General features: G+C 59.2%; 106 protein-coding genes, 2 tRNA genes and 1 riboswitch (1 of these 109 only partly in view). Of the genes, 50 read left to right on the top strand and 58 right to left on the bottom strand.

The genetic code is table 11. From position 1 onward, the window contains the following. From ACEWPJ_RS16105 to ACEWPJ_RS16085, 5 genes are all read right to left on the bottom strand, one after another. Positions 1 to 766 carry the 5' portion of a cytochrome c1 gene (locus ACEWPJ_RS16105; RefSeq protein ID WP_416514143.1) on the bottom strand. Its footprint begins 35 nt before the window's first position, so only the first 766 of its 801 coding nucleotides appear in the window; it begins with the start codon at positions 764 to 766; its stop codon lies beyond the left edge, outside the window. 12 nt (positions 767 to 778) lie between these two features. After that, on the bottom strand, positions 779 to 2,101 hold the full coding sequence (petB, locus tag ACEWPJ_RS16100) for a cytochrome b (RefSeq protein WP_416514142.1): 1,323 nt from the start codon (positions 2,099 to 2,101) through the stop codon (positions 779 to 781). Positions 2,102 to 2,112: 11 nt separating this feature from the next. Beyond that, on the bottom strand, positions 2,113 to 2,697 hold the full coding sequence (gene petA, locus ACEWPJ_RS16095) for a ubiquinol-cytochrome c reductase iron-sulfur subunit (protein ID WP_416514141.1): 585 nt from the start codon (positions 2,695 to 2,697) through the stop codon (positions 2,113 to 2,115). Between the two features lie 232 nt (positions 2,698 to 2,929). Further along, positions 2,930 to 3,541 carry a glutathione S-transferase gene (locus ACEWPJ_RS16090; RefSeq protein ID WP_416514140.1) on the bottom strand — a complete coding sequence of 204 codons (612 nt, stop codon included), beginning with the start codon at positions 3,539 to 3,541 and terminating at the stop codon, positions 2,930 to 2,932. Then, on the bottom strand, positions 3,542 to 3,823 hold the full coding sequence (locus ACEWPJ_RS16085) for a hypothetical protein (RefSeq protein ID WP_416514139.1): 282 nt from the start codon (positions 3,821 to 3,823) through the stop codon (positions 3,542 to 3,544). It lies immediately after the preceding gene. Between the two features lie 105 nt (positions 3,824 to 3,928). Continuing rightward, positions 3,929 to 4,075, top strand: a riboswitch (FMN riboswitch). A gap of 71 nt (positions 4,076 to 4,146) precedes the next feature. Between ACEWPJ_RS16085 and ACEWPJ_RS16080 the strand changes: the two genes are divergently transcribed. Then, positions 4,147 to 4,581 (top strand): 6,7-dimethyl-8-ribityllumazine synthase, encoded by a 435-nt coding sequence (locus ACEWPJ_RS16080; protein WP_416514138.1) that lies wholly within the window; start codon positions 4,147 to 4,149, stop codon positions 4,579 to 4,581. Between the two features lie 73 nt (positions 4,582 to 4,654). Here the strand turns inward: ACEWPJ_RS16080 and ACEWPJ_RS16075 are convergent, their stop codons facing one another. The 3 genes from ACEWPJ_RS16075 to dapF are packed head-to-tail and all read right to left on the bottom strand — an operon-like array spanning position 4,655 to position 7,364. After that, positions 4,655 to 5,284, bottom strand: coding sequence for a glutathione S-transferase (locus ACEWPJ_RS16075; RefSeq protein WP_416514137.1), 630 nt, complete (start codon positions 5,282 to 5,284; stop codon positions 4,655 to 4,657). After that, entirely contained in the window at positions 5,281 to 6,534 is a 1,254-nt protein-coding gene (gene mtaB / locus ACEWPJ_RS16070) for a tRNA (N(6)-L-threonylcarbamoyladenosine(37)-C(2))-methylthiotransferase MtaB (protein ID WP_416514136.1), read from the bottom strand. The genes ACEWPJ_RS16075 and mtaB overlap by 4 nt, the downstream gene beginning before the upstream one ends. Further along, positions 6,531 to 7,364: a diaminopimelate epimerase gene (dapF, locus tag ACEWPJ_RS16065; protein WP_416514135.1), complete on the bottom strand. Its 834-nt coding sequence runs from the start codon at positions 7,362 to 7,364 to the stop codon at positions 6,531 to 6,533. The genes mtaB and dapF overlap by 4 nt, the downstream gene beginning before the upstream one ends. A gap of 111 nt (positions 7,365 to 7,475) precedes the next feature. Here dapF and ACEWPJ_RS16060 point away from each other — a divergent pair. Continuing rightward, positions 7,476 to 7,551 (top strand) — tRNA-Lys (locus ACEWPJ_RS16060). 45 nt (positions 7,552 to 7,596) lie between these two features. Here ACEWPJ_RS16060 and ACEWPJ_RS16055 read toward each other — a convergent pair. Then, positions 7,597 to 8,487 (bottom strand): c-type cytochrome, encoded by an 891-nt coding sequence (locus ACEWPJ_RS16055; RefSeq protein ID WP_416514134.1) that lies wholly within the window; start codon positions 8,485 to 8,487, stop codon positions 7,597 to 7,599. Between the two features lie 27 nt (positions 8,488 to 8,514). Then, positions 8,515 to 8,985, bottom strand: coding sequence for a c-type cytochrome (locus ACEWPJ_RS16050; RefSeq protein WP_416514133.1), 471 nt, complete (start codon positions 8,983 to 8,985; stop codon positions 8,515 to 8,517). Between the two features lie 88 nt (positions 8,986 to 9,073). Between ACEWPJ_RS16050 and ACEWPJ_RS16045 the strand changes: the two genes are divergently transcribed. Both ACEWPJ_RS16045 and ACEWPJ_RS16040 read left to right on the top strand, forming a co-directional pair. After that, entirely contained in the window at positions 9,074 to 9,949 is an 876-nt protein-coding gene (locus ACEWPJ_RS16045; protein WP_416514132.1) for a LysR family transcriptional regulator, read from the top strand. Between the two features lie 175 nt (positions 9,950 to 10,124). Then, positions 10,125 to 11,153, top strand: coding sequence for a LacI family DNA-binding transcriptional regulator (locus ACEWPJ_RS16040; RefSeq protein ID WP_416514131.1), 1,029 nt, complete (start codon positions 10,125 to 10,127; stop codon positions 11,151 to 11,153). Positions 11,154 to 11,160: 7 nt separating this feature from the next. Here ACEWPJ_RS16040 and ACEWPJ_RS16035 read toward each other — a convergent pair whose 3' ends face one another. Further along, positions 11,161 to 13,155, bottom strand: coding sequence for a CocE/NonD family hydrolase (locus ACEWPJ_RS16035; RefSeq protein ID WP_416514130.1), 1,995 nt, complete (start codon positions 13,153 to 13,155; stop codon positions 11,161 to 11,163). 99 nt (positions 13,156 to 13,254) lie between these two features. Between ACEWPJ_RS16035 and ACEWPJ_RS16030 the strand changes: the two genes are divergently transcribed. The 4 genes from ACEWPJ_RS16030 to ACEWPJ_RS16015 all read left to right on the top strand — a co-directional run bounded on the left by ACEWPJ_RS16030 (position 13,255) and on the right by ACEWPJ_RS16015 (position 16,358). Further along, positions 13,255 to 13,331, top strand: a tRNA-Arg gene (locus ACEWPJ_RS16030). A gap of 155 nt (positions 13,332 to 13,486) precedes the next feature. Then, the gene (locus tag ACEWPJ_RS16025; protein ID WP_416514129.1) at positions 13,487 to 14,341 is read left to right on the top strand and encodes a hypothetical protein; all 855 of its coding nucleotides are present in this window, start codon (positions 13,487 to 13,489) and stop codon (positions 14,339 to 14,341) included. After that, complete coding sequence (locus tag ACEWPJ_RS16020) at positions 14,338 to 14,811, top strand: plasmid mobilization protein (protein WP_416514128.1); 474 nt, start codon at positions 14,338 to 14,340, stop codon at positions 14,809 to 14,811. The genes ACEWPJ_RS16025 and ACEWPJ_RS16020 overlap by 4 nt, the downstream gene beginning before the upstream one ends. Then, the gene (locus tag ACEWPJ_RS16015; protein ID WP_416514127.1) at positions 14,805 to 16,358 is read left to right on the top strand and encodes a relaxase/mobilization nuclease domain-containing protein; all 1,554 of its coding nucleotides are present in this window, start codon (positions 14,805 to 14,807) and stop codon (positions 16,356 to 16,358) included. The genes ACEWPJ_RS16020 and ACEWPJ_RS16015 overlap by 7 nt, the downstream gene beginning before the upstream one ends. Before the next feature lie 190 nt (positions 16,359 to 16,548). Here ACEWPJ_RS16015 and ACEWPJ_RS16010 read toward each other — a convergent pair whose 3' ends face one another. The 7 genes from ACEWPJ_RS16010 to ACEWPJ_RS15980 all read right to left on the bottom strand — a co-directional run bounded on the left by ACEWPJ_RS16010 (position 16,549) and on the right by ACEWPJ_RS15980 (position 23,197). Then, positions 16,549 to 17,961 carry a hypothetical protein gene (locus ACEWPJ_RS16010; RefSeq protein ID WP_416514126.1) on the bottom strand — a complete coding sequence of 471 codons (1,413 nt, stop codon included), beginning with the start codon at positions 17,959 to 17,961 and terminating at the stop codon, positions 16,549 to 16,551. 224 nt (positions 17,962 to 18,185) lie between these two features. After that, positions 18,186 to 18,476 carry a HigA family addiction module antitoxin gene (locus ACEWPJ_RS16005; RefSeq protein WP_416514125.1) on the bottom strand — a complete coding sequence of 97 codons (291 nt, stop codon included), beginning with the start codon at positions 18,474 to 18,476 and terminating at the stop codon, positions 18,186 to 18,188. A 12-nt stretch (positions 18,477 to 18,488) separates the two neighbouring features. After that, positions 18,489 to 18,770, bottom strand: a complete 282-nt coding sequence (locus tag ACEWPJ_RS16000; protein WP_269362713.1) for a type II toxin-antitoxin system RelE/ParE family toxin — start codon at positions 18,768 to 18,770, stop codon at positions 18,489 to 18,491. Positions 18,771 to 18,854: 84 nt separating this feature from the next. Further along, complete coding sequence (locus tag ACEWPJ_RS15995; RefSeq protein WP_416514124.1) at positions 18,855 to 21,260, bottom strand: SIR2 family protein; 2,406 nt, start codon at positions 21,258 to 21,260, stop codon at positions 18,855 to 18,857. 119 nt (positions 21,261 to 21,379) lie between these two features. Next, complete coding sequence (locus ACEWPJ_RS15990; RefSeq protein ID WP_416514123.1) at positions 21,380 to 22,267, bottom strand: HNH endonuclease; 888 nt, start codon at positions 22,265 to 22,267, stop codon at positions 21,380 to 21,382. A gap of 92 nt (positions 22,268 to 22,359) precedes the next feature. Next, positions 22,360 to 22,656: a hypothetical protein gene (locus tag ACEWPJ_RS15985; protein ID WP_416514122.1), complete on the bottom strand. Its 297-nt coding sequence runs from the start codon at positions 22,654 to 22,656 to the stop codon at positions 22,360 to 22,362. A 4-nt stretch (positions 22,657 to 22,660) separates the two neighbouring features. Then, entirely contained in the window at positions 22,661 to 23,197 is a 537-nt protein-coding gene (locus tag ACEWPJ_RS15980) for a helix-turn-helix domain-containing protein (protein WP_416514121.1), read from the bottom strand. 253 nt (positions 23,198 to 23,450) lie between these two features. Here ACEWPJ_RS15980 and ACEWPJ_RS15975 point away from each other — a divergent pair, with 253 nt between their 5' ends. After that, positions 23,451 to 24,536, top strand: coding sequence for a tyrosine-type recombinase/integrase (locus ACEWPJ_RS15975; protein ID WP_416514120.1), 1,086 nt, complete (start codon positions 23,451 to 23,453; stop codon positions 24,534 to 24,536). 73 nt (positions 24,537 to 24,609) lie between these two features. On the opposite strand, the gene ACEWPJ_RS15970 is transcribed toward ACEWPJ_RS15975, so the two are convergent. From ACEWPJ_RS15970 to ACEWPJ_RS15960, 3 genes are all read right to left on the bottom strand, one after another. Next, positions 24,610 to 25,884, bottom strand: a complete 1,275-nt coding sequence (locus tag ACEWPJ_RS15970) for a 3-deoxy-D-manno-octulosonic acid transferase (protein WP_416514119.1) — start codon at positions 25,882 to 25,884, stop codon at positions 24,610 to 24,612. Positions 25,885 to 26,029: 145 nt separating this feature from the next. Continuing rightward, positions 26,030 to 26,740: a winged helix-turn-helix domain-containing protein gene (locus ACEWPJ_RS15965; RefSeq protein ID WP_416514118.1), complete on the bottom strand. Its 711-nt coding sequence runs from the start codon at positions 26,738 to 26,740 to the stop codon at positions 26,030 to 26,032. 57 nt (positions 26,741 to 26,797) lie between these two features. Then, positions 26,798 to 27,076: a hypothetical protein gene (locus ACEWPJ_RS15960; protein WP_416514184.1), complete on the bottom strand. Its 279-nt coding sequence runs from the start codon at positions 27,074 to 27,076 to the stop codon at positions 26,798 to 26,800. A 285-nt stretch (positions 27,077 to 27,361) separates the two neighbouring features. On the opposite strand from ACEWPJ_RS15960, the gene ACEWPJ_RS15955 reads away from it, so the two are divergent. The 3 genes from ACEWPJ_RS15955 (at position 27,362) to ACEWPJ_RS15945 (ending at position 29,756) form a co-directional block, all read left to right on the top strand. Further along, on the top strand, positions 27,362 to 27,784 hold the full coding sequence (locus ACEWPJ_RS15955) for a hypothetical protein (protein ID WP_416514117.1): 423 nt from the start codon (positions 27,362 to 27,364) through the stop codon (positions 27,782 to 27,784). 126 nt (positions 27,785 to 27,910) lie between these two features. After that, complete coding sequence (locus ACEWPJ_RS15950) at positions 27,911 to 28,549, top strand: ribonuclease HII (RefSeq protein WP_416514116.1); 639 nt, start codon at positions 27,911 to 27,913, stop codon at positions 28,547 to 28,549. Between the two features lie 91 nt (positions 28,550 to 28,640). Beyond that, complete coding sequence (locus ACEWPJ_RS15945; RefSeq protein WP_416514115.1) at positions 28,641 to 29,756, top strand: site-specific DNA-methyltransferase; 1,116 nt, start codon at positions 28,641 to 28,643, stop codon at positions 29,754 to 29,756. Positions 29,757 to 29,851: 95 nt separating this feature from the next. On the opposite strand, the gene ACEWPJ_RS15940 is transcribed toward ACEWPJ_RS15945, so the two are convergent. From ACEWPJ_RS15940 to mutY, 3 genes are all read right to left on the bottom strand, one after another. After that, entirely contained in the window at positions 29,852 to 30,103 is a 252-nt protein-coding gene (locus ACEWPJ_RS15940) for a hypothetical protein (RefSeq protein WP_416514114.1), read from the bottom strand. A gap of 109 nt (positions 30,104 to 30,212) precedes the next feature. Next, positions 30,213 to 31,358, bottom strand: coding sequence for an alkane 1-monooxygenase (locus ACEWPJ_RS15935; RefSeq protein ID WP_416514113.1), 1,146 nt, complete (start codon positions 31,356 to 31,358; stop codon positions 30,213 to 30,215). 50 nt (positions 31,359 to 31,408) lie between these two features. Next, on the bottom strand, positions 31,409 to 32,467 hold the full coding sequence (mutY, locus tag ACEWPJ_RS15930) for an A/G-specific adenine glycosylase (protein ID WP_416514112.1): 1,059 nt from the start codon (positions 32,465 to 32,467) through the stop codon (positions 31,409 to 31,411). 67 nt (positions 32,468 to 32,534) lie between these two features. On the opposite strand from mutY, the gene ACEWPJ_RS15925 reads away from it, so the two are divergent. Genes ACEWPJ_RS15925 through ACEWPJ_RS15915 form a run of 3 tightly spaced genes read left to right on the top strand, consistent with a single transcriptional unit; the run spans position 32,535 to position 34,900 of the window. Further along, entirely contained in the window at positions 32,535 to 33,074 is a 540-nt protein-coding gene (locus ACEWPJ_RS15925) for a DUF721 domain-containing protein (RefSeq protein WP_416514111.1), read from the top strand. 12 nt (positions 33,075 to 33,086) lie between these two features. Next, complete coding sequence (locus ACEWPJ_RS15920; protein ID WP_416514110.1) at positions 33,087 to 33,752, top strand: DsbA family protein; 666 nt, start codon at positions 33,087 to 33,089, stop codon at positions 33,750 to 33,752. After that, a complete protein-coding gene (locus ACEWPJ_RS15915) occupies positions 33,752 to 34,900 on the top strand; it encodes a CaiB/BaiF CoA transferase family protein (RefSeq protein ID WP_416514109.1) in 1,149 nt (382 codons plus the stop codon). Before ACEWPJ_RS15920 ends, ACEWPJ_RS15915 begins: the two co-directional genes overlap by 1 nt. Here the strand turns inward: ACEWPJ_RS15915 and lpxK are convergent. The 6 genes from lpxK to ACEWPJ_RS15885 form a co-directional block, all read right to left on the bottom strand. After that, complete coding sequence (lpxK, locus tag ACEWPJ_RS15910; protein ID WP_416514108.1) at positions 34,897 to 35,892, bottom strand: tetraacyldisaccharide 4'-kinase; 996 nt, start codon at positions 35,890 to 35,892, stop codon at positions 34,897 to 34,899. The genes ACEWPJ_RS15915 and lpxK overlap by 4 nt on opposite strands. Further along, positions 35,892 to 37,112 carry a 3-deoxy-D-manno-octulosonic acid transferase gene (locus ACEWPJ_RS15905; RefSeq protein WP_416514107.1) on the bottom strand — a complete coding sequence of 407 codons (1,221 nt, stop codon included), beginning with the start codon at positions 37,110 to 37,112 and terminating at the stop codon, positions 35,892 to 35,894. The genes lpxK and ACEWPJ_RS15905 overlap by 1 nt, the downstream gene beginning before the upstream one ends. A 12-nt stretch (positions 37,113 to 37,124) precedes the next feature. After that, positions 37,125 to 37,370: a DUF4170 domain-containing protein gene (locus ACEWPJ_RS15900; protein WP_416514106.1), complete on the bottom strand. Its 246-nt coding sequence runs from the start codon at positions 37,368 to 37,370 to the stop codon at positions 37,125 to 37,127. Between the two features lie 233 nt (positions 37,371 to 37,603). Beyond that, entirely contained in the window at positions 37,604 to 38,383 is a 780-nt protein-coding gene (locus tag ACEWPJ_RS15895; protein WP_416514105.1) for an inositol monophosphatase family protein, read from the bottom strand. Further along, a complete protein-coding gene (locus ACEWPJ_RS15890; RefSeq protein WP_416514104.1) occupies positions 38,370 to 39,716 on the bottom strand; it encodes a TldD/PmbA family protein in 1,347 nt (448 codons plus the stop codon). Before ACEWPJ_RS15890 ends, ACEWPJ_RS15895 begins: the two co-directional genes overlap by 14 nt. Before the next feature lie 137 nt (positions 39,717 to 39,853). Next, positions 39,854 to 41,377, bottom strand: a complete 1,524-nt coding sequence (locus tag ACEWPJ_RS15885) for a DUF2125 domain-containing protein (protein WP_416514103.1) — start codon at positions 41,375 to 41,377, stop codon at positions 39,854 to 39,856. A gap of 123 nt (positions 41,378 to 41,500) precedes the next feature. Here ACEWPJ_RS15885 and ACEWPJ_RS15880 point away from each other — a divergent pair, with 123 nt between their 5' ends. Next, positions 41,501 to 42,256 (top strand): SDR family oxidoreductase, encoded by a 756-nt coding sequence (locus tag ACEWPJ_RS15880; protein WP_416514102.1) that lies wholly within the window; start codon positions 41,501 to 41,503, stop codon positions 42,254 to 42,256. Beyond that, a complete protein-coding gene (locus ACEWPJ_RS15875; protein ID WP_416514101.1) occupies positions 42,253 to 42,864 on the top strand; it encodes an enoyl-CoA hydratase/isomerase family protein in 612 nt (203 codons plus the stop codon). The genes ACEWPJ_RS15880 and ACEWPJ_RS15875 overlap by 4 nt, the downstream gene beginning before the upstream one ends. Positions 42,865 to 42,891: 27 nt before the next feature. Here the strand turns inward: ACEWPJ_RS15875 and ACEWPJ_RS15870 are convergent, their stop codons facing one another. Further along, positions 42,892 to 44,688: an adenylate/guanylate cyclase domain-containing protein gene (locus ACEWPJ_RS15870; protein WP_416514100.1), complete on the bottom strand. Its 1,797-nt coding sequence runs from the start codon at positions 44,686 to 44,688 to the stop codon at positions 42,892 to 42,894. Between the two features lie 178 nt (positions 44,689 to 44,866). Here ACEWPJ_RS15870 and ACEWPJ_RS15865 point away from each other — a divergent pair, with 178 nt between their 5' ends. The 6 genes from ACEWPJ_RS15865 (at position 44,867) to ACEWPJ_RS15840 (ending at position 54,156) form a co-directional block, all read left to right on the top strand. Then, positions 44,867 to 46,300, top strand: a complete 1,434-nt coding sequence (locus ACEWPJ_RS15865) for an adenylate/guanylate cyclase domain-containing protein (protein ID WP_416514099.1) — start codon at positions 44,867 to 44,869, stop codon at positions 46,298 to 46,300. A gap of 166 nt (positions 46,301 to 46,466) precedes the next feature. After that, positions 46,467 to 48,368 (top strand): ABC transporter ATP-binding protein, encoded by a 1,902-nt coding sequence (locus tag ACEWPJ_RS15860; RefSeq protein WP_416514098.1) that lies wholly within the window; start codon positions 46,467 to 46,469, stop codon positions 48,366 to 48,368. Then, on the top strand, positions 48,365 to 50,260 hold the full coding sequence (locus ACEWPJ_RS15855) for an ABC transporter substrate-binding protein (protein ID WP_416514097.1): 1,896 nt from the start codon (positions 48,365 to 48,367) through the stop codon (positions 50,258 to 50,260). Before ACEWPJ_RS15860 ends, ACEWPJ_RS15855 begins: the two co-directional genes overlap by 4 nt. A 2-nt stretch (positions 50,261 to 50,262) precedes the next feature. Beyond that, positions 50,263 to 51,261 (top strand): ABC transporter permease, encoded by a 999-nt coding sequence (locus ACEWPJ_RS15850; RefSeq protein WP_416514096.1) that lies wholly within the window; start codon positions 50,263 to 50,265, stop codon positions 51,259 to 51,261. Further along, positions 51,258 to 52,445 carry an ABC transporter permease gene (locus ACEWPJ_RS15845; RefSeq protein ID WP_416514095.1) on the top strand — a complete coding sequence of 396 codons (1,188 nt, stop codon included), beginning with the start codon at positions 51,258 to 51,260 and terminating at the stop codon, positions 52,443 to 52,445. The genes ACEWPJ_RS15850 and ACEWPJ_RS15845 overlap by 4 nt, the downstream gene beginning before the upstream one ends. Before the next feature lie 22 nt (positions 52,446 to 52,467). Beyond that, the gene (locus tag ACEWPJ_RS15840; protein WP_416514094.1) at positions 52,468 to 54,156 is read left to right on the top strand and encodes an adenylate/guanylate cyclase domain-containing protein; all 1,689 of its coding nucleotides are present in this window, start codon (positions 52,468 to 52,470) and stop codon (positions 54,154 to 54,156) included. 7 nt (positions 54,157 to 54,163) lie between these two features. Here the strand turns inward: ACEWPJ_RS15840 and ACEWPJ_RS15835 are convergent, their stop codons facing one another. From ACEWPJ_RS15835 to ACEWPJ_RS15810, 6 genes are all read right to left on the bottom strand, one after another. Continuing rightward, a complete protein-coding gene (locus tag ACEWPJ_RS15835) occupies positions 54,164 to 55,015 on the bottom strand; it encodes an MBL fold metallo-hydrolase (protein WP_416514093.1) in 852 nt (283 codons plus the stop codon). A gap of 42 nt (positions 55,016 to 55,057) precedes the next feature. Further along, the gene (locus ACEWPJ_RS15830) at positions 55,058 to 55,519 is read right to left on the bottom strand and encodes a Crp/Fnr family transcriptional regulator (RefSeq protein ID WP_416514092.1); all 462 of its coding nucleotides are present in this window, start codon (positions 55,517 to 55,519) and stop codon (positions 55,058 to 55,060) included. A 46-nt stretch (positions 55,520 to 55,565) separates the two neighbouring features. Continuing rightward, entirely contained in the window at positions 55,566 to 58,283 is a 2,718-nt protein-coding gene (locus tag ACEWPJ_RS15825; protein ID WP_416514091.1) for an ABC transporter transmembrane domain-containing protein, read from the bottom strand. Positions 58,284 to 58,445: 162 nt separating this feature from the next. Next, complete coding sequence (locus tag ACEWPJ_RS15820) at positions 58,446 to 59,636, bottom strand: glycosyltransferase family protein (protein WP_416514090.1); 1,191 nt, start codon at positions 59,634 to 59,636, stop codon at positions 58,446 to 58,448. Between the two features lie 150 nt (positions 59,637 to 59,786). Further along, positions 59,787 to 60,722, bottom strand: coding sequence for a polysaccharide lyase (locus tag ACEWPJ_RS15815; RefSeq protein WP_416514089.1), 936 nt, complete (start codon positions 60,720 to 60,722; stop codon positions 59,787 to 59,789). Positions 60,723 to 60,732: 10 nt separating this feature from the next. Beyond that, complete coding sequence (locus tag ACEWPJ_RS15810) at positions 60,733 to 61,893, bottom strand: DUF3095 domain-containing protein (RefSeq protein WP_416514088.1); 1,161 nt, start codon at positions 61,891 to 61,893, stop codon at positions 60,733 to 60,735. 204 nt (positions 61,894 to 62,097) lie between these two features. On the opposite strand from ACEWPJ_RS15810, the gene ACEWPJ_RS15805 reads away from it, so the two are divergent. The 4 genes from ACEWPJ_RS15805 to ACEWPJ_RS15790 all read left to right on the top strand — a co-directional run bounded on the left by ACEWPJ_RS15805 (position 62,098) and on the right by ACEWPJ_RS15790 (position 67,033). Beyond that, positions 62,098 to 63,453 carry an adenylate/guanylate cyclase domain-containing protein gene (locus ACEWPJ_RS15805; protein ID WP_416514087.1) on the top strand — a complete coding sequence of 452 codons (1,356 nt, stop codon included), beginning with the start codon at positions 62,098 to 62,100 and terminating at the stop codon, positions 63,451 to 63,453. 153 nt (positions 63,454 to 63,606) lie between these two features. Then, positions 63,607 to 64,884 (top strand): glycosyltransferase, encoded by a 1,278-nt coding sequence (locus ACEWPJ_RS15800; protein WP_416514086.1) that lies wholly within the window; start codon positions 63,607 to 63,609, stop codon positions 64,882 to 64,884. After that, positions 64,881 to 66,059 carry a glycosyltransferase family protein gene (locus ACEWPJ_RS15795; protein WP_416514085.1) on the top strand — a complete coding sequence of 393 codons (1,179 nt, stop codon included), beginning with the start codon at positions 64,881 to 64,883 and terminating at the stop codon, positions 66,057 to 66,059. Before ACEWPJ_RS15800 ends, ACEWPJ_RS15795 begins: the two co-directional genes overlap by 4 nt. Next, entirely contained in the window at positions 66,056 to 67,033 is a 978-nt protein-coding gene (locus ACEWPJ_RS15790) for a glycosyltransferase (RefSeq protein WP_416514084.1), read from the top strand. The genes ACEWPJ_RS15795 and ACEWPJ_RS15790 overlap by 4 nt, the downstream gene beginning before the upstream one ends. On the opposite strand, the gene ACEWPJ_RS15785 is transcribed toward ACEWPJ_RS15790, so the two are convergent. From ACEWPJ_RS15785 to ACEWPJ_RS15775, 3 genes are read right to left on the bottom strand one after another with little or no spacing between them, the layout of a single operon-like run. Next, positions 67,030 to 67,764 (bottom strand): polysaccharide deacetylase family protein, encoded by a 735-nt coding sequence (locus tag ACEWPJ_RS15785; protein ID WP_416514083.1) that lies wholly within the window; start codon positions 67,762 to 67,764, stop codon positions 67,030 to 67,032. The two genes, ACEWPJ_RS15790 and ACEWPJ_RS15785, sit on opposite strands and share 4 nt — an antisense overlap. Further along, positions 67,761 to 68,855, bottom strand: coding sequence for a glycosyltransferase family 4 protein (locus ACEWPJ_RS15780; protein WP_416514082.1), 1,095 nt, complete (start codon positions 68,853 to 68,855; stop codon positions 67,761 to 67,763). Before ACEWPJ_RS15780 ends, ACEWPJ_RS15785 begins: the two co-directional genes overlap by 4 nt. 15 nt (positions 68,856 to 68,870) lie before the next feature. Next, complete coding sequence (locus tag ACEWPJ_RS15775; protein ID WP_416514081.1) at positions 68,871 to 69,836, bottom strand: polysaccharide lyase; 966 nt, start codon at positions 69,834 to 69,836, stop codon at positions 68,871 to 68,873. A 197-nt stretch (positions 69,837 to 70,033) separates the two neighbouring features. On the opposite strand from ACEWPJ_RS15775, the gene ACEWPJ_RS15770 reads away from it, so the two are divergent. From ACEWPJ_RS15770 to ACEWPJ_RS15750, 5 genes are all read left to right on the top strand, one after another. After that, the gene (locus ACEWPJ_RS15770) at positions 70,034 to 71,377 is read left to right on the top strand and encodes a nucleotide sugar dehydrogenase (protein ID WP_416514080.1); all 1,344 of its coding nucleotides are present in this window, start codon (positions 70,034 to 70,036) and stop codon (positions 71,375 to 71,377) included. A 37-nt stretch (positions 71,378 to 71,414) separates the two neighbouring features. Beyond that, positions 71,415 to 71,900, top strand: coding sequence for a class I SAM-dependent methyltransferase (locus tag ACEWPJ_RS15765; RefSeq protein ID WP_416514079.1), 486 nt, complete (start codon positions 71,415 to 71,417; stop codon positions 71,898 to 71,900). 2 nt (positions 71,901 to 71,902) lie between these two features. Next, positions 71,903 to 73,603: a metallophosphoesterase family protein gene (locus ACEWPJ_RS15760; RefSeq protein WP_416514078.1), complete on the top strand. Its 1,701-nt coding sequence runs from the start codon at positions 71,903 to 71,905 to the stop codon at positions 73,601 to 73,603. Positions 73,604 to 73,710: 107 nt separating this feature from the next. Further along, on the top strand, positions 73,711 to 75,027 hold the full coding sequence (locus tag ACEWPJ_RS15755) for a mechanosensitive ion channel family protein (RefSeq protein WP_416514077.1): 1,317 nt from the start codon (positions 73,711 to 73,713) through the stop codon (positions 75,025 to 75,027). Further along, entirely contained in the window at positions 75,024 to 76,208 is a 1,185-nt protein-coding gene (locus tag ACEWPJ_RS15750) for a TIGR03862 family flavoprotein (protein ID WP_416514076.1), read from the top strand. The genes ACEWPJ_RS15755 and ACEWPJ_RS15750 overlap by 4 nt, the downstream gene beginning before the upstream one ends. On the opposite strand, the gene ACEWPJ_RS15745 is transcribed toward ACEWPJ_RS15750, so the two are convergent. The 5 genes from ACEWPJ_RS15745 to ACEWPJ_RS15725 all read right to left on the bottom strand — a co-directional run bounded on the left by ACEWPJ_RS15745 (position 76,181) and on the right by ACEWPJ_RS15725 (position 81,459). Beyond that, positions 76,181 to 76,771 carry a glutathione S-transferase family protein gene (locus ACEWPJ_RS15745; protein WP_416514075.1) on the bottom strand — a complete coding sequence of 197 codons (591 nt, stop codon included), beginning with the start codon at positions 76,769 to 76,771 and terminating at the stop codon, positions 76,181 to 76,183. The two genes, ACEWPJ_RS15750 and ACEWPJ_RS15745, sit on opposite strands and share 28 nt — an antisense overlap. 19 nt (positions 76,772 to 76,790) lie before the next feature. Then, entirely contained in the window at positions 76,791 to 77,810 is a 1,020-nt protein-coding gene (holA, locus tag ACEWPJ_RS15740; RefSeq protein WP_416514074.1) for a DNA polymerase III subunit delta, read from the bottom strand. Beyond that, complete coding sequence (gene lptE / locus ACEWPJ_RS15735) at positions 77,807 to 78,295, bottom strand: LPS assembly lipoprotein LptE (protein ID WP_416514073.1); 489 nt, start codon at positions 78,293 to 78,295, stop codon at positions 77,807 to 77,809. Before lptE ends, holA begins: the two co-directional genes overlap by 4 nt. Further along, positions 78,282 to 80,852 carry a leucine--tRNA ligase gene (gene leuS, locus ACEWPJ_RS15730; RefSeq protein WP_416514072.1) on the bottom strand — a complete coding sequence of 857 codons (2,571 nt, stop codon included), beginning with the start codon at positions 80,850 to 80,852 and terminating at the stop codon, positions 78,282 to 78,284. Before leuS ends, lptE begins: the two co-directional genes overlap by 14 nt. A gap of 73 nt (positions 80,853 to 80,925) precedes the next feature. Further along, positions 80,926 to 81,459, bottom strand: coding sequence for a DUF3576 domain-containing protein (locus ACEWPJ_RS15725; protein WP_416514071.1), 534 nt, complete (start codon positions 81,457 to 81,459; stop codon positions 80,926 to 80,928). 267 nt (positions 81,460 to 81,726) lie between these two features. Here ACEWPJ_RS15725 and ACEWPJ_RS15720 point away from each other — a divergent pair, with 267 nt between their 5' ends. From ACEWPJ_RS15720 to ACEWPJ_RS15710, 3 genes are all read left to right on the top strand, one after another. Further along, positions 81,727 to 82,758, top strand: coding sequence for a porin (locus ACEWPJ_RS15720; RefSeq protein ID WP_416514070.1), 1,032 nt, complete (start codon positions 81,727 to 81,729; stop codon positions 82,756 to 82,758). Positions 82,759 to 82,860: 102 nt separating this feature from the next. Beyond that, positions 82,861 to 83,514: a YggS family pyridoxal phosphate-dependent enzyme gene (locus ACEWPJ_RS15715; RefSeq protein WP_416514069.1), complete on the top strand. Its 654-nt coding sequence runs from the start codon at positions 82,861 to 82,863 to the stop codon at positions 83,512 to 83,514. A gap of 68 nt (positions 83,515 to 83,582) precedes the next feature. Continuing rightward, on the top strand, positions 83,583 to 83,972 hold the full coding sequence (locus ACEWPJ_RS15710; protein ID WP_416514068.1) for a hypothetical protein: 390 nt from the start codon (positions 83,583 to 83,585) through the stop codon (positions 83,970 to 83,972). Between the two features lie 6 nt (positions 83,973 to 83,978). Here ACEWPJ_RS15710 and ACEWPJ_RS15705 read toward each other — a convergent pair whose 3' ends face one another. Both ACEWPJ_RS15705 and ribA read right to left on the bottom strand, forming a co-directional pair. After that, entirely contained in the window at positions 83,979 to 84,494 is a 516-nt protein-coding gene (locus ACEWPJ_RS15705; RefSeq protein WP_416514067.1) for a L,D-transpeptidase family protein, read from the bottom strand. Then, positions 84,491 to 85,582 (bottom strand): GTP cyclohydrolase II, encoded by a 1,092-nt coding sequence (gene ribA / locus ACEWPJ_RS15700; protein WP_416514066.1) that lies wholly within the window; start codon positions 85,580 to 85,582, stop codon positions 84,491 to 84,493. Before ribA ends, ACEWPJ_RS15705 begins: the two co-directional genes overlap by 4 nt. A gap of 168 nt (positions 85,583 to 85,750) precedes the next feature. Here ribA and ACEWPJ_RS15695 point away from each other — a divergent pair, with 168 nt between their 5' ends. The 4 genes from ACEWPJ_RS15695 to ACEWPJ_RS15680 all read left to right on the top strand — a co-directional run bounded on the left by ACEWPJ_RS15695 (position 85,751) and on the right by ACEWPJ_RS15680 (position 90,559). Then, positions 85,751 to 86,437, top strand: coding sequence for a response regulator transcription factor (locus tag ACEWPJ_RS15695; RefSeq protein WP_416514065.1), 687 nt, complete (start codon positions 85,751 to 85,753; stop codon positions 86,435 to 86,437). A gap of 154 nt (positions 86,438 to 86,591) precedes the next feature. Beyond that, on the top strand, positions 86,592 to 87,380 hold the full coding sequence (locus ACEWPJ_RS15690; protein WP_416514064.1) for an exodeoxyribonuclease III: 789 nt from the start codon (positions 86,592 to 86,594) through the stop codon (positions 87,378 to 87,380). Between the two features lie 99 nt (positions 87,381 to 87,479). After that, complete coding sequence (locus tag ACEWPJ_RS15685) at positions 87,480 to 89,876, top strand: M10 family metallopeptidase C-terminal domain-containing protein (RefSeq protein ID WP_416514063.1); 2,397 nt, start codon at positions 87,480 to 87,482, stop codon at positions 89,874 to 89,876. 74 nt (positions 89,877 to 89,950) lie between these two features. Continuing rightward, positions 89,951 to 90,559, top strand: coding sequence for a hypothetical protein (locus ACEWPJ_RS15680; protein ID WP_416514062.1), 609 nt, complete (start codon positions 89,951 to 89,953; stop codon positions 90,557 to 90,559). 7 nt (positions 90,560 to 90,566) lie between these two features. Here the strand turns inward: ACEWPJ_RS15680 and ACEWPJ_RS15675 are convergent, their stop codons facing one another. From ACEWPJ_RS15675 to ACEWPJ_RS15665, 3 genes are all read right to left on the bottom strand, one after another. Then, the gene (locus ACEWPJ_RS15675; protein ID WP_416514061.1) at positions 90,567 to 91,793 is read right to left on the bottom strand and encodes a glycosyltransferase; all 1,227 of its coding nucleotides are present in this window, start codon (positions 91,791 to 91,793) and stop codon (positions 90,567 to 90,569) included. Beyond that, entirely contained in the window at positions 91,790 to 93,103 is a 1,314-nt protein-coding gene (locus tag ACEWPJ_RS15670) for a glycosyltransferase (RefSeq protein WP_416514060.1), read from the bottom strand. Before ACEWPJ_RS15670 ends, ACEWPJ_RS15675 begins: the two co-directional genes overlap by 4 nt. Before the next feature lie 84 nt (positions 93,104 to 93,187). After that, on the bottom strand, positions 93,188 to 93,985 hold the full coding sequence (locus ACEWPJ_RS15665) for an ABC transporter permease (protein ID WP_416514059.1): 798 nt from the start codon (positions 93,983 to 93,985) through the stop codon (positions 93,188 to 93,190). Positions 93,986 to 94,122: 137 nt separating this feature from the next. On the opposite strand from ACEWPJ_RS15665, the gene ACEWPJ_RS15660 reads away from it, so the two are divergent. Then, positions 94,123 to 95,541, top strand: a complete 1,419-nt coding sequence (locus ACEWPJ_RS15660; protein WP_416514058.1) for a DUF2793 domain-containing protein — start codon at positions 94,123 to 94,125, stop codon at positions 95,539 to 95,541. Between the two features lie 33 nt (positions 95,542 to 95,574). Here the strand turns inward: ACEWPJ_RS15660 and rfbA are convergent, their stop codons facing one another. The 4 genes from rfbA to rfbC are packed head-to-tail and all read right to left on the bottom strand — an operon-like array spanning position 95,575 to position 98,908. Continuing rightward, positions 95,575 to 96,456 (bottom strand): glucose-1-phosphate thymidylyltransferase RfbA, encoded by an 882-nt coding sequence (gene rfbA, locus ACEWPJ_RS15655; RefSeq protein WP_416514057.1) that lies wholly within the window; start codon positions 96,454 to 96,456, stop codon positions 95,575 to 95,577. Then, positions 96,453 to 97,304 carry a dTDP-4-dehydrorhamnose reductase gene (gene rfbD / locus ACEWPJ_RS15650; protein WP_416514056.1) on the bottom strand — a complete coding sequence of 284 codons (852 nt, stop codon included), beginning with the start codon at positions 97,302 to 97,304 and terminating at the stop codon, positions 96,453 to 96,455. The genes rfbA and rfbD overlap by 4 nt, the downstream gene beginning before the upstream one ends. Continuing rightward, entirely contained in the window at positions 97,301 to 98,341 is a 1,041-nt protein-coding gene (gene rfbB, locus ACEWPJ_RS15645) for a dTDP-glucose 4,6-dehydratase (protein WP_416514055.1), read from the bottom strand. The genes rfbD and rfbB overlap by 4 nt, the downstream gene beginning before the upstream one ends. Positions 98,342 to 98,344: 3 nt before the next feature. After that, positions 98,345 to 98,908: a dTDP-4-dehydrorhamnose 3,5-epimerase gene (gene rfbC, locus ACEWPJ_RS15640; RefSeq protein WP_416514054.1), complete on the bottom strand. Its 564-nt coding sequence runs from the start codon at positions 98,906 to 98,908 to the stop codon at positions 98,345 to 98,347. A gap of 172 nt (positions 98,909 to 99,080) precedes the next feature. Here rfbC and trxA point away from each other — a divergent pair, with 172 nt between their 5' ends. The 5 genes from trxA to ACEWPJ_RS15615 all read left to right on the top strand — a co-directional run bounded on the left by trxA (position 99,081) and on the right by ACEWPJ_RS15615 (position 102,782). Next, positions 99,081 to 99,989, top strand: coding sequence for a thioredoxin (gene trxA, locus ACEWPJ_RS15635; protein ID WP_416514053.1), 909 nt, complete (start codon positions 99,081 to 99,083; stop codon positions 99,987 to 99,989). Positions 99,990 to 100,015: 26 nt separating this feature from the next. Then, positions 100,016 to 100,654, top strand: coding sequence for an LON peptidase substrate-binding domain-containing protein (locus ACEWPJ_RS15630; RefSeq protein ID WP_416514052.1), 639 nt, complete (start codon positions 100,016 to 100,018; stop codon positions 100,652 to 100,654). After that, a complete protein-coding gene (locus tag ACEWPJ_RS15625; RefSeq protein WP_416514051.1) occupies positions 100,651 to 100,833 on the top strand; it encodes a Trm112 family protein in 183 nt (60 codons plus the stop codon). Before ACEWPJ_RS15630 ends, ACEWPJ_RS15625 begins: the two co-directional genes overlap by 4 nt. Positions 100,834 to 100,954: 121 nt before the next feature. Further along, positions 100,955 to 101,758, top strand: a complete 804-nt coding sequence (locus ACEWPJ_RS15620; protein ID WP_416514050.1) for a hypothetical protein — start codon at positions 100,955 to 100,957, stop codon at positions 101,756 to 101,758. Continuing rightward, on the top strand, positions 101,745 to 102,782 hold the full coding sequence (locus ACEWPJ_RS15615) for a hypothetical protein (RefSeq protein ID WP_416514049.1): 1,038 nt from the start codon (positions 101,745 to 101,747) through the stop codon (positions 102,780 to 102,782). The genes ACEWPJ_RS15620 and ACEWPJ_RS15615 overlap by 14 nt, the downstream gene beginning before the upstream one ends. Positions 102,783 to 102,784: 2 nt before the next feature. On the opposite strand, the gene ACEWPJ_RS15610 is transcribed toward ACEWPJ_RS15615, so the two are convergent. Next, positions 102,785 to 104,011, bottom strand: coding sequence for an FAD-dependent monooxygenase (locus ACEWPJ_RS15610; protein WP_416514048.1), 1,227 nt, complete (start codon positions 104,009 to 104,011; stop codon positions 102,785 to 102,787). Between the two features lie 82 nt (positions 104,012 to 104,093). On the opposite strand from ACEWPJ_RS15610, the gene ACEWPJ_RS15605 reads away from it, so the two are divergent. The 4 genes from ACEWPJ_RS15605 (at position 104,094) to ACEWPJ_RS15590 (ending at position 110,320) form a co-directional block, all read left to right on the top strand. Further along, a complete protein-coding gene (locus ACEWPJ_RS15605) occupies positions 104,094 to 105,425 on the top strand; it encodes an amidase (RefSeq protein ID WP_416514047.1) in 1,332 nt (443 codons plus the stop codon). A 117-nt stretch (positions 105,426 to 105,542) separates the two neighbouring features. After that, the gene (locus ACEWPJ_RS15600) at positions 105,543 to 106,724 is read left to right on the top strand and encodes an aminotransferase class I/II-fold pyridoxal phosphate-dependent enzyme (protein ID WP_416514046.1); all 1,182 of its coding nucleotides are present in this window, start codon (positions 105,543 to 105,545) and stop codon (positions 106,722 to 106,724) included. Positions 106,725 to 106,736: 12 nt separating this feature from the next. Further along, complete coding sequence (locus ACEWPJ_RS15595; protein WP_416514045.1) at positions 106,737 to 109,577, top strand: DNA translocase FtsK 4TM domain-containing protein; 2,841 nt, start codon at positions 106,737 to 106,739, stop codon at positions 109,575 to 109,577. 131 nt (positions 109,578 to 109,708) lie between these two features. After that, the gene (locus tag ACEWPJ_RS15590) at positions 109,709 to 110,320 is read left to right on the top strand and encodes a LolA family protein (RefSeq protein ID WP_416514044.1); all 612 of its coding nucleotides are present in this window, start codon (positions 109,709 to 109,711) and stop codon (positions 110,318 to 110,320) included. Here ACEWPJ_RS15590 and ACEWPJ_RS15585 read toward each other — a convergent pair. Continuing rightward, positions 110,317 to 110,898, bottom strand: a complete 582-nt coding sequence (locus ACEWPJ_RS15585; RefSeq protein WP_416514043.1) for a lytic transglycosylase — start codon at positions 110,896 to 110,898, stop codon at positions 110,317 to 110,319. The two genes, ACEWPJ_RS15590 and ACEWPJ_RS15585, sit on opposite strands and share 4 nt — an antisense overlap. A 192-nt stretch (positions 110,899 to 111,090) precedes the next feature. On the opposite strand from ACEWPJ_RS15585, the gene hspQ reads away from it, so the two are divergent. Then, positions 111,091 to 111,417 carry a heat shock protein HspQ gene (gene hspQ, locus ACEWPJ_RS15580; protein WP_416514042.1) on the top strand — a complete coding sequence of 109 codons (327 nt, stop codon included), beginning with the start codon at positions 111,091 to 111,093 and terminating at the stop codon, positions 111,415 to 111,417. Here the strand turns inward: hspQ and ACEWPJ_RS15575 are convergent. After that, on the bottom strand, positions 111,414 to 111,794 hold the full coding sequence (locus tag ACEWPJ_RS15575; RefSeq protein WP_416514041.1) for a rhodanese-like domain-containing protein: 381 nt from the start codon (positions 111,792 to 111,794) through the stop codon (positions 111,414 to 111,416). The two genes, hspQ and ACEWPJ_RS15575, sit on opposite strands and share 4 nt — an antisense overlap. A 1-nt stretch (position 111,795) precedes the next feature. Continuing rightward, positions 111,796 to 113,319, bottom strand: a 1,524-nt coding sequence (locus tag ACEWPJ_RS15570; RefSeq protein ID WP_416514040.1) for a gamma-glutamyltransferase family protein, incomplete at its 5' end; no start/stop codon positions are given.

Below are 113,319 nucleotides of genomic sequence, written 5' to 3'. Positions count from 1 at the left end.
TCCCGGCCCAAAGCTGCTTGTTGGTCAGATACAGCAGGACGGACAGGATCGTCAGGAAGATCACGCCGACCAGGCCGGCCTGTTTGCGGGCCATCATCTTCGGCTCTGCCGCCCACATCAGGAACGCGGAGACATCCTGCGCCATGTGATGCACGTCATTGGCGTGGCCGTCGGCATATTCAACGATTCCGTCTTCAAGCGGCGGTGCCATCGAAATCCAGCCGCCGGGGAAGGCGGTGTTTTCGTAGAGGAATGCGCCAGCCTCTTCCTTTTCCTCACCCGTGTAACCGGTGAGGAGTGAGGCGAGGTATTCCGGGCCGCCCATGCCGCGGATGACCTGGTTGATCCCGAGGCCGTACGGGCCATGGAAGCCAGCGCGCCCCTTGGCGACCAGCGACAGGTCCGGTGCGCCGACACCGTCATTAACCGGGAACCTGTCCGCCGGGGTCGCCGGGCGGAAATCGTCAAGCTCCGGGTCGAAAACCTCGAATTGTTCGGCGTAGGCACGGGCCTGATCCTCGGTATAGCCGAGCCCGCCTTCATCCGCGATGTTGCGGAAGTAGACGTAGCTTAGACCGTGGCAGGCCGAACAGACTTCGGTGAAGACCTGAAACCCGCGTTGCAACTGGGCCTGATCGTATTTGCCGAACGGGCCCTCAAACGAGAATGCGAAATCCTCGATATGCTGCTCTTCGCCACCGGCGGCCATCGCACCTGTTGCCAGACCGAGGGTCAGGGCGGCTGAAATCAAAAGTTTTTTCATCATCCTGATCCTTTCTTATTCGGCCGGCGTGTCGGCGGACGGATAGTGCGCCTTGAAGTCGGCTTCAATGGTTTCCGGCTGCGGTTCCGGTTTCTCGATCACGCCAAGAAGCGGCAGGATGATCAGGAAGTAGGCAAACCAGTAAGCAGACGCGATCAGCGCGATCCAGTCATAGGGGAATTCGGCCGGGCGGGCACCGACCCACATCAGCACGAAGAAGTCGATGACCAGCAGCGCGAACCACCATTTGAACATCGGGCGATACCGGCCAGAGCGGACCGACGATGTGTCAAGCCACGGGGCAAGTGCCATCACAGCAATCGCGCCGAACATCGCCAGCACACCGAAGAACTTTGCATCGATGATGCCGCCGGTGATGAAGCTGACGAACTGCACCGCCCAAACGTCGGCGGTGAAGGCCCGCAGGATCGCGTAGAACGGCAGGAAATACCATTCAGGCACGATATGCGCAGGTGTCACGAGCGCGTTCGCCTCGATATAGTTGTCGGGGTGGCCAAGGTAGTTTGGCATAAAGCCGACGATTGCCCAGAACACCGTCATGATCACCGCAAGCGCGAACAGATCTTTGATGACGAAATAGGGCCAGAAGGGAACGGTGTCTTTTTCAGCCTCGGCTTTCGATCCGCGCCGCACTTCAACACCCGTCGGGTTGTTGTTGCCGGTCGAATGGAACGCCCAGATGTGAACGACCACGAGGCCCGCAATCACAAACGGCAGCAGGTAGTGGAGCGAGAAGAAGCGGTTGAGGGCCGGCTGGCCAACCGCGCCTGCGCCCAGAAGCCAAGTTTGGATCGCATCGCCGATGCCGGGGATCGCGCCAAACAGGCCGGTAATCACCGCCGTGCCGTGGAAGGACATCTGACCCCAAGGCAGAACGTAACCCATGAAGGCCGTGCCCATCATGCAGAGGTAGATCAACATACCGATGATCCACGTGACCTCTCGCGGCGCCTTGTAAGAGCCGTAGTAGAGACCGCGGAAGATGTGGGCATAGACCGCAACAAAGAACAGCGATGCGCCGTTCATATGCACATAGCGGATCATGTGGCCGCCATTCACGTCGCGCATGATGTGTTCGATTGACGCAAACGCCATATCGACATGCGGGGTGTAGTGCATCACCAGAACGATGCCGGTGACGATCTGCAGCACAAGGCAGAAGGTCAGGACAATGCCCCAGATCCACATCCAGTTCAGGTTTTTCGGGGTCGGGATCATCAAGGTGCCGTAAAGCAGGCCAACGATGGGCAGACGCTCATCCAGCCATTTTTCAAAGCCCGACTTGGGTTCGTAGTGATCGTGCGGAATACCGGACATCTGTTTCTCCCTTAACCCAGCTCGATCGTCGTTGCGTCGACGAATGCGGCGACCGGCACCGGCAGGTTTTGCGGTGCGGGGCCCTTGCGGATACGTCCTGAAGTGTCGTAGTGCGACCCGTGGCACGGGCAGAACCAGCCGTGGAATTCACCGGCGCTATTGCCCAGCGGTACACAGCCAAGGTGGGTGCAGACCCCCATCATGACGAGCCATTCGCCTTCGACCCCTTCGGCGTCGGGAGGCAGCGGAAGGAACCGGTTTTCATCGGTGGCCTCGGCCTCACCCACGATATTTTCGTTGCGGGCGACCGGGTCGATCAGCTCGCTCAGGTCGACGGCGTTTGCGTCCGCAATCTCTTCTTCGGTGCGGCGACGGATAAAGACGGGCTTGCCCTGCCATTTGACGGTAATCTGGGTGCCGGGTTCGACCGCCGAAACGTCAACGCGGATCGAGGCGAGTGCCTTCACATCTGCGCTTGGGTTCATTTGCTGAACCAGCGGCCAGACGGCCGCGCCTGCGGTTACTGCGCCAGCGCCAGCGGTGGCATAATAAAGGAAATCCCGGCGGGTGCCTTCGTGATCTTCTGCGTGGGACACGAGATGTTCTCCCTTTCTTGGCAGCGTGCCAATACGACTACTTGCCTGCGCACGAGCGCGGGCCTTCTCGCGCGGGTTATTAGCGAGCCTAGCGCGCCGCGTCCAGAACACAATGGGGGGTAAATCAAAAAGATGCGGTTATGTCGCGGGCAGGGTGGTTGGCGCCGTTGATATTGACCCGCCGTGTGATTTCGCCTTCGGCGAGAGTATTTATAGCAAGATGAAAGCGCGATCAGGCGACGGGCGGTTCTGTCATTTGCATCGACGGGCGTTGGGAGAAACGCTGAAACCAGTCGGCAAGGGCGGGGCGGGTTTTGCGCCAGTCCCGGTCGGCGTTGCGCATATCAAGGTAGCCAAGCGCGCATCCGACGCTGATCTGACCGATATTGATCGGCCCTTCAAGGTGGCCCATCCAGCGTGAGTCGAGCGCATCAAGGGCGCGGGCGGCCTTGGTCCACTGGCCCTCTACCCATTCGGGGAAGCGGATATCCTCGGGTCGCAGTCGCCATTCATAGGCGATCAGCAGGGCCGCATCGATGATCCCGTCGCCGGTCGCTTCGAGCGTCAGCATATCCCAATGAGCATCGCCGTCGCGATAAAGTCCGGCGTTTGCGCGGGCATCAAGGTAGCGGCAGATGACGCGGCTGTCGTAAAGCGCGGGGCCGTCGGGCCGTTCGAGTGCGGGCACTTTGCCGAGGGGATTCTTCGCGGGCAGTCCGTCAGCGGGCTTCAGCGGTGTGCCGGCCGTGTTTTCGAGGGTGACGTCGTCGATCTGGCCGGTTTCGTGCAACAGCACCATCACCTTGCGCACGTAAGGCGAGGTCGGCGAATGGAACAGCCGCACCTAGCGCACTCGACGCACGCGGAAGCGACCCAGCGCGCTGAGGTCGACGTGAAAGGCCGGACCGTCCTGACCCAAGCGGATCGTGCGGGCAAACCGCGCCGTTGCGTTGGCCTGATCCGCTTCACGCCGCATGGTTATGCCTTCGTCCAATGTATCGAGCGCATCCTCGGCACGTTGATCACGGCGACCGGGCGCGGCGCGGCGGGCGACTGCGTAGGTCGCCAAGGCGACGGTTCCGTAGCGCAGGGCAAGGCCCGCAACGGGGGCAAGGGGTAAGGGCATCTGATCCTCCCGAGTTTCAGGTTTAATTTAGGGGGCCGCCGTTCGGTTGTCCAATGCGGCGTGCAGAAAGGCGCTTGCAGGATTGCCACGGGCGGGCCAAGGTATCGGCGTTCTCAGGGCGGGGCGAAATTCCCCACCGGCGGTATGTGGGGCAATCCCGCGAGCCCGCGAGCGCCCCTGCCACGCAGGGGGTCAGCAGACCCGGTGAGAGGCCGGGGCCGACGGTTAAAGTCCGGATGGAAGAGGACGTGCAAGGGAGCGGTCAGCCGCGCCTTTGCTCGTGATCGCCTTGGGTGACGTGTCTGTTACGAAAGGAGATCACAATGACACACACCCGATATGCCTTCATCAAGGCAAACTGGCACGCTGATATCGTCGATCAGGCGCTGGTTGGATTCTGCGAGGTCGTGCCGCGTTCAGAGGTCGATGTCTTCGACGTTCCCGGCGCGTTCGAGCTGCCGCTGCTCGCGCGGGATTTGGCCGTTTTGGGGCGGTATAGAGCCGTTATTGGCGCAGCGTTCGTCGTCGATGGTGGAATCTATCGGCACGATTTCGTGGCGCAGGCCGTGGTGGACGGACTGATGCGCGCGGGGCTTGATTCAGGGATTCCGGTTTTGTCAGTTTCGCTGACGCCGCATCAGTATCAGGATACAGATCATCACAACGCGATTTACCGCGCGCATTTCGTTGAGAAGGGGCGCGAGGCGGCAGAGGCGGCGTTGATGATCGGAAAGACGCGCGCCGCGCTCGCCGCCTAGGCGCTTGGCACCACATCTGCCGGGGGCGCAAAACTTCGTGCCTCCGGCGGGAGTATTTTGGGCAAGATGAAACCTAGGGGGTCGGGAATGGGGTGATGGGGTCGCCCGCCTGCCACTTTGGGTATTTTGCCATGATGGATTTGAAGCGGTCGGACGCTTTGAACGCTTCAAGCCAGCGGATGAGGTTCGGCCAAGGCTGCGACAGGAACCAGTCGTAATCGACATGAGCAAACTGGCGCACGAAGGTGATTATGGCCATATCGGTTAGCGTGGGTTTGGGGCCGTGTAGCCATGCGGTTTCGGTGAGGTGGTTATCTATTTTCCGCAGAAATAGAGCCGCTTTTTCGCGTTCTTCGGCAGCATCGACCGCATCGTAGCGTGTGTGATACTTGTAGCGGTCAAGCGCGGTTTTGAACGGGCCGTCGCATTCTTCGATCAGGTCCAGATCAGACCCCGCCAGCCAGTTTTCAGGATCATTCTGCCGAAGCGCCCAAAGCATGATGTCAAAGCTTTCCTCAATCACCGTATCGCCGTCTACGATGACAGGAACGGTGCCTTTGGGGGAGGTCGCAAGGAACTCCGGCGCTTTGTCGCGCAGCAGGATTTCACGCAATTCGCAGGTGATCCCAGCGCTGGCGATCGCAAGCCGGGCGCGCATCGCGTAGGGGCAGCGGCGAAAGCTGTAGAGGATCGGGCGCGTCATACGGAGAGCTGGTGGCCCTGGATGCCGCTGATCGTTGCGGTCACGATCTGGCCTTCGGGTTGGCCGGTGGCAAACGAAACCTCGGTAAACTGCTCCGTCCGGCCCATGCGGGGGTTTTCCATCAAGATTTTATGGGTTTTTCCGACCTGATTGCGCAGGTGCTTTGCCACTTGCCGGTCGCCCGCGTTGCGCAGGCGGGCGGCGCGGTCTTTGATTGCGCGGCCATCGACGGCGGGCATTCGGGCGGCCGGCGTGCCTTCGCGGGCGGAATAGGGAAAGACGTGCAACCAGGTCAGGTCGCATTCCTCAACCAGCCGGAGGGAGTTTTCGAACATCGCCTCAGTCTCAGTCGGGAAGCCCGCGATGATATCGGCGCCGAAGGTCATGTCAGGCCGCAGGCGTCGCGCCTCTTCGCAGAAGCGGATCGCATCGTCGCGCAGATGGCGGCGTTTCATCCGTTTCAGGACCATATCATCGCCCGCTTGTAAGCTGAGGTGGAGATGCGGCATCAGGCGGGCTTCGGTCGAAATCGCCTGCATTAGAGCCTCATCCACCTCAATCGAGTCGATGGAGGAGATGCGCAGGCGCGGCAAATCGGGCACCAGCTTCAGGATACGCATGACGAGGTCGCCGAGCTTCGGCTCCGCAGGCAAATCCGCACCCCAAGAGGTGAGATCGACGCCGGTCAGGACGACTTCGTTATAGCCCTTGTCGACCAGCCGTTTGATCTGGTCGACCACCACCCCGGCGGGGACGGATCGCGAATTGCCGCGTCCGTAGGGAATGATGCAAAAGGTGCAGCGATGATCGCATCCGTTCTGGACCTGCACATAGGCGCGAGAGCGTGTGCCGAACCCGTCGATCAGATGGCCAGCGGTTTCGGTGACGGACATGATGTCATCGACCTGCACGCGTTCGGTCTGGCCGATGAAATCGGGACCCATCGCGTTCCATGTGCCGGCCTGCATCTTTTCGGTATTGCCGACGACAAGGTCGACTTCGGCCATGTTAGAGAATGTTTCAGGCTCTGTCTGGGCGGCGCAGCCGGTGACGATCAGCCGGGCATCGGGGTGGGTGCGGCGCAGCTTGCGAATTTCCTGCCGGGCTTTGCGCACCGCCTCTGCCGTGACCGCGCAGGTGTTGACGACCACTGCGTTTTCAACGCCCGCGTCGCCCGCGAGTTCTTTCATCGCTTCGGTTTCGTAGGCGTTCAGACGACAGCCGAGCGTTGTGAAAACCGGGGCGTTCATTGGACGGAGTCCAGAAATTCAGGCGTCAGCACGCCGTCAAACACATGCGTCGTCGGCCCGGTCATCCAGACGCCATCCCCGCGCCAATCGACGTTGAGCGTGCCGCCATCAAGATCAATCCGCACGCTGCGCCCGGTCAGACCGCGTCGGGCGGCGGCCACGGCGGTCGCGCAAGACGATGAGCCGGAGGCGAGGGTGACGCCCACGCCGCGCTCCCAAACCCGCATACGGATGTGGTCGGGCGCGACGATCTGCGCGACCTGCACATTGGTGCGTTCGGGGTAAAGGGGGTGATGTTCGTAGCGCGGGCCAAAACTCTCTAATGGCACGGCTTCGGCGTCATCGACGAAGAATGTGCAATGTGGATTGCCCATCCCGGTCGCCGTCGGCTCGCCTTCGATGGGAAGTTCGAGCGTGTCGATTTCTTCGGCGAGCGGGATATCGGCCCAATCAAGCTGTGGCTGGCCCATGTTAACCGAAGTGAGGCCGCCGCCCGCATCTTCGGCAATCAGCGTTCCGCGATCCGTGGTCAGCTCCAACCGGGTTTTGCCGGAGCGTTCCATGAGGTGATGCGCGATGCAGCGGGTCGCATTGCCGCACGCGGCAGAGGTCGAGCCATCGGCGTTATAGAACGTCAGATGCGCATCCCCGGCGCCATCGGACACGACAGCAAGTTGGTCGAACCCAACCCCACGATTGCGATCCGCGAGCGCGCGCGCGAGGGCAGGCGTAATCTCCGCCGGATGCGCACGCACATCGAGAACGACAAAGTCGTTGCCCAGCCCGTGCATTTTCCGAAACGGCAGGCCGCCGTCGTTTCTGTCGCGCATATCATCCATCCGCCCCATATAGGGGACGCAGAAAAATCAATCCAGTGGGGTCATTCATGTGGATTCGGCCTTGACCCCCCGGAATAGCTTTCCTAATTAGGCGCCTTGTGTGGGCCCTTAGCTCAGTTGGTAGAGCGGCTGACTTTTAATCAGTAGGTCGCAGGTTCGAACCCTGCAGGGCTCACCATTTCAAATCCCCGTTTTGTGATGGTTGCGGTTGGGTGACGAAAGCCTACTCCCCCACAGCAGGCACGATCTTTAGGTAGGCGACGATGGCATCGCGGTCGGCCTGTTCCAGCTTGGCGGTGTTTTCGATCACGTCGGCCATGTGGCCACCTGCTGTATCGAAATCTGGCGTGAAGCCGGATTTGAGGTATTCCGCGATGTCGGCGGCGCTCCAATCCAGACCGGCGGGGGTGATGTTGGGGATGCGTCCGCGACCGGAGGGGTTCGGCGCGCCGGATAGCCACTCGTCGCGTTTTAGACCGCCAAGGGCGTTGCGCGGGGTGTGGCATTCGCCGCAATGACCAAGCGCTTCGACCAGATAGCGGCCGCGTTCCTGTTCCGGTGTCAGATCGCCGGTGACGATCCAATCGTCTGACGCGAACAGGAACTTCCAGCCGCCGAGGCTGCGGCGGATGTTGAACGGGAAGCCGACGTCGTGGTCCTGATTGGGCGTCGCGTCCGCAGGCAGAGTGCGAAGATAGGCATGTAGCGAGACGACGTCGCCAAACTCCATCTTGTTGTAGGCGTTATACGGGAAGGCGGGGAAATAGTGCTGACCGCCGGGGCCAGTCCCATGCAGCAGCGCGTTTGCCAGGTCGACGGCGGACCAGTCGCCGATCCCGTGCGTCGCGTCGGTCGAGATGTTCGGTGCGATGAACGTGCCAAAATCCGATGGAAACTGTCGCCCACCGCCAAGCAGCAGCTTGTCGTCGCCGGTCGCTTCGGGGGCGGCGTGGCAAGATGCACAGCCGCCCGCGTTAAAGACTGTCTCACCGCGGGCCAAATCAGGCTCTAACCCGGCGAGTTCGCCCGCGTCGATTGTTTTAGGGGCAGTGATGAACCATGCAATCGCCGCGCCGACAATCGCAAGCGCAATCAAGGCACGAAGCCACTTCATCTGCTGCCTTTCCCTGTCGGTGTGCGACTACTGGTCGTTCGGCTGACGATACGCCTTGTGGCACGCGCCGCAAGCTTCTCCTACAGGACCAATCGCTCCCTGAAGCGCGGCAAGGTCGGTCCCCGCGGCGGCTTCCATCGCGACGGCAGCTTCGTTCAACGCGCCGGCCTTCATGATGACATCGTCGATATTGTCCCAGATTTTCGGCAACGCGCGAGAGCCTTCCATGGAATCGGAATCGGTTCCGGCGGGCCACATCGTCGACTGGTCCAGCATGCTGAGCGCGGCAAGGTTCGCCGCAGCGTTTCCTGCGGCTTCCGCATCATAGGGGGATTCTTCCTTTGCCATCGAACCGAGCTGGCCGAGGTTGTAGGCATAAAGCTGCATCAGCGCTTTGCGCGCCTTGACGGCCGGATCGACATTATCCTGCGCGATTGCGATCCCTGCACCGAATACGGCGAGAATTCCAATCGCTCCAAGCTTGGCTGAAATCTTCATAGCTACGCTCCCTGTTGGTGGATGGGGAAATGATACGGTATTCATTATTTCATACCATTCGCAATTTTTGTCGGTTAGCTGTGAAAATATGAACAACGCAAATTGGGATGACCTTCGTTTCGTGCTGGCGGTGGCCGAAACCGGAACCGTTAGCGCCGCTGCCGGGCGGCTGGGTGTGACCCATGCGACCGTCATCCGTCGCGTCGCCGCGTTTGAGGAACGATATGGCCAGCGGATCTTCCAGCGCTCCGCCAAGGGGTATCGGGTTTTGCCGGATTGCCACGATGTCATCGACGCCGCCCGGCGCGTCGAGGAATCAGTGCTCGCGGTCGAACGTACGATGTTCGGCGCGGAAACGCGGCTGTCCGGGGCGGTTCGGATCACATCGACCGACAGCCTGTGTCAGACCCTATTGCCGCCGATAATCGCCCGGATCGCAAAGGCCTACCCGGCGCTCAAGATCGCGTTGCTAAGCGCGAACACTCATCTTGATTTCGCGCGGTTCACGGCGGACATCACCGTTCGCCCCGCAGCGGTGCTTGAGGATGGGCTTGAAGGACAACGCGCCGGATCGCTGGCCTTTGCGGTTTATCACAACGGCACCGTTAACGAGAATTGGCTTGGCCTCACCGGCCCCATCGCGCGGTCCCTGCCGGCGAAATGGCTGGAAAAGAACGTGAAGTCGGACCGCATCGTGCAGACCTCTGACAGCTTTGTGGTTCTGGCCGAACTTGCGGCGGCGGGAATCGGGATGGCCTATCTGCCCTGCCTGATCGGTGATCGGGACGCACGCCTGACGCGGTCAGAATTGCCTGCTGACAGCATGAGTGTCGATTTGTGGGTTGCGAGCCATGCGGAGCTTGCCGACACCGTCCGGTTCCGCGTGGTGCGCGAATTGCTGATTGAAGAACTGGTAAAGGATGCCGTCGCATTAAGCGGGGCAGGTGTCATGGAACAGAAATGAAAAAGGAGGAACACGTGTGGCCCACCGTTCCCCCTTTTTGCGCGAAGCTCGCAGCGCGGGGCTGCGAGTCTCCGTTCCCATATGTTAGCGATAACATAGAGTGAATTGCTCTATTGGACAAGCCTTTGTTTGGCGCTAACAATAGGGCGAAGCCATTGATTGAAGCAGGATTGACATGAAACAGGCCCCCCAAGAAGCCGCGAAGCGCACGCTAACCCTGCGCGATGTGTCCGAAGCCTCCGGCGTAAGCGAAATGACCGTGTCGCGGGTGCTACGCAACCGGGGCGATGTGTCCGATGCAACACGGCAAAAGGTGCTGGCGGCGGCCAAGGCGCTGGGCTACGTGCCGAACAAGATCGCGGGCGCCCTTGCGTCAAAGCGGGTCAATCTGGTGGCGGTCATCATTCCGTCCGTGTCGAACATGGTGTTTCCTGAGGTGCTGACAGGTGTCTCCGAAGTGCTGGACGGCACTGGGCTGCAACCAGTTGTCGGTCTGACAAACTACCTGCCCGAAAAGGAAGAGTCGGTTCTTTACGAGATGCTGTCCTGGCGGCCATCGGGCGTTATTATCGCGGGTCTGGAACATACCGATGCCGCGCGTGCGATGCTGAAGAACGCTGACATTCCGGTGGTAGAGATTATGGATGTCGACGGCACGCCGGTCGATGCGATGGTCGGGATTTCCCACCGCCGCGCGGGCCGCATGATGGCGCAGGCAATTGCCAAGGCGGGGTATGAGCGGATCGGGTTCCTCGGCACCAAGATGCCGCTCGACCACCGTGCGCGGAAACGGTTTGAAGGTTTCACCGAAGCGCTCGCCAAAGACGGGCTGGAAGTCGCGGATCAGGAGTTTTATTCGGGTGGATCGTCCCTCGCAAAAGGGCGGGAGATGACGGAAACCATCCTGACGCGGACGGAAGACCTCGATTTCCTCTATTATTCAAACGACATGATCGGTGCCGGTGGGCTGCTATATTGCCTCGACCAAGGGATCGACGTGCCGGGCCAGATTGGGTTGGCCGGTTTTAACGGAACGGAGCTGCTGGACGGCCTGCCGATTCAATTGGCCACAATGGACGCCGGTCGCGCGGAGACCGGGCGCAAAGCGGCAGAGATCATCGCACGCCGTGCCGAAAACGCGGAAACCGAAGGTCGGGTAGAGCTGTCGCCAAAGATCCAGTTTGGCGCAACGCTGAAGCGCTAGAGTTGGGTCAGGCGCGCGGCGTTTTTGACTTGAAAGTCCGCTCGAACACGAGCGCGTCACCCTCAAACGCCTGAAGGTGCTGGGTGACGTGAAAATGTGCCTGATCTCCGTGCATCTCTGTCAGCAACTTTGTTGAAACTGCCCAATCGCCACGGGCCATACCGCGGCTCCACTCAATTCGGACGCTGGCAGTGGTTGGATCATCGGCCCCGATTGCCCAGTTCTCTCGCAACGCGCTTTCGGTAATAAGCCCGGACTCCTGATCTTCATGCCGTCCGTGGTCGGCTTCTATCGTCAGCGTGGTCACGTCATTCACCGGATCGGTGTGCTGGGTCTTGGCCTCGTGCCCTTCGCGTAAGCATTTTCTGCGTCGGGGGCGGGCGGCCTCCGGGTCTGGGAAAGTGCATTCGTGACCCTCTGTCCTCGGGCGCACTGGAATTTCCAAATTGCCGGCGGTCAGGGTCAGTGTAACCGGCTCTGCCTCGGGCCACAGGAACGGCCAGTAGCTTGACGAAACCGCGACACGAAGGCGGTGGTCGGCAGGCAGGCGGTAGGCGGCTTGGTCGAGGGTTACGCACACGTCCATCACCTCGTCCGGTTGGATCGGGTCGAGCCGATCAAACCCGTTGCGATGCCTGAGGTTCAGTATTCCCCGGCTGATCAGGGCAGAACTGCCGTCGGGGCGCAAGTCCGTCAGCCGCACGATAATCTGCGCTGCCGGGCGGTCGGCTGCGACCGTCAAGCGGACTGTCGGCGCGCCGATGATGTCCGTATCGCCCTCCACGATGTCGCTGTCGAAACAGGCAGACACTGCGTCGTCCGCCGACTGATCACCGGGAAGCTCTCCGGGGCCGAAGCCGAACGGGAAATACTCACCCGCCGCTTGTCCGCAGGATAGGTCATAGGGGACCGTAACCGCGAAAGGCTCCGCCTGTCCAAGCGTGCCGTCACCAAGGGAAAGTGTGTGGGTTTCAATCGATTTCGATGGCCAGTCATCCTCGGCCACCCAACGGCCGGGGTGGTGGTCCAGAGTCTCTTGCGGTGGAATACTGTCCATCAGCCACGCGCGGTAGGCGGGGTCATTCTCAACGCCTGTTTCGACGCCCTTCAACCAGCGATCATACCAACGAAGCGCCTCTTGCAGAAAACCGATAGAGGGGCCGATCCCAGACATAAACGGATATTTGTGGTTCCACGGCCCGGCGATCCCCTTGACCGGAACGGACAGATTTTCGACCAGATGCGCCATCGTGTTGCGATAGCCATCATGCAACCCGCCGAGCGCCAGTACGGGCACCTTGATTGCGCTGTATTCTTCGCAGACCGAGCCGTGTTGCCAATAGCTGTCGCGGGTCGGATGCTCCTGCCAAATCTGGCCAAGGGGCGGCGTGGCCTCCAACCGCTCCAGCCACATCGCGCGGCATGCGTCCCCGACGATTTGCGGATCGGGCGGCGAGGCGTTCCAAGACATCGCTGTCGCCGCCCAGCCGATATTTTCGCCAAGCTGAACCCCGCCCTTGTAGTGGATGTCGTCGGCAAACCGATCCACCGTCGATCCGATGGTGATGACCGCCTTCAAGGTCTTCGGCGCGCGGGCTGCGATTTGCAGGCTGTTGAAGCCGCCCCAGGAAATCCCCTGCATCCCGATATTGCCGTCGCACCACGGCTGCCCGGCGATCCAGTGGAGGATGTCGACGCCGTCCTGAAGCTCCTGTTCGGAATACTCGTCGTCAAATACACCCTCGCTATCGCCGCAACCGCGCCGGTCCACCCGGACACAGGCATAGCCATGCCCGGCCAGATAGGGGTGCATCAGCTGGTCACGCAGGATCGTGCCATCGGATTTGCGATAGGGCAGGTATTCGAGGATCGCAGGCACCGGATTGGTCTGCGCGCTTTCCGGTATCCAAACCCGCGCAGACAGGCGCCTGCCGTCCGGCAGGTGGATCGGCATATCCATGTCATCCGTGATCGCGTGCGGTAGGTCAGTGACGGTTTTCACCCCGGCGCTCCTGCTGGTTCGCGATGAGATTAGCCAATTTCACCGATCCGGCCAGAGCACAATTGCGCCCAGCAACCCGAAACGCTATCCCGGTCGGACGGCCCCGTGGCTCAACTGGATAGAGCAGCCCCCTCCTAAGGGGCAGGTTGCAGGTTCGAATCCTGCCGGGGTCGCCAAAACTGCCTGAAAAATATGACTTATTTGCAATGGGTTCTGCGGAAGCGTGCAGAAACGCCCGTATGGTTTTCCACCGAATTCCCCGAAAACGGGCGAAATCTCGTACAAAACCTGTACAAAATTCGCACGTCTGTGTGGCATTTGAGGCCATCCGATGAGTTGGCGGGTTGCGAATGCGTGCGCCGAACGGAAGTTCGGGAGTGCGACGCGCAAGCAGATCATCATGTTTCTTGCTGACAAAGCGTCTGATGATGGGTCCGGCATCTGGTGTTCGAAGGGGACGATCCAGCGGCATACGGAACTGGGGGAGACCACGGTCAAGCGCACGATCCGTGACTTCCTGAAGGAAGGCATCCTGGTCGAAACAGGTGCGCGTGGGTGCAAGAACGGGTTCACCGTCGTTTACCGGATTGATCTGGCTCGGATTGAGGCGCTGGAACTGACCGCCGAGCCCGATATTGAGACGGGGGCCACAGTGGACCCCGTCCAGACTGGACCCGGAACGGGGGCCACAGTGGCCGGGGTACCGGGGCCACCACGGCCCCCAAACCATCCTAAAACCATCCTTAAACCTCCTACGCGCGAGCGCGTGGCGGCGGAGGATGAAGAAGCCGAGAAGGTCTTGGCCGCCTATCCTCCCGACCGCCTGCGCGGGAAGGCTGAGTGTCTCGGGCAGATCAGAGACATCCTGGACGCTGGTACGGTGGCCGAAGACCTGTTGCAGGCAGTGAAGGCCTACGCCAGCGAGAGCGCAGGCTTCACCCGATCCAAGGTCTGTTTCTCGGACAACTGGTTCAAGTCGGGACGGTGGCGTGCCTACGTGGAGGACATCACCAAGAACCGCGAAGAGGCGAAGGCCAAGGAAGCCGAGATGCTGGCAGGGTTGGCGAACTGGGTCACGGACAAGCATCCGCTTTGCCGTCACATCACACCCGGCCAGATGGACGCGCTCTTGGCCGCTGAGCTGGTGACGCAGGCGCAAATTCAGGCGGCGGACCTCAGATCATGAGCACCAATGATCGGACCGAAGCGCAAACAGCAAGGCGACCCATGTCATACGGCTGCGCCGACGACACAGGACCTTGCGAGGGGCGGCAAGCCTCCCCTTCGAACCCCACCGGCGCGGGCAAAGCCCCCGCCAAAGAGCCGCTGAGCGAGACCTTTGTCTTCCGCTGCACCGCGTCCGAGAAGGCCCAGCTGCGCGCTAAGGCCGAGGCCGCTGGCCTGCCTGCCTCGACGCTTCTGCGCGAGGCGCTTGGCCTCACTGAGGCCCGCCGTCGCAAGCCCGTCCCGCGCGTCGATCCGGCGCTAGTGCTGGCCGTTGGGCGCATCGGCGGCAACCTCAACCAGATCGCCCGCTGGCTGAACCACGCCATGAAAGTCGGGCGCGCAGACCTCGATACGCTGACCGTCGCGCGCCGCCTTGTGGTGGTAGAACGCCAGCTCGCCGCGCTCCTCGATAAGGCGCGGCAGTGCTGATCAAGTTCTTTCCCAACGGCAAAGGCGCGGGCGCGGGGCCGGTCGGCTACCTCGTGGCCGAGCGCGTGCTGGCTTATGACGGCAACCGCGATCTGATCCGCGACGATCACGGCCTGCCCAAGACCGTCACGCGCGATCCTTTGCCCGAGGTCCTGCGTGGCAACCCCGAGCGCACGGAGGCCCTGATCGACGCCAGCCGCCACCAATGGACCTACCGTGCGGGCGTAATCAGCTTCGCCGACAGCGACGCCCCGACCGAGGACCAGCAGGCCGAGGTCATGGACGGGTTCGAGCGGCTGGCCTTCGCGGGGCTGGACCCTGAGCAATATGAGGTGCTCTGGGTCCGCCATCGCCACGAAGGCCGGGTCGAGCTTCATTTCTGCACGCCGCGCCTGGAGCTGACGACGGGCAAGAGCCTCAACATTGCACCGCCGGGCTACCAGGACGCCTATGACAGCCTGCGGGACGTGATTAACCAGCGCCACGGCTGGGCCGATCCGATGGATGTGGAGCGCGCGCAAGAGGTCCGCGACATCATAGAGGCCCCAGCCCGCGCCCAAGGCCGGGACGAGCTGCACGCTTGGATACAGGATCAGATCGACGTCGGGCTCATCACGGACCGCACAACCATGATCGACGCACTCACCGACGCGGGCTTCGACCTGCCGCGCACCGGCAAGGCCTACATCACCGCCCGCGACCCCGACACGGGCGAGCGCTGGCGGTTGAAAGGAGAGATTTTCCATGAAGACTGGCAAGTCGACCCGGTTGAGCGAGAAACTGAACGCGGAACTCGACACGATCAGGGCAGATCACGTCGCCTCGATCTCGTCCCAGCTCAAAAGCTTCAGGAACGATTTGAAGAACATTGTGGGCGCCGCGCAGCATACCATCGCGAGCGATACGCGCCGCTTTCAGGCCGAGACAGCGAGCCTGTTCGAGACGCGGCTGAGATCGATCCGCCTTTGGCTGACGATCTCGCCCTGGCTGATCGCGGGGATGGTGCTGACGGGGATCGCCTCGATGATGGTCGCGAGCTTTTTCTGGACGGTGCATCTGACACGCTCGGAACTGACGGAGCTGGGCCTGAAGCGGATCGAACGGCCCGAGGGGACGTGGCTGATCCTGGACCCGTCGAAGACGCGGCTGCGCACCTGCACGATGGGCGGACAGACCGTCACCTGCATTCGGATCGAGGAGGACTAGATGACCCAACTGACAGCCTTGGAACGCGACTTGCTCGCCTGCGTCGAGCGGTTGGTGATGGCCTCAGAAGCCTCCGCGAAGGATTTGACCGCCTTGGAGACACGCTCGACCGGCAGGATCGAGAAGGAACTGGCTGGCTTGAAAGACTGCGTGACCTTGCTCATTCGTTCACAAGCCGCATCCATGAAGGCCTTGAACGGATTGCTGAACGACGAAGCGAGCTACAAGACGCTGGACGAGAGCTTGCAGCAGAGCTTGACCTTAGCGAAGGCCGCCGCCGAGAGATTGAGGGACAGCTAGACAGCCAGGAGGCCCATGCGGAGCGGGGGTTGAGGCACTAGGGGTTAAGCATGGTCCCGGCAGTGCGAAGCAAAACCACAGTTGCTCCGAAGTCGTCTTTCTGCAAACTGGGATGTTTTCTGGGCGTCGACGAAACTGCAAAAACCAACCAAAACTTTAATACACTAAAGGGCGCGGGAAGGATGTTAGAAATGTAGCCAAAACGGCGTTCTTTCGTCCCTTTCGAGGAATTTAGTTTGCATTCAAGCGCGTAAGAAGAGTGTTAGCTCGCGCAGAGACTTTATGCTTCTCAACACCACGTGAGATATGAAAGGGCAGCATCGCTGCTAGCGGAAATAGTGCACCAAGCCCCGCCCAAAGTATCACGTTTGCCTCAGCTGCAGTCATGAAAGTTGATGCGCCAGCTCCGATTGCGGCCAGCCCAGAGTCACGGCTTGGCACGAAGACACCAGATAGAAAGTTGGAAGAAGCTCTGAGTTCATCGACCTTCGACTCAAATTCCTCAAATTTGTCTGATAGAACTCCTACCTGCTCATCAAACTCCCTTGAACTCAGAAGCGAAAGTTCTCCCACATCTCTAACACAGCTTCTCAAGATCGAGATGATCTCGTCAGACGAAGACACATTCAAAATTTCATTGGGCGTTATACCTTCCAAGCAAAGACCGTATCGAAGCTTGAAGATGTGGCTAGCAATCGATAGGGAAGCATCCGTGACTTCTCCCAATTCGTCATTAATTCCGCCTAGCTGCGAGACAAGCCAATCTGCTCTTTCCATAGATTCAACACTTATTGATCCATTTCCAAGGTAGTGGCTTTGCCAGAAGACTTGTCTGAGCAATTCATCACTATTTTCTGCACCCCAATCCTGAGACTGGAACCGCAAGAACATCGGCTCTGAAAGCTCGTTGATTGGGCTAGATAGAATTCTCTCAAATTCTCCATATTTTGGCTTGTCGGCTTCTTCTCCAGATTTGTAAGGGATCAGCCAGTCGGGATATCGATCTGGCGCTGCGAACAATCTTCCGGCCTGGAAGAATAGCTTATAGTCGCGGCAAAACTTCAACCAACGCTCCAACGCTAGTATGTCATGGTCCTCAAGTTCGTGTGAAAAAGGCTTTTCATAGTCTAGAGGCACTGATCGCGTGGATTGGAAATCGTGTGCATTCCCGACGATTCCGGCGGAATTGATCCATGATCCGGTGGCCCAGCGGAAGACCCTCGGGCAGGGGTCTATAACTAGGACGTGGTCGAATGTAAGAAGAGCCGCATTCACTCGTGCTTTAAAGGAATCCATCGGATGCCAATCGACCAGTTGGCTGTTTGAATTTCTAGGGGGCAACGGAACGCTCTTTGCCGCGCAAAATGGCTCAGCATTAATTCTTAGTGTACGTTCTCGCCCGCCTTGTCCGAGCTCTTTAACAGTCCACGAATTGGTCCGAAACTGTGAGTTGCTCGCGTAAAAGTACATCAAGCTTGCAGCGAAGTTGTTCATTCCGACTTCGAAGTCGGATTGCCCAACCAAATCGAAAACGCCTTCATCAAGAGCTCGCGGAATACTGTTTGCAATGACGTCGATATAGTTCAGGTCGCCGCGGACCCGAGAGTCTGTGTTCCAATCATTCAGTTGTTTCCCTAGATCCATCGCGAAACTAATCCTCAAACTTCGTCCCACTCCAGTAAAATCTTACGATCACATGGTTGGACTATGATACAGCTATGTTAACCGCTTGAAGAGGTTGCTTGAAGAGTGAACGCTTGTTGCACGTAGACTAGTGTCGGTCTTCGGTTCGACGCGATGTTATGTGCGCCGCAGTAGCCGCTAGTGGCGTCAGCGTCATAATCCATCACGATCGCTACTGACCCTCGTTAGGCGGCAACCAGCGGTACAATTTCAGACACATCGATCTCCTTAGCCGCCAGCGCCATGTCATAGTTTGTCTGCAAGTTCACCCAGTAGGCCGGGCTCGTGTTGAACACACGGGCAAGGCGTAGCGCAGTGTCAGGCGTGATCCCGGTCGTGCCCTTGATCAACCGCTCGATCCGTGTACGAGGCACGCCCAGACGCCGCGCAAACGCGATGGCCCCCATCTCCAGGGGATCGAGGTAAAGCTCTTTCAGGACTTCACCGGGGTGCATCGGGTCTTCAAGCGTGCTCATCAGCGTATCCTCTCAATGGTAATCCACAATCTCGACATCGGCGGGGCCGTTCGGCGTCCAGACAAAGCAGATGCGCCATTGCCCGTTGATCCGCACGGAGTGCTGCCCGGCCCGATCCCCTTTCAGTTCTTCCAGGTGGTTGCCGGGCGGGAACCGCAAATCCTCGACAACAACCGCAGCATCCAGCGCCGAAAGCATAGCCCGCGTGCGCTTTACCAAATCACCCGGGAAGCCTTTGCCATACTTGCCTTTAACGGCGCTGGCAGCGAGTTTACCCTTGGTGCTTTGGATCATTTATGATGTGTACCATTGCATGGTACATGTGTCAACGTTTGATACGGATCATGCGAACCATACCGTGTCAGGCACTTCCCATTATTAACTGTACGTCGCCAGTAGAGCCACGGCTTCTTCAACGGCAGCTTTTGATCTGTCAGTTTCAAACTCAGTCTTGATACCGATGTCTAGTGCTTCAAGTGTCCCTACAATGCCTAAGCACTGGATGGAAAGCCGCTGACGTTCACCATCAGTGAGGTCTGCACCATTTTTGGCGCAGAAGACTTTGATATCTTCTAGAACTCGAATTGCATGTATTCTGTGATCAGGTGCCGAAAGCATGTCATGTACCTTGTCGATAAGATCGAACAAAATTTCGGTGTCGCCTGGAAAATCATCTTCGCCCGCAGGTGCTTGAAGGATTAGCTTCAGATAATTCGTATCCAATTGATAAGTTCGGAAACCTTCGGTCGCTTCTGCTCGTAGATATGCGGTTTCTAGGTGGTTTCGCGCCATGCCGTAATTGCCTAAGTCCTGCATAAATATGCTATATTGCAACCAAAACAGCGGTTCATCATTGATGATGATGTTGTCTCTCAGTGTTTCATAAAGATCAGTTATGGATTTCTGTGTCTCTGGGGCGGCACTACCAAGCAAAGACGATACTCTTCCGTACTGCAGAAGGGCACCAAGGGCCTTACGGGCTTCCCGGCTTCGCTGGGAACTGAGGTTTGCACCATTTTTCTTGCGTTTGGCCGCCTCTATCGCCAACCGGCAAATTACGCTTATTATGCCGCGCGCACCCACATGTTCCTTCAAGAAAAACTCGCCAAAGACCGCGGAATGCAATGCGAGCGCATCTGGTGACAAAGCGCCAAACTCAAGAGCTGCGACCTCATTTTTCAAAAGAATATCATAGGGATCACCACCCGTAATCGCACGGATGAAATCAGTCCCAACATGAATTGAGAATGCTCTCATCACACACGCAGTCGCAATGATTTTCATCGCTTCCTTGTCGTCTAGTAAGGGTTTGATCGCATTGTTCAAACGCTCCTTGATGTATGGGCTGTTTAACAAATCTACGAGATGATCGCGCAACTCAGTCCGGCCTGTCCCCGATAGATCAATCCCGTCTGACGGTATGCCTGAACGCGAGAGAAGTTCTCCGAAATCTTGTCGATCCTGCCTTTCAAGTGGATTCAGATCCAGCCTACCAATTGGACTTGGCAAGAAACTGTGCACCTCGCTTCGACGAACTTGATCAGTGCCGGTGTTAATTTCGACAATGAAGGTAGCGTTCTCCCGCAACTGGGCAACTTCGTCGGACACCGCCACCACATCGTCATAGGTTCTGAAAAAAACAACAAGATCATTTATTTGAGAAAGAAATTCAATCTCTGACGGGGGGATGTCACTGTGACTTGTGTAGCGTACGCAACTCTTGCCAGCGGCCGACAGTTCGAGGCTGAGCATATCGGCAAAGATACTCTTGCCGTTGGCGGTTCGAGAATGAAGCAACAGCGTCTTAGAAACTGAAAGAGCCTCAACAGCCTCTTTCATCTTCGACCCTCGTGGCAGAGCGAACTCGGCCTTTGGATAGGTTGAGGACAAAGATTGAAAATTGTAGTTGCCCCTTGTCAGGAAGGTCTCAATCTCAACAGGAGTTGGCCGAGCAACAGCTTTGTTGTCTTTGTAAGGGTCGATCAGCCGGAAGGCATTGAGTTGATGAAAATCGCTGATTGGGTCACGAGTCTTGGCGTTGGCGCAAGCGTCGGCAAATCCACTCGTTGAGATTGTGTCAACTGAGCCGTACCCTTCTAGCCTATCGAGCAAGTAATCACTAACAGGGTCGCGCAAAATAAATCTAGTTTTCTGGGAAATTCGCGGGTCTTTAGTCAGGTACTTGGCGACAGCAAAGTCATTTAGATTGTAACCTACAAAGAAAATCCATTCAGCGCCTTGAACATCTCTTTCAAACTGATCCCACCATGGGCTTTCCAAGGCCGCTTGCTCTGCATATGAGCGATGATCAAGTACAAGCTGTGAAAGAACATTTTTCTTGTCACAAGCATGAATGTACCCATGCAAATGCACCACGGTGTTTGAAGGAAACTTGCGAGGTCTGTCATCATCAATCGAAAATGATAGGCGGCGGCTTCCCGTTCCGCTGTCCTTTTCAAAGAACTCGACAGCATCATCGTAATTTGTGGTGTAAATCCTTCTCCACCGCTTGCCCAAAATTGTCTTTTGGTCCTCATTCAACCCCGTGATGACAAAAAGATCATGCAATAGTCCATACAAATTCACGCCTCTGCTAGCGGCGTAAGAGGCTGCATCTTTCAGATCAATATCCGCATGCTCTTCTTCAATTTCAGACAAAATTGCCTTCTGAAGACCGTTCCCGACTGGCGGACTCCCAGACCGCTTATTTGTTGCTGCTGCTGAAAATCCGGAGCCTAGGAAAAGCAAGCATCGTTCAGTATCAAAGATTTCTGGGAATTGCATTGTTTCTCTGCGTAATCTGTTTCACATCTCGTTAGACCGGAAGCCTGAGACATTCGCAAGGCAAGTAGTTTCATCCGTGATGTCGTCTGGCAGTCGTGCGAGCAACATCTCACGAGCCATCAGGTCTTGAAACAGTGATATCTGTGCCATGCCACAAATTCTGCTCGCGGCCTGTTCGCCTGCCGGTCTGGAGCCAGTAACCTTCCTGTTGAATTGATCATGGTCGTCACGGCTCCAACGTCGTTGCTCTGTCTAGAAACAAGTATCCTCAGATCGTCATCTAACCCCACTAACCCGCGATCAAACATCCAGTGCGCCGTTCCAGACAATGCAATGCCATTGCTGACAATGTCAGGGCCATCACACTCAACAGGCCGAATGTGCGCGGCTTCAACTTCAGCACGCCCACCACCGTTGATCAATCGCAGACCAGTTATCGCGCAACGCTCACCATATGCTCGCAGCACGTTCTTCCGAAAGTTGCGATCCCGCAATGCCCGGCTAGTAAGTTGATCGACCCGCTCGCGTGCAGGCAGGTGTTGGAAGGGAACTTGCGCATCTTGAAAACCAGTGGCGGCTGCAAGGTCTCCTACACGGGGCAGAATGTCGTCCTCAGCGTCTAGCCCGCGCTCGATGATCCGGGCGAAGTCTTCACTGGATAGTGTTCTCACCGCTGCTTGTGCGCGGCCAGAAATGCGACCTTCGTCGTTCAGCAGGCCTCTCTCAACGATGCTCTCCGTATCGCGGAACGGCACCGGATCGCCGAAATCGAGATAAGTCCCAGGCTCGATCACGGCCAAGTACATGTCAGATTTTCGAGGGTCAGAGATGATTTCTTGCACCTTTGCGACTGCAAAGTACCCCTTCGTGTCTTTCACCTTGCTTGGCTCCAGATAGACGATCCAATCGCCTTCGCATTGCTTAGCCCGGGACAAGTATTGGCGAGGGAATTGATAGCGTTCGGAGGGAACGTCATCGTAGATCGAGTCACTGCGGTGAATGAACAACTCCGAAGGCCATTCAGGTTAGGCCCTTTCGCTGCGCCTGAACATCGTGCGCCAGACGCGGTGCGGCCCGAGAGCCCATAATTGCAGTGGGGTCATTCACGAAGGAGCTTTCCCAGGCGTCGGTCGGTGAAGTGCAGGGTCAATGCTGATCCTGTCAGAACAGGCACAAGTAGACCGGCAGCGGCTGCCAGGAGAATGAAGGCTCCAGAAACCAGCGAGAATTCGCCGGTTTGACCGAATAGGTTCAGCCGCAGAAAACCGGCCAAGTACAGTGCGCTGGCTCCGAGAAGAGCGAGGTGAACGACCTCCAGAGGTTCGATCATATTGCGTCGCGCGCGTTCCAGTGCTGCGCGGCGAAGTTTCTTCCATTGGTCGCTTGGTTTTTGCATTTGCTTACTCCCTTACGAGTTCGATCCAAGTGTGAACGTCATCATCCGTTACTTCCCGCCCCTCGACATGCGACTGGTACCAACGCGCGACGATAGCCCCGCGCTTTTCACTTTTGATTTTGATGTTTTCCGCGTTCAGGTGCTGATCGAGCGAGGTCTCGATCTCCTTTAAAGCGTTGAAATCGTGTCCCGCGCGTATCGCCTTGGTGCCCAATAAGAGCCAGGGCACGTCGACATCGAATTGCTCTCCAAAGGCCACCAACGCTTCAACTGGAATACCGCGCTGTCCCTTCTCGTAGCTGTGATAAGCCCGTGGCGAGACACCAAGCGCTTCAGCCATCGCAGCTTGAGACAACCCTGCTTCGTTGCGCGCAATGGTTAGGCGCGCACCCATCGAAGCGAACAGTTCAGCGTCTTTCCGCGCCATTCCCAATTTCCATTTGACGAGATCGTATTTTTTCGCGAACATTGCAAAAAATGACGAACTATTCCAGTTATTCCCATCTGACCACGTCAAATGGTGCTTAACAAGCGATTCCATGCGGCGTGCAGTTTCAACTCAAGCGGACAAGGACGACTGAAATGGCAGAGACCGACAAATCAGACAGCTCGCAAATCCTGGGGCTTGGTAAGACGCCTGCCCAATGGGTCGAGGTTATGTCCGGCATGGGGATCGACATCTCTGAGCGCACTCTACGCGAGCGTGCCAACGATACGGGCGCATTCTATCGCCTTGGTCGGACCATGCTGATCACGCCCGCGCAGATCGATAAGATTTTTGAAGGAGGCCAGGCATGCCGCTCCAAATCTACAAGAGGGGCCGCTTCTACTGGGCTAAGGGCTGGGTCGAGTACAACGGCAGGCCAATCGCAGGCCCATACCGGCGAAGCACTAAGGCATCTACAGAAGCAGGCGCACGGGACTGGATAAACCGAGAGACAGAGCTCCAGATACGTCGCCATGTGGTAGGCGATGAGCCGAGCAAGACGTTCTCAGATGCAATCATGCTATACAACGTCTCCCCCAAGACCGCGAAGCAGTTGATCCCGATTGTCGAAGAGATTGGCAACATGCCTCTAGGCGCGATCTCCGGTGCGCTTCTGAAAGGTCTGGGGCCGAAATTGAAACCGAAGGCATCGACGGATACATGGTGGCGCGAGATCGTGACGCCAGCAAGCGCGGTGATCAACAACGCGCACGAGCTGGAAGGCACGCCACTGATCCGAGTGAAGCCCTATGATAAGTTTGAGCGGATCGCTCAGGACAAGCGCCGAGGGAAAACCAGCCGCGTTGAACGCAAGCCCGCCGACAAGGAATGGATCGAGGCTTTCTGCCAAGCCGCTGATCCATACAACGCGGCTTTGGTTCGCTTCATGTTCGAGACGGCAGCGCGGATCGATCAGGCTGTCTCGATTGAGCCTGACGATCTGCGACCTGCCGAGAACAAGGTCAGAGTAAAGGCGCAGAAGGGCCATCCGGAAAGTTGGATCACGGTTTCGCCTCAGATGATGGACGAGCTGCTGGCCCTACCGCCCAAGCGTCCGAAGAACCGCAAGACCGGCAAGTTCATGAAGCCGCGTGTTTTCGGCTATGGAAGCTCGACTGGCTACAACACGCGATGGAAGACCATTTGCAAGCGTGCGGGCATCCAGTACCTGTCAGCACACCCAGCGGGGCGACACGGGTTCTTCACTGAATTGGTAGTCCGCCAAGGGGTCGATCCAGTCACGGCAGCCAAGGCTGGGCGCTGGTCAGACCCAAATTTGCCGATGCGTATCTACGCCCATGCGGAGACGGATGAGGCTGATGTCAGGGCCCGTTTTCGTACAAACCATGTACAGAAAGAGCCTGTACAAACACCCAAACAACAGAAATCATAGAAGGAATAGCGCTATGAACGGTTCCCTCCTAAGGGGCAGGTTGCAGGTTCGAATCCTGCCGGGGTCGCCATTCTCAGTCGATATAGGTGTCCATGACCGCCTGCACGGTATCGCGCAACGCTTGGCGGCCGTCTTGCATCACTTTGCGCGCGCCGCCGATATAGGGGATGCGCCATGCCGGGTCTTGTGCGCGAAGCACGGTTTTGGCGATCCGCTCGGGGCTGTTGACCTCGACCGTTCCGGCGGCGGCGGAGAGGGCGGTGTAGTCGTCGGAGTAGTAATCGACCGACGGGCCGTGAAGGATCAGTGCATCGACGCTGGCCGCATCAAAAGGGTTGCGTCCGCGCAGCCGGTCGCCCGGCACGTTGAGCGATTGGCCGATAAAGCTGACGGGGCACAGGCGGTGCCACAACCCCATCTCTCCGTAGGCGTCGATCACATAGACCGCGGTGGTGCGGGTGATCGGGTCGCCGGCGCTGCGAAGGGCGACATCTTCAAATAGTTTTCTGGCGTGGGCCGTGGTTGCCTTGGCTTGGGTCGGGCTGTCGGGCGCGATGAACAGGATCAGGCCGGGTTCGCCTTCGCGGGCGATGTCGTGGGCTTTGAACAGCACGGCTTCTTCGCGGGGGTCGGTTCCGGCGGCAAGCCAGCGGGGGCGGGTTCCGATCGCTGCGGACAGTTGCGCGCGTTCATCCGCGATGTCCGGAAGGGGATCAGCCGCACCTTTCAGCGATCCTGCGACAGCGGAGCGTTCGGGGTCAGCGCCGAGTTTCAGGAACTCTGCCAGCGATGCTTCGTCCTGCAACAGGATGCGATGGAAATGCGACAGCATCTCGGCGAATATCTTGCCGTAGCGGCGCCGGGCGCGGGCCTCTTTCGGGGTGATGCGTGTGTTGATCAACGCCTGCGGAATGTCGCGCTGCGCCGCCGTGTGGATCAGGCGCGGCCACAGGTCCAGTTCGGCGTGAATGCCTGCGGAGGGTCGCCAGTGATCCAGAAACCGACGGATCGGCCCAGGCGCATCGACCGGGGCATATTGGTGTGTGACGCGGGGTGGTAGCCCGGTCGACTGAATCGCTTTCAGTGATCCGTAGGTCGTGGTTGTCAGCAGGAAATGCACATCCGGCAATTCCTTTCCCAAGCGGGTCAGAAGCGGCATCAGGGCGAGGCTTTGTCGTTCGCCACCTGCGTGAAACCAGATCACATCCCCGGTCGGTCGGCCTTCGGACGCATAGCCGAACCGTTCGCGCGCGCGTTCGGCATCCTCGCGGCCATTCCGCACGCGCCGCGCGACACCCATCCGCCGGATGGGTTCCGACAGCGCGGAAACGAAAAGATATGGCCACATAGGTCTGGTCCGATCATCAGAGTCCGCCCTGAATAGGGATAGAGCATGGCCTTGTCCACGTTGGCGATGGGGACTGTCTGTTTCGCCTTGCGAAATAGTGCCGGCGGTGGGCGAACCGCCGCTTGGTCCTTTGACCTAAGGTCAATCAGACCATCTTGATGACGCCCTTGTCGATGGCGAGCATATAGCCACGCCGCGCGATGTTCTTGACCAGCAGCTCGCTGACCATCTGATTGCCAAGCGAATCCCGCAACCGTTTGATCCGGGTGGCACCTGCGGCCTCTTCGCAATCGACGGCAGATTTGCCGGTGATGACGGCTTCGATTTCCGCACCTGACAGCACGTCGTCATCCATCCGCGCCTCGGCCAGAACGGCGATGGCTTCCATCGCGGCTTCGGTCAGTTTGAATTCCATGTTGTTGAGATAGACAGTGTTCTGTTCCCGGCTGATGAGGAGGGAAGAAACCTGAATCCCCGTCCTCTCAATCTCGGACATGCGACGGTTGAGCGTTAGGATCGTAACCAGAAATACCAGCGCCGCGACCAGCATTGCGGTCGCGAAGATCAGCAGAACGAAGATCACGGTGCGGTAGCTGTTCAGCGTGTCGGAAAAAGCGGTGCCGGATTGCGCGAGGATCTCCAGCAGCTTGATTTCCGCGCCCGAGGTCAGATCGTCGTTCTGCACAAAGATCTGTTCGACCCGGCTGTTGAAGGCGTTGGCGTCGGGCAGGTTCAGAAACAGGAACGCCGCGGCGATCAGCAGGATTGCGACAATCGCCGTTAACCCTGCCACGACGACGCAGTTGCCCTGCAACTTGCCCGGTCGTGTCTGAATTTCGGTATCGGTCAAATCCATCCCCCTCCGGGTTTCATTTGTGGCCCGATGCGGGTGCGGGTCAAGGTCTGTCGGGGATCAGTAGCGCAGGTAATATTCGCCGGCGCTGGCCTCACGCGATGGAAGGCCCGACGCATCAAAGATCGACACGACATTCAGCAGTCGCCAGCCGTCACCACCGATCCGCGCGGCAATCGCCGCCGCCGCGGCGTCGCGGTCGCAGGCGTTGTCGGGCAGTTCCACGACGCCGTAATGGAGCCTCAGCGGGTTGTCCTGCTTGGCCTTGTAGTCGGCATAGCAATTGGCCCATGCGGGTGACGCGGCAAGCAGCGCGAGAGAGAAGATAAGTGTTTTCATCATGCCGCTCAGAATGATCCTTTCGGGTTGGTTATTCAATAACAACGAAAGCGGGGCGAATTCGGCGAGTCGGTGATGCGCAAAGATGACGAATTCGGGCCAAACTTCGCAAGAAAAACTTCGTGACCGTGATTCATTCAACGCATTGTTTTAAATCAGTAAATACTCTTGATATTCGATAACACTCCACCGTTATTGTTTAGCGCACGCGACTGGCCCCATCCTTTTCTCATCACCAAACGACACCCCTGCCGACCAAGGGGGTTTAGGAGGAAAGGAAATCCCATGACCAAGAGTTTTATCGCAGTCATTCTCGCCGCCGCGCTGACCTTGACCAGTTTCACCGCCGCCCCTGCCCGTGCCGATTCAGACGATATCGGCAAGGTCCTTCTGGGTCTTGCCGTTATCGCCGGGATCGCAGCGGTTGCCGATCAACGCCGGGACCGCCGCCGCGCCCGCGCTGCGCAGCAACAACAGCCGCGTTACGACTACAGCAAGGTTCTGCCGCAACGCTGCCTGCGCACGTTCGACACTTACAATGGTCAGCGTCAGGGTTTTGGCCGTCGCTGCCTTGAACGCCGCGCCGGACACATTGACTTGCCGCGCCGCTGCGAACGCCGGGTCATCACCGAACGCGGCCACCGCACGATCTATCCGCTGCGCTGTATGCGCCGCCAAGGTTTTGTTGTTGCAGGACGTCATAACTAAGAAGCCAACGATCGAGCAGGGTGCAGCTAGATACGTCCTCACAAAGCTGCACCGGGAAGGCGGGCGGGTCACTGACCCCCCGCCTTTTTACTTGCCCGCCGGGATGAAACCGGGTTCAACGCCCGAATGGCGATTAATCCACCCGACTATTCCTTTGAAACGGCTGCCCACGCGCGGGGCATGTTGCGCATCGCCGGGGTGGACGAGGCCGGGCGCGGGCCGCTGGCAGGGCCGGTGACCGCCGCAGCCGTCGTTCTTGACCCTGCCAACATCCCCGACGGGCTGAACGATTCAAAGAAGATGACTGCGAAGCGGCGGGAGGCACTGTATGCGACCTTGCTTGAAGTCGCGGAAGTTTCCGTCGCCCATGCTTCGGTCGAGGAGATCGACCAGATCAACATCCTGCGCGCGTCCCATATCGCGATGGAGAGGGCGGTGCTTGGGCTGCGAACCCCGCCGGATTTCGCGCTGATCGACGGCCATATGATCCCCCGAAGCCTGTCCGTTCCCGCCGAAGCGATTGTGAAGGGGGACGCGCGAAGCGTGTCGATTTCCGCCGCCTCAATCGCCGCCAAAATTTGCCGCGATCAGATCATGTGGGATTTGGCGCAACAGTTTCCCGGTTATGGCTGGGACAAGAACGCCGGATACCCGAGTCCGGGTCACAAGGAAGCGCTCCGAAATCTTGGTGTGACCCCACACCATAGACGTTCCTTTAAGCCGGTACACAATATCTTGTATCAAGATAAAACAGTAAGTGACTGATTCAAAAAAGAAATTGACGGCGAATCAGCAATGACTCATCCTTGGTCTCAACGAACGAAGCGCGAAAACGTGCTCGGGACGAGAGGCAGAGATGAAAACGAAAACGACATCGAAAGCGGCTGCAAAGCTGCCCCTGAATCAGATTATCGCCGGTGATTGCATCGACGTGATGAACAGCTTGCCAGAGGCATCTGTTGACCTGATCTTTGCGGACCCCCCCTATAACCTGCAACTGAAGGGCGAACTTCACCGCCCCGACAATTCGCGTGTCGATGCGGTTGACGATGCGTGGGATCAGTTTGACTCCTTCGCTGTCTATGACCGGTTCACGAAGGATTGGCTCGCCGCCGCACGCCGCCTGCTAAAGCCGAACGGTGCGATCTGGGTGATCGGCAGCTACCACAATATTTTCCGCGTCGGCGCGGCGATGCAGAACGAAGGGTTCTGGATTCTGAACGACGTGGTCTGGCGCAAGTCGAACCCGATGCCGAATTTCCGTGGAATGCGGTTTACCAACGCGCATGAGACGATGATCTGGGCCTCGAAAGAAGAGGGCGCGAAATACACCTTCAATTATGAGGCGCTGAAGTCGCTCAACGAAGGGGTGCAGATGCGGTCGGACTGGGTTTTGCCGATCTGCAATGGCGGTGAGCGTCTGAAAGACGACAATGGCGACAAGGCGCATCCGACGCAGAAGCCGGAAAGCCTGTTGCACCGTGTTCTGGTCGGCTCGACCAATCCGGGGGATGTTGTGCTTGATCCGTTTTTTGGCACCGGGACAACGGGCGCAGTTGCGAAAAAGCTGGGCCGGGAATTTATCGGCATCGAACGCGAAGAAGCCTATCGCAAGGTCGCGGAGAAACGGCTGTCGAAAGTGCGCAAGTTCGACAAGGAATCGCTAGAGGTCAGCGCATCGAAGCGGGCAGAACCCCGCGTGCCGTTTGGTCAGGTCGTAGAACGCGGCATGTTGCGGCCGGGTGAGGAACTTTATTCCATGAACAACCGGCACAAGGCGAAGGTCCGTGCAGACGGCACTTTGATCGGTGACGATGTGAAGGGTTCGATCCACCAAGTCGGTGCAGCGCTGGAAGGCGCGCCGAGTTGCAACGGCTGGACCTACTGGTGCTTCAAGCGCGACGGCAAGCGCGTGCCCATCGACCTGCTGCGCCAGCAGATCCGCGCCGAAATGGCCGAACGCCCCAACTGATATTCAAAGAATACCGCCGGTGTCTGTGGCCTGACTCCACGACACTTACTTGCCCCGCCGCTCGTCGGCGGGGCTTTTTTCGTCCGCCTGCCGTCTCAAAAACAGGTGTAGTAATGTTCGGCCCCGCCATCGCTTAGTGGGCGGGTGTCGATATAGACGGCTTCTTTGCTATTGGCGTCGCAGAACCGTGCGGCTTTGCGCTGCGTGCTGTCGAGTGCGATTTGCGGTATCGCCCCTGGCCCCGTTTCCAGACGAATGCCCGCGGCGTTTCGTTCCGACACGGTCGGCGGCGCTTGCATACACCCGGCCAAAGCAAGCAGGGCGGCAGTAAACGCGATGCGTTTCATTGACTGTCCTCTCGTTCCGGTCGCCCCCGGTCCGAGAGTAATTTCTATTATGTTAATACGGCGATAATCAGGCGTAGAGCGTTCGCAGATATGGCATCTGAAACGCGATCTAGCGGGGCAGCGGGGTCGTGCCTGTCTTATAGGCCGACCAGTCGGTGATCTCCGGGTAATACATCGCCCGCCATTTGCGCACCCTCGGGTTCATGATCCGCCGCCAAATCGGGGGCACCATCGCCGCCGCTGTCATCACCGGATAGCCATAGGGCAACTGCGGCGCGTCGCTGGTCGCGTAGGTTTGCAGCAGCGGAAAGCGCCGGTCGGGTTTGTAGTGGTGATCCGAATGGCGTTGCAGATTGATCAGCAGCCAGTTGGTGGCTTTATGCGCCGCATTCCAGCTATGGCGCGGCCGCACGTGTTCATACTTGCCATCGCCAAGGTGTTTTCGCGTCAGCCCGTAATGTTCGACGTAGTTGGTGAGTTCAAGAAACCAGATCGCAACTGCAGCCTGAAACACGAACAACCCAAACCCGGCCCAACCGCCCAGAAGTGCCGCCAGCAGCAGCATCCCCATCTGAAGCGCCGCATAGCGCCAAAACGGGTTTGAACGATAAAATGGCCCCAGCCCCTTGCGGGCGAGCATCGCTTTCTCTGCCCGCCATGCCGACAGGAAAGATTGCCGCAGGACGCGTGGGAAAAACCGATGGAAACCTTCATTATACCGCGCCGTCACCGGGTCGAGTGGTGTGCCGACATAGCGGTGATGCACCAGCAGATGTTCGGATCGGAAATGGCTGTAGAGAACCATCGCGAGCAGCAGGTCACCTAACCAACGCTCTGTCCGGTTGCGCTGGTGCATCAGTTCGTGGCTGTAATTGATACCAATCGCCCCGGTCATCATGCCGACGCCATAGAACAGCACGATCTTTTCCCACGTTGCCAGATGGTCGCTATCGCTCACCCACCAGATCAGGCCAAAGACGGTGCAAAACTGGATCGGGAACCAGATCAGCGTGACCAGCCGATACCAGTAGAGGTCATCTTCGGCTGTCTGCGGGTTGACGTTCGTGGTGTTCAAACCTGTCAGGGCATCCAGAACGCTGAACACGCCCCAGCCGTAAAGCGGCATCAACAACAACGCCCAGCCGCCATAGGTTGCTGCGAGTATGGCGAACGGCACCATCGCGAGCGAGACCCAGAAAGGTGCTGCGCCTTGCCAGCGTGGGGGGAGAGGTCGTGCGCCCGATGATTCGGACATGGGTGAACTCCTGCGAAACAGGGACGATCATAGCGCGCGCGCCGCGCAACTCAATTCAACACGGCATCACTTTGCGCAAGGTCAAAGGCTTTGCGCATCACGGTCGGAAGGTCGGTGCGGCGAAAATCGCTCGCGTGTTTGAACAATCCTCGGGCGGGTGCGGCGTGGATCGGAACATCCGCGACCATGATGGTCAGGCGAAGGTGGAAATGGGTGAAGGTGTGGCGCACCTCGGCCCCGAGGGTTTGCCAATCGGCCTCCATCGGCGGGGCGCCTTCTGGCGCATCACCCCAATCGCTGCCGGGCCAGCCGAGCATTCCGCCAAGAAGCCCCGTGTCGGGCCGACGTTCCAGTAGCCATGCGCCATCGGCACGGCGGGCAACATAAGCGATGCCAAAACGCGTCGGCTTCGCCTTTTTCGGGGATTTCGCCGGAAGCTCCGCCGCGATGCCTTCGGTGCGGGCGATGCAAGGCTCCCTCCACGGACAAATACCGCAGGCGGGCGACTTTGGCGTGCAGATCGTTGCGCCAAGGTCCATGACGGCCTGCGCGTAATCTCCGGGCCGGTCGGTCGGGGTCAGGCGGCGGGCGTGGTCGGTGAGTTCAGGTTTTGCGGCGGGAAGGGGCGTGCGGATCGCAAACAGACGCGCCATGACGCGTTCGACATTGCCATCAACGACAGTGGCCGGTTCATCAAAGGCGATGGCCGCAATCGCGCCCGCGGTGTAGGGGCCGATGCCTGGCAAGGTCAGCAGCCCGTCATAGGTGGCGGGGAACACCCCGCCATGTTCGTCGGCCACGACGCGCGCGCATTTCAGCAGGTTGCGGGCGCGGGCGTAGTATCCAAGCCCCGCCCACTCGCCCATCACGTCCTCATCCGCCGCAGTGGCAAGCGCCGTCACCGTGGGCCAGCGCGCGATGAACCGTTCAAAATAGGCGCGAACGGCGGCAACGGTTGTCTGCTGCAACATCACCTCGGACAGCCAGATGAGGTAGGGGTCGGGCACCACGCCGCGCTTGCGATCCGCCGGGCTGACGCGCCACGGCATGTCGCGGGCGTGGCGGTCATACCATTCCAAAATCTCGCGGCTCAGCTCAGTTTCACGCAAGTTTTATTCAGTCCATTTGGTTTTCGGTGGCACGCATCTTACTTGGGGGTAGAATAGCGCCGATTGGATGGATGACTATATGGCACAGCCGAAGGGCAAAAAAGGGCAAAGCAAACGGTATGGCAAGGGATTTGCCCGAACCTCTGCCCTGTTGCAGCCGCAGATCCGCAAGGCGGGCGAATCGCGCGGGTTCGCGGTGACGCGCCTTTTGACCCACTGGGCCGAGATTGTAGGCGCCGACATCGCCGCAATCGCCCGACCCGTAAAGGTCGGCTATGGCCGCGATGGCTTGGGCGCGACGCTGACGGTGCTGTCAACCGGCGCGAACGCCCCAATGCTTGACATGCAGCGGGATCGCATCCGCGAAAAGGTCAACGCCTGTTACGGCTATTCCGCGATATCAAAGATTCGAATAACCCAGACCGCCCCGACGGGCTTTGCCGAAGGGCAGGCAGAATTCACGCCGCGCCCGAAACAACCACCGAAAGCGCCCGACCCGAGTGTTCGGAAAGCGGCGCAGGCGGCAGCAGAACCTGTGCGGGATGAGGGCTTGCGCGAAGCGCTTGAAGCCCTTGGTCAAAACGTTCTATCCCGAACCAAACGGTAGAGAGGCATAATCATGCAACGCAGACTTTTCATCGGCGGCGCGGCGCTCGCGCTGATTGCCGGGGGCAGCTACATCTATAGCAGTCGGTCCCAGACCAGCGGCCCCGGCCTTGCCAGCGTTAACGCGCAGGAGGCGGGCGACATCGACACATCCGGCGTTAAGGAAATGGCGCTGGGCGCAGAGGACGCGCCGGTCACGATGATCGAATACGCATCCTACACCTGCCCCCATTGCGCGAGCTTTCATGAAAATGTCTTTGGCCAGCTAAAGGCTGACTATGTCGACACTGGAAAGGTGCGGTTCGTCTTCCGCGAAGTCTATTTCGACCAGTTCGGGCTTCTGGCGTCTTTGATCGCCCGGTGCGGCGGTGAGGAGCGGTATTTCGGTATTTCCGACCTGATCTTTGAACGACAGCGCGAATGGCTCGACAGCAACGATCCGGCGCAGATCACCGAAAACCTTCGGGCTATCGGACGGTCGGCTGGCCTGTCGAATGAGCAGCTTGATTCTTGCATCAACGACAGGGAGCATGCCACGGCGATGATCGCGCTGTATCAGCAAAACGCGACAGCGGATGACATCACCGGCACACCGTCCTTCGTCATCAATGGCCAGAAATACGCCAACATGAACTACGACGATCTGCGCGAGGTTCTTGACGAAAAGATTGGTGGCTAATGGAAGCGCCGCTTGAAGGGCTGAACGTTGTTGAACTTGCCCGCGTTCTGGCAGGACCAATTGCGGGCCAGACACTTTCAGACCTTGGTGCGGACGTCATCAAGGTCGAAAGCCCTGCCGGGGACGACACCCGCAGTTGGGGGCCGCCGTTTGTGGATCGGGGCGACGATTACTCCGCCGCGTATTTCCATAGCTGTAATCGCGGCAAGCGGTCGATCACCGCGAATTTCCGAACGGAAGAGGGGCAGGCGCTTGTCTGTGATCTGGTCCGCGACGCCGATATTCTGATCGAGAACTTCAAGGTTGGGGGGCTTGCGAAATACGGGCTGGATTACGACAGTCTGAAAGCGATCAATCCGCGCCTGATTTACTGTTCGATCACTGGGTTTGGCCAGACGGGGCCGTATGCCCACCGCGCGGGGTATGACTACATCATTCAGGGCATGTCCGGCCTGATGTCAATCACGGGCGAACCTGACGGCCAGCCGCAAAAGGTCGGTGTTGCCGTCACGGACGTGTTCACCGGCATCTACGGCGTGACCGCGATCCTTGCCGCCGTGCATCAGCGCGAACGAACGGGGCTGGGGCAGCATATTGATATGGCGCTGCTGGATGTGGCCGTGGCGATCACCACCAATCAGGCGATGAATTACCTGACCACCGGAAAGCCGCCACACCGTATCGGCAACAAGCACCCGAACCTAACGCCCTATCAGGTGTTTGATTGCACCGATGGGCATATCGTCATCGCCACCGGGAACGATGGGCAATACCAACGGCTCTGCCGCCTTCTTGGGGTGGATGAAATGGCCGTCGCGGCTGAGTTTTTGACAAATTCCGACCGCGTCGCAAATCGCGAGGAAATGACCCGCCGCCTGACCGAAGCGACGCTGATGTTTTCCAAGGCCGACCTGCTCGCGGCGTGCGAGGCTGAGGGTGTTCCTGCCGGTCCGATCAACAATATGGCAGAGGTGTTTGCCGACCCGCAGGTGGTCGCGCGCGGGCTTCGCCACGATGTCGATGGCGTTCCCGGTGTGCGGGCACCGTTCGTGTTTTCGGGGGCGGAACTGAAGCTGGACCGTGCCTCCCCCAAGCTGAACGAACACGGGCCGGAGATCAGTGCGCAATTGGCAAAGCGGGGCGGCTAATCGTCCAGAATCCGGTTAAGCGCGGTATCGAACGCGTCCCAATCCTCGACCTCTAGCCGCACCGGAACCGTCAGCACCTTCTGGCGGTAATGCTTAGGCAGGCGCACCGCGTCTTTTTCGGTTGTGACAAGTTGCGCGCCCGCTGCCTTGGCGTCCGCGTCGAGCCGTTTCAGCAAGCCATCGGTCAGCGGCTGATGATCCGAAAGCCCCTCGGCCCGGACAAGGTCTGCGCCAAGACCCCGGAGGGTGGCAAAGAACTTTTCGGGATGGGCAATGCCGGCAAAGGCAAGGGCGCGGAGGCCGTCCCACTCCATCCCGGTTTGAAGCGGCGCGAGGCGGCCAGTCACCTGCGGGACGGTGACGGATGATCCCCATCGGTCAGTGAACTGCCCCTGCGCCGCGTCGTCACCAATCGATAGCACCAGATCGGCGCGTGTCATCCCGGTGTCGACAGGTTCGCGCAAGGGGCCAGCGGGCAGAACCCGGCCGTTGCCGAACCCTCGCTTCGCATCGACGACAATAATCGATAGATCCTTTGCCAATGCCGGGTTCTGAAACCCATCATCAAGCAGGATGATATTCGCGCCACTCTCTGCCGCTGCCATCGCCCCGGCGACCCGGTCTTGCGCCACCCATGTCGGCGCAAAGGCCGCAAGCAAAAGCGGCTCATCCCCGACATCTGCGGCGCTATGTATCTGTTCCTGCACCTGAACCGGCCCGGTCAACTGCCCGCCATAGCCACGCGATACGACATGCGGTGTCTGCCCACGATCCTGCAAGCGTTGCGCGATGGCGATGGTTGTCGGGGTCTTTCCGGTTCCGCCTGCATTGAGGTTGCCGATACAGATAACCGGCACCGGGGCGTTTTGCGGCGCAGCTTGGGCCAGCCGTCGCGCCGTTCCTTTCGCATAAATCGCGCCGAACGGGGAGAGCATACGCGCCTGCCAACCCGGACGGTCGGGCGCATTGAACCAGAACCGGGGTGCCTGCATCACTCCTGCCTCTCGGCATCCAGCGTTTCGGCCACCATCTCTGCCAGCCGGTCGATGATCTGCGATCCGCCTGAGGTCACGATCCAGGCGCCGTGCGCCATTGCGGCGGCCTGATCCGGGGCAAGCAAATCCTGCACCGCCTTGGCGAGCTCCTTATCGTCCTTGACCAGCCGCGCGGCGCCTGCGGCTGTCAGACGTTCAAACGCTGGCGTGTGAATCCCGGTATTCGGACCGTGAAGAATGGCCGACCCGAGGGCGGCCGGCTCATACGGGTTGATCGCGCCCCTGCCGGGGGCAAGTGACCGCCCGAGGAAGCTGATCGGAGCAAGGCGATACCAAAGGCCCATCTCTCCGTCCGTGTCGGCAACATAGACCTGCCGGTCGTCGTCCGGCTCTCCTCCGGTTGATCGACAAACGGTGTTAAGGCCGACAGCCTCGAAATTTTCCATGATGCGGGGGCCGGACTCTCCGTCGTCGGGGACGAGGATCAACAGCAGGCGGTGCGAAACACGAAGCGCCTGCCGATGGGCGGCGAGGACGATATCTTCCTCCTCTTGCGTGCAACAGGCGGCAAGCCAGACCGGACGCGCGGCAAGCAGCTGGGCGAGCGTGTCCCGCTCTGCCTCATTGCAGTGAAGGGCGATGGTGCCTTCCTGCATTTCGCCCAGAACCTCGACCGCTTCGGGCGCGATGGAATGCGAGACGATCCAACGCTCCGTTTCCTCGTCGGCGGCAAGGATGTGATCGAACCGACTCAGCAGCGTGCGCTGGGCACCGGGGATCAACTGGCTTAGCGGGCGGTTCTGCGGAATTCGCGCGTCTGTCAGGATCATCGGCACGTTGCGGTTTGACAGCTCCGCCAGCGTTGCCGCGTGCTCGGACGGGTTTGTCCAGATCACAAGATCCGGTTTGATTTCATTGACGAAATCGTCATCGTCCCGTGGCAGGTGGCGAACGAACACATCCTCGGGCAGCATGGTTTTCAGGGTGGCGGCGACCTCTGCATCCGGCGTCGTCACGGCGTATTCGACCATGCGCAGATCATCGGACAGGCGCAGGATCAATTCGGCGAAAGCTGCCGCCTGCGTTACGGTTGTCGAGTGGCACCAGACCAGCGATGCGCCTTCCGATTTCCGCGGCGCAGGGGTGGCGCTATCCTGATGACTGTTTCGACGCCCCCGAAGGGCGCCGAGAAAGCTGCGTCTGAGGGACCGCGCCATTCCCCGGACAGCTTAGCTGTCCAACTCCTCAGTCGGGGAGGCTTCGGTTTCTTCATCCCGAAGGCGGTGAATATGCGCGATGAAATAGCGCATGTGGGCATTGTCGACCGTGCGCTGCGCCTCGGATTTCCAGGCGTTGTAGGCGGATTGATAGTCTGGATACATGCCAACGATATGGATCGCATCGACATCCTTGAATGCGTTTTTGGTCGGATCAACCAGTTCGCCACCAAAGACGAGGTGAAGGCGTTGGGTCATAGAGTCCTCCGAAGGGGTCAGATTTTGGCTTACCCTAGTGGATTGGATGCGCAGGGGAAAGGGGCCGGATTGGCCAAGCCCCTTGATCGAAAGGCGAATATCGCGGACGGTTTCAACGGCAATAGCCGGAGTTGATAGGAGAGACCGATGGGCGACAAGAAAAGCACCGACGGCGCACCGCCGAAAGGCACCGGAAAAGACACCGGCGGCAACGGCGGCAGCAAGAAGTAACGCTACGCTACCGGTCGCAGGCGTCGCGTCAGATCGGCGTGAAGGTCTGGCTCGGCGGCGACAATCCCGCGCAACATGGGGCGGGGGCTGTTGAAACGCGGGCCTGCGCCTTGCCTGTCGGTGACGAATCCACCCGCCTGCGCGACGATCAGGCTGCCCGCTGCAACGTCCCATTCCCATGTGTCCCTAAGCGTCAGCATCCCGTCGAATTGCCCGTCTGCCACAAGGCACAAGCGATAGGCGAGCGAGGATCGGAAGTGGCGCTTTACCTCCGGCACCCCGCCGGGCCAGTTTTCGGGGATAAAATTGGCCTTGGTGCTGAGGATTTGCGCGGTGTCGGGATTGGTTGGGCAGACCTTGATTACCTCACCGTTTTGCTGCGCCGCCTCGCCCGCAGTCGCGCTGTATAGCGCATCCAGCATCGGGACATAGACGACCGCCGCGACGACCACACCGTTTTCCGCGACGGCAAGCGAATGCGAAAAGTTCTTTTCCCCGTTGATGAACGCGCGGGTGCCGTCGATCGGGTCGATGATGAACACGCGGTCTGCGTCCAGCCGTTCGGGCGTATCCTCGGTTTCTTCGGAAAGCCAACCGTAATCGGGGCGGGCGGTGCGCAGCTCCGCCGCCATCATGCGATTGACCTCAAGATCGGCCGCGGTCACGGGACCAGCGCCGCCGGGCTTGTCCCAGATGTCCAGCGCGGATTTCCAATGGCGTTCGGCGATCCGGCCAGCCGCGCGGGCGACGTCGATCAGCAGATCAATGTCACGCGCCGGCAAGGGTCATCCCTTCGACCAACAGCGATGGCACGACCCGCGCCAAATGCGTGCGGGCATCGTTGGCGGGGACAACGCCCGCCAGCATCTCACGCAGATTGCCCGCGATGGTGCATTCATTGACGGGATAGGCGATCTCTCCGTTCTCGATCCACAGGCCGGACGCGCCGCGGGAATAGTCGCCGGTGTTTGGATTAATCGTTGTGCCGATCATCGACGTGACAAGCAGCCCGGTGCCCATGTCGCGGATCAGTTCCTCGCGGGTTTGCGTGCCGGGGATCAGGGTCACGTTGCTGACGCTGGGGGAGGGCGGGGCAGTCGTGCCGCGCGCCGCGTTCGCGGTGCTTTGCAGGCCAAGTTTCCGCGCCGTGCCAAGGTCAAGCACCCATCCAGTCAGCACACCGTCTTTGACAATTTCGCGCTGCACGGTCGGCAGACCTTCCCCGTCGAAGGGTTTGGAGCCGCCGATCCGTGGGCGATGCGGGTTTTCGATCAGCGACAGCGCTTCGGGCAAAACCAACTCACCCACGCCGTCGCGCAGCCAAGACGCGCCCCGCGCAATCGCGGTGCCGTTGATCGCCGCCAGCAGATGGCCGATCAGCGATGAGGAAATCCGTTCGTCAAACAACACCGGGTAGCTGCCGGTTTTCGGGCGGCGGGCACCTGTGCGTTCGACAGTGCGCTCACCCGCGATGCGGCCGATCTCCTCCGGGCGCAACAGTTCGGAGCGGAAGGTTCGGGTATCGCCAAAATAATCGCGCTCCATCTCTGCGCCCGTGCCGCTGATCGCGACACAGGACACACCGCTGCCGGTGCGGGCGTAGCCGTCGGAAAAGCCGTTTGTGGTGGCAAGGTGGATTGCGCGGTTGGAGTATCCGGCGCCTGCGGATTGCACCTGACTGACGCCGTCAATGGCAAGCGCGGCGGCTTCGGCCCGCAGTGCGGCGTCTTCAAGCTCTTTCGGATCAGGCTCCGGGGCCGGGTCGGACAGTTCCAGCGCCGCAACGTCGATATCGGTGGCAAGCTGGCCCGGATCGGCCAACCCGATGGTCGCATCCTCCGGCGCAAGGCGGGCCATTGCGACGGCGCGGTCTGCCATTTCCGCGATTGTTTCAAGCCGCGTGTCTGAGGATGACACGATGGCCTGCCGTTGGCCGATCAAGACGCGCAGGCCGATATCGGTGCCTTCGGACCGTTCCGCATGTTCAAGCGCACCGTTCAGGACATCAATCGAAATCGACTGTCCACCGACCGCGATTGCGTCGGCAGCATCAGCCCCCGCGCGCCGGGCCGCAGTCAACATGGCGTCGGTGAGTGTTTCGAGTGTGTCAGCCATGAAATTCCTGCTCGCCATCATTCCGTCCTGTCAGGTAAACCCACGACCCTTGGCGTGCAAGGGTTTGCCTGCGGCAGCCCTTGTCGAAAAAGGGCCGCCCGAGGGCGACCCAATTCGTGTTTTAGAACTGTCTGCGCTTATTTCAGGCGTTGGCCGTTCGCCAGAACGTGGCCCTCTTCGTTGATTTCGATCTTTGAATTCAACGTGTCTTCGCCTTCACCCGGAACCGCGAACAGCCCCATCATCATGCGCGTGCCCATTGCCTGATCGTCGGGGATCAGACCCATCTGCACCAGCTTATCCAGCAGGCCATTGCCACCGACAAGTTGAAGGTCAATCGCGCCGGTCGGGCGCGGCATACCGTCGAACGTCGTCGTGTCGCTGTTGTCGAAGGTAAAGTCACCCTCGCCGGTCAGTTGGGCGCCGGCCACGTCAAGCTCAAGCTCTTGCAAGGTCAGGGCGTGAAGTTCGCCGGGCGTTTCGCCGGATTCGTCCATTTCGGCCTGTGCTTTCGGGTCCATGATGTTGAAGAACCAGTTGGCCTTACCCACCGTGTCGATGATCAGCGTCGCAGGATCGCGCGGCAGAACGCCTGCCGGATCGAACATGCCCCAGATTTCATCCTGAACCGCCAGATCGACAAGGCGCACACCCAGTGCGAAATCATCCGGCTCATCAGATTTTGAAATCGGCATCAGGAAATTCAAACCGTATTCTGCGGCCTTCACATTGATCTGCGGCAGCGGAATTTCAGAACCCGAGATCGTGATGTCGAGCGCTTTGACAAGTTCCGTCAGGCCCATGCCATCCTGATCCATACGGAAGGTCACATCCGCACCACCCATCGTACCGTTCATGTTGAACGACTCTCCGTCGCCGGACCCGGCCAGCGCAATCGCCATCTCGCCCAGCGTATATTCACCATCGGCGGCAAACCCGGCCTCAATGTTCTTTGACATATCTTCCTGGTCGAATTCCTTCGGCAAGGTCATGGAGGCCGTGCCACCGCCACCTTTAGCGGTCAGAGAAAAGTCGACGACCATGTCCTGTTCGGGCTCGTTGATCACTGCGGTGATGTCGAATTCATCAACCCGTGCGGCGCCTTCAAGGCCCGTCACGTCGCCCATGTCTTTCATGACGTAGGTGCCAGTGTAGCCGTTCAGGTTGGCGGCGATGTCTCCATCAACGTCCACACCGTCGACAATCAGGCGGGTCGTCGCCATTTTGATCTCGTTGGCCGCGAAGTTATAGGCGGTCTCTGTATCATCGCCGCTTGCGATCATCGTCATGCTGGTCTGGTCGATCGACATTTCCATATCAAGCGACCCGTTCGCGTCGCCACCAACGACGGTCAGAACGTATTCTTCGGGCATCGTGACTTCGACCGTGCCGTCGCCACGTTCCTTGAACAGGATTTCAGGCATGACTATCGAAACTTCGCCGTCGCCCTCGGGGATGTCGACCTGCGCCTTCATCCCGCTGATTGTCAGCGTGTCGCCAGACATTTCCTCGGTTCCTGCGGTGACGGTATAGCCGACGCCGGCCATATAAGACTTCCAGTCCTCCCAGACATCTTGTGCCGTGACATCGGCAAAGGCAGCAGTCGTGCCAAGTAGCATAGATAGCGCGGCACCGGCGCCAATGGACTTCCGAACGGCCATTTTTAATCCTCTTGGTTGAAATAGCAGCTTCTAATGTCGGGTCTGTGGCTTAGATGGTCAAGGGCAATGCCATCTGGTAGTGCGATTCCGACTCATGTATTTCATGTATCGAAGGAGGCGCCGATGTCACATCTTGAAAATCAAACGGTTCTGATCACGGGGGCAAGCCGCGGGATCGGTGCGGAGGCTGCCAAGGCGTTTGCCGATGCCGGTGCAAATGTTGTGCTGCTGGCCCGCAGCGAAGACACGATTGCCGAACTTGCCGGAGAAATCGGTGACAAGGCGCTGGCCGTCCCCTGCGATGTCAGCCGCTATTGGGAGGTTGAGGCCGCCGTTGGTGCCGCCGTTAAGACCTTCGGCGGGCTGGATATTCTGATCAACAATGCTGGCGTGATTGAACCGATTGCGCATCTGTCAAACTCTGACCCTGACGAGTGGGGCAAGGTTATCGATATCAACCTGAAAGGTGTTTACAACGGCATGCGCGCCGCCCTTCCGGTGATGGAGGCCGCAGGTCGCGGCACGATCCTCACCATCAGTTCCGGCGCGGCCCACAACGCGCTTGAGGGATGGAGCCCTTACTGCACCTCAAAAGCCGGGGCTGCGATGCTGACCATGTGTGCGCATAAAGAGGCCGCGCCGAAGGGTATTCGCGTGATGGGCCTGTCGCCGGGCACGGTCGCCACCCAGATGCAAAAGGAAATCAAGGCGTCGGGCGTCAATCCGGTCAGCCAGCTTGAGTGGGGCGCGCATATTCCGGCGGATTGGCCCGCAAGGGCGCTGATCTGGATGTGTTCCGATGATGCGGCAGGGTTCGCGGGGCAAGAAATCTCTCTCCGCGACGAAGGGGTGCGCCGCCGGATCGGGCTGATCGATTGATTGATCTGGCAAAGGACGGTGCGGTCTGGACCGCGACGCTGAACAGGCTCGACAAGGCGAACTCGCTGACGGGCGCTATGCTGGAACAGCTTGTCGACATCGCCGAAGCCGCCCGCGACGACGCGCGTGTTCTGGTGCTGACGGGGGTCGGAAAGGTCTTCAGTGCCGGCGCCGATCTTGACGAAGCGCGGGCGGGACTTGCCACCAGCGATGTCTGGGAACGGCTGTCTGGAACGATGGCGGACTTGCCGTGCCTGACGATTGCCGCCCTGAACGGAACGCTGGCCGGGGGCGCGTTCGGCATGGCGTTGGCGTGTGATATGCGGCTTGCGGTGCCGGGGGCGAAGTTCTTCTACCCCGTCATGAAGCTCGGCTTTCTGCCGCAGCCGTCAGACCCCGCCCGACTTGTCGCACTGGTCGGTCCTGCGCGGGCCAAGATGATCTTGATGGGCGGTGCAAAGCTAACCGCAGAGGAGGCGTTCGCCTACGGACTCGTGGATCGGATCGTCGAGCGCGATCAGATGGCTGAGGCGGTTGCAACCCTTTCGGCGGATGCAAGTGCGGCGGCTGCGGCCCATGTGGCAGGGATCAAGGCGATGATCAAATAGCCGCTGCATCGCTGATCCGTCGCCAATTTAAGCGTTCTCAGACAGCCGATAGACCTCTACCCCGCCCTGGCGGCCTTTCACCTTCATCTGCCCGATCTCGTCCAGCTTCATTTCGTCGCCAACGCGATCCTTAACCGGACGGCTGACCAACACGATGGATTCCGCATCGGGATCAACGTCCTTACCCAACGCTTCGAGGCGTTGCGTCGTGTTCACGACGTCACCAATCACAGTGTAATTGATCCGATCGGGGGAGCCGATATCGCCAACGATCAGTGGCCCGGTATGGATTCCGATCCTGATCCGCACAACGGGTAGGTTCGCGCGGGCGCGCTTCCGATTATCCTCGGCCAGCGCGATTTGCAGTGCGGCGGCGGCACGCACCGCCCGTAATGTCTGGTTATCGATGCTATCCGGGGCACCCCAGAACGCCATGACCGCATCACCGATATATTTGTCGATGGTGCCGCCTTCTTTTTCGATGCAGTTCGACACCAAAGTCAGGTGATGATTGATGAACTCCGCCACGTCCGGCGGGCTCATCCCCTCGCACGCGGTAGTGAACCCGGCAATGTCGGTAAACATCACCGTCAGTTCGCGTTCTTCGATCCCCGCGCCATCGCTATTTTCACGGATCAGCTGCCGGACAAGGTTGCGCGGGACATAGCGGCCAAAGGATTTCAAACCGGCCAGCATCCCGTTAAACGCCGTGGCCAGATCGTCAATTTCCCGAATGCGGTTTTGCGGCAGCGGGTCGACGCCTTCAAAATCAAGCGCCGCGATGGCCGACGCAACCTCCGCCGTTTGCCGCACGGGGCGGGTGATGACGCGGCTTAGCCACAGCACGACGCCCAGACCGACCAGCAGGATCACCAAACCGATCAAGATCGCCCGCAGGATCGAGATCAGCAGGCTTTCGATGCCCGACCCGTCGAAATAGGCGCCGATGATGATGGGTGTCTCGCCATAGGTCGTTACAGGCTTTGTCACGACGCCGTAGTTCTGATCCTCAAAATCCACCTCCGTCAGATCGGCCCCTTCAAGGTCGAGGAAATCAGTATCTGATGGAAGGAAATCCAACTGCTGAATGATCGGGTCGTGAATGTCATCGACCGACAAGAGCGGCTGTTCGACGGATTCCATGCTGTTTTGAAGCACCAGATGGGAATGTGCCAAGACGCGATCCTCGCCATAAAGCAGGAACACTTGCGAAGCGGGCGGGTCGCTTAGCTCTGCGACAAAGTCTGACAACGCTCTTGTCGATATGGCAACCGCGACATACCCGGCATATGTGTCGTCGCGCCAGATGGGAACGCGGTAGCTGAATATCGCGGCCTGTAGCGACTCCTGATAGACTGGCGCCGCCCAGAACGCGGTTTTACGGCCGCGCATGTCGTCGTTGAAATCACCAAACCGCGAGCCGGGTTCGGCGTCGATCAGCTCCCACTCAGCGCTACCGAGGTTAGTTCGCCGCGTTCGGATAACGCGTCCTTGGTCATTCGCGACGAGCAGGCCGGTGATCTGCGGCGCGGCTGCCAAGCTGCCGGATGCAAAATTCGCCAGCACCTCTGGTCGATCGAACGAGATGTTCCCAGACCCCAAATTCTCAACGATGAAGTCGGCCTGATTGACGGCGGCGTCCAGATGGTTCTGGAGCGCCAATTCAAGCCCCTCGACACTGCGCACGACCGTCTGGCCAAGCATCCGTGAGAAAATGTTCACCGATGTCGCAAAATTGATCGCGATGATCAGCCCAAGCGAAACAACGATGAGAGAGCCAAAGCACGCCATCATGACTGTAAACACGCGGAACTTCGACTTCACAGATTCACCTTGGGAGTCTCCTTATTTAGTTGGGATAATATGGCTAAAACGGGCAGGGACGCCAGCCGCTCCGTCGCGGGTCGCGCCAATGGCGCGCGCCACGCCGGGGCCACAATCGGATAGATCGCAATTGACCGACGCAACGGCCCGTGGCTTTGCAACTCTATTCGGGCCTTCTATGCTTACCGAACGGTTCCACGGCAAGGTGACGATGCCTGCCTCAATTCTACGAAATCGGAGCAGGGATTTGGAGAAAGCGCGAAACTCAGTCGGGGCGTTTGCGGGCTATATCTGGCATGGCGGACCAAACGGCGACGGCATCCCGGCCCGCGTGATGGCCGAGATTGATCAAAAAGAAGCAGCGGCAGAACGGCTGATCGGCTGGGTGCAACTTACGATCGTCGTTTTCTTCGCGACACTTTACATGATCGCACCACGGGCCGAGGGCGCATCAGGCGAGAGCTTCGTGCCAATCACGTTGACCGCCTATTTCGCGTTTACGGTGTTCCGGGTGATCCTGTCCTACCGCGTGACGTTGCCGGGCTGGTATCTGGTCCTGTCGATCATCGTCGACGTGATGCTGTTATGCGGTTTGATTTTTTCATTCCACCTTCAATATATGCAGCCCGCCGCCTTCTACCTGAAGGCGCCAACGATGATTTATCTGTTTATTTTCATCAGCCTACGTGCATTGCGATTTGATCCGCGGTTCGTTTTGATGGCCGGACTGATATCGGTGGCGGGTTGGCTTGCGATGGTCGTCTATGCGTTGATGCAGGACATGGGTTCGATGCATATCACGCGCAATTATGTCGACTACATCACCTCAAACACAATTCTGATCGGCGCTGAGATCGACAAGAGCCTGACGCTTCTCGGTGTGACAATCATCTTGTCACTGGCACTTTATCGTGGGCGGCAAATGCTGTTTGACTCGATCCAGCATCACGCGGCCGCCGAAGACCTAAAGCTGTTTTTTGCGCCCGAGGTCGCGAATTCGATCACATCCGGGGATGATATGCCCAGCATCGGGCGCTGCGAAACGCGCCATGCTGCGATCCTGTTTATCGATGTGCGGTCCTTTACCAATACGGCTGAAACATTGCCGCCCAACATCGTGATGGAGGTGTTGGCACGTTATCAGGGCGCGGCGCTGCCCGAAATCCTGCGCCATAATGGCCGGATTGATAAGTTCATGGGCGACGGGATCATGGCCACGTTTGGCGCTGTGCATCCCAGCGAAACCTACGCAGCCGATGCGATGCGTGCGGCGGCCTCTGTGATTGAGGTCATTGGTGATCTGGAAAGCGAATTTCACGACCTTGGCTGGCCCGTCGCTTTCAAGATAGGCGCTGCCGTCGCCAGCGGCGGTGTGACGGTGGGCGTTGTCGGCACGCAGCAACGGCTTGAATTCACCGTCATCGGCAATGCCGTCAATTTGGCCGCGAAGCTGGAAAACGCCAACAAGCTTCAGCAGACGCGGGTGTTGACGGATCAGAACACATACGCAACGGCGCGGGAACAGGGGTATGAACGCGCCGATCTTCCTGCACGGGATGGGGTGACGATACCGGGGATGTCGCACCCGGTTGATTTGGTCGTCGTGGCCTAAAGCGCGCTGCCGGAAGTTGCCGCTTGGTCAACACAAGCGGTCCGTGTTTTCCGTGAATTTGTCGGTGGATAATAGACAGAATGCCTTTCCTGCACTAGCGTCACTTCATTCGGCAGGATTGGGTGGCCATCGTCCCGAAGTGCAGCAAGGAGGGGGGCTGTCACGAATGCAACTTGGACACGACCTGCTGCGAATTGAGAACCTGAGCATCTCATTTCCGTTGGTCCGCGGACATCTCCATGCCGTCAAGAATGCCAGCCTGCGCGTGCTGCCCGGCAAGGTAACCGCGCTGGTCGGTGAATCCGGTTCGGGGAAATCCGTTATCAGCCAGACCGTGATGGGCTTGCAGCCGATAACGGCACAGGTCGCCGGGCGGGTGCTGTTTGATGACCCCGCTGCCGAAACACCGACCGATCTTCTGACGCTTGCGCGGGACGGGCGGCGGTTCCGCGCCATTCGCGGGGGTCGGATGGGAATGATTTTTCAAGAGCCGATGACCTCATTCTCGGTTCTGCATACTGTCGGCAACCAGATCAGCGAAGCGCTGCGTGTCCATTCGAACCTGTCCCCGGCGGAGCGGCGTGAGGAATGCGAGGACATGCTGGCGATGGTTGGGTTTTCCAACCCGCGTTCTGTGTTCGACATGTATCCTTTCGAATTGTCGGGCGGAATGCGGCAGCGCGCGATGATCGCGATGGCATTGATTTGCCGGCCCGCGCTTTTGATCGCGGACGAACCGACGACAGCGCTTGATGTGACCATTCAGGCGCAAATCCTGAAATTGCTGCGCGATCTGCAAGACCGGTTGAATATGGCGATCCTGCTGATCACCCACGATCTGGGGGTGGTTGCCAATATCGCGGATGAGGTCGTCGTTATCTATCAGGGTGAAATCATGGAAGCCGGACCGGTAGAGCCGATTTTTCGCAATCCCCAGCACGCATACCTGAAGGGATTGATGGCGGCGGTTCCGCATTTTGATACACCCCACGGAGAGCGGTTGACGCCCCTGCGCGAGATCGAAGTAGACCACCAAAACCTTTTGGGAGGTATGGCGGTGCGGGAAGATTCCCCCGGAAATCCGCCAGACATTCTTTTGTCGGTCCGCAATGTCGGCAAGACCTTCAAGACCCGCAAGCAAGGCTGGAAGAACGATCCTGACGCCCCCGAAACGGTTCCTGCTGTCGATGGGATCAGCTTTGATGTCATGCGCGGGGAATGTCTGGGCCTTGTCGGGGAAAGCGGTTGTGGCAAGACCACGCTCAGCAAGATTCTGATGCGGGCCGTCACTCCGGATTCAGGATCGGTCGAGTTCAGCGATGGCACCGGCCCGGTCAGCGTGCTTGATGCCAAGAACGACGATTTGCAGACCCTGCGAACCCGCATTCAGATGGTGTTTCAAGATCCGGTTTCATCACTGTCCCCGCGAATGTCCGTCGGCAGCATTCTAAGTGAGCCCTTCGACATACATCGCCGCGGGTCCGTTGCAGAACGCAAAGACGCGGTTGCTGCTCTGTTAAAAGCGATCGGGTTGGAGCCGTCGGCGGCGCGGCGTTTTCCGCATAGTTTCTCGGGCGGTCAGCGGCAGCGTATCGGCATCGCGCGGGCGCTGGCTTTGGCCCCCAGCCTGATTGTCTGCGACGAACCTGTGTCGGCGCTTGATGTTTCGGTGCAGGCGCAAATACTAAATCTGCTTAAGGATCTGCAAACTGATCTGGGTCTGACGTATTTGTTTATTTCGCACAATCTGGCCGTCGTGGATTACATGGCGGACCGCGTGGCGGTGATGTGGGCGGGAAAAATCGTGGAGCTTGCTCCGCGCGAGGTGCTGATGACCGCGCCCGTTCATCCCTATACCAAAGCGTTGTTGGACGCGGTCCCGTATCCCGATCTGGATCGACCGTTGAATTTCGCAACGGCTGGCGAAACCAGCAGCACGGCCAGCGCCGCTTGGGCGCCAGCGTTTCGCGATGACGGGGCGAGTCAGGCGATGGAATTTTTCGATCTGGGTGGCGGACATTTCGTGCTGGCCCGGCCCGCTGCCGATGCTGAAGAGTTGCGGGCATGATCGATCGTCGCAAACTCCTCGCCCTGTTGGCGTCGGCGGTCCTGCCCGGCACGCTTCGGGCGGCAGAGTCGGCGTTGTTCCAAGATGTAGTCGCCGATGGCAGCTTGCCCAATATGGCTGCGCGGTTGCCGAAGAATCCCCGCGTTGTTGATCTGGCGGCGATGGGGCGGACACCCGGCCGATCGGGCGGGACCGTGCGTATGTTGATAGGGCGGCAGAAAGACATTCGCCTGATGCCGATGAACAGCTATTCGCGGCTGGTCGGGTATGACGAAAACCTCGACCTGCAACCCGATATCCTTGAACACTACACCGTCGAAGAGGGGCGGATATTCACGTTTCATCTGCGCGAAGGGCACCGTTGGTCCGACGGTAGCCCTTTCACCGCCAGCGATTTCCTTTATGTCTGGGACGACGTCATCAACAACCGAGAGCTTCGTCGCGGCGGGCCGCCGACCGATCTGATCGTCGACGGAATCGTCGCGAAGTTTGAGGTGCTGGACGATCTGACGGTGCGGTATTCCTGGCCAAAACCCGCACCGCATTTCCTGCCGAAACTTGCCGGTCCGGTGCCCTTGGTGCTGGCGCTGCCTGCCGCTTACCTCAAGCAGTTTCACGCGAAATATCAAAGCGAAGACAAGCTGATGGCCTTCGCCGCAGAGCATCGCGTTGATAGTTGGCCGCGACTGCACACCAAACTATCCCGCCAGAACCGCCCCGAAAACCCGGACCTGCCAACGCTAGAGGCGTGGCGCCCCCGCACAGCGCCCCCGGCGGAGCAATTCGTTTTTGAACGCAATCCCTATTTCCACCGGGTTGATGAGGCGGGCAATCAACTGCCCTATCTTGACCGATGGCTGCTGAATGTTGCCTCGTCCGAGATTATCACCGCAAAAACAGCGACGGGCGAAAGCGATTTACAAGTCACTGGGATCGGTTTTACCGACTACACGCTACTAAAGCAGGCGGAGGCGATCTATCCGCAAAAGGTCTCTCTCTGGACGCGGACGCAAGGGTCAAGCGTCGCTATCCTGCCCAACCTCAACTACAAAGACCCGGTCTGGCGCGGGCTGTTTCAAGATGTTCGGATACGTCGCGCGTTGTCGTTGGCGATTGATCGGGCCGAAATCAACAAAGTACTGTATTACGGTCTGGCCCGCGAAAGCGCCAACACGGTGCTGCCCGAAAGTCCGCTGTTCAAACCGGAATATACCAGCGCGTGGTCAACTCATGATCCGGAGCAGGCAAATGCACTGCTTGACGCGGCTGGACTTCAGGAGCGCGACATCTACGGAACGCGGAAACTGCCGGATGGGCGGCAGGCCGGGATCATCATCGAAAGCTCTGGCGAAAGCACATTGGAAACCGATGTGCTGGAACTTGTAACGGACCATTTCCGCGAAGTCGGTCTTCGGCTTTATGTCCGCACGTCCCAGCGTGATGTGTTCCGAAGCCGGGCCGTTGGTGGCGATGTGATGATGTCCGTTTGGCTGGGCTTGGACAATGCTGTGCCGACCGCGGACATGCCGCCAGCCGGGCTTGCACCAACCGCCGACGATCAGTTGCAGTGGCCTGTTTGGGGCTTGCATTACATGTCGGCGGAAACCGCAGGTAAGCCGCCCGATCTACCGGAAGTCCAGGAACTCGTCGCGCTGCTCCGACAATGGCGAAGCACGACGTCAACCGAGCAGCGTGAGGTTGTCTGGCACAAGATGCTTGAGATCAACGCCGATCAGGTGTTTTCCATCGGCACGGTCAACAGCGCCTTGCAGCCCATTGTCAGATCATCGCGTCTGCGAAATATTCCTGAAAAAGCGCTCTACGGTTTTGCGCCAACCAGCTATCTGGGCGCCTATATGCCTGATACGTTCTGGTATGACGAGGTCGGCTGATCATGCTGCGTTATATCCTCTGGCGCTTTGCCGTAATGATCCCGACCCTGTTTCTGATTTCGATACTGGTCTTTACGATCATCGAATTGCCGCCGGGCGATTACTTCGAAAGCTATGTCTCGGAACTACGGGCGATGGGCGAAGAGGCTGATCTGGCGGAAATCGAACTGCTCAAGGCGCGCTATGGCTTCGATCAGCCAATGATCGTGCGTTATTTTCAGTGGGTCGGCGGGTTTTTCATAGGCGACTTTGGCTATTCGTTTGAATACCGCCTGCCGGTCAGCGAAGTGGTCGGGGACCGGCTTTGGCTGACGATCCTGCTGTCGACCGTCACGATCATTTTCACGTGGTTGCTGGCCTTTCCCATCGGCATTTATTCAGCGACGCACCAATATAGCTGGGGCGACTACGGGCTGACGTTTCTGGGCATGATCGGCATTGCCGTGCCGAATTTCATGCTGGCGCTCGCCATGATGTATTTCGCCAATATCTGGTTCGGGACGTCAATCGGCGGCTTGATGGCGCGGGAATACCTCGACCAACCGATGAGCTGGGCAAAGGCGGCCTCGATCGCGGAACACATCTGGATTCCGGTGCTGATCATCGGCACGGCAGGCACCGCCGGCATGGTCAGGCGGCTGCGCGCCAACCTGCTGGATGAGCTGCACAAGCAGTATGTCGTGACAGCGCGGGCCAAGGGGCTGCATCCGACGCGGGTTCTTCTGAAGTATCCGCTGCGGATGGCGCTGAACTTTTTCATCTCGGATATCGGTTCGATCCTGCCCGCGATCATCTCAGGCGCCGAAGTTACCGCGATTGTGCTGTCGCTAGAAACAACCGGCCCGATGTTGATCAGGGCATTGCAAAGTCAGGACATGTATCTGGCCGGGTCGTTCCTGATGTTTCTGGCCTTTTTGACCGTCGTCGGGGTGTTGGTTTCGGATATCGCGCTGGCCATTCTCGACCCGCGTATCCGGTTGGGTGAGGGGAGCACGAAATGAAAGCGCCCAAAGACACCCCCGTGCTTAGCCCCCCCGGCGCCCCGATGGAGCATTACGTCTCGACCGCGGATTTCGATCCCAACGTCGGATCACAAATCGAAGGTGTCATTGGCGAAGATCACGCCACGCCGTTTCAGATCATGTGGTGGCGATTTACCCGGCATCGCTTGGCGGTTGCGTCCGGGATATTCCTGTGCGTCATCTATTTCTCAATCCTGATCTGCGAATTTCTGGCACCCTATAATCTGCACAGCCGCAACACCGATTATATCTATGCCCCGCCGCAGGAGGTGCATATCTTCCGCGACGGCAGATTGGTCACCCCCTATACCTATGCGCGGACGATGACGCTGAATATGGAGACGCTGCACCGCGATTACGCCTATGACGAATCCTCGGTCCAAACGCTCCGGTTTTTCTGCCACGGCGATACATACACGTTCTGGAACCTGTTTGAGGCTGACTTGCATCTGATTTGCCCGCCGGAAGGGGGGGAGCTGTTCCTGCTCGGCACCGATCGTCTGGGGCGTGACGTGCTGTCGCGAACCATCTACGGCGCGCGGATTTCGCTGACCATTGGGGTGCTTGGCGTGATGATGAGCTTTATGCTGGGTATCGTGATCGGCGGCATGGCGGGCTATCATGGCGGGGTGTTCGATCTGATGGTCCAACGGGTCATCGAGGTGCTGCAATCGATCCCCAGTATACCGCTGTGGATGGCACTGGCCGCGATTATCCCAGTGACGTGGAGTCCTATCTTGGTGTTCGTCGGGATCACCGTCATCCTTGGGATGCTGGATTGGACGGGGCTCGCGCGGGCGGTGCGATCAAAGCTGTTGGCGCTTCGAGAGGAAGACTACGTTCTGGCGGCGCAGTTGATGGGCGCGAAAAGCGGCCGGATCATCCGGCGGCACCTGATCCCCGGCTTCATGTCGCATTTGATCGCCACGGCGACCCTGACCATTCCGGGGATGATCCTCGGGGAAACGGCGCTGAGTTTTCTTGGCATCGGTCTGCGCCCACCGATCACCAGTTGGGGCATTCTGCTGACCGAGGCGCGCAGCGTGAACATCATTGCGCTTTATCCGTGGCTTCTGACGCCTGTCATACCCGTTATTTTTGTCATTCTGGCGTTCAATTTCCTCGGCGACGGCCTGAGGGATGCCGCGGACCCCTACAAATAGCTGACAGCCGATCCAACCGAAGGTGAGCGTTCTGGACCAACCGAAAACCAGCCTGATCCAAACCGTGCGATCCTATGGGCCGAAACTGCGCATCTGGTCCGGGCTGATCCTGTTCACCTTTGCCACCACACATTTCATCAATCACGGGTTCGGATTGGTATCGGTTAGCGCGATGCAGACGGGTCAGGACATCAGAAGCGTCGTGACCCGATCCGTGCCGGGCACCGCGCTGCTGATCAGCGCGGCCACGGTTCATTTGGTGCTGGGGATTTCGACGTTTCTGTCGGCCCGATCCTGGCGGCTGGGATTTGTTGGCATCGTCCAATTGCTGTTTGGTCTGCTTATCCCGATCCTCCTGATCCGACATGTCGTGAGCACCCGCGTCATGAACGCGATGACCGGCGTGAGGGATGACTATTACTATGCCTTATGGGCTTTGTGGCCCAACCTTGCGCTGAACCAAGCCATCTTGATGTCGATGGTTTGGATACACGGATGCATCGGGCTTCATCATTGGCTGGTTCTTAAGCCGTGGTATCGCCGCTCAACCTGGCTTTGGTATGGTTTGGCGGTGGTCATTCCGTTTGTTGGCTACGCCGGGTTTATCGCTGCGGGACAGGTGTCAAAGCTGCAAGTCAGCTACATGAACCCGTTTACGGACGAGCAATTTGCAAGTGTCATGCAAGTCCTGCGCTATTCATCCTACACCTATTACGGCATCCTGATTGCCGCCCTCGCCATTTGGCTGGCGTTGATCTACGTGGATCGCTACCGGAAGAAGGTGGCGATCAGCTACGATAACGGGCCGACCGTTCTGGCCGCCCGCGGGCTTTCGGTGCTGGAAGTCAGCCAGACGAACCGCATCGCGCACGCGTCTGTCTGTGGTGGCCGCGCACGATGTTCGACGTGCCGCGTGCGCGTGACCGAGGGTTTGGAGAATCTACCACCCGCGTCAGAGACGGAACAGAAAGTGCTGAACCGTGTCGGTGCGCCGCCTAATGTGAGGCTCGCCTGTCAACTGCGCCCGGAAACCGATATCTCCGTTTCGACGCTGTTGCCCGCCAGTGTCGACGCGCACGAGGTAAACAACGCCGACAAATATCTGTGGGGTGTTGAACAGGACGTGACGCTGTTGTTCTGCGATCTTCGCGGATTTACCCAGATGTCCGAAGGCAGGCTGTCTTTCGATGTTGTCTTTCTGCTCAATCAATTTCTAAGCCGGATGGCCGAGGCGATTGAGGATACCGGCGGCTATGTCGACAAGTTCATGGGTGACGGGATCATGGCGATCTTCGGCATGGACGCTCCCGCGAAAGAGGGCGCGCTTCACGCGCTGGAGGCTGCCCGCGCGATGGGCGGTGTGCTTGATGCGTTGAACCAAAGTCTGCGCGAAGAAATCCAATCACCGCTTAGCATCGGGATCGGTGTTCACACCGGACCGGCTATTATGGGTCGCATTGGGGCGGCGCAAAAAACCGAAGCTGCCGCGCGAATTACCGCGCTTGGCGAGACGGTTAACCTCGCAAGCCGGTTGGAAAGCATGACCAAGGAAATGAAAGTTCAGGTCATCTTGTCCAAAGACACGATTGAGGCCGCCGAAGTTGATCCGGGCGAAAACCTCACGCGGGAAACGGTTGAGGTCAGGGGACTGCGTCAGCCGATTACGGTCTTCACAAGCGCACGCGCCACAAATTTACCGTCACCGGAGTGAAGCAACCTCAGACGTTGATAACCTGACCGTCACGGGCAAAGAACGACTTAGGGAATTCGGCCTTGGCCTGATGATCGAAATCATCAAGGTCCGTGTCGGTGCGCCACGGCGCGTGGTGGATGAAGCCGACCGTCTTCGCGCCACTTTCGCATGCGAGCCGAACCGCCTGCTGCCATGTGGAATGACCGTAGCCTTGGTATTTCTCCATCTCGGCATCCAGAAATTGGCAGTCATAAAGAAAGAGGTCGCAATTTTCGATTAGCTGCAGCACCGACGTGTCCAAGCTGCCGGGTGTGTGTTCCGTGTCGGTGATGATCGCGACGGCCCGCCCGCCCCATTCGACCCGGTATCCGACAGCCCCCCCGGGATGATTCAGGTTGCCCGTCTTTATCACCATATCCGCGTGTGGATGAAGGTCGGTGCCGGGGCGAAAATCCCGGAATCCGATTTCCGCGTTCAGCACCTCGGGCTTGATCGGGAACCACGGTGGGCGGATGAATTCATAGACCATTTGCTCGGTCGTCATCTCGCCATATAGATGACCAGACCAAAGGGTGATCGACGCCTCGACATTAAAGAGCGGGGCGAAGAACGGCAGGCCCAGAATATGATCGTAATGGCTGTGGCTGAAAAACAGATTGAACGTGGTCTGGTCACCGGATTTCAGGGCGCTACCCGCGGGCAATATTCCGGACCCGGCATCGAAGATCAGCGTATGGTCGCCGCAGCGCATTTCGATGCAGACGGTATTGCCGCCGTAGGCACTGAACTCAGCCCCGGATACCGGAATGCTGCCCCGCGCGCCGTGGATGCGGACTTGAAAGCTGCTGTCGTGGTTATTCCCGGCCGTATCATTCACCGCAGGTATCGCGCTCTCGCTGACAATGCGCTTCCATCACGATCATTCCGGTCTCTGCTTTTGGCTGCGCGCTTCGGTCAGTGCGATGGTTGTTTGGCTTAGCCGGTCGGCCAGAACCCGCATGATTTCGATGGTCACTTCGGGGAAATCCGCAAGCAGTTTCAGGAACTGGTCCTTGTGGATGCGCAGCGCTTCGATTGGGGTTTGTGCCTTGACCGTCGCGTTGCGGGCTGCCTCGCACAGGATCGACATTTCGCCGACGATTGAGTTGTGTTCAATTTCAGCAACCTTGATCTGGCCGTTCGGTGAATCGACGAGGATATCCGCCATGCCATCCAAAATGAGATAGGCTGCATCACCGACATCGCCCTGATGAAACAAGATTTCATCCGCGCCGAAACTCACCCGATCCGAGGTGAACGCCAGCAGCTTTAGCTTGGCCGGTTCCATTTTTGCGAACAACGGCACCTGCTTTAATATCCGAACTTCATCTTTAAGGATCATAGTCGCGTTTAGTCCCTATCCCGGAGCGGCGCATTTCGGTGCGCGGTCATCTTGACACCAATTCTTTGAGTAATCCATCTTTCTCGATCAGTTCGGCATAGGTGCCGTCTTCGACTAGTGTGCTGCCATCAAAGACAATAATGCGGTCAAATAGCGTCGCGAGCGTGGTATCTGCCAACACCCAGACAATCGCCGGGCTGTTGTCCGTATTCTTTTTCAGCGCCAGCACATTGCGGGCGATCTGATTGCGCGACGCGTTATCAAGCGCTGTCAGCGGCCGATTGAAGATGAAGTAAGCCGATGGGCGCAGCAATGCGCGGGCGAGCGTCAGTTTTTGCCGTTGCGCCAGCGTCAGCCGTTTGCCCCCGGTGCCAACTTGGAAATCCAGACCGCAGGACAGGAATTCGTTGTAAAGGCCCTGCTCGTTCAGAAGGTCGAGCACCATCGCCTGAATGCGTTCTGCGCCATCCGCATGTTTGCTGTTCAGACGGCCGAACACCACGTTGTCCATCAGGCTACCCGTTACCGTGTAGGCCGTCGGGTCGTAAATTTCGATGTCGTCTTTCAAATCCTCCGGCAGACCGGCGTGGAACGCCTGACGGGCCTCGACGATTTGGGCCATCAATTCATCGGTCAGCAGGCCGAAGCGGTGCCGGGGTTCGATATAGGCAAAGCTCAGGCGAATGATGCTTGGGCGGTCCTCTTCCGGGACGTCGGCAAAATCGACCCCGTCCAGCTTTTGGACAAGACGCTGGTATTCGGGAATGTCGTCCGCCGACATAAAGGTGAGCTGTTGGAAGAACGGGTGATCCTCTTGCAGATCGCCAAACAGTTCGATTGCTGTCTCTGCGATCTCATACCCCATCTTGTAAAGCACGCGGTCAAGCCCCGCGTTTTCGATGACAGTTCGGAAATAGGCGTTCTTTCCGATCTCGCGGGGCATCAGGGCGGTGCCGACGGCGTTACCGAAAAGTAAGTTTTCACCGACAGTGGATTCCGTGTTGTAGACGCCGGGTTCAAAGAAATCGATCAGCCCGGTCTGGTTTTCCGCCTCAAGCCGTTCGCGCAGCGCGTGGCGCATCTTCAGGATGCTCGGCGGCAAATCGGGATGTTGCGAAAGGTCGGCGGTAGACCGCAGGGCGAGGTCGAGAATGTCCTTGGAAAAGAGAACTTTGTCGAGAATTGGGATGATGAACTCCAGAAGGTCCGCCTGTCCGTTGGCGCCAACCGCCGCGTAGTTGATCCAGTCATCGGATATGTCAAAGACCGGGTTGCCGGCGCGGCGGGCTTCGGCCTCTTCCCATTTGCGGAAAACGCCGCCGTCTTCGTAGACCGCTTTGCTGACCGGCGCGTGTTTTAGCCCGTAAAGCAGATTGTCACGCAAGGAACCGGAGAAGAAATAGGCATCTGACGAGGCATATGAAATCGACCGGCCGGTGACGGATTCGGGCAAAGTCAGAATATCGTCGCTGCCCGCCACGACCTTGCCTGTTTCGGGCCATTGCAACCTTCCCAACGCCTCTGCCAACGCGTCGCCGCCACTGGCGCCAGTGCCCAGAATTCCAATCGTCTCACCCGGCGTGATCTGAAGGTTGGTGCGTTCCAGAATTTTCGCACCGCTGTCGTCGGCCAGGCTTAGGTTGACGGCGGCCAATGGGCGGTTCAACGGCTGTGCTGCATCCCCATCCACGACGGCCTGAATCGATGGGTCGATTAGTCCGTCAATCGTGAATTGGCCGATCACCTGCGTATATTTGATCTGAACGTCCTGGCGGGCCTGATCCCAGTCAATCAGCTCTTTCAGTGGTCCGGGAAGGTCTTTGTAGGCTGCGATGACAGCAACCAGCTGACCGATATCAATCCGCCCCTGAATCGCCAGATAGCCACCCACGATGTAGAAAAAGAACGGCGTGAACGACGCGAGCAGATTGTTCAGGAACTTCACCATGAACTTCCACTGGTAGATATCGTAGCGGATTTTAAAGATGCGCCCCAGCCGCGCGACGACATCCGCCCGTTCGTAGTTCGAGGTGTCGTAGGAGTGGACGACGTCGATGCCATCGACAATCTCGCTGACCCGGCCTGCCATCTGGCGCGCGGTCAACTGCCGCTCGCGCCCCAGAACCAGCAACCGCCGCCGCATCTTTGGAATGATGATGGCCTGCACCGCGACGAGCGTCAGGGTAATCAACCCCAACGGAATGCTCTGTACAAAGATGAACACCAGCGCGGTCAATGCCTGCCCGCCAAGCAGGGCGGGCGTCACAAATGCATCCCCGCTAAAGCCGCCGATCGGCTCAACCTCGTCCTTTACCATACCGGCGATTTCGGCGCTTTTGACGCGCTTGAAGATTTTCGGCGGGAACCGCAGAACCTTGTCGATAAGTTCAAACCGAATACGGCGCAAAAGCCGTTCGCCCAGCTTGCCCTTGTAGGTGTTGATGTAAAGTTTGAACAATCCGTTGATGATGACCAACGCAAGGAACATCCCACTCAGCAGGAAAAGCGAGCCGACCCGCGCCAGTTCGACCCCTTCGAAAAGGACAACGTGGCCGAAATAGTAGACGTCAAATTCGATCCGAAAGAAGGTTCGCGTGGCGTCAGCCGTCGAAAACCCTTCGCCCTGAATCGGCCCGTTCACGATCTGCTTTGGTAGATCGAAGGACATGAAATACGGGATCATCGAAAGCGCAACGACAAGCAGAATCCACAATTGCTGCTTCTTGGTGTGCTTCCAGATATACGCCGTAATGCTTGATTCCATTACGATCTCGTCTCAGTCGGTTGAGATTGCGACATCGTCTTCGCACTCCACAAATCTGGCGCGATCCCATTGGCGTAGGTTGGTTTGCTCGCGTTCATTCGGATCAGCCTACTTGAAATGGTTTTGCCGCGCTAACTTATTCTGGCGGGCCACAAATTGGCGCTATTTGTCGGGCCTTGGCACTCCCAACCAGTCCGCAACCAGCGTCGAAATATGCGGCAAGCCTTCCAAGGTAATTGCGCTTGCGCTTTTCGAGGGCGGATTGCGACCCGGTAATTTCTTGAGCGCTGCGGCAAGGCGCAGCGGTTCGGCGGCCTCGCCGGGCAGCAGCATCTCAACCAAGTCGAGCTCAGCGGCGCGTCGGGCGCGGATCAACTGTTCTTCGCGCGGGCGCATACGCGGCACGATCAGGGCGGGCTTGTCAAAGGACAGGATTTCGCAAAACGTGTTGTAGCCGCCCATCGCGACGACCGCGCTTGCACCGGCGATCAGCCCTTCCATATGGTTGTCGAATTCAATCACCTCGATCTGGGGGATTTTGCCGCCCTTGGCGATCAGCTTTTCGCGCTGATTGGCAGGCATATAGGGGCCAAGCACAATGACTGCTCGATGCGTAAGTTCAGGGTCTTGCTGATAGGCGTGAATCACGTCGTGGATCAGGTCCGACCCATCGCCACCACCGCCAGTCGTGACGAGTATGTAATCGTCCGGTGTCTGATGTCCCGACGCCTTTTGACGAACGCCGTTGCGCTGCAGGAAACCGACGAAATCCATCTTTGATCGGACAGTGGCAGGCACGTTCAAGCCGATCAGCGGATCGTAGAAATCCGGCGGACCATAGACCCAGATGGAATCAAAGAACTTGTCGATCTTCTGCATGATTTCACTGTGTTTCCACTCGGAATCCAGAAGATGCGGGGCGTCCATCACTTCGCGCAGGCCGAGCACCAGCCTTGTGTCGCGTGATTTGAGGTAGGTCAGCGTTTCTTCAACCTCACCGCGCAGGCCCATCGGTTCTTTGTCGACGATGAAGATGTCGGGCTGAAAGGTTTCAGCGGTGTGGCGGATGATCGAACGACGCATCATCATCGTGTCGTTCAGATTGATATGACGGGCGAGTGAGGTGTATTCGCCGTTGCGCAGCTTGATGACGCTGGGAATTTTCACAAAGTCGACGCGGGCGCGATAATCGAATGCCCCCGCGATGGTCGAGCCCGAGATAATCAGAACGTCCAGCCCGCTGAAATCCTCGACCAGCGAATGGGCGATGGTGCGGCAGCGCCTGAGATGGCCAAGCCCGAACGTGTCGTGGCTATACATCAGAACGCGGGCGTTTCTGGACTTCTTCGTCATAGGTCGCCCCTTCCCGGCCCCGATCTGTTTGCTGCACGATGTTGCGCCTGAATTCGGCCACCGCATGTTTTCCCGCGGGAAGCCTTAGCAGGTCGCGCTGATATTGGCACTCTTTAACGCTTTGATAGGGACGCACAATACCTGCGCTGACTATTTGATTTTCGCACAAGCGGTCACGTCACGAAGAACGTCTTCGCAGTGCGGAGACCGTCGGAAATCATCGTAATACATCGTCCAGATACCCGATCCCGCCGCGCGATAGGGGCCGATTTTGGCGTATTGGTTTTCGCCCAGCCCGCGGTCGCTGTGGCCGATCTTTCCCTTCACGGTGACAACCCACTTGTCATTCGCGAAAAGCTCAATATGCCCGTCGCCTTCCGGGCCGGGCTTGGTCAGGATCGCAAAGTCGATCCACCCCTCATCGGGGCGGGGCAGTGGATTGCCGCGATTGATGACCTCAATCTCATCGGTGCAGGCAGTAAATTCGCCGCCGTCGTCAGGGGTCCAACTGCTGTCCGCCGCAACCAGCGCACGGGTTTGGTTGGTCTCCGCGCGCGGCCATATCCGGGTTTGGCCCGGCGCGCATGTCGCTGGATGGCTGTCGGTGCCAGCGGTAAACTCCGGTATGTAATTGGTCTCGACCGTCACGAATAATTTGCCGCGATTCATCCGCAAGGCCAAAAACGGGCTGAAATCGCCTACAGCCTCCGGCCCGATTTCGCGTTTCCACTGGGCGATCAGATAGCGATGTGCATTTTGGGGGATCGGATCGGCAAATTTGACAGAAAAGCCATACCAGATCGGTTGCCCATACGGCACGCGCAGCGATGGCCGTTCCCAAAGCTCTGCGCGTTCGCTGTGTTCGGCGGCGTCGGGGTGGCTGATTGGTCTAACGCTCAGTTTGACGGCGCCCTTGCCGGTGCGTTTTTCGGCGCTCTGAAACTCGACCGTTCCAGCGGATTGTTCGAAGTTCTTTTTGTAATAAAGCCCACCTTCGGCGGCAAAATCCGGACCCTCAAACCCATCGAAGAGAGGCTGCCTCCAATCATCGGATAAAGCCGCTGACCGACCCTTGGTCACTGCCATCCCTGTAGCCTCATGTCGCCGCCAATTTCTGTTTCAGTTTGTTGGCCGCCTCGGCATAGCCACCCGCCGCGCCGTCGACAAAATGCATGTGATCGCGGGTCATCGGCGATGGCACGATGCAGGTCACGAGGGCGGTGTCCTGTGTGTGCAACCCAAATCGGCAGATGCCGTCGCGCGTCGCCTGTTCCAGCGTCGATTCAATTTGCGCCAATTGCTCGGCGTTCAGATCGACGGTCATTTTCAGCGCATCGTCGAACTTGCGAAAATCCGTGTTCGCGGCGAGGTCGCGCGCATAAAGCCGGATGTCAAAATTCCCAAGTTTCCAGTTAAACCGGCGCAGCACAATCAGCATCAGAGATATTGCTGCAACGCCGAGTCGGTCTGCGACGCGCCGCACTTTGCTGGGCTGGGTCAGAGCCTCGGCTTTATAACCCTTCATCGAGATCGTAGGTTGTGGTCCTTCGGCTGGAATAGGGTGGCCCGCGCGATCACTCTCGCCCACCAGAGACAGGATGTCGGAGATCAGCGCCTGAAACCGTTCGCCAAAACCCTGGTCGCTTGGCACCGCGATGATCGACACGATTTGGCCGTTTCTTGATGTAACTGGATCCCAGCCGCAGGACAGGCCAAACAGGTTCGGTTCACGCCCGGCGGGTGCCTTTTCGATGCGATACGTGCCGTTCTTCATTTCGTCTTCGGCCCATCTGGCCCCGTCACCGGTGAACATCGCATAGGAGATTTCAGTGCTGGCCTGAAAATGCGCGACCCGGACATCAAGACCGACCGCGCGGATATCTTCGACCGGCACGACCGCCGCACGCATGTCGAGCGCGAATTCTCGCTCCACCCAAGTTCTGACCCGTGATAGCGCGTCGCGCGCGGCCTCAATTCCTGTTGGTGGCACAGCGACAAACGCGCCGTCACCGCCGAAGGCAAACGGTAGGTCCAACTGATCCAAAGCGTTCAACACAGCCGTGATTACCGATGCACCGGCCATGTTTACCGATTTGTATTTTCCGGCCGCGATGGCCCCGGTTGAATCGACGATGTCAGCCATGGCAAGCGCCCAGCCCCCCGGCAAGGGCATGTAATGTACGAAATCCGCGACCCCGTCAAAGTCAGAAAAGCGCGGCATACGCGACAGAAATGCGGAATCTTCTTCGGTTCGCATAGACCAGCAGTAGCAAAGATGATGCGGCCTGAACATTGCCAAACCAACGATCGTCAGCCGGTAGCGCCGCCGCCAGATCGGGCCGGGCGCTTTCAATTGCGCCGAGCGCCACTTACATTGAAGGGTGGCCGTCCGCTATGTCGACAGGCTGAGAGTACATGATGCTGCCTGTTCGACCCGACACTGTTTTCGATAGGATTTACGATGAGCAATGCAAGCAACGAAGTGTCCGAAACATTGATCGACGGTGTCTCGGCTTGGTTGAAAGAGTCCGCAATGAAAAGTCCGGAGCTTGAGGCCATCGTCACAGAAACCTGTGATCGGCTGTCGGCCATCGGCATTCCGCTGAAACGCGTGCATCTCAGCTTTTCGATGCTGCATCCGCTTTATGCCGCGCTTAGTTTCACTTGGATTCGGGGCGAGGGTGTTAAACTGGGCAACTTCCAAAGGGTCGATGAAAATAGCCCGCCGCCTGAATACGCGGCCAGTCCCTATTATCAGTTGGTCAGCAAGGGCCTGACCCACTTGCGCCGCCGGATTGATCCGTCGAACCCGGCTGAATTCCCGATCTTCGACGATCTGAAACCACTGGGCGTCACTGATTATCTGGCCTTCGCGCAAAGCTTTGGCGATGGTGACGGTGTGGCCGTTGGGCGTGGTATGGTCGGCTCTTGGACGACCGATCGGGCTGGCGGGTTCAGTGATGAGATGATCAATGCCCTGCTGCATATCCAAAGCAATTTTGCAGTCACAGCGCTCATGGCGGTCAGTTCCCAACTAGCGGACAACATGCTGACGACCTACCTTGGCGGAGACGCGGGCAAGCGCGTGCAATCCGGTCAAATTCAGCGCGGTGACGGTGAAACCATCCGGGCGGCGCTGGTCATGGTCGACATGCGCAATTCGACCGGGCTGGCTGAAGAGGCGGGGCGGCAGGGTTATATCGACACGCTGAACCAGTTCTTTGACGCGGTGGCGGAGCCGTTCAATGTCGATGGTGGGGAAATCCTCAGCTTTGTCGGCGACGGGTTCCTTGCGGTCTACCCCTGCGAACGTCACAAAGCGCCTTCGCAGGTTGCGGCGCGCGCGGCTATGTCTGCCACGCGCCTCGCGGTTGCGCGCATGGCAGAGCTGAACCAGTTAAGGGCCAGCGAAGGGAAGGACCCGATCGGTTTTGGCATCGGGCTTCACGTCGGCAACGTGATGTTTGGCAATGTCGGGCTGAAGGATCGTCTGACATTCTCGGCGTTCGGGTCAGCCGTGAACGAGGTGCAAAGGCTGGAGAGTCTGACCAAGCAATTCAGCGGGCCAGTCGTCGCGAGCGAGATTTTCAAGGACTACTGCGGCGGGGAGTGGGAGCCGCAGGGCGAGGTGGAACTTCGTGGGTTGTCCGAGAAGCTCTCGGTTTTTCTGCCTGGGCCGGAGAATCTTGTCGGAGATGGTGTCGCAGGCGTGAAATTGAGCGACGGCAAAGACCATTCCGAGGCGGAAGAAATCATGCTGCTTCTTCGAAAAGCGCAAGGCAAGCTGCCGACACCGCGTTCCAGACCGGTTCATTAGCCAGGGCGGGTGGCTTCAACCTCCTTCGCTGTCGCTTATCGCCATAGTTCTGGCTTTCAATTTTGCGGGTGGCGGGCTACTTGAGATTGCTGATCCATATTCTGGTGTGGGGTAGATTGATCCTATGAAAACCGTCGCGATCATCGCTGCCCCATGGCGTCCTTTATGAAGGGTGATATGACACCGGCGTTGCGGCGAAAGATCCTTGTGTTGGTCAAAGGATATCCCCGCCTGTCTGAAACCTTTATCGCCCAAGAACTCCGCGGGTTGGAGCAGGCGGGGCTTGAGCTGGTGATCGTATCGCTGCGCCAGCCAACGGATCTGAAGCGCCACCCTATCCATGATGAGATTGAAGCGCCGATACACTATCTGCCGGAATATCTGCATCGGTCTCCTATTCGGGTGCTGCGGGGCTTGATCAAAAGCATGACAAAACCGGGGTTTCGGGCGGCGTTCGGTCGATTCCTCGGGGACTTGCGCCGGGATTTCACCCGCAACCGGGTCCGGCGCTTTGGTCAGGCGGCCGTCTTGGCGTCTGAATGGCCAGACGGATTCGATTGGTTGCACGCGCATTTCATTCACACGCCCGCGTCGGTCGCGGCCTATGCCAGCCAAATCATGGACGTTCCGTGGACCGTTTCGGCCCATGCCAAGGACATTTGGACATCGCCGGATTGGGAGCTTGCTGACAAACTCTCGGACGCGCGCTGGGCCGTGACATGCACCCGTTCTGGGCATGAACACCTGCGCGATCTGTCCGGCAAAAACGGCCGCGTTCATCTGAGCTATCATGGCCTGAACCTCGACCGATTTCCGCACTTTCCTAGAAGCTTGTCGCCGCGCGACGGAACCCAACCGGATGATCCGGTCACGATCCTAAGCGTCGGGCGGGCGGTTGGGAAAAAGGGCTATGACACCCTGCTCAACGCGTTTGCCTTGCTGCCGCCGAACTTAAACTGGCGCTTTATTCACGCTGGCGATGGGGGTCAACGCAGCAAGCTACAGCATCTCGCTGAAACCCTGAATATTTCCGAAAAGATCACGTGGCTTGGGGCGGTCAATCAAACCGAAGTGCTGGATAATTACCGCAGCGCGGACGTGTTTGCGCTTGCCTGCCGTATTTCCCCGGACGGTGATCGCGACGGGCTACCCAACGTGTTGGTCGAAGCGGCAAGCCAAGGGCTGGCCTGTATCAGCACCAGCATATCCGGCATTCCCGAGCTGTTTCGTGACGGCGAAAACGGCCTGCTGGTGCGACCCGATGACCCACACGCACTGGCCCAGGCGCTTGAACGCGCGATCAAAGCGCCCGACCTGCGCCTGCGATTGGGTGCTGAGGCTGAACGGAATGTGCGCGAAACATTGGATTACCACGCCAGCGTCGGTCAATTGGTAAGCCTGTTCGAAGCAGAGTGGGAGGCCGCGCCATGACCCATCCCGAACGTGCGCTAAAGGTCTTTTTCTACGTGCAACATCTGCTCGGCATCGGTCATCTGGCCCGCGCCAGCCATATTGCCGGCGGTCTGATCGAAGATGGCTTTGACGTGACGCTGGTGACAGGGGGCATGCCCGTCGCGGGCTTTCCCAAATCCGGGATTGACCATATCGCGCTGCCAGCGATCGCCGCGGGCGATGGCGGCTTTACCGGGCTTGTCGATGCCGAGGGCGCCCCGGTGGATGATGTCTTCAAAGAGGTGAGGCGTCAGCAATTGCTCGCGGCCTATCATGACAAGAAACCTGACATTGTGGTCATTGAGGCGTTTCCCTTTGGCCGTCGGCAGGTGCGGTTTGAACTTTTACCGCTGCTCAATGCGATCAAGGCGACCGCGCCGCGCCCTCTTCTGGTCACATCGATCCGCGATATTCTGCAAAGGCGCAGCAAGCCCGAACGGGATGCGGAAACTGCTGAACTGGTAAATCAACATTTCGACTATGTCTTGGTCCACGGCGATCCGGAATTTGTCAGGCTTGAAGACACCTTTGCCCCGGCCAAGGGAATTGCCGAACGCGTGGTCTACACCGGAATGGTCTGTGGCCCGCCACCACCTCCACCCGATGAGAGCTATGAGGTTGTAGTCTCTGCTGGCGGCGGTGCCGTTGGGGCCGCGCTGATCCAATCGGCGCTTGAGGCGGCGACCCTGCTACCAAAGACCGGGCCGTGGTGCGTGATTACGGGACCAAATTTGCCGCAGGATGATTTTGATCGTCTGGCGCAGGCTGCTCCGGGTAATGTGCGCCTTTTCCGCTTCCGCACCGATTTCCCCAGCCTGCTATCCGACGCGCGCCTGTCCATTTCTCAGGCGGGGTACAACACGGTCGGGGATACTCTGATGGCGGGATGTCAGGCCCTGCTTATCCCGTTTGCTGCAGGTGGCGAGACTGAGCAAACGGATCGCGCCAAGCGGTTAGAGCGGCGTGGCCGGGCTGTTGTCTTGCCGGAAAGCGATCTTACGGGACCGACGATGGCGGATGCCGTAAAACGGTTGCTGGTCGCACCGTCGACTCCGACCATCGCTATTCAAACCGATGGCGCACAGCGTACCGCCAAAGCACTGCGACGGTTGCACAGTAAATTTGCCGAACACCAAAACGGGACATCACCTTGACGGATAACCAGCACGCAAAGCAACGGTTGAACAAGCGGCTGGAGGCGGCGGCAGCGCTTCGCGACTCCGGTCAGTTCGATGCCGCGCGCGCTGTTCTGGCAGGGGTTAGCGCCGACCCGGATCGTGACGCGTTGGGACCCGAAACTTCCCTTGGCCTGCCGCGCCGATTGCAATCGGCGATGTTGAAACTTGCCAAGGCCGAGAAGAATTTGATCGACCGTATCGGTTATCAGTTTCATTTGGTGCCGCCGCCGGATCAGCTCGCAAACTACGGACGTTTCACGATGGCTGATCGTCGGGCGATTACAGAGGCAAACAAGCAACCCGTCCCGCGCCAGATCCACCAGATATGGATCGGAAATGCACCCGCTCCGATCACGACAGGGGCGTGGGCCGACCACGCCCAAAGGCATGGGTTTGATTACAAGCTGTGGCAGGAAGCCGACCTTGACCGGCTTGGCATTCCCGACAATCCGTCGTTTCAGGCCATGATGAACGAAGGCGATTTCCCGGGCGCAGTTGATATCGCGCGGTATGAAATACTGGAGCGTCTCGGCGGTATCTATCTTGATTGCGACTGGTATCCGGCCCGCTCTGACATCAGTTTTGACGCGCATTGGCCGATGAGTGGTCTGACCGTCATTGCCGAAGACATTCCGCGAAATACGGGGATGGGGCCGCTTTTGCTGGCCAATTCAGTCATCGCGACGCCGCCCAATCATCCGGTTTTCAGAAGGCTGAACGCGGTTATTGGCGACGTTATGCGCGACATGCCCCGTGCGCCCGCGTGGTGGTCGACCGGGCCGCTGATTTTCACGGTAGTCTGCCGGGGTGGGTCAGTCTCCCTCTCCGGGGCGGATATCTTGGCGGGGTCGCTGCCGTATGGCGCGTCGATCGAGGACGTCAGGCGGGTATGCGAAGAGGTTGAGGCGAACGATGGCGGTTTGCTGTTGGCGTGGAAGCCTTGGGCCTAGCCAATAAGTTCGCTTACCCTAAGCCACCGACAGCCGGGGTGCTTCGCAGTTGCCGCGAATAGCTGTTCGAGAAACCTCCATGCGGCCACGTCGTGGACGAGGTGATGGGTCAGGATGCCAAGCGGGATATCTCCTGATTGCAGGTGGTCGATGATTTCGGACAGCAACATCTCGGCCGGGCGTCCGCCCCGCGTGCCCTTCCAGTCGATCAGATCGACATGGGTGTTGATCATTGGCAAGGCACCTTCGCGCGCCGGGCCAAACACTGACAGCGCGCGGAATTCGAGTGATGGAAGTGCCGCGACCACCTCTGGCGCGATCCGGTTCCAAGGTGGCACGAGCAGCGGCACGAACTTGTCCGGGTAGAGCGCGGCCAAGTGATTAAGCCCGTCTGAAAGCTCTTTCGTGACGACCTCCGCCGGACGGTGATGTCCCAATTCCTGTTTCTTTTCATCGGCAGGCGCGTGGTTGCTGTGGGACCAGCCATGCACGGCGACGGACACGTGCGGCTCTGTCGATAGGCGCTGTGAAAGCGCCTCTCCGGTCGTGGCGGGAATGACGGCAAGGGTCAGGGGCACGTCGTATGACGCGGTCAGGTCAAGCAAGTGATCCAGCGCGGGATCGGGTTGTGCGGCATCATCATCGCGCAGCCAGAATCTGGTGGGATTGCCCGCTTTGGCCCGGTTGTCGAGAAGTTGGAGTAGCCCGTTCAATGCATCGATGTCTGTCATGAGGTTTTGACGGCCTGCTCTAGAATAGCGCTCAGCGACGCGGTCGCCGCTTCGATTGAATGCGCCTCAATCACGCGATTTCTTGCGGCATCTGCCATTTTGCGCCTCTCCACCTCATCGTTCAGCAAACGAGATATTGCATTGGCGTAGGCCATGTCATCCCCGACGGGGGTCAGAATTCCAGTTTGGCCATCCGAAACCACTTCGGGGACACCGGCGGTATTGTAGGCGACGACGGGCAGGCCCGCTGCCTGTGCCTCAAGATAGGCGAGGCCATAAGCCTCCCCGCATCCGGGCCAAGTGTAGAGCGTGCTTTGGGCGAAAAGATCGGCGATCTCGCCTCGATCCAGTTGCCCGTGCCAGATGATCCGGTCATCCGCAAACCCAGAAAACAGCTCGCGCACCTCAGCCTGCAATGCCCCATCACCGACGATGGACAGGTGCCAAGGTTGGTCGCGTATCAGGTCAAGCGCCGCAACAAGGCGTGTGTAGCTGTCCATCTTATCGCCCGCCCGCATCATGGCGACGGTCACGAGCCGCGGTGGTTGTTGATCGGACAGGCTGGCCGTGAAGATTTTGATGCCGATAAAGGGCCGCAGACGCGCGAAACGCGCATTCGTGGCCGCTTGATACAAGCCGTCCCGATCCCGCTCGGTCAGGCAAATATTGACGGCTGCAAGTTCAGTACCGGCCAGAACCTCTGCCTGAAAGGATGCCCAGAGCCCACGGTTTCGCCGCCGCGAATAAGAGGTCTCGGCCGTGACATAGGGAACGCCGAAGGCCGTGCATAACGCCGGGCCAATTAGATCGGGCGCCTTGTAATACGGGTGGTAGCAAAACCATAAGTCCGGTGGGCCATCAGTTTCCCACTTGCGGGTCAGGCGTGCTCGTTCCTGCTCGGCCTCAGCGATGATTTTGGCGTGCGCCGTTGCGTCTGTCGGATCGCGCAAGAACGACCGGAGCCGCGATGCAACATCGACAACATGCCCGGCCCCGGCAAGGCTTTGCATCAGCAGCCGCGCCATCAGCCGATCACCTGACGGGATCGCGTGGTCCGGTGGCTTCAGCGGTGAGTAGAACGCGATTTTCATGCGGAGGTTCAGATCCTACCGACCCACGGCAGCGCAGGCCTCGGCGTCTTTCAACACGTCTTCGCACCGCTCTGACCGGATGAAATCGTCATAAAACAGCGCCCAATCTGCGTGTGACCCGCTGCGATAGGGGCCGAATTTGAAGTATTGGTTTTCGCCCAAACCATGATCGTTGTGGCCGATATAGCCGCGCACGGTCACGATCCAGTCGCCATTCGCAAAGATTTCAAGCTGCCCGCCGCCGTTTGGGCCGGGTTTGCTGAACACCGCGAAGTCGATCCAGCCTGAGCTGGGCAAGGGCAGCGCGTTGCCGCGGGGTGTTATCGCCGTCTTATCGGTGCAGGCGTTGAACCGCCCGTCGACCCGTGGTGTCCATTCGCTATCGGTAGCGACCAGCAAGCGCATCTGATTGGTTTCCGGGCGCAGCCATGCTGGCGTCTGCCCCTCGGAGCATTGCACGGAAACGTCGCCTTCGGGCGGTTTCGCCGCGGGGTAATAATTTGTCTCGACGGTGATGAACAACCGGCCTTCATTGACGCGAAAGGCGAGGTAGGGGCTGAAATCGCCAACGGCCTCTGGCCCGATTTCCCGCTTCCACTGGGCGATGACATAGCGATTGTCGTCGACCGGGATCGGGTCATCGAACTTCACTGAAAACCCGTACCACACGCCCCGCTCATAAGGGACGCGCAGCGGCGTCTTTTCCCAAATTTCGGCCCGTTCGCTGCAAGAGGTATCCGTCGCTTCGCAGTTCGATCTGACCGACAGCCGAAGCGCGCCTTCGCCTGATCTGACCTCGCTCTGCTGGAAATCCACGGTTCCGGCGGTCTGTTCTTCGTTGTTGCGGTAATATAACCCGCCCGCCTCTGTAAAATCGCTGTCTTCGAAGCCGTCAAAAAGCGGGGCGGTGGCTGTTTCTGCGCGAAGGTCTTGGCCGCTGAAGGCAAGCAATACCGCTGTGCACCATGGGAGTATTCGCATTGAGGCAAGTCCTTCGATGTTGTTGTCGACCGCGTGTCTGTTGGCAGAGGGCGGCTAAGCCAAAGTCATTGCGCGCAGAATACACCTAAATACCAATGGAACACGATCAATAATGATGTCTAAGAGTTGATGGCGTCAGCGCAAGTGCCTTGACAACAAAGGCGAAGCTGCCCATCCCTGCGAGGCCGTCCTGACACGTGATCGAGATCATGCCACCAGATAATCCGCTCTTGTCCCTGATCGAGTCTCGCGACGCACGCGTGGGTGTGATCGGGCTTGGCTATGTCGGGCTGCCGCTGGCCATGGCTGTTGCGCGGGCGGGGTTCACGGTTGCAGGCTTTGACATCGACCCGGCGAAGATCGTCGCGATCAAGGATGGGGAGAGCTATATTGAGTCGGTGTCCGATCAAATCTTGACCGAACAGCGCGACGCTGGACGGTTTGCAGCAAGCTGTGATTTCTCCGGGCTTGGGCAATGTGACATTGTTGTCATCTGCGTTCCGACGCCGCTGACAAAGCACCGCACCCCTGATTTGTCTTTTGTCATCCAGACCTGCGGCGATATCGCGAAGACGCTGCGAAAGGGCCAGTTGATCATCCTTGAATCAACGACCTATCCCGGCACGACCGATGGCCCGGTGCGTGATGAGCTTGAGAAGACCGGGTTGGTTTCCGGCAGAGACTTTTTCTTGGGATTCTCGCCAGAGCGTGAAGACCCCGGCAATCCGAATTTCGAAACATCGACCATTCCCAAGGTCGTCGCTGGCGATGGGCCGGAGGCAGCAGAACTGATGACCGCATTCTACGACAAGGTGGTCGCGACTGTCGTGCCGGTGTCGACCACCGCCACTGCAGAAGCCGTCAAGCTGACCGAAAACGTGTTTCGCGCCGTTAACATCGCCTTGGTGAATGAGTTGAAGGTGATCTATGAGGCGATGGGCGTCGACATCTGGGAAGTCATCGACGCCGCCAGCACCAAGCCGTTTGGCTACATGCCGTTCTATCCGGGGCCGGGTCTGGGCGGGCACTGCATTCCGATTGATCCGTTTTACCTCACGTGGAAATCCCGAGAGTATGAGCTGACAACTCGGTTCGTTGAGCTTGCCGGAGAGATCAATTCAGCCATGCCCAAGCACGTCGTCTCCCGCTTGGCAGAGGCGCTGGATATGCGGCAGGGCAAGGCGCTTAGTCGGTCAAAGGTGCTGATACTGGGGCTGTCCTACAAAAAGAACGTGCCAGATATTCGGGAAAGCCCGTCGTTCAAGCTGATCGACCTGATCGAAGAACGCGGCGGGCAAACCGCCTACTACGACCCCTTTGTCGGCGAAATCCCCGATACGCGCGCCTATTCAGAATTGAAAGGCCGACGGTCGGTCACATGGGATGAATCTGTGATCAAAGAGTTTGATGCGGTGTTGATCGCCACGGATCATGACGATGTGGATTACGCTTCGCTTGTGCGCTGGTCGCCTTTGGTCATCGACACCCGCAACGCCTGTGCGCGCAGAAATGTGACCGGGGACAATATCGTAAAAGCATAGCCTGTGTGCGATCTTGCGCTGGAAAAGGACTGCAAACATGAGCCGCCTTGATAGCTTCATCCGCCGACTGACTGCGCAGCGCGATATTCTGAATCACGTCGCGGCTGAATTACCGGTGCCAGAAACCGGCGCAATTCTGGAGCTTGGGCTTGGCAATGGCCGGACATTCAACCACCTGCGCGAGGTTTTCGCGGGCCGCGATATTATCGCCTTTGACCGCGCTCTAGCCGCCCATAAGTCGTCAATCCCTGACCCGGACAACCTGATCCTGGGGGAAATCGAACAAACGGCGAAAGCCTTTGCTGGTCAGAACGCCGCTTTGGTCCATGCGGATATCGGCACGGGCTATCCGGATAAGGATGCGATTACGCTGAAGTGGTTGCCCGAACTCGCCAGTGATCTATTGACCCCCAACGGCATCGCGATCTGTGGCCTGCCGCTGGAAACCGCGGGGCTTCAGCAACTGCCGCTGCCAAGCGGCATCGATCAGGATCGGTATTTTCTATACCAAAAACAAATCTGACGATGGCCTCGTCTGACACCTCTGCCGTGGCCATTATCGCGGATGCGCATTTTCATGACATTCACAGCAATTACGATGGTGCTGGGCTGTATGTTGACGGGCAGCGTCTGACGCTCCGCAGTTGGGCAGACACGCGAGCGTCTTCCAGGGTGTTCAACGAAAGTGGTGCCGCGCTAGCGACGGCGCTTGATCAGGTTCAACGCCGGGGTATCCGCCATGTGGTTCTGCTGGGGGACTACACCGACGACGGGCAAGCCGAGTCGACCGAACGTCTGGCCGGGGTGTTGGCCCAGTTCCGTGGCCGCTTTGGCACAAACTTCTACGCGCTGCCCGGCAATCACGATGTGTTTGGCCCGTTGGGCAAACATCAATCCACCCGGTTTGTGACAGAACCGGGAAAGTCGGTTCTTGTCACCAGCGACCCTGATGATGCAGCGACAGAGCCGGAAAGCGCCATCCTAACCCCAAGAATGTATCGCGAGGGGATGCCCGCCGCCCTGATGCCGATGGCAGAGCATGGGTATTTCAAGGCACCGGAATACCTCCACTGGGAAACACCGTTTGGCACGTCAGACGCGGTCGAAGACCGCATGTATACCGCGCGGTCTGCCGACGAAACAGTCGCACACCGCTTGATGGACGCGTCGTATCTCGTTGAGCCTGAGCCCGGATTATGGCTGCTGATGATCGACGCAAACGTGTTTGAGCCCCGCTCGGGGTCTTACCGGCCCGATCAGAAAAAGGCGTTTATCGACAGCACCGATGCGGGGTGGAATGCGGTGCTTCGGGTCAAATCGTTCCTGCTCGACTGGATCGGGGATGTTTGCAGGCGTGCGGATAAAGAGGGGAAAACTCTGCTTGCCTTCTCACATTATCCCGTCATCGACCCGTTTGATGATGCCAAAGACAGCGAGAGCGCCCTTTTTGGCGAGACCGAAATCGTCAGGCGCAGACCCGCCCCGGCGGTTGCGGACGCTTTGATAAACGCCGGCTTGCGATACCATTTCAGCGGTCATTACCACGTCAATGCGGTGTCGCGCAGGCAAGGTCCGGCGGGGCAGCTTACAAATATCTCTGTGCCGTCGCCGGTGGCGTTCCCGTCAGGTTTCATGATTGCTCGGCCGAAAGATCAGGGGTGTGACATCGAAAAAGTTCCGCTCGACACCGCACCGATCGACCCGCGCGTGATGGCTATTTACCGGGATGAAGAGGCCAGCCTTGGTGAACACCGCGACCCTGCGCTGGACTGCAAAGACTATGGATCATTCCTGTATCGGCAGATGCACAGCCGAGTCCAGCACCACTACCTGCCCAGGAAATGGCCGCAAGAGATTGCGGAGGCGGTTGAAAATGCCAGCGCGGCGAATCTCGGTTGCTGGTTTTTGGCGGAGTCAGGTGGTTCTAAAGCGCCACCAAGCGGCATGACCCAACTGGCGTCTTTGGCAGCGCAGCGCGGCATTGATATCGCTCATTTGCAGAACCTTAGTATGACCGAACTGATCGGCGACTGGTATTGTCTTAGACAAGCCGGACCCATGGCTGCGGGCCACATCCCCGCTGACCGCATGGTCTTGTATCGCTTCTTGGCGCAGGAGTTTGGCGACCCTCAGCCCGCAAAGGAAAATTACCTGATCCGGTTCTTCGCGATATTCCTGAGCGTGTTGGATAGGTCGATAAGCCGAATGAAGCCGCCCATTCATTGACGTAGGATCAGGCGGCCACACAGCAGAGTGTTTCGCCGCGACAGACTTGTTTTGCGGCGCCGATCAATGCAAGAGCTTTCAGGGACCGATAAGCAGCAGGTGGCAACATGGAAAACCCGTCTGAGTTGATGACAACGGTGCAGGGTTACGCCCTGCAAGGGTGGGAGATTGCGAAGGGCTGGTTGGTCAGCCCGGCGGCGTGGTCGCAATTCGCGGTTCTGGTCGTGTCCTTCGTTCTTGCCTGGCTGGTTGCGCGGCGGGTTGTGCCAACCCTCACCAACATTCTGACTCCGGCTGAGGATCAAGAAACACTCTTCGCCCGCGGCCGTCGGTTCCTGCTGATCTTCCTGCCGCTGATCCTGCCATTGCTCGCCTATCTGTTCACGGCGGTGGGCGAGGGTGTGATCCGATCCGTCTTTGGCTCCGGCGTTGTGATTGCGTTCGGCAAGCGGTTGTTCCTGTTCCTCGCCGCGCGGGCGCTGGTGCGCGATATCGTCAGCGATCCGTTTCTCAAGTTGCTGGGCCGCTACGTGCTGTTGCCGATCATGGCGCTCTATACGGTCGGGTTGCTGGATGAGGTTTCGACCTATCTGAACGAAACCAACGTCGCGCTTGGCAATATCTCATTCTCGATCATGTCGCTGGTACGGGGCGTGGTCGCCGGATCGCTTCTGTTCTGGTTTGGCCGTTGGTCGAACGATCAAAGCGCCGCCTATATCAAACGGCAGGAGGAGCTGCGCCCCGCAACCCGGCAGCTTGCCGTCAAGGCTGCAGAGATCGTGATTTTCGGGGCGGCCTTCCTGCTGCTGATGAATATCATGGGGATCGACCTGACCACGCTCGCTGTTCTTGGGGGTGCGATTGGCGTCGGGCTGGGCTTTGGTCTGCAAAAAATCGCGTCGAACTTCATCTCGGGCGTTATTCTGTTGCTGGAAGGGCAGGCAACCGTTGGCGATTTCGTGGAGCTTGATGGCGGAGAGGCCGGGACAATCGTCAGGATGACAGCCCGTGCTGCGATCCTTGAAACCTATGACGGTCGCTGGATTGTTGTTCCGAACGAAGATTTCATAACGACGCGGGTCGTCAATTATTCCGACAGCGGCTCTGCCAATCGGTATGAGGCGCCGTTTTCCGTCAGCTATGACACCGACATCAACAAAGTGCCCTCAATCGTGGAAAAGGCTGTGGCGACACATAAGGATGTGCTGGACGATCCCTTCCCGCCCGATTGCGAACTGCGCGGGTTTGGCGACAGCGGTATCGACTTCGCGGTGGAGTTCTGGGTGAACGGCATCGACGACGGAGAGAATAAGTATACCTCCGACGTTCTGTTCCTCGTCTGGAACGCGCTGAAGGACAACGGAATCCAGATCCCCTATCCGCATCGGGTGGTCGAGTTCAAGGGCGAGATGCCGACCGCATGACCGACGCGCTGGTGATCGGCGCGGGGCCGGCTGGGCTGATGGCGGCAGAGGTTTTGGCCGATGCCGGGCTGTCCGTCACCGTTGCGGATGCCAAGCCATCTGTTGCGCGGAAATTTCTGATGGCGGGGAAATCCGGTCTGAACCTTACGATGGATGAGCCGCTGGATCAGTTCGTTGCGCAGTTTCAGGGCGGGGGCGCGGTGCTGGAGGCGGCTATGCACGCCTTTGGTCCGAAGGCGGTGCGGGATTGGGCCGCGGGTTTGGCGCAGGATGTGTTTACCGGATCGTCGGGGCGGGTCTTTCCGAAAGCGATGAAAGCGTCGCCATTGCTCCGGGCTTGGCTCGCCCGACTTGACGGGAAGGGCGTCGCGTTTCGGACTCGGATGCGCTGGGTCGGGTATGACGGCGCGTTCGTCTTTGAGACACCCGAGGGCAAGGAAACGCAGACCTCAGATGTGTGCGTTCTGGCGCTGGGTGGCGCGAGCTGGTCACGGTTGGGGTCTGGCGGGGCTTGGGCCGATATGCTTGCGGCGCGGGGGGTTGATCTAGTCCCGTTTCAGCCCGCGAATATGGGTTTCGCCGTCGATTGGTCGCCGCACATGGCAAGACACTTCGGCGCGCCGGTAAAGAACGTGACGCTGATCGCGGGCGATAGATCTGCGCGGGCAGAGTTTGTCGTGTCAGCCCGCGGGATCGAAGGCGGCGGAGTGTATGCAGTGTCGCGGGCGCTGCGGGAGGGTGCTTCCCTGACGCTCGACCTTATGCCCGATTGGAGCGAGGCGAAAATCGCCAGCAGGTTGTCGCATCCCCGTGGCAAAACCAGCCTGACGAACCACTTGCGCAAGGCGCTTAGGTTCGACCCCGTCAAACGGGCGTTGCTGATGGAATTCGGGCGACCGGTGCCGGAGGGCGAGGCGCTCGCCCCGCTGGTCAAGGCGCTGCCGGTCCGCCACAATGGCCCCCGCCCGATGGATGAGGCGATTTCGACGGCGGGCGGTGTTGCGTTTTCTGCGATGGACGATGGGCTGATGTTGAACGCAATGCCGGGGGTGTTCTGCGCCGGAGAGATGCTCGATTGGGAAGCGCCGACAGGCGGTTACCTAATTAACGGATGCCTCGCCACGGGCTTGCTGGCCGGGCGCGCCGCGGCGGATTACGCCCGCGCCAACGCGCGGCGATAGGCCGGGCGATTCCGCATCCGACGCAGGTAGTCGCGCAGGACTTTCACTTCGTTGCGAAACCCACCCGACATTGCCCAGCCGCCGCAATGGGTCAGGATGATGTCAGGGACGGTCATCTCATCCCCCATCACGAAGGGTTGCCCGTCGATCCGATGGGCCAAACGCTCCGCGCTGCGGGAGATTTCCCAACCGACGGTGTTTGCGATGCCGTCTTGGCGCAACGCCTCTGGCAGAAGGTGCATGTGCCGCACCGCCACCCAAAGCGCGGCGTCGAATTCATCCAGCAGCAACTGCGTCATGCCATCTTGCCGCGCCCGGTCGATGGTGCCCGCCGGATAGGTCAACGCACCGTGCTTGTCAGCGAGGTATTGGATGATCGCGGTCGAATCGGTGAGCGTTGCATCCCCTTCGATTAGCACCGGAATCTTGCCTGCGGGGTTTTCCTCGGTCACGTCCGGGGAATGGGGCCGCGCCGGGATGTGTTCGTAATCAAGGCCCAATTCTTCCAACATCCAAAGCACCCTTAGGGTGCGTGATCTGGCTGCGCCGATAACCTGGTACATGCCCCCTCCGTCGGTCGTCCTATCGTCGTTGTGCAAGCATCGACAGCCGCACCAGCGTGCGTTCAATGACTGCCATTGCCGGGGCGCGGCTGGTCGATCTGAGTTGTAGGTCCGTGTCTGTCAGCATGGACAGCGCGGTTTCAAGCCGCCGCATCCCCCAGTCTTTTGCCTGCCGCTGCATCCGGTCGCGGCGCAGTCCAAAGATGCGTTGTCGCTGAATCCCTGAAGGAATACCGCCGGGGTCCGAGGCAGCGGCGTGAAGCTGGCGGAAATGCCGCGTCGCGCCGATGCAAAGGCCGACGGCCGCGACGCCTTGCGCCTCAAGCTTGGTAATCAGTGGGCCGATTTCGGCCGTGCGAGCCTCGGCGACCACATTTATCACGTCGTCAAGCGCGGCTTCGGTCGAGGTTGGGGCGACGGCGATAATGTCCTCGGGCGTGACGGGTGTGTCGTCGCCCATCTTATAGAGCGCAAGTTTCTCGACTGTCTGCCTGAAATCGCCGGGGTCGATTGTGCGGGCAAGCGCTTCGAGGGCAGAAAGGGAATCGCCGCCGATGTTTTTCACGCCGGATTTCGTCAGGGTCGATTCAATCTCGGCCCGCGACGGCGGGTCGTCATAGATGCCGACGGCATAAGCTTTCGGATGCCCCTCAAACAATTTACGCAGGGCAGACCGCGCGGTCAGTTGCTTTGCTGTCACGATCACCTGTGCGTCGCCGTCCTGCCATTCAGCCAGCGCGTCGTTGATGATGGGTGCAAGGCCGTCTGTCGCGTCTTCGACAAACACAACGCGCGGACCGGGAAAGAAGCCTTGCGCCTTGATCGCATCCAGCACGCGCGCGGGTTCCTTGCGCAAGTCAGCGGCGGCGATGCGAGTCAGGCGCATTTCGTCGTCGCCATTCGGGCCGATCAGCGCGGCAATAACCTCTTGCCGTCGCAGCGCCACGCGCATCGCGTCCGCGCCGTAGATCAAAAGGCCGGCGCTGCTTGGATCGGGTTTCGCGAAATATCCCGCAAACTCACGCCCGGCGAGCTTCATCTTGCCCAAGCCCCTGACGTCGCCAGCAACCGGGATACGACCTGATCGGCAAGGATCACCATCAGCCTTTGATTTGCATCGCGCTGCGCTGCGCGGGTGCTGACGGTGGTGCCGGTCGCGGCGTAGCTGGTGAAATTCTCAATCGTGCCTGAGGTAACGACAGAATCGGTCGTGACATCAGTCACCGTGAAATCGACCTGACCCAGCACGTTGTAACGGGTGATTTGTTGATCCGGCGTGATGCCGAGGTCGTCTTCGTCCGTCCGCAGCGTATAGCCAAGCTGATAGCGCGGTGCCTGCGGCTGGCCAAGGCGGTGTTCCAGGCGACGCACGAAGTTGAATCCGTCCTCATCCGTCGGCGCGTCGACCTCGATCTGGCTGCGCAGCCCGGCGGCGTCACCGCCCGGCCCATAGACCGGTTCAAACCCGCACCCAGCAAGGGCGGCGAGCGATAGTAGGAATGTTCTTCGGTCAGACAACCACATTTACGATGCGCCCCGGCACGACAATCAGCTTTTTCGGGGTGCTGCCATCCAGCGCCCGCATCACAGCTTCGTCCGCCAGAACCAGCTTTTCAACCTGTTCCTTTGGCATGTCCTTAGGCACGCGGATTTCCGACCGCCGCTTGCCATTGATCTGGATCGGCAGAGTGACCGTGTCTTCGACCAAAAGCGCCGGGTCGGCCTTGGGCCACGGGGCGGTTGCGACCAGCCCTGCGCCGCCCTGATATGCCCAGATATCTTCGGCCAAGTGCGGAGTCATGGGGGACATCAACTGCGCAAGAGTCATCACGGCCTGACGCTGCGCCGCCTTTCCGGCCTTCGATTTCGACAGCGTATTAGCGAATTCGTAAAGCTTGGCGATGGCCTTGTTGAAGGCGAACCCCTCAATGCTTTGCGTAACATCGGCAATGGCCCGGTGTGTCGCGCGAATCAGATCATCGTCGCCTGTGCCTTCGCCCTCTGGCATCTCGGCGATCCGGTCGCATAGCATCCAGACCCGCGACAGGTGCTTGAACGCCGCATCCGCCCCGGCTGAGGTCCATTCGACATCGCGTTCAGGCGGGCTGTCGGACATCACGAACCACCGCGCCGTGTCCGCGCCGAACGCCTTGATGATGTTGACCGGGTCGACGACGTTCTTTTTCGATTTCGACATCTTGGCGGACGGGATGACCGACACCGGATCGCCCGTTGCCCCAAGCCGCGCGCCGCTTTCGTGCCATTCGATATCTTCGGGCAGATGATAGACCGGCCGATCCTTTTCGTCGCGGGTCACGTAAATCTCGTGCGTGACCATGCCTTGCGTGAACAGCGCATCGAACGGCTCAATCGCCGATTTCGGCAGATGTCCGCAGATATTCATCGCCCGCGCAAAGAAGCGCGAATAAAGCAGGTGCAGAATCGCGTGTTCGATCCCACCGATATACTGATCGACATTCATCCAGTAGGCGGCGTCCTCGGCAACCGTGGGCGTATCGGCGCGGGGCGAGGTGAACCGGGCGAAATACCATGATGAATCCACGAACGTGTCCATCGTGTCGGTTTCACGCTTCGCCGGTTTGCCGCAAGACGGGCACGGCACGTCGCGCCATGTCGGGTGGCGGTCCAGCGGGTTGCCGGGTTGATCAAAGCTGACATCATCGGGCAGTTCGACCGGAAGGTTCTCTTTTTTCTCGGGCACGACTCCGCAGTCGTCGCAATGCACCACCGGAATCGGGCAGCCCCAGTAACGCTGGCGGCTCAGCCCCCAATCGCGCAGGCGGTATTTCGTAACGCCTTGGCCGACGCCGTTTTCTTCGCAAAACGCGATGGCGGCTTCGATGCCTTCGTTGCCGGTCTGCTCGGTCTCGCCGGCGAAGCCGCGGACGTAGATCACAGGTTCGGTCTTTGGCGGGACATAGGCGTCGCCGCCGTCTTCGGGCAGATCCAGCCCTTCATCCTTGGCGGGCGCGTAGGTGGACACCACGGGCAGATCGTATTTCCGGGCAAAATCCAGATCGCGCTGATCATGTGCCGGACAGCCGAAAATCGCGCCGGTGCCGTAATCCATCAGGATGAAATTCGCGATATAGACCGGCAATTCCCATGCCGTGTCAAAGGGATGGCGCACGCGCAGCCCGGTGTCGAACCCGCGTTTCTCGGCCTTTTCCAGATCTTCCTCGCTCGTCCCCATGCGGCGGCATTCGGCGTTGAAGGCGGCGATGTCTTTGTTGTCACGCTCCAACACGCGGGCGAGCGGGTGGTCGGGCGAGATGCCGATAAAGCTCGCGCCAAGCAGCGTATCGGGGCGTGTCGTGTAAACTTCGACCCGGTCATGGCCTTCCGGCCCGTCGATCATCGAAAACGCGAATTGCAGCCCGCGCGACTTGCCGATCCAGTTGGCCTGCATCGTGCGGACCTTTTCCGGCCAGTTTTCGAGGCCGTCGAGCGCATCAAGCAGTTCTTCGGAATAATCACTGATCTTGAAGAACCACTGCGTCAGCTCGCGCCGTTCAACGGTTGCGCCAGAGCGCCAGCCCTTGCCGTCGATCACCTGTTCGTTGGCCAGCACGGTCATATCGACCGGGTCCCAGTTCACCACCGCGTTCTTGCGGTAAACGAGTCCTTTTTCGAGAAAGTCGATGAACATCGCCTGCTGCTGGCCGTAATATTCCGGGTCGCAGGTTGCAAATTCCCGAGCCCAGTCAATCGACAGACCCAGCGGTTTCATCTGGTCGCGCATCTGGGCGATATTGTCGTAGGTCCATGTTTTCGGATGACCACCAATCGCCATCGCAGCGTTTTCGGCAGGCATCCCGAACGCGTCCCAGCCCATCGGATGCAGCACGGAAAAGCCGCTGGCGATCTTGTAGCGGGCAATCACGTCGCCCATCGTATAGTTGCGCACATGCCCCATATGGATGCGGCCCGACGGGTAGGGGAACATCTCAAGCACGTAATACTTGGGTTTCGATTCATCCCGCTTGGCGGTGAAAACGCCTGCGTCTTCCCAGGCTTTCTGCCACTTCGGTTCAAGATCGGCTGCGGTATAGCGGGACATCGGTTTTGGTCCTTCAACTGAAAACGCCGGACACGGGGCCCGGCGTGGTCATAATAAGTGCTGCGGGCGAGGTCTAGAGGTTGCCGTCGCGGATACGCAGCTGACGCGCACGCGTCAGGATGGCGTCTTCGACCGCGCGAACCGTATCAGCATCAACGGTGCCGCCGCCACGAGTCTGCAACGCGACGTTCAGCGACCGCGCATCAAGCGCCGGATCGGTGATGTAAATCGTCGCGCGATAGGCCCGCCCGCCACCCGGAGGGGTGCCATATCCGGTAACCAAAACCCCCGAAAACGGGTCAGCCGCCTGAATCGGCAGAAAGTTCAGCACGTCAAGCGAGGCGTTCCAGATGTATTTATTGACCTCAAGCGTGGTGTTGGGATCGTCCCGATTCTCAAAAAGATCCCAGATGGTGGAGCGGTTCGGCTGCTCTACGCCCGCACGAATGCGCGCCTCTCTCGCTTCTTCTTCATTGCCGCGAAAAATGTTGCCCGATCCGCCGGACCCGCCAGAGCCGATGCTGCCGCTTCCAATATTCCCACAGGATGCGACGGCCAAAAGGCATGTGCCTGCTGTCAAATAAGCGAAAAACTGTTGAAGTCGCATATAAAAGCCTCAATCCTGCGTATAAGACCCTACTACCCAACCCCCCCACGACGGGCAAGGTTTTTCGGGCCTTTCAGATAAAGCGTGAGGTTTACGCTTTGATCCCGTGAAAAAGACTGTGGCAAAGCTGCACCATCTGTAGCGACTTTGGTTTGAAGCTGGTTCCAGTGCTTGCAAATGACCCCCGAAAAGAGCGAGAGAAACGCATACTCAATTCGGATTCCCCTGAGTTGAGGAGCACCTTTTGATATAACGAGGGAAAACGAAATGAAAAAAGTTCTCTTTGCAACGACTGCTCTGGTAGCCACATCTGGCTTCGCAGCTGCAGACGTTACGCTGACGGGTTCTGCAGAAATCGGCGTTTATAACTCCGACTACAGCGCCCTGGTAAATGGCGACGGCGCCACCGCTGGTGGCCTGATCGGTGACGGCGAAACTCGCTTCCACCACGATCTGGACGTTCGCTTCACACTGTCCGGCACCACCGACAACGGCCTGACTTTCGGCGCGACCATCGACCTGGACGAGCTGGACGACCAGCCGACCGCTGGTGACATCGGTCGTGACTCCGGTAACCACGCTGTTTTCATCTCCGGTGATTTCGGTACGGTAACGATGGGCGACACCGACGGTGCGTTCGACTGGGCACTGACTGAAGTTGGTATCGGTTCTGCGATCAACGACGATCACACGACCCACGCTGGTTTCAGCGGCAACGCTGGTCTTGACGGCACCTACGACGGTCAGATCCTGCGTTACGACAACACCTTCGGTGATTTCGGCGTAGCTCTGTCTGCTGAGCTTCAAGACACTGCCGCCGGTGGCGACACAGTTTGGGGTCTCGGTGCACGTTACAGCTTCGACGGCATCTCCGCAGCTGGCGATCTGAGCGTTGGCCTTGGTTACCAAACCGACGGCACGCGTGATATCTGGGGTATGTCCCTGAACGCAGAGTTCAACAATGGCTTCCAAGCGATCCTGAACTACTCGGACCTCGACGGCCAAGCGGCTGGCGACAACGACAAGCATCTGGGTCTTGGCATTGGCTACTCCATGAACGCTCTGACAGTATCCGCCAACTACGGCGAATATGATCTGGTCGGCGGTGGTTCCACCGACGGTTGGGGTCTTGCAGCTAACTACGATCTGGGCGGCGGTGCTGTTGTTCAGTTCGGCTACGGTAAAGGCGACTACGCCGCGACTTCGACCGCGACTGTAGACGACGACACCGCAGCAGCTGTTGCTCTGGCTGGCACATCCCGCGAGACTTGGTCTCTCGGTATCGCGATGTCCTTCTAAGTTAGAAGACATTACTGATAAGGGAAGGGCAGGCATCGCGCCTGCCCTTTTCTTTTGCGGCCCTATGGTGTTTGTCTGAGGCAAACAGACCAGAGGCCAGATATGTCGCTTTCCGAAATCAAATCCCGCATCAAGGCTGAGGAAGACCGGGCCGGTCGATTCCCCGGCACGACCCGTCTGATTGCCGTGTCCAAGCGTCAGCCGGACGACCGCGTCCGTGCGGTGCTTGAGGAAGGCCACCGCCTGTTTGGCGAAAACAAGGTTCAGGAAGCCGCCGGGAAATGGCCGGGTTTTCGGGATGATTTCGACGGGGTGGAGCTTCACCTGCTCGGGCCGCTGCAAACCAACAAGACAAAGCAAGCGATGGAGTTGTTCGACGCGATCCATTCGCTCGACCGCCCGAAGCTTGCAAAGACGCTCGCGCGGCTGTCGGGAGAGCTTGGCCATTGCCCCGATCTGTTCATTCAGGTCAACACCGGGGAAGAGCCGCAGAAAGCTGGTGTCATGCCCGCCGACGCCGACAAGTTCATTGCAGAATGCCGCGATCTGGGCCTGCCGATTGTCGGCCTGATGTGTATTCCCCCGGTAGATGAGGAACCGAGCCTTCATTTTGCGCTGCTCGCCAAGATCGCGGAGCGTAACGGCCTTGACGGCTTGTCGATGGGGATGAGCGGTGATTATGAACGCGCGGTCGCGCTGGGGGCAACCCATGTTCGGGTCGGCTCCGCGATATTCGGGGAACGCGACTACGGTTGAACGCCTTTGGACGTTTGCGTGTTTGCGGTATGCTCCCCCGGATTGATTTTTTTGGGAGTATTGGGGTGATGCGCGCATTTTCAATGGCGACGTTGGCCGTGTGCCTGTCGGCAAGTGCGGCGGCGGCAGATTTCTCCATTTCATTTGAATGGGGCGATATTCCGCGATGCACGACCGGGCGACCGAATGTCGTCGGTAATCCTAGGTTCATTCTGTCAGACGTTCCTCCGGGCACCGATACGATTGAGTTCCGGCTGAAGGATCTGGATGTTCCGGGCTACAACCACGGTGGTGGGCGGTTGCGGGTCGGACAGGATGGCGCGATCCCGTCGGGAACGTTCAATTACAAAAGCCCTTGTCCCCCAAATGGCGTTCACACCTACGAATGGCGCGCGACCGCCCGACGCGGGAATCAGGTTTTGGGTCAGGCCGCAGCGCGGCGACGCTATCCGGAATAACGCGTCCTAGCGAACGATCAACCGGGTGTCCGGGCCGATCCGCTGCGTGATCCACAACAGGTCAGGCTTTGCAAACGCGACGCAACCCGCCGTCGGGTAATGCGGTGCCCGCCAGACATGCAGGAAAATGGCGGACCCTTTGCCGGGCGTCGCGTCCGGCCAGTTCCAGTCCGTCATTAGCACAAGGTCGTAAAGCCCATCCGCGCGCCGCATTTTTTCATGGCTGAACGGGTGGTCAGGGGCGGCGAAGCCGTGGTTGTAGCTGGGATCGTTGACATCGTCCGACCAGATATCAGTCAGGCCGATGGGCCGCATCCTGAATGGCCCCCGCGCACTAGCCCACGGATGCTGCATTCTGTCTCTGCGGTAGGCCCCGCCGACGATCCGATGGCAGCCCGTAGGTGTCGCGCCGTCACCTTCGCGTTTGTCATCGGTAATACCGCCCCGCCCGATGGAACACGGAATCAACCGCCCCATGAACCGCACGCCCTGCGGTGTCAGGACGAGGTCGTTGAACGTCACAGCAGATGCCCCGACTTCCGCGCTTTGGTGTTGAGGTAGCCTTCGTTCTGCGCCGTGCGCCCAACGGCCAACGGCACACGTTCAACGACAGCGATCCCGGTTTCTTCCATCTTCGCGACCTTCGCCGGGTTATTGGTCAGCAGGCGGACCGCGCTGAAGCCGAGGTGTTTCAGGATCTCTGCTCCGATGCGAAAATCCCTTTCATCATCCTCAAACCCAAGGCGGTGGTTGGCCTCGACCGTGTCAAACCCCTGATCCTGAAGGCTGTAGGCGCGCATCTTGTTGGCAAGGCCGATGCCGCGACCTTCTTGATTGAGGTAGAGCAAGATGCCCTCCCCAGCCTCACCCATCTGCATAAGCGCCCCGCGCAGTTGGGCGCCGCAGTCGCATTTCAGCGACCCGAGCACATCGCCCGTGAAGCACGCCGAATGTAGGCGGGCGAGCACGGGTTTCGCCCTGTCCGGTTTGCCGATTTCGATTGCGTAGTGTTCTTCGCCGCCATCGTCGGGGCGATAGATATGCAGCCGCCCGGCCTCGGCCAGCGCCATCGGCAGGCGGGCCTGAACGACGGGCTGCATCGGAACCGACTCCGCTAAAAGGGACGCGGCACTGTCGATGTCGAGCGTCGCAAGCTCATGTTTCGCCGCGAAGGCGAGGGCGTCGTCCAGCGGCGTAACGAGGATCGCCGGAAGGATATGCGCGTCCTTGGCAAGCTGCACGGCGGCGCGATGCAGGCTTGCGTCGCCATCGCGTTCAGTCAGCAGCGGGCCTTTCATCGGGTGGATCAGGTCGTCCGCCGGGTCGGCAAGGGCACGCACCCATGCGGGATCAGCGTCGTCCGGCACACGAACACGGGCGATGTCGCCATCATAGGCCCGCGCCTTCAGCGTCGTCGCCCGCCGCTCGGTCAGCACCAGCACCACACCGGCCCCAAGCGCGCGCAGGTCGTCCAGACGTTCGGCGGTTGCGGTTTCAGCGCCAAGCGCCAGAACAGCGCCGTGTTGGCCCGTCAACACCACCGCTGCCCCCATCCGAAGGTCCGCACGCACGCGGGCCAGCCGTTCAGGAAGGGTGGGCAGAAGGCTCATTCACTGGTGTCCTTTGTTACAAGTTCAGGCTGGGTCTTAGTTCGCCACGCCCGAAAATGAAACATTTTCCGCAGCATAGACACGACCGCGTGAAGTTTGTGCAGCATATCTTGTCGAAGCGCCAGTGCATCAACATTTCTGTAAGATAGGAACGGAGGAGCACAGCCGATGGCGACGTTGAAGAAAATCCTATTGGTCGATGATGACGACGACCTGCGCGAGGCGCTGTCGGAGCAGTTGGTGACCACCGAAGATTTCGATGTATTCGAGGCCAGCAATGGCACCGAAGCGATGGAGAAGGTCAAGCAAGCGCTTTACGACCTTGTCATTCTCGATGTTGGCCTGCCCGATACCGATGGCCGTGAACTGTGTCGTTTGATGCGCAAACAGGGCGTGAAATGCCCGGTTTTGATGCTGACGGGCCATGACAGCGACGCTGACACGATTCTAGGCCTTGATGCCGGGGCGAACGATTACGTTAGCAAACCGTTTAAATTCCCCGTCCTTCTGGCCCGTGTTCGCGCACAATTGCGTCAGCATGAACAGTCCGAAGATGCGGTTTTCCAGCTTGGCCCCTACACGTTCAAACCTGCGATGAAGATGCTGGTCGACGAAGAAGACCGCAAGATTCGCCTGACCGAAAAAGAGACGAATATCCTCAAATTCCTCTACCGTTCGACTGACGGAGTCGTGGCTAGAGACGTGTTATTGCACGAGGTTTGGGGCTATAACGCTGGAGTAACGACCCATACGTTAGAAACACATATCTACCGGCTTCGTCAAAAAATAGAACCAGATCCGACAAATGCTCGCCTTCTTGTGACCGAATCTGGTGGTTATAGATTAGTTTCATAGAGACCCCCGCGTCAGGGTTATGACGCAACCTCCCTGTTGGACTGACCCGGGCAAATGCCCGGGTCTTTTTTTTTGTCAGGATGATCCGTCCGCGGGGTGGTCGGCCCCCAAACCCGCCCCTATAGTCGGGCGAACCTTACCGGAGCGACGCATCATGGCCTTCACACTTGCGACCTGGAACATCAACTCCGTTCGATTGCGCGAGCCGATCGTTCTGAAGCTGATGGAGGAAGAAGCGCCGGATATTCTGTGCCTTCAGGAATGCAAGTCCCCGGTTGAAAAGATCCCACTCGAAGGGTTCGCGGGGCTTGGCTACACCCACATGATTGCCCGCGGGCAAAAAGGGTACAACGGCGTCGCGATCCTGTCCCGCCTGCCAATCAAGGAAGTCGTCAGCCACGATTTCGCACAGCTTGGCCATGCCCGCCACATTGCGGGACAGTTGGACAACGGGGTGACGATCCACAATTATTACGTCCCTGCGGGCGGCGATGTGCCGGATCGCGAGGTGAACGAGAAATTCGGCCAAAAGCTCGACTACCTCACCGATATGCGGGACGAATTTCACGCGAATCGACCCGAGAAATCGATTCTGGTCGGTGACCTGAACATCGCCCCGCGAGAGGATGATGTTTGGTCCCACAAGCAGCTACTGAAAGTGGTCAGCCACACCCCGATTGAAGTTGAACATCTGGCAGCGACTCAGGACGCGGGCGGTTGGCAGGACATCACCCGCAAAGACATCCCCGAGGGGCAGCTTTATAGCTGGTGGTCCTATCGTGCCCGCGATTGGGATGCGGCGGATAAGGGGCGGCGGCTGGATCACGTCTGGGCGACGCCGGATATCGCGAACTCCGGCCATTCAAGCCGCGTTCTGCGCCATGTCCGTGGCTGGGAAAAACCATCGGATCATGCACCCGTCTTTGCGACGTTCGACCTTTAATCGGCTCGGCAGATAGGTCGAATTCGATCTATCCGTCAAATCCGGGTCACATTCCGTCAAGCATCCGGTAAGCCCTTTTCGTCATCCTGATTTCGGGTAGTGAAATTGGGTATTGGTATGGGCGTGTTTTCTCACGTGCAGACCGTCGTGGGTGGGTCGCTTGACGACGCGTCGACTGTCGTGCGTTTGGATGTTGCGGATGGTTCTTCGGGGCCGGAACTGGTCGTGACGAACTACGTTCACGGGTTCTCGCTGACCTTTGATCTGGGCGGCGGCACGGCCACCCAGCGCGGGGCCGAGCAGTATTTCAGCACCGGAAGCGCTGAGTTTGAGCCGGTGGCGATCGGCAATCAGGATCACGCCATCAGGCATTCCGACCTTGCGCGATTGGCGGATAGCGTCGGGGCGGGCATTTCATTTTACGCGAGCGGTAGCGGGTTCCGGGGCGATTTGTTGCAAGGCATTCGGGTCGATCTCGGCGGTCGTGAATACGTATATCTGGCCGAAACGAACGGCGCCGGGATCAGTATTCATGAGGTGTCACCATCGGGCGACCTGCGCCTGTTGAACCGGGTTGCGGATACGGGCGATCCGCTTCGGCAAGTCTGCGCGATGGCCACGGTTGCCGCGGGCGACAAGATCTACCTGATTGCTGCGTCCGAGGTTGATGGCGGCCTTGCCAGCTATGAAATTGGCCCGGATGGGGCGCTGCGGTTGGCGGCATTGATCGAAAAACCCGGCGGCGCATCTTACCTGTCGACCCAGACCCTTCAACCGGTGTCCTATGGGGGGAAAGAGCTCGTCATCAGGGCGTCGTCGGCGGACGGTATTTTATCGGTGATCGAAGTGCGACCCGATGGAACATTCGAGACTATTTCGCAAGTTAGAGACTCTTTGATCACCCATTTTGACGACGTAACGGCTCTCAAGGTGTTTGAGGTCGACGGTCGCGTTTTCGTTCTGACGAGTGGCAGTGATGATGGCATCAGCCTGCTGACCTTGCTGCCCGATGGACGGTTGCTGCATGTTGAATCGATTGCGGATCAAACGGATACGACCCTATCCAACGTATCCGACATTGCGGTGGCCAAGATCGGCCCCGACATCCACGTTTTTGTAACATCCGGTGCCGAAGGGGGGCTTTCGCAATTCAAACTGAATCTCGGCCCGCTCGGCATCGTTGCGATGGCCAGCGGGGGGATTCTGAACGGAACGTCGGGGGCCGACGTGCTGACCGCGATCGGTGAAGGCGTAGAAATCTCTGCCGGGGCGGGCGACGACATTTTGATTGATGGCGCCGAGATCGATACGTTTTTCGGCGGCGTGGGGGCTGATGTCTTTGTGTTCAAAGCGGATGGCACCGATGACTACATCGAGGACTTTGAAATCGGAAAGGATCGGATCGACCTGTCGTCGTTCGGCGGACTCTATTCCGTTCACGCGCTTGATTTTCAGCCAACCGATACCGGCGTCACGATCAGCATTGGTGGAGAGGCGCTGCACATCACAACCCTTTCCGGCGCGCCCCTGACCGAAGCGGATTTCTACGACAATGACGTCGTGAATATCGACCGCGTTCCGCCCTCGCAGGTTGCGGCGTCCTATCGGGGTTACTTCTACGGCACGGCGGACGACAACATGCTGAAAGGCGGCGACGGCGGTGCCGAAATTCACGGCTACGACGGGCGGGATGAGCTGTTTGGCGGCAACGAAAGCGATGCGCTGAGGGGCGGAGGGGGCAACGACAGACTCCACGGTGGGCTGCACAACGATTGGCTTTATGGCGGCGATGGGCTCGATTTTGTCTGGGGCGGCATCGGTCATGACCGACTGTTCGGCGGCGATGGCAACGACCGTTTGTTTGGCCAAAACGGCCATGACCGCATCTATGGTGGCCGGAACGAAGACCTGATGATCGGCGATGCTGGCCACGACATGATGGATGGCGGGCCGGGGCATGACACGATGCGGGGCGGGTTTGGCATGGATGCGCTGCATGGCGGCTGGCATAACGATTGGCTTTATGGCGGCCCCGACATGGACCTGCTGCGCGGTGACGGGGGCCATGACCGGCTGTTTGGCGGTGACGGCAACGATCTGCTTCATGGAGGGAGCGGGCATGACCGCCTGTTCGGCGCACGCAACGAAGATTTGCTGGTGGGGGGAAACGGGGACGACGTGATGTTCGGCGGTGCCGGCCATGATGAGCTTCGCGGCGGCAACGGAAACGACACGATGACCGGCGATTGGCACAACGACACATTCATTTTCGTAGATGGTTTTGGGCAAGATACGATCACCGATTTCGACGCGAATAATGATCTTGAACGGATCGACCTGTCCGCCGTCGCCGCGATTACCGACCACACCGATTTGATGGAAAACCATATCCGGCAGGTGGGCGACGATGTCGTGATCGACGATCTGTTGGGGAATACGATCACGCTGTCGAACGTGTTTTTGGGCGCGCTCGGCTCGGAAGACTTCCTGTTTTAAGACGGCTGAAACCTTCTTGGTTTTAGCATGGGCGAACCGGCCGGGAACGGCCTTTCTATGCGTGCGGAAACACTATGAATGAAATGAATCGAAGCAGCGCTGTCGTGACGATGCACATGAACGATGCGCAGAATATTCCCGATCAGCGCACCTTTATCTGCCTCGGCGTGCCCCGTGGTGGAACCAGCGCGGTCGCGGGCACAATGCAGCGTCTTGGCGTGTTCATGGGCAGCGGTTTGACGAATAACTACGAAGACGCCGATTTCCTCGGTCGTGGCGTCAAGCAGATGGCTGAAAGCGCCCGGCAGCGGGATGGAGCGCATGATGTCTGGGGTTGGAAATGCCCCGATGCGGTGAACTATCTGGATGAGCTTCTGCCGCATGTCAGAAACCCCCACCTGATCGTGGTGTTCCGCGACATCATCGCGACGATGAAGGCGCATATGCGGTGGCACAATCGCAACCAGCAACGATCAGTTCACGAGGTGCTGATTCAGCAGCAGCGCAACTGGTTCCTGGTGGAACGGTGGAAGCTGCCGACCGCGCTGATTTCCTACGAAAAGGCGATTACAAAGCCAAATGTCTTTGTGCATCACCTCGCTGACTTCATGACTCTGCCACGTCCGGCGGACGATGCGATTGGTGCATTCGCAGAGTTTCTGCGACCGGGGAGCTACAAGTAACCTCCGGTCACGCGGCCCTGGTTCGGAGTATCGGTTCGACCAGACCAAGAAATGCGTCGGCCTGCTCCGCGTAGCTGGTGACGTCGATCGGCGTTGGATGCGTGTCACTCGCATCCAGTGTGTCATTGAGTTTTGCGACCAACGCATCCGGGCCGACGCCAATCGGGATCATTTGCGACCGATCCGCACCGGGATACTCCGTCGTGCCGCCGCTATCGGTCTGGATAACCTTGATTCCCCGGGCGAGCGCTTCTCTGATGGTAAGGCCAAACGTCTCTTTCCATTGCGACATGAATAGAAGGATGTCGATTTTGGCGTAGAAGGCGTCAATCTCTGCCTGCGGGAACCGAGGGTGGAATTGCCAGTCACCCCGCATCCCCCCGATATCGCGGTCCTGCCACCAGCTTTGATCGAGGCTGCCATCGACCAGAAGGCCCGCGAAATTGCTCCGATTCAGATGCCGAAATGCGCTTCGGATTAGTGGCCAGCCCTTGATTTGCGATGGACCGCCGAGGAAGCCGAAGACCGGTCGGGGATCGGCGGCGCGGCGCGCGGCTTGTGCGGCGAAGAAATCCGGCCTCGGCAGCCGCACGCCATTTGTCCAAGTGACTGAGCGTTCAGCGGGAAATCCAGACCGGTTCGCAAGGTCCATCGCAAACGCGCTGGGATAGGTGATTAGGTTGGCTTGGGCCGCCTGCGTGCGCAGAAAGGCCGCGCGCGTGGTCGCCTGCCGCATATTGTCAACGCAGCCACGGCAGGAGCGGAGGTCGACCGGATCTTGCCCGCAATATTTGCCGTTGGGACGGATCATGAATTGCCGTTCACAGAGCCACCAGAAATCGTGGACGCTTAGCACGACGGGGAATCCCATCTGCCGTGCTGCACCGATGATGTTCGCGCCAAGATCCTGCGCGCAATGGACATGAACGAGGTTTGGGGAAAGAAATTCGAGGAGATTCTGCACGGTATCCGCGACGATCGGGTTGTCGTAGATTTCAACATATCTGCGCCCCGTCGGCAGATTGATCAGGTAGTTCACGATGCCGTTTCGTTCGACCTTCACAACCTGATAGGGCGCGAGGTCGGCGCGGCTGATGGCAGATATCGCAGTGATCGTGATGCCGTGTCGGCGGTTCAGTTCATTCGCCACCTGTTCAGCCACAATCGTCGCCCCGCCGTAGGAGTGCGGGGCAAAGAAAACATTCACGACGACGATATGCTGGGCGAGGGTCATTCGGATACCCACCGGATAATCTCAGGTTCCACGATCTGTGGCGTCGGCGCAGCGGACCAATTTTCGATGAGGTCAGCGCGCGCGGATGCGCCCATCGCGGACGCGGCCGTTCGGTCTTTTGCCAACGAGCTTAGCGCGTCATACCAGCCCTGGTCGGCGTGCAGCACCATTCCTGTATCGCCATCCCGCACGACATTCGCCATGTCGCCGACCGGGGCTACGATACTCGGCACCGCGACCGATGAGGCGTCCAGAACGCGGACAGCGCTTTTACAACGGTTAAACGTGTCGTCCGTCAACGGCATGATGGCGCAGTCGGCGCGGGCGAGCGCGGCCAGATAATCGCCGTAGGTCGTGAAGTCATGCCGTTCGATTTGGGGCTTCAACCCTTCCGGCAGCAGGGTATCGTCGAAATGGCCGAGGATCATCAGGCGTCGGGTCGGATCGTCAGAGAGGAACCGGGCGACGTCTTTCTGAACAAGGGCAAAGTCAACCTCATGCCCCCTTGATCCGCTGGCGAAGGCGACACGGAAGGGTGCGTTCTGATGGCCGATAGCGGACAGCGCGGTTTCGGCCGCGGCGAGTGTTTCCTGATCCGCGAAATTGCGGCGGGTGTAAATTGACCGCGCGGAATAAAGCTGTGCGTGATCCCTCAACCCCGGCGTCGATACGGTCACGATGTCGGCGCTGTTCAGGGCATCGAGGTATCGCGGCGCTTCGTTCACGAAATGCGCTTTCATCGCGTCGGGCAGCGCCTTCATGTTTTCATAGGTCTCGTAAGCCGAGATCGAAAACAGTGGGTCGTCGATGTCGTAGAGAATCGGCAGGCGCAGGCGCCGCGCCTCATACAAATACATCGTCAGAAGCGGGTCGCTTTGCATTCGGTAGAGCATTAGATGCGTCGCGTCCTGCATCAGCCGACAGGCACGGGGAAGGTCCTGATAATGCGCGTATTGGTAGTCGATATCCTTCTGCGCCCACAAGTCGCCCAGCTGCTCTACCCGGTATTTTCGGCACTGGGGCAGGTTCATGTCGCCGATCATGACGATGCGCCGTGCTTTGGTCAGAACGGCAGGCGCACGACTGATGTGAAACGCATCATTGGCCGCGATGTCGCGCCAAAGCGGGCTAAGGTGACTGGCGCTGGTTCGCTGAGTGGTCGTGTCGGGAACAGCGGATTGGCCGTGGCCGCGCGCGATTCGCTTCAGGTGATGCCCGGCCTTGCGTGCTGCAGTGCGCCATCCATCTTGCTGAACGGCGGAACGGAACCGGGAAATATTATCGCGCCGCAATAGCGAATAGACCGTCACGTAAGGGCTCCTTCAAAGCTGACCAACATACGACCCCTAGCGCGTTCGTGGTTAAGTATTCATTGATCTGCGGCGATCGCGGCGTCAGTTGTTGATGATATCCCGGTGATACCGACCAAGCAGTAGCAGCCCAGCGGCGAGGCATACCCCGCTAATCCCGAATACATAGGCGGGCGACGCGTAATGCGCGTCGTAGGTAGCAAAGACGCCTTCGCGCATCAGACCCGTGACGTGGATCAGCGGGTTGAACCATAGCCAGCTTCGGTAAGGCTCCGGCACGGAGTCGAACAGAAATACGATGGCAGAGACGATGAACATCGGCCGATTGAGAATCGCCCAGATACGTTCCCAGAACGGAAAAACCGAGATTAGATAGCAGTTCAGCGTCCCGACCCCCAGCGCGAGGGCCGCCGCCATTGCCAGCACCAGTCCGATGGTCGGCACGTGAAGAATCAGGTTGAGATTCCAGATAACGATGATGCTGACCAACACGATCGTGACGACGAGGATCTGGGTCAGCGTGCCTAGGATCATGCGGGCGAGGATCGCGTCGATATAGGTGACGCCCGGATAGTAAAGCAGCGGTTTGGAAAACCGGATCGCGGTTTCGGTTTTCTTTGAGGTGTCGAAATACATCATGAAGGGCAGGATGCCGGATGCGTAAAACAGCGGGAAGCTGTCGCCGATTGGCGGCGCGTGGAAGGCGACCGCGAATATGACGGTGAGGAGCGCGATGCCGCCAACAGGCTCTGCTATTGCCCAAAGATAGCCGAGCGCCGATCTGCCATATGTCGTCGCCATTTCGCGCAGGATCAGTGCGATGATTGTTCGGCTGGTTTTGAACGGGCGCGATACCGTTTGAGGGGCAGTGGTCGAGAGCATACTTTACCCCCGTTTCGGCGACGGCAAATCAGGCCTCACCGATGAACAGAGCCATAATCTGCCGCACGCCGCATATATGGATGAGAGAGGATTCCTCGCAATATTTCCGGCTGAAATCCACAAATTAGAGGTCCCACATGCCAGACAACTCATCCATTCTGTCGCTTCCCTACATTCAGCCTTCGCAAGCACAAAAACACGTCACCCATAACGAAGCGTTAAGGGCGTTGGACGTGATCGTGCAGCTGTCGGTCAAATCGCGCAGTATCTCGGACCCGCCAGCCGCGGCAGTGGATGGCGACCGCTACATCATCGGGTCGGGTGCGACGGCAGAATGGGCCGGGCGCGAGGGCCAGATCGCCGCGTTCCTTGACGGCATCTGGGACTTTTTCGCCCCGCTGGTCGGTTGGGCGGCTTACGTTGCCGATGAAGGTGAAACAGTGACGTTTCAAGGGTCTAACTGGGCGGTTCCGGTGCTACCGTCAGAGCTTCAGAACATGACGGCCATCGGCGTGAACGCAACGGCCGACCTGACAAACCGGCTAGCCATCGCCGCGCCTGCCACACTGCTGAACCACGAAGGCGCAGGTCATCAGTTGAAGGTGAACAAGAACGCAACGGGTGATAGCGCAAGCGTTTTGTTCCAGACGAATTGGTCCGGCCGTGCGGAGTTCGGGACTGTTGGCACCGATGATTTCGCGATCAAGGTCAGCGCGGATGGGTCCGGCTGGGCGACTGCGATCAAGATCGATTCAACCAGCGGCGTCGTGTCGTTCCCATCCGGCGGCGTTCGGGAGCGATTGGGCGCGTCGCGAACCTATTATATCGACCCTGTTGCGGGGGATGATGGCAACGACGGCCTCTTCTCCGGCACGGGCGCGTTCGCGTCGATTGGGCGGGCTATCGCGGCGGTCGAGTCGCTGGACGCCGCAGGTCATGAGGTCACGATTTCGCTGGCCGATGGCACCTATGCGCTTTCGCAAACGGTCGAACTTGGCGCAGCGTTCGTTGGACTGAAGCGGCTGCACATTCTTGGAAATACTTCAACGCCCGGCGCTGTCGTGCTTAGCAGCGCAGCGGCGGATGCGCTGTCGATCCAATCGGGCGACGCGACGCTTCAGGGCGTCAGCTTGGCCGCAAGCGGCACGGGCGCGGCGGTCAGCGTCGGACGTGGCGCGAGCGTTTCGATTTCCGACGTAGAATTTGGTGCAACCGTCGGCAACCACCTGCGCATTGATGGCGGTCGGTTGGAGATTGACGGCGACGTCACGATTCTTGGCGGTGCTGCGCGACATTTCTTCTGCGAGGCGGGTGGTCAGTTGATTGCGTCGGCGGGAACGGTCGCCTTGTCGGGCACGCCTGATTTTTCCGCTGAATTTGGCGCGGTCGATGGCCTTGCTTTGGCTGACCTGTCCGGCATTGCGTTTTCCGGCTCGGCGACCGGGCCACGCTACGCAGTGACGCGCAACGGTGTCGTTGATACAGGCGCCGCCGGGGCTGGTTTCCTGCCCGGCGATAGTGCGGGAACGGTCGCAACGGGTGGTCAATACCTGTAGCGCGAATGACTGGGCGGCGGGATACTCCGCCGCTCAGTGCGTCTGATCGATGACCTGGCGAAGATATTTGCCGTATTCGTTCTTCTCAAACCGCCGGGCGTGCTCTTCAAGCGCTTCTGCCGTGATCCACCCTTTTTCGAACGCAATCTCCTCGGGACAGCCGGTCTGCATCCCTTGCCGCTTTTGCAGCGTCCGCACAAAATTGCCTGCATCCAGAAGGCTGCCATGCGTCCCGGTGTCGAGCCAGGCGTATCCTCGACCCATCCGTTCGACGGATAGCTCACCGCGTTCCAGATACATCTCCAGCAGGGAGGTGATTTCCAACTCTCCCCGTGCTGAGGGCGTGACTTGTTTGGCGCGGCTCGACGCTTCTCCGTCAAGGAAGTAAAGGCCGGTGACTGCAAAGCTCGACGGTGGAACCTCGGGCTTTTCCACGATGTCGGTGACGTTGCCGTCCGCGTCCATCGCAACCACGCCATACCGCTGCGGGTCGGACACGTGGTATCCGAAGACGGTCGCGCCGGTGGTTTTCTGATCCGCCGCCGTCAGCATTTCGGGCAGCCCGTGACCGAAGAATATGTTGTCGCCAAGCACCAGCGCTGACGGTGCGCTTGCAAGGAAATCTTCGGCTAGCAAGTAAGCCTGCGCCAGCCCGTCAGGTGAGGGCTGTTCGATGAAGGTCAGGGTGAGCCCCCATTGGCTGCCATCGCCAAGCATCCGCTGGAATTGCGACTGATCCTCCGGCGTCGTGATGACCGCGATCTCGCGGATACCGGCCAGCATCAGCACGCTCAGCGGGTAGTAGATCATTGGCTTGTCGTAGATCGGCATAAGCTGTTTCGAGACGCCAATCGTGATGGGATAGAGCCTTGTTCCAGACCCGCCAGCCAAGATGATGCCTTTGCGTTGAGTCATGCGACCTCTCCCAATTCCTTCAGGACCGTGCCAAGGCTTTGGCGCCAGTCGGGCCGTTTCAGGCCAAATGCGATTTCGGTTGTCGTGCAGTCCAGCCGGGAGTTCTTCGGACGCTCCGCCGGGGTTGGAAACTGCGTCGTCGGAATGTCCGTCACGGCGGTGCTCATCCCTGCTTGCGCGAAAATCTCGCGGGCGAAATTGGCCCAGCTTGCGTCGGGCGCTCCGGCGAAATGGTAGGTTCCGGTCTTGTCGTGTCCGCTGTGGAACGCTTCGGCCATCTGCAGCAGCGCGTGCGCGATGTCAGCGGCGGCAGTTGGGCCGCCGATTTGATCCGCGACGATGGTCAGCGCATCCCGTTCCTTGCCAAGGCGCAGCATGGTCTTGACGAAGTTGTTGCCATGCGCCGAAAAAACCCAAGACGTGCGCAGGATCGCGTGGCGACCGCCTGCGTTCCGCACGGCCTCCTCCCCGGCGCGTTTTGTGCGTCCGTAAGCGCCAAGGGGCGCGGTGGGGGCATCGACGGGCCAAGGCTCTGTTCCGCCGCCATCGAAGACATAATCGGTTGAGATATGCAGGAACGGCAGATCGCGCTTCGCCGCCGCTTCGGCCATCGCGCCGGGTGCTTCGGCGTTAACGGTGTGGGCAGCCGCTTCGTCCGCCTCAGCCGCATCGACCCCGGTATAGGCGGCGGCATTGATGATCGCGTCAGCCTCCGTCGCCGCGATGATCGCGGCGCAGGCGTCGGGGTCCGTCAAATCCGCGTCGGCGCGCGATAGCGCTACGACATCAGCCTGCCGGCGCAACTCCGTCGCGACCTGCCCCGACTTCCCGAAAACCAGCAGCTTCATGCGTTGACACCCAGCCGTTTTCCGACCCCATCACGGGATTGCAGCGCTTCCCACCAATCTTGGTTGTTGAGGAACCAGTCGACGGTCTTTTCCAGACCCTGTTCCAGCGTAACCGAGGGTTTCCAGCCGAGTTCTGTCTTGATCCGCGTCGCGTCGATAGCATAGCGAAGATCGTGGCCCGGGCGGTCAGCGACAAAGGTGATGAGGTCTGCGTAGGGCGCACCTGCTGGACGCTTGCGATCAAGGATCGCGCAGATCTTACGGACGAGGTCGATATTCGTCGCCTCGTTCTCTCCACCGATATTGTAAGTGCGCCCGGTTTTGCCGTTCTGAAGAACGGTCAGCAGGGCAACTGCGTGATCTTCCACATACAACCAGTCGCGGACGTTTTCGCCAGTGCCGTAGACTTGGATCGGCTTCCGGGCCAAGGCGTTCAGGATGACGACCGGGATCAGCTTTTCGGGGAAGTGATAGGGGCCGTAATTGTTCGAACAGTTCGTGACAACGACGGGCAGGCCATAAGTCTCTCCCCAAGCGCGGACAAGGTGATCGGAGGCCGCTTTTGAGGCGGAATAGGGACTGTTTGGCGCATATGGTGTGTCTTCGGTGAACTGCCCAGTTGCGCCGAGCGTGCCGTAAACCTCATCCGTCGAAATGTGGTGGAACCGGAAACCTTCGGGCTTGCCAGTTGCTGTCCAATAGGCCCGCGCGGCTTCCAGCATGTTGAACGTGCCGGTCACGTTGGTTTCGATGAAATGCGAAGGCCCATCGATCGACCGGTCAACGTGGCTTTCGGCGGCAAGGTGCATGACCGCGTCAGGCTGGTGTGCGCCAAATACGCGGGCGACATCTGCGGCATTGCGAATATCAACGTGTTCAAACGCGTATTGGGCTGAACTAGAGACACTTGCGACGTTTTCCGCGCAGGCGGCATAGGTCATCGCATCAAGGTTGACGACAGAATGACCGTCCGCGATGGCCTGGCGCACAACGGCGGACCCGATGAACCCGGCACCGCCTGTAACAAGAATTTTCATGCGTCAGCCCTCGTAATAAAACGGGTTTTCCAGCTCGGCCAGCATCGGCGCGTTTGCGTCTTTCTGCGATAGCGTCGCTTTATCCGGCGAAATACCCCAGTCAATGTCAAGTTCCGGGTCGGCGAAATTGACCGCCCGGTCGCAATCAGGTGCGTAAATATCGGAACATTTATATAGCAGCTCCGCATCCGGCGTCCGGGTCACAAAGCCATGCAGAAACCCTTGCGGGATCAACAGCTGCTTGCCGTTCTCTGCCGATAGCTCTACGCCGATCCATTTGCCGAAAGCGGGGGAGCCTTGGCGGATATCGACCGCGATGTCATAGATCACGCCCGAACCACAGCGCACCAGCTTGTCCTGCGCGTGCGGCGGTGTTTGGAAGTGCAAACCGCGCACGGTTCCGACGTCAACGCTGTAGGAATGATTGTCCTGCACAAAGTTAAGGTCGATGCCTTCCTTCAGCAGCGTTTCCTTGTTCCAGACCTCGGAGAAATAGCCGCGATCATCCGAAAAACGGCGCGGAGTCAGGATCAGGACGCCCGGAAGCTCTGTGCGCTCAATCTCCATTAACTGCTCCGTCCTCGTCGTCTCAAATTTACTTCAGCGCCGTTTAGCAGGCGAATATGGCGAAGTCATGGTGAAAGTGCCCGGCCCAAAGCAGAGCAGCGCACCCCCTTGCAACAAGGGGGTGATTGCGCCATCTAGGCATCAAACGCACCTTGCAAAGACGGATGAGACGATGATCGGACTTGGCGAAACCCCCGAACAAACGGCTGGCGGCGATCTTATCAAAGACGCGACCGAGGCAACCTTTATGGCCGACGTGGTTGAGGCCAGTCAGGAGGTTCCGGTCATCGTGGATTTCTGGGCGCCGTGGTGTGGTCCGTGCAAGACCCTCGGCCCGGCGCTTGAAGCGGCTGTGACCGCCTTAGGGGGCAAGGTGCGGATGGTGAAGGTCGACGTGGATCAGAACCAGGGCATCGCGCAACAACTTCGCGTGCAGTCGATTCCGACTGTCTATGCGTTCTGGCAGGGCCAGCCGGTTGACGGGTTTCAGGGCGCGGTTCCCGAGTCTGAACTGACCGCATTCGTCGAACGAACCGCCGCGCTTGGCGGCGATGATGGGTTGTCCGAAGCCATTACCGCGGCTGAGGAAATGCTTGCTGAAGGCGCCGCTGCCGACGCAGCGCAGACCTTTGCGGCGATCCTTGACGAAGAACCAGAAAACGCCGCGGCCTATAGCGGCCTCGTGCGGTCGCATCTTGCGACGGGTGATATCGATCAGGCCGAGGCGATCCTGAACGGTGCCCCGGTCGAAATCACTGACGCGCCAGAGATGGAGACGGCGCACGCGCAGCTTGAACTCGCGAAACAAGCTGCCGATGCTGGCCCCGTCGCCGATCTGCGTGCCGCTGTTGAGGCTGACCCCGATAACCATCAGGCGCGGTTTGACCTTGCCAACGCGCTTCAGGCGTCCGGCGATACCGAGGGCGCGGTGGATCAGCTGTTGGACCTGTTCCGCCGTGATAGGGAATGGAACGACGGTGCGGCCAAGGCCCAGTTGTTCACGATTTTCGAGGCATTGAAGCCCGAAGATCCGATTGCCCTCAATGGTCGGCGGAAACTGTCATCGATGATCTTTGCGTAATCGCGAAACCCCGTTAGAGTTGGGCCATGTTCTCGGCTGCTGACCTACCGGACACACTCCCGCTTTTCCCGCTTCCGGGCGCAATGGTGCTACCTCGCGCCCGGCTTCCATTGCATATCTTCGAACCGCGCTACCTCGCGATGTTCGAAGATGCGTTGAAGACCACGCATCGCTTTATCGGGATGATCCAACCGGTTGCCGATGACGACAACCCGCGCCTTCATACGATTGGCTGCGCGGGGCGGGTGTCGGCCTTCACCGAAACTGATGACGGGCGGTATATGATTACGCTGACCGGCATTTCACGCTTTCGGCTTGGGAAGGTACACGAAGGGTTCACCCCCTACATGCGCGCCGATGTCAGGTGGCAGGGGTTCGATGGCGATTTGAAGCGGGCCCAACACGATTCCGGCTTTGATCGAGCCGGATTTCTGTCTCTGTTACGGCGGTACTTGGAGGCGGAGGAGCTTTCGGCAGACTGGGAAAACATGAAAGAGGCAGAGGATGAGTTGCTGATAAATTCCCTCTCCATGTTGTGCCCGTTCGATATTGAGGACAAACAGGCGTTGCTGGAGGCATCGTCGCTATCGACGCGCCGCGAAACACTGGTGACGCTGATGGAATATGCTCTGCGGCGCGGCCATTCGGATGAGACCATACAATGACAGATTCCCCTGAATTCGACCCTAAAATGCTAGAAGCGCTGGTGTGTCCACGAACCCACAGCGCCCTCAGCTATGACCCAGAAAAGCAAGAACTGGTGTCGAAACAGGCCCGGCTTGCCTTTCCGATCCGGGGCGGAATCCCCGTCATGCTGATCGACGAAGCCCGCGAGATTGAGTGATGGATTCGCCCCGCTTCGGACGGCTGACATAGGCTAACCCGCTGTCCTAAAACCCCTTTCCTACCGTATGGCGTGAATGTTTCTATGTCCCACAACCGGGATGTGGTATGCTTGTGGTATTATGTCTGATCAAACGGGACAGAGCCCAACGCCACCCCCCGCGGCGGCCCCTTCAGAAAGCACCGATCGCAGCGGCGCTTACTGGACCGTTATCAATGACCTCACGAAACGCCTGAAAAGCATCACCGGGCTGATCGGCGCGATCGCGGTGATCCTTGGTTTTACCTATGGCGCCTATGAATTCCTGTTCAAACGGGCGGTGGATGGTGCGGCGCGCGAAAAAATCCTGCTGCTGTTGGCGGGTGAGGAAAACGCGGAGTTCGTTGAAGGGCTCGACAATGAAATACGCCAGCGGGCCAACCTGCTTGAGATTGCTTTGGAATCCCAACAGCTGCGCAAAATGCGGGCGCAGGTCGATTCCGTGCATTCCTTTAACCTTCATCGTTCCTTCGCTGGGCCGCTGCCGGAATTTGACCCAACCGACCCTAATACAGCGGCTTTGGCCCCGGATAGCGTGTCAGGCGTGCAGAAAGTCTTTGTGTCCGAGGATCAGTCGCTCAGGCTCTACGTCTATCCCAATATCCGCAATCTGAGTGCGGGCGGGCGGGCCTACCACTATTCCGACGCGCGGTTCGCGATCCGGGTCGGCAGCTCTGCCGAGACGATCCCGCTCGGCACCGACTTGCGCGTCAACGGGCGCAGCATCACCTGCCTCGCGCGGGCGCATCTTCGCACCCGGCCGGGGGAGAATCTTCTGAGTATTCAAGTCGAGTTTGAGGGCAATAGCCCTGTGATAGAGTATGATTTTGATGTCGTCATCATCTCCTCCAAGGATCAGGACGAGGACGCGAATGCCTGTGCTTAGAACGCTGATTTTAGCGATGGCGACCATGACCCACGCAACCGTTGCGGATGCCGATTGGGCAGAGGTTGGACAGAATATCTGGATCAATGGTGGCGATCAGGTCGCTGAGGTCGATTTCGCCGCAGTCCGTTTCAAGCCCAATGCCGTCAACCTAAGCTTGCTTGAGATGAACAGCTTTCTCAATCGTCGCTTCTCTACCGCGGCAGGGTTGCGGATCAATACGACAACAGGCAGTTCCAAATCCATCGCCTATTCGCTGCGCGAGGTGTGGGAGCTTGTGGGCGACGATCCGAACGTCGTCGCGGTTGTTCCCGTCGGCTATCTGGAAAGCGCCGGGCGCCCGCAGATCGCCGGGTTCATGCGCTTGCGCGATCAAGACCAAAACCCGCTGATGAGCGCGCCGAACCTCACCGCGCTGTACTGCCTCGACAATGACGCGTGGCGTGAGCGGCAGGGTCGAACGAAGGAGGATTCGGGCCAAATCCCCTATCTGTTCGCCGTCGATTTCGCGCCGGGCAGCGCGTTCCGATATCTTCCCAGCCTTACCACATTGAATGAGGAAGGCAGAAGCGATGGGCGTATCTCGGGCGATCTCGATTCCTGCGAAAACGTCGTCCAGATCGGGCCGAGAATCATCGATCCAAGGCGACTTAGTGTCGAAGTGTCGCCCCGCAACCGCGTCGCGTTGGATGTCATTAAAGACGACCGACCACCCCAGCCGCGCGTGGTCGTATCATGGGACCTGACCGGCCATCTGACGTTTACGATCATCGCAAAACCCGTGAACCTGCGATCAGTTGCTGAGATGGTCGCCGATGCCGGATTTTACGGCACGACCGACGCGTGCAGTCAGGATGCCGATCCGGATAATCGCTCCGCTTCGTGCGAATATTGGGCTGCGGCGCTGACCTCGTTCGAACATGCGGGCATGATCATTCGGGACGGCGCGGATGCCGAACCGCAGATCGTTGGGCAGGTCGATACGATGATCCCTGCCGCGATTGTCGTCCGACGGTTGCAGTAGCGTCAGACTTGCCGCCCTTGCATCAGTTTTGGCAAATCTCCGGTCAAGCCAGCGGCCTCCCGTATCAATTTGCGGCGCAGACCGGGTATGGCGTTGACCGCGCCAAGCCCAATATCGCGGGCGAACCGCAGCAATCCGTTGTCATTTGAAAACAACCTGTTAACCCCATCCGTCGCCGCGACGAGCGTCGCGGTGTCCCAACGCCGCCACTGCTGATAGCGGGCCAGAACGTCCGCCGCGCCAATATCTTCGCCGCGCCGCCGCGCTTCGATCAGGACTTCAGCCAGAGCACCGACATCGCGCAGACCAAGGTTCAGGCCCTGCCCGGCAATCGGGTGAACGCCATGGGCCGCATCGCCAACAAGGGCAAGGCGCTCGCCGACGAACCGCTCGGCAATCGTCAGGCCAAGCGGGTAGCTGAACCGCTCTCCCGCCAACGAAATATCACCGAGGAAATTGCCGAAACGCGGGCGGAGGGTCTCAAGGTAGCCATCGTCGTCAAGGCCCTGAATCTGCGTGGCGGCGGCGTCTGTCTCGCTCCAGACAATCGACACGCGGTTGCCGGGAAGTGGTAGGATGGCGAGCGGGCCTTGCGGCATGAACAGCTGATGCGCAACGCCGTTATGGGGCAGTTCGTGTTCAATAGCGCAGACCAGCGCGGTTTGGCCATAGCCCCACCCTTTACGCTTGATCCCCGCCCGTTCCGCCGTGCCGCTGCGCCGTCCGTCGCACCCGATCACGACGCTGCCGGTAAGGTGTCTGTCGCTGCTAAGGGTTAGTGTCACCGTGCCACCGTCGACCCGCTGTTCCGTCACCGTTTTGCCGGGCAGATGGGTGATCCCCGGATGATCCTTCATCGCTTTCAGAAAGGCGCGGTAAAGGTGGCGATCCTCAAGCATGTGGCCCATCGGGCCTTCTTCGATCTCTGCATGGTCGAAATGCAACATCCAGGGGGCGGGCGCTTCGCCGGCGCGGCCATCGGTGATCTTGATTTCAAGGATCGGCTGGGATGTGTCGGCAACCTGATCCCAGACGCCAATCGCCGAAAGCAAGCGCTGCGACGCGAGGGCGAGCGCGTAACCCCGCCCGTCAAACCCCGCATTGGCCCGCGCGCCCTTTGGCTGCGCGTCAATCACGGTGACGGTAAAACCGCCATCTGCAAGCGCAAGGGCAAGCGCCGGGCCGTTCAGCCCACCGCCCACAATCAGAATATCTGAATCGGTGCTCATAACCCCAATATGGCGGTCGCGGCGGGATTGTCCATGCGCCCCTGTGCCGCTACCGTGGCGTGGAATGGAAGCGGGGTGCGACATGGCGGATGATTGGCTGAACATGACGATGGCCGAGCTTGGGAAAGGCATCGATTCAGGTGAGATAGAGCCTGTTTTGCTGACTGAAGCCTATCTAACAGCCATCAACGAAAGCCCGCAAAAAGATCGGATCTACGCCCGCCTGACCGAGGATCGCGCATTGGCCGAGGCCGAGGCCGCCTCAGCCCGTGCCAAGGCCAAGCAACGGCGCGGCCTTCTCGATGGCGTGCCGATTTCCTGGAAAGACCTCTACGACACGGCAGGGGTGGCGACCGAGGCCGGATCGGCCCTGTTGAAAGGCCGGACGCCTGACCGCGATGCAGTGGTATTGCAAAATGCAACGGCGGCGGGGCTGGTCTGCCTTGGTAAAACCCACATGTCGGAGCTTGCGTTTTCCGGCCTCGGCTACAACCCGGTGACGCAGACATCGCCTTGTGTGAACGACCTTGAGGCAGTCGCCGGTGGGTCATCGTCCGGTGCTGCGGCATCGGTTGCGTTTGGGCTGGCGGCGTGCGGAATAGGCTCTGATACAGGGGGATCGGTGCGTATTCCGGCGGTTTGGAATGACCTCGTGGGGCTTAAAACCACCTCTGGCCTGCTGTCGCTTGACGGTGTCGTGCCGCTGGCGAAGCGCTTTGACACCGTCGGCCCGCTGTGCCGGTCGGTTGAGGATGCGGCCCTGATGCTGGGCGCTTTGGGCGGGACCTCGCCGTGCGATCTTCGCGGTGCAACGCTGCAAGGCACCAAGATGATGGTCCTGCGCACCGTCGCGATGGACGATGTTCGCGACGCCCCGATAGTGGGCTTTGAAAGTGCGGTGCAGCGCCTTCAGGCGGCGGGGGCTGAGGTTCACTATGCCGATGTTGACGGCGTGGCAGATGCGATGGACCTGTCCGGCGTGCTTTACACGACCGAGGCTTACGCCCAATGGGGGGAAGAAATCGAAGCTGCGCCCGATCTGATGTTTGACAAGGTGCGGGATCGGTTCCAAGCGGGAGCGGAGTATTCGGGCATCGACTACATACGGGCGTGGGATAGGCTCGAATCCTGCCGAAAACGGTTCTTTGCGGGGATCGCCGGATATGACGCGGTTCTGATGCCGACCTGTCCGACTCTGCCGCCGAATGTCGAACGGCTAAGGACCGATGACGCGTATTTCGTCTCAGAAAACCTGATGGCGCTCAGGAATACGCGGATTGGAAACCTGATGGGAACCCCTGCACTGACACTTCCGACTGGGGTGCCATCGACGGGTTTGATGATGCTGACGCCGCCAAATACCGAAGCGCGTCTGCTGCGGCTGGGCGCGGCCGCCGAAGCGGCGCTGGCCTAAATGCCACAGGCAAACTCCACAACCATATAAATTTTCGGCGTTTTTCTGGACATGCAGGTCCGGGGTTTTGTATCCTTCGTGGAAACGGGGCGAAATGATCCCGGCTTTGAGGCAGACATGAATTTTCCAGAGCGGTTTTCGAACCTGCCAGAATACGCATTTCCGCGTTTGCGGAGCTTGCTGGACGTGCACGCGCCCGGTGGCGATGTTGTGCATATGACGATTGGTGAGCCGCAGCATGATTTTCCGGCTTGGATCATCGATGTGATCGCCGAAAACGCGGCTGAATTTCGCCGCTATCCCACCAACGAAGGCACGCCAGAGCTTTTGGCCGCCATCGCCGGATGGATTTCGCGCCGCTATGATGTGTCGGTCGATCCGGCGACGCAGATCATGGCGCTGAACGGCACCCGCGAAGGGCTATATAATGCCGCGATGGCGCTTTGCCCCGAAACCAAGAACGGCAAGCAGCCGACGGTGCTGATCCCCAATCCGTTTTATCAGGTCTATGCCGTGGCCACCGCATCGGTGTCGGCAGAGCCGGTTTTCGTCTCTGCAACAGCAAAAAATGGCCATCTACCGGATTACGCGAGCTTGCCTGACGACGTGCTCGACCGCGCTGCCATTGCCTATATTTGCAGCCCCGCGAACCCGCAGGGCGCAGTTGCGGACGAAAGCTATTGGGCCGATCTGATCGCGCTGGCTGAAAAGCATGATTTCCGCATCTTCGCGGATGAGTGTTATTCCGAAATTTACCGCGACACCCCGCCCCCCGGAGCGCTCAGCGCGGCGGCGAAAGCGGGTGCCGATCCGGAGCGGGTGACGATCTTTCACTCCCTCTCCAAGCGATCGAACCTACCGGGGCTTCGGTCGGGTTTCGTCGCCGGTGGGCCCGAAACGATCAAACGCATCCGCCAGCTTCGCAATTACGCGGGGGCGCCGTTGCCAATGCCTTTGCAGCGCGCGGCGGAGAAAGTGTGGGCGGACGATGAACACGTCGTTGAGAACCGCGCGCTTTATCAGGAAAAGTATCGCGTCGCGGATGAAGTGTTCAGCGGCACGCCCGGCTATCAGGGACCGGCAGCAGGGTTTTTCCTGTGGCTTGCGGTTCCCGACGGGGAAGAGGCGGCGATAAAACTCTGGACCAAGACAGGCGTGCGGGTGTTGCCGGGCGCGTATCTAAGCCGGACGGTGAATGACAGTAATCCGGGCCAAGGCTACATCCGTGTGGCGATGGTGGCTCCAAAACAAGAAATGCAGCGCGGGCTGATCCAGCTTCGCGACTGTCTCTACGGGTAAGGACAGGTAAAGATGGCAAGTTATCAGGCAAGACAACGCGACCCTTTGTTGGATCAGAACACGCAGGCGGTTCTTGAACGACGAGGCAAGGAATTGCTGGGCGTCGGTTTAATGATCGTCGGCGTTGCGTTCGTTTTGATGCTTGCGTCTTATTCGCCTGACGACCCAAGCTGGTTTTCCGCCACCGATGCCGAGGTGCAGAATACACTTGGCCGCCTTGGCGCGTCTATCGCGTCGCCGCTGTATATCATTGCGGGGTGGGGCAGTTGGGGCATCGCCGCTGTTCTGCTCGCTTGGGGCGCACGTTTTGTTACCCATCGCGGGCAGGACCGCGCAATCGGCCGGTTGATCTTTGCACCAATCGGGATCGCGCTGATTTCGATTTACGCCTCGACCCTTATGAAGACGACAGATTGGTCGCACAGCTTCGGCCTTGGCGGGCTGTTTGGCGATGCGTTTTCCGGTGCGGTGCTGTCGGTGCTTCAGGAATGGGGCGGGATCGCCATTTGGCTGAAGCTGCTGTCGGCGGCGTCGGGCCTCGGCATGATTGCAATGATGCTTTACGTGCTTGGCGTGACCGGGCCAGAGTTGCGGCGGTTCGGGCGGTTCCTGCTGCTGGGCCTTGTGATGACCTATGCGATGATGCTGCGTTTGTTGGGCAAGGGCGCCCGTGGGGCCGCGATGGCGGCGCGGAGCGTGAATGACTCCCGACTGGAACGGCGCGAATACAAACTGGCGCAGGCTGAGGCGGCGGAGCTTGAAGCGATGCACGGACCTGCCGCGGCGGCCACCCCGAATGCCCGCGTGCTGCGGGCGGACCCGCGGTATGGGGACGACGTCGAAATTGTTGATGATTTCGACGAACCCGCCCCGGCGAAGCCCGGCCTGCTCGCGTCGCTGATGCGCCGCGCGCCCGAGGCCGAGCCGGAGCCTGAATTGATCGAACCCACCCCGCTTGACCCCGAGGTCGACATGGAAGGCGGAGAGGATCGCATCAAAGCGAAGATCGCGGATGTGATTAAAGCCCGCGTGCGCCAGCCCGCGCTGACGATTGGCCGGGCAGAGCCGCAATTGACCCGTGGTCGTGGCCCGCAGCCGTTGATCCTGGACGCGCAACCGCCGCTTCAGGCCGGGTCGGATTATGCCGATGCAGCCTATGACGATGATCCGCAGGACACCCAGATGTTCGAAGCGGAGGATATGCCAGAACCAATCGCGCCGCCCGTGGTGGAACCGACAAAGGCGAAGGTCATAAACCCGCCGCGCAAACCCGTGCAACCGTCGCGCCAAGCACGGGCAGAGGCGCAGCCCGCGTTGCAATTCGAGGACCGCAAGGCACCGGCGTACGAACATCCGCCGCTATCTTTGCTGACGAATCCGGTGCAGATCGAACGTCATCACCTGTCCGATGAGGCGCTTGAGGAAAACGCGCGGATGCTGGAAAGCGTGCTTGATGACTACGGTGTGAAGGGCGAAATCGTCTCTGTTCGCCCCGGCCCGGTCGTCACGATGTATGAACTCGAACCCGCGCCGGGTTTGAAGGCCAGCCGTGTGATCGGCCTTGCCGACGATATCGCCCGGTCGATGTCGGCTCTGTCGGCACGTGTGTCAACGGTTCCGGGGCGCAGTGTGATCGGGATCGAGCTTCCGAATTCCAACCGCGAGATGGTCGTGCTGCGCGAAATTCTTGCCGCGCGCGACTTTGGCGACAGCAATATGCGCCTACCGCTGGCGCTGGGCAAGGATATCGGCGGCGATCCTATCGTCGCCAACCTTGCCAAGATGCCACACCTGCTGATCGCAGGGACGACGGGTTCAGGCAAATCCGTGGCGATCAACACGATGATCCTCAGCCTACTTTACAAGTTGAGCCCTGAAGAATGTCGCCTGATAATGATCGACCCGAAGATGCTGGAACTTTCGGTCTATGACGGCATTCCGCATCTTCTCAGCCCCGTTGTGACGGACCCGAAAAAGGCGGTCGTCGCGCTGAAGTGGACCGTGGGCGAGATGGAAGAACGCTATCGCAAGATGTCGAAAATGGGCGTTCGCAACATCGAAGGCTACAATGGCCGCGTGAAAGATGCGCTATCGAAGGGTGAGATGTTCAGCCGGACCGTGCAGACCGGCTTTGACGATGAAACCGGCGATCCGATCTTTGAAACCGAAGAGATCACGCCCGAGGCAATGCCCTACATCGTCGTCATCGTGGATGAGATGGCCGACCTGATGATGGTCGCAGGCAAAGAGATCGAGGCCTGTATCCAGCGCCTCGCCCAGATGGCGCGGGCGTCGGGTATCCACCTTATCATGGCAACGCAGCGGCCTTCGGTCGATGTGATTACCGGGACGATCAAGGCGAACTTCCCGACCCGGATTTCGTTCCAGGTCACGTCGAAAATCGACAGCCGCACCATTCTGGGTGAACAGGGGGCGGAACAACTGCTTGGCATGGGCGATATGCTTTACATGGCAGGTGGCGCGAAGATCACCCGTATCCACGGCCCGTTCTGCTCGGACGAGGAGGTCGAAGAGATCGTGACCTACCTCAAGGGGTTCGGTCCGCCCGAATACATGAGCGGCGTGACCGACGGCCCGGACGAGGACAAGGAAAGCGATATCGACCTTGTGCTTGGCCTTGGCGGGAACACCGATGGCGAAGACGCGCTTTACGATCAGGCGGTGGCGATTGTCATCAAGGATCGCAAGTGTTCGACCTCTTACATCCAGCGCAAGCTGGCCATCGGTTATAACAAGGCCGCCCGCCTTGTTGAGCAGATGGAGGATCAGGGGCTGGTCAGTTCCGCGAACCATGTCGGCAAACGCGAAATCCTTGTGCCGGAGCAGGGGTGAGGCGACGGCCCCACCCCTGACAGGCGCAATTGGATAACCACGGGCATGTTATCGCCTATCAGTGGGCAAATCGTGGATGCTTCCTATATCTTCGGGGTGCATAAGGCACCACGCCGCTTTAGGAAGACACTATGAATAAGACTCGCCGCCTTTTCCTCACCCTGCCGCTTGTCGCGGCTGCGATGACCGCCCCGGCTTTGGCCGATCCCATTCCGTTGTCAGAACTGTCGCGCTACCTCAATGCGCTACAGACCGCGAAGGGGGAATTCACGCAGATCAACGGAGATGGCACGATTTCGACCGGAACGATCTATATCATGCGTCCGGGTCGGATTCGGTTCGAATACAATCCGCCTGACGCCGCACTTGTGATGGCTGGTGGCGGTCAGGTCGCGATCTTTGATTCAAAGTCGAACACCGGGCCGGAGCAATATCCGCTGCGCCGCACTCCGTTGTCGATTATCCTTGATCGGAACGTCGATCTGGGCCGCGCCAACATGGTCGTCGACCACCGCGAGGATGGCGTGTCGACCGTCGTCACCGCGCAAGACCCCGAGCATCCGGAATACGGCAACATACAGCTCGTGTTCACCAACGACCCGGTTGAGCTGCGCCAGTGGATCATCACCGATGACACCGGCACGCAAACGACCGTGGTGCTGCAAGCGCTTCAGGAGGGCGTGCAGATCTCATCCCGCCTGTTCAACATTCCGTTGGAAGTCGACTCGCGCCGCCGAAATTAACGGCGGCACGTCCGAAGTTGCGCCTGATAACGCGCGGCGCGATCTGCGACCACACCCGCAACCCGCACCAGCCACGCCTTGCGATTATAGCTGCCGCGCGCGTAGCCTGACCGCCCCTCGTGATAGGCGAGGTATTGGTTGCGCGCGTCGGTCAGCGGAATGCCAAGGTCATCGCGCGATTGCGACATATACCATCCGATGAAGTCGGTCGCATCGTCGATATCGTCGCGTTTCGCCCGACGGTTCCGTGTATCGCTTTTGTATTCATCCCACGTCGCGTCAAGCGCTTGGCTATACCCATAGGCCGAGGATTGCCGCCCCATCGGAATGACACCCAGCGCAAACCGAAGTGGTGTGCGGGCGTTGCCGACGAATTTCGATTCCTGATGGATCGTCGCCATCTGGACATAAACCGGAACACCCCAACGGCGTTCCGTGCGCTCCATCGCGCGTAGGTAGTTTGGCCGCTCTCTGATGATCGCGCAGGCGTTTTCCAGGTTTCTGGGTGCGGTTGAATTCCCGCTGCCGCAGGCCGCCACTAGAATCATCAGTGCTGTCGCGCGAAGAAGTCTGCTCATCTGCCCCTCGCCTTTTGTTTTGGGTACAATACGCGAAAGAACGGCCATGTGAAACAGGCAATCGGTGGCGGCTCATCACATCTTTGGTGGGCCTGTTTCACCTGAGTCCACAGACTGTTTCTATAAAATATCGGCCCCACCCGTTGCCAAAGGTCAGGCGTTGCCCTTATTACGGCGGTAGGGGCTGAATCTATGTTAAGAACACGCGCAAAATATCATCTTGGGCAGGTTGTCCGTCACCGCAAACATCCGTTTCGCGGCGTTGTTTTCGATGTGGATGCGATTTTTTCCAACACTGAGGAATGGTATGATGCCATTCCCGAGGATAGCCGCCCGAAGAAAGAACAGCCGTTCTACCACCTGTTGGCGGAGAACGATCAAAGCTACTACGTGGCGTATGTTTCCGAACAGAACCTTGTCGCGGATTACACCGGGGAGCCTGTATCGCACCCCGATCTGCCTGACCTGTTTGGTGAGTTCGAGGACGGACACTATCCGCTCGATTTCCAGCTAAACTAATCGACCGGAAAATCGGCCGCTTTCCACGCCGAAAACCCGCCGGCAAGTTCTGCGATATTTTCGACACCCATATCCTGTAGCGTTTTGACCGACAGGGCAGAGCGCCAAGCGCTTGCGCAGTAAAGGATCAGCGTCTTGTCGGTCGCGAGTTCTGGCTTGTGGTAGGGGCTGTCGGGATCAATCCAGAATTCAAGCATCCCGCGCGGCGCATGAAACGCCCGCGGAATCTGCCCGTCGCGGGCCAATTCGCGCGGGTCGCGGATATCGACAAATAGGGCGTCGCCTGTGTCGGCCAGATTGCGCGCCTCTTCCAGCGACAGGGTCTTGATCTGCGCTTTCGCCTCGGCGACGAGAGTTTTGATCGGGGTGATTGCCATGTCAGTATCCTATCGCTGCGCCGTCTTTCCGGGGATCAGAACCGCCGATCAGCGTGCCGTTTTCAGCATCAATCCTGATCGCCTGGGCTCCGCCAAGCGGGACATCGGGGACGACGACATCGTGGCCAAGCTCCGCAAGTTCCTGCTGGACGGTGTCGGAATATCCACGCTCCACCTTCAAAACGCCGGCGTCGGCGAAAGCACGCGGCATATCGATCGCGCTTTGTTCGTCCATGCCAAAATCCACGAGGTTGCTTAGGAACCGTGCATGGCCGGTTGGCTGGTATTGCCCACCCATCACCCCGAAGGGTATCGTGACCTTGCCGTTCTGGCGCAACATGCCGGGGATGATCGTGTGCATCGGGCGTTTGCCGCCGCCTGCTTCGTTCGGTTGGCCCTCTTCCAGTGTGAACCCGGCGCCGCGATTTTGGAAAAGGATGCCGAATTTCTCAGAACTCAGCCCCGCGCCGAAGCTGTGAAAGATCGAATAGATCAGCGAAACCGCCATGCGGTCTTTGTCGACGACTGTTAGGTAAACGGTGTCTTTGTGGACCTGTTCGCTGATCTGGGCGGGTGCTTTCATCGCCGCATTAGGGTCGATCAGCGCAGCGAGCCGTTCCGCCGTATCCGCCGATAGCATGTGATCCAGCCGCGTTGCGTGATCTGGTGACGCGATGAATCTGTTGCGCGCATCATAGGCAAGTTTGGTCGCCTCCGCCTCAATATGCACGCGCTGACTGCCAAACGGGTCCATGCCCGCGATGCCGAAATGGGACAGGATATTCGCCAACAGGATTGCCGTTGCCCCTTGGCCGTTTGGCGGGTGTTCGACCAGTTCGACACCCTGATAGGTGCCGCTGATCGGATCGGTGTAATCGCAAGCAGTAGCCGCGAGGTCGTCGAGCGTGTGGACACCACCGGCGGCGGAAAGGGCTTCGATCATATCCTCTGCAACTTCACCTTCGTAGAATCCCGCGCGGCCATCGCTTGCGATGCGCCGTAACGCTTCGGCCTGTTTGGGGCTGCGGAAGACTTGGCCGATGGCCGCGGCTTTGCCATTGAACAGATAGTCTGTTCGCGCTGATCCTCTCAGGTCATCGGCGGCAATAGCCCAGTCAAACGCGGTGCGGTGGGCAACTGGCACGCCCGTCTCGGCGTAGTAGATCGCGGGGGCGAGGGCCGCTTTCAAACCCAGTTTGCCCCAATCCTTCGACAGTGTGCAAAACGCGTCGACCGCGCCGGGCATCGTGATCGACTCGACCCCACGGATCGGGATCGTGTTGTGCCCTTGGTCGCGCAAGGTCGCCGCACTTAGCCCCGCTGGCGCACGGCCCGATCCGTTGAGGGCGACGATATCTTCCCTATCCGCAGGTTTCAGAAGAACAAAGCAATCGCCACCGATCCCCGTCATCTGCGGTTCGCAAATGCCCAGAAGCATCGCCGCCGCAATCGCGGCATCGACGGCGTTGCCGCCTGCCTCCATCATCTGAACCGCCACCTTGGCCGCCAGCGGATGCGAGGTTGC

This window comes from Aliiroseovarius sp. YM-037 (genome assembly GCF_048060095.1).
Taxonomy (GTDB): Bacteria; Pseudomonadota; Alphaproteobacteria; order Rhodobacterales; family Rhodobacteraceae; genus JBLUOA01.
Note: the sequence above shows the minus strand (reverse complement) of the source record. Positions and strands in the feature narration are given on the sequence as shown.

Bases quoted from the DNA above. Each gene is read 5' to 3' on its own strand.
- petB (WP_416514142.1), bottom strand. From the start codon at position 2,101: ATGTCCGGTATTCCGCACGATCACTACGAACCCAAGTCGGGCTTTGAA.
- ACEWPJ_RS16085 (WP_416514139.1), bottom strand. From the start codon at position 3,823: ATGCCCTTACCCCTTGCCCCCGTTGCGGGCCTTGCCCTGCGCTACGGA.
- ACEWPJ_RS16080 (WP_416514138.1), top strand. From the start codon at position 4,147: ATGACACACACCCGATATGCCTTCATCAAGGCAAACTGGCACGCTGAT.
- ACEWPJ_RS16075 (WP_416514137.1), bottom strand. From the start codon at position 5,284: ATGACGCGCCCGATCCTCTACAGCTTTCGCCGCTGCCCCTACGCGATG.
- mtaB (WP_416514136.1), bottom strand. From the start codon at position 6,534: ATGAACGCCCCGGTTTTCACAACGCTCGGCTGTCGTCTGAACGCCTAC.
- dapF (WP_416514135.1), bottom strand. From the start codon at position 7,364: ATGCGCGACAGAAACGACGGCGGCCTGCCGTTTCGGAAAATGCACGGG.
- ACEWPJ_RS16055 (WP_416514134.1), bottom strand. From the start codon at position 8,487: ATGAAGTGGCTTCGTGCCTTGATTGCGCTTGCGATTGTCGGCGCGGCG.
- ACEWPJ_RS16050 (WP_416514133.1), bottom strand. From the start codon at position 8,985: ATGAAGATTTCAGCCAAGCTTGGAGCGATTGGAATTCTCGCCGTATTC.
- ACEWPJ_RS16045 (WP_416514132.1), top strand. From the start codon at position 9,074: ATGAACAACGCAAATTGGGATGACCTTCGTTTCGTGCTGGCGGTGGCC.
- ACEWPJ_RS16040 (WP_416514131.1), top strand. From the start codon at position 10,125: ATGAAACAGGCCCCCCAAGAAGCCGCGAAGCGCACGCTAACCCTGCGC.
- ACEWPJ_RS16025 (WP_416514129.1), top strand. From the start codon at position 13,487: ATGAGTTGGCGGGTTGCGAATGCGTGCGCCGAACGGAAGTTCGGGAGT.
- ACEWPJ_RS16020 (WP_416514128.1), top strand. From the start codon at position 14,338: ATGAGCACCAATGATCGGACCGAAGCGCAAACAGCAAGGCGACCCATG.
- ACEWPJ_RS16010 (WP_416514126.1), bottom strand. From the start codon at position 17,961: ATGGATCTAGGGAAACAACTGAATGATTGGAACACAGACTCTCGGGTC.
- ACEWPJ_RS16005 (WP_416514125.1), bottom strand. From the start codon at position 18,476: ATGAGCACGCTTGAAGACCCGATGCACCCCGGTGAAGTCCTGAAAGAG.
- ACEWPJ_RS16000 (WP_269362713.1), bottom strand. From the start codon at position 18,770: ATGATCCAAAGCACCAAGGGTAAACTCGCTGCCAGCGCCGTTAAAGGC.
- ACEWPJ_RS15995 (WP_416514124.1), bottom strand. From the start codon at position 21,260: ATGCAATTCCCAGAAATCTTTGATACTGAACGATGCTTGCTTTTCCTA.
- ACEWPJ_RS15985 (WP_416514122.1), bottom strand. From the start codon at position 22,656: ATGCAAAAACCAAGCGACCAATGGAAGAAACTTCGCCGCGCAGCACTG.
- ACEWPJ_RS15980 (WP_416514121.1), bottom strand. From the start codon at position 23,197: ATGGAATCGCTTGTTAAGCACCATTTGACGTGGTCAGATGGGAATAAC.
- ACEWPJ_RS15975 (WP_416514120.1), top strand. From the start codon at position 23,451: ATGCCGCTCCAAATCTACAAGAGGGGCCGCTTCTACTGGGCTAAGGGC.
- ACEWPJ_RS15970 (WP_416514119.1), bottom strand. From the start codon at position 25,884: ATGTGGCCATATCTTTTCGTTTCCGCGCTGTCGGAACCCATCCGGCGG.
- ACEWPJ_RS15965 (WP_416514118.1), bottom strand. From the start codon at position 26,740: ATGGATTTGACCGATACCGAAATTCAGACACGACCGGGCAAGTTGCAG.
- ACEWPJ_RS15960 (WP_416514184.1), bottom strand. From the start codon at position 27,076: ATGAAAACACTTATCTTCTCTCTCGCGCTGCTTGCCGCGTCACCCGCA.
- ACEWPJ_RS15955 (WP_416514117.1), top strand. From the start codon at position 27,362: ATGACCAAGAGTTTTATCGCAGTCATTCTCGCCGCCGCGCTGACCTTG.
- ACEWPJ_RS15950 (WP_416514116.1), top strand. From the start codon at position 27,911: ATGGCGATTAATCCACCCGACTATTCCTTTGAAACGGCTGCCCACGCG.
- ACEWPJ_RS15945 (WP_416514115.1), top strand. From the start codon at position 28,641: ATGAAAACGAAAACGACATCGAAAGCGGCTGCAAAGCTGCCCCTGAAT.
- ACEWPJ_RS15940 (WP_416514114.1), bottom strand. From the start codon at position 30,103: ATGAAACGCATCGCGTTTACTGCCGCCCTGCTTGCTTTGGCCGGGTGT.
- ACEWPJ_RS15935 (WP_416514113.1), bottom strand. From the start codon at position 31,358: ATGTCCGAATCATCGGGCGCACGACCTCTCCCCCCACGCTGGCAAGGC.
- ACEWPJ_RS15925 (WP_416514111.1), top strand. From the start codon at position 32,535: ATGGATGACTATATGGCACAGCCGAAGGGCAAAAAAGGGCAAAGCAAA.
- ACEWPJ_RS15920 (WP_416514110.1), top strand. From the start codon at position 33,087: ATGCAACGCAGACTTTTCATCGGCGGCGCGGCGCTCGCGCTGATTGCC.
- ACEWPJ_RS15915 (WP_416514109.1), top strand. From the start codon at position 33,752: ATGGAAGCGCCGCTTGAAGGGCTGAACGTTGTTGAACTTGCCCGCGTT.
- lpxK (WP_416514108.1), bottom strand. From the start codon at position 35,892: ATGCAGGCACCCCGGTTCTGGTTCAATGCGCCCGACCGTCCGGGTTGG.
- ACEWPJ_RS15905 (WP_416514107.1), bottom strand. From the start codon at position 37,112: ATGGCGCGGTCCCTCAGACGCAGCTTTCTCGGCGCCCTTCGGGGGCGT.
- ACEWPJ_RS15900 (WP_416514106.1), bottom strand. From the start codon at position 37,370: ATGACCCAACGCCTTCACCTCGTCTTTGGTGGCGAACTGGTTGATCCG.
- ACEWPJ_RS15890 (WP_416514104.1), bottom strand. From the start codon at position 39,716: ATGGCTGACACACTCGAAACACTCACCGACGCCATGTTGACTGCGGCC.
- ACEWPJ_RS15885 (WP_416514103.1), bottom strand. From the start codon at position 41,377: ATGGCCGTTCGGAAGTCCATTGGCGCCGGTGCCGCGCTATCTATGCTA.
- ACEWPJ_RS15880 (WP_416514102.1), top strand. From the start codon at position 41,501: ATGTCACATCTTGAAAATCAAACGGTTCTGATCACGGGGGCAAGCCGC.
- ACEWPJ_RS15865 (WP_416514099.1), top strand. From the start codon at position 44,867: ATGCTTACCGAACGGTTCCACGGCAAGGTGACGATGCCTGCCTCAATT.
- ACEWPJ_RS15860 (WP_416514098.1), top strand. From the start codon at position 46,467: ATGCAACTTGGACACGACCTGCTGCGAATTGAGAACCTGAGCATCTCA.
- ACEWPJ_RS15855 (WP_416514097.1), top strand. From the start codon at position 48,365: ATGATCGATCGTCGCAAACTCCTCGCCCTGTTGGCGTCGGCGGTCCTG.
- ACEWPJ_RS15850 (WP_416514096.1), top strand. From the start codon at position 50,263: ATGCTGCGTTATATCCTCTGGCGCTTTGCCGTAATGATCCCGACCCTG.
- ACEWPJ_RS15845 (WP_416514095.1), top strand. From the start codon at position 51,258: ATGAAAGCGCCCAAAGACACCCCCGTGCTTAGCCCCCCCGGCGCCCCG.
- ACEWPJ_RS15830 (WP_416514092.1), bottom strand. From the start codon at position 55,519: ATGATCCTTAAAGATGAAGTTCGGATATTAAAGCAGGTGCCGTTGTTC.
- ACEWPJ_RS15825 (WP_416514091.1), bottom strand. From the start codon at position 58,283: ATGGAATCAAGCATTACGGCGTATATCTGGAAGCACACCAAGAAGCAG.
- ACEWPJ_RS15820 (WP_416514090.1), bottom strand. From the start codon at position 59,636: ATGACGAAGAAGTCCAGAAACGCCCGCGTTCTGATGTATAGCCACGAC.
- ACEWPJ_RS15815 (WP_416514089.1), bottom strand. From the start codon at position 60,722: ATGGCAGTGACCAAGGGTCGGTCAGCGGCTTTATCCGATGATTGGAGG.
- ACEWPJ_RS15810 (WP_416514088.1), bottom strand. From the start codon at position 61,893: ATGCGAACCGAAGAAGATTCCGCATTTCTGTCGCGTATGCCGCGCTTT.
- ACEWPJ_RS15805 (WP_416514087.1), top strand. From the start codon at position 62,098: ATGAGCAATGCAAGCAACGAAGTGTCCGAAACATTGATCGACGGTGTC.
- ACEWPJ_RS15800 (WP_416514086.1), top strand. From the start codon at position 63,607: ATGGCGTCCTTTATGAAGGGTGATATGACACCGGCGTTGCGGCGAAAG.
- ACEWPJ_RS15795 (WP_416514085.1), top strand. From the start codon at position 64,881: ATGACCCATCCCGAACGTGCGCTAAAGGTCTTTTTCTACGTGCAACAT.
- ACEWPJ_RS15785 (WP_416514083.1), bottom strand. From the start codon at position 67,764: ATGACAGACATCGATGCATTGAACGGGCTACTCCAACTTCTCGACAAC.
- ACEWPJ_RS15780 (WP_416514082.1), bottom strand. From the start codon at position 68,855: ATGAAAATCGCGTTCTACTCACCGCTGAAGCCACCGGACCACGCGATC.
- ACEWPJ_RS15775 (WP_416514081.1), bottom strand. From the start codon at position 69,836: ATGCGAATACTCCCATGGTGCACAGCGGTATTGCTTGCCTTCAGCGGC.
- ACEWPJ_RS15765 (WP_416514079.1), top strand. From the start codon at position 71,415: ATGAGCCGCCTTGATAGCTTCATCCGCCGACTGACTGCGCAGCGCGAT.
- ACEWPJ_RS15760 (WP_416514078.1), top strand. From the start codon at position 71,903: ATGGCCTCGTCTGACACCTCTGCCGTGGCCATTATCGCGGATGCGCAT.
- ACEWPJ_RS15755 (WP_416514077.1), top strand. From the start codon at position 73,711: ATGGAAAACCCGTCTGAGTTGATGACAACGGTGCAGGGTTACGCCCTG.
- ACEWPJ_RS15750 (WP_416514076.1), top strand. From the start codon at position 75,024: ATGACCGACGCGCTGGTGATCGGCGCGGGGCCGGCTGGGCTGATGGCG.
- ACEWPJ_RS15745 (WP_416514075.1), bottom strand. From the start codon at position 76,771: ATGTACCAGGTTATCGGCGCAGCCAGATCACGCACCCTAAGGGTGCTT.
- holA (WP_416514074.1), bottom strand. From the start codon at position 77,810: ATGAAGCTCGCCGGGCGTGAGTTTGCGGGATATTTCGCGAAACCCGAT.
- lptE (WP_416514073.1), bottom strand. From the start codon at position 78,295: ATGTGGTTGTCTGACCGAAGAACATTCCTACTATCGCTCGCCGCCCTT.
- leuS (WP_416514072.1), bottom strand. From the start codon at position 80,852: ATGTCCCGCTATACCGCAGCCGATCTTGAACCGAAGTGGCAGAAAGCC.
- ACEWPJ_RS15725 (WP_416514071.1), bottom strand. From the start codon at position 81,459: ATGCGACTTCAACAGTTTTTCGCTTATTTGACAGCAGGCACATGCCTT.
- ACEWPJ_RS15720 (WP_416514070.1), top strand. From the start codon at position 81,727: ATGAAAAAAGTTCTCTTTGCAACGACTGCTCTGGTAGCCACATCTGGC.
- ACEWPJ_RS15715 (WP_416514069.1), top strand. From the start codon at position 82,861: ATGTCGCTTTCCGAAATCAAATCCCGCATCAAGGCTGAGGAAGACCGG.
- ACEWPJ_RS15710 (WP_416514068.1), top strand. From the start codon at position 83,583: ATGCGCGCATTTTCAATGGCGACGTTGGCCGTGTGCCTGTCGGCAAGT.
- ribA (WP_416514066.1), bottom strand. From the start codon at position 85,582: ATGAGCCTTCTGCCCACCCTTCCTGAACGGCTGGCCCGCGTGCGTGCG.
- ACEWPJ_RS15695 (WP_416514065.1), top strand. From the start codon at position 85,751: ATGGCGACGTTGAAGAAAATCCTATTGGTCGATGATGACGACGACCTG.
- ACEWPJ_RS15690 (WP_416514064.1), top strand. From the start codon at position 86,592: ATGGCCTTCACACTTGCGACCTGGAACATCAACTCCGTTCGATTGCGC.
- ACEWPJ_RS15680 (WP_416514062.1), top strand. From the start codon at position 89,951: ATGAATGAAATGAATCGAAGCAGCGCTGTCGTGACGATGCACATGAAC.
- ACEWPJ_RS15675 (WP_416514061.1), bottom strand. From the start codon at position 91,793: ATGACCCTCGCCCAGCATATCGTCGTCGTGAATGTTTTCTTTGCCCCG.
- ACEWPJ_RS15665 (WP_416514059.1), bottom strand. From the start codon at position 93,985: ATGCTCTCGACCACTGCCCCTCAAACGGTATCGCGCCCGTTCAAAACC.
- ACEWPJ_RS15660 (WP_416514058.1), top strand. From the start codon at position 94,123: ATGCCAGACAACTCATCCATTCTGTCGCTTCCCTACATTCAGCCTTCG.
- rfbA (WP_416514057.1), bottom strand. From the start codon at position 96,456: ATGACTCAACGCAAAGGCATCATCTTGGCTGGCGGGTCTGGAACAAGG.
- rfbD (WP_416514056.1), bottom strand. From the start codon at position 97,304: ATGAAGCTGCTGGTTTTCGGGAAGTCGGGGCAGGTCGCGACGGAGTTG.
- rfbB (WP_416514055.1), bottom strand. From the start codon at position 98,341: ATGAAAATTCTTGTTACAGGCGGTGCCGGGTTCATCGGGTCCGCCGTT.
- rfbC (WP_416514054.1), bottom strand. From the start codon at position 98,908: ATGGAGATTGAGCGCACAGAGCTTCCGGGCGTCCTGATCCTGACTCCG.
- trxA (WP_416514053.1), top strand. From the start codon at position 99,081: ATGATCGGACTTGGCGAAACCCCCGAACAAACGGCTGGCGGCGATCTT.
- ACEWPJ_RS15630 (WP_416514052.1), top strand. From the start codon at position 100,016: ATGTTCTCGGCTGCTGACCTACCGGACACACTCCCGCTTTTCCCGCTT.
- ACEWPJ_RS15625 (WP_416514051.1), top strand. From the start codon at position 100,651: ATGACAGATTCCCCTGAATTCGACCCTAAAATGCTAGAAGCGCTGGTG.
- ACEWPJ_RS15620 (WP_416514050.1), top strand. From the start codon at position 100,955: ATGTCTGATCAAACGGGACAGAGCCCAACGCCACCCCCCGCGGCGGCC.
- ACEWPJ_RS15615 (WP_416514049.1), top strand. From the start codon at position 101,745: ATGCCTGTGCTTAGAACGCTGATTTTAGCGATGGCGACCATGACCCAC.
- ACEWPJ_RS15610 (WP_416514048.1), bottom strand. From the start codon at position 104,011: ATGAGCACCGATTCAGATATTCTGATTGTGGGCGGTGGGCTGAACGGC.
- ACEWPJ_RS15605 (WP_416514047.1), top strand. From the start codon at position 104,094: ATGGCGGATGATTGGCTGAACATGACGATGGCCGAGCTTGGGAAAGGC.
- ACEWPJ_RS15600 (WP_416514046.1), top strand. From the start codon at position 105,543: ATGAATTTTCCAGAGCGGTTTTCGAACCTGCCAGAATACGCATTTCCG.
- ACEWPJ_RS15595 (WP_416514045.1), top strand. From the start codon at position 106,737: ATGGCAAGTTATCAGGCAAGACAACGCGACCCTTTGTTGGATCAGAAC.
- ACEWPJ_RS15590 (WP_416514044.1), top strand. From the start codon at position 109,709: ATGAATAAGACTCGCCGCCTTTTCCTCACCCTGCCGCTTGTCGCGGCT.
- ACEWPJ_RS15585 (WP_416514043.1), bottom strand. From the start codon at position 110,898: ATGAGCAGACTTCTTCGCGCGACAGCACTGATGATTCTAGTGGCGGCC.
- hspQ (WP_416514042.1), top strand. From the start codon at position 111,091: ATGTTAAGAACACGCGCAAAATATCATCTTGGGCAGGTTGTCCGTCAC.
- ACEWPJ_RS15575 (WP_416514041.1), bottom strand. From the start codon at position 111,794: ATGGCAATCACCCCGATCAAAACTCTCGTCGCCGAGGCGAAAGCGCAG.